The organism is Hungatella effluvii (assembly GCF_003201875.1).
Taxonomy (GTDB): Bacteria; Bacillota; Clostridia; order Lachnospirales; family Lachnospiraceae; genus Hungatella; species Hungatella effluvii.
In genome coordinates this window covers 1-115343 of record NZ_QJKD01000006.1, presented here as the reverse complement: position 1 = coordinate 115343, position 115343 = coordinate 1, and the positions used below count along the sequence as shown (strand labels likewise).

The window sequence follows — 115343 nt, the reverse complement described above, 5'->3', positions numbered from 1 at the left end:
GTTTTACATTCTCAATATCTCTCTGCTGATGGTAGGAGAGTGTACTCATGATTAATGCCTCCTGATTCGATCATGATTCCCTCATGATTTATTCATAATTTTTTATAACTTCCGTTGTGGATTTGCTGAGAATTTCCGGCCAGCCTTCAATATTTCCATCGACAATCGCATGGAAAAGACGATCTTTTACACCCGGATTTTCCCGTTCCAGCGTTTTCGTTAAATTTTTAACATATTCCCGTTTTGTATGGCCGTCCACAGGACACGGATTTTTACATACCGGTAAATCGTATTTGTTCTTAAAGCCAATTACATCGGCTTCCTTAACGTAAATCATCGGGCGAATCACAGTTAATCCGGTACGGTCCAAATACGTACTGGGAGAAAATGCGTAAAACCGGCCTTCATAAATTAATGACAATAACATGGTTTCGATCAGGTCCTCACGATGATGCGCATAAGCAATTTTATTGCAGCCCAGTTTTATGGCCGCTTCATTTAAAGCGCCTTTGCGAAGCTTTGCACAGAGCGCGCACGGATTGGATTCCTCGCGTGTGTCGAACAATATTTTTCCGATTTCCGTAGAAACTATCGTATAAGGAACTGAAAATCGCTCACAGAGTTCTTTGACAGGAGATAAGTCAAATTCTCCAAAGCCCAAATCTACTGTAATAGCGGATAATTCAAATTGCTTCGGATAAAATTGTTTTAATCCCTGTAAGGCATATAATAAAGTGAGGCTGTCTTTACCACCGGATATACCGACAGCGATATGGTCGCCGTCCTCAATCAGATGGTAGTAGTCGATAGCCTGGCGGGTGAGACTGTATAGCCGTTGAAGTTTCATGTAAAATGGCTCCTTTATGTAATTGATGTAAAATGGCGCTTTTTAGCGCTAACTATTCGTTAAAGAAGTGTTTCGCGCATAGTTGGAAATCGCTCTCTTTATCGTACCATGGTTTGGATTGGTTTTCAACTATGCGTGAAAATAATTTTTCACTATCTATAACTCTTTTTTAATCACTGCCGCCATCACCACTTCTGCTGGCTATTACTAAATACGCCCGAGGGGCCCCGGTATGTTTATCAGAAAAAATATTCTATGGGTATAATGAATATTAGGGAAATTATGATAAAAGCGGTTAATGCAAAATTAGAGAGGCAACAAGTTGTTTCTTACGATCCTGTATCTACTTAAACGGTGACGGCATGATACTGCTGATCACCTCCGCCATCTCCTTCGGGCTCTCTTCCATTCCATCGTTTATCCAGTGAATCGTGATATTCCAGAACCCGCCTGCCTGATAGATAAGCTCCTGCTTTGATTTGCCCCTATACACGGGATTACTGAGAAACAGATCATTGATCGCAGGCAAATACTCATCAAATTTCTGCAGCACCAGAAAAAGAAGATTGTTCCGCTTCAGCAGCATGAAAAAATGGGCGTACTGCCGGCATAGCGAAAAGTACGCTTCTGTCACGGAATAAGCTGAAAGCTGCGGCAAATCCTGAAGCATTTGAATATAGAGATCACACAGTTCCTGAAGCTGTAGGTATAACACCTCTTCTTTGGAACGGAAATTTCGGTAAAAGGTCTTCCGGTCCAGATCCGCACGGGCCGTCAGCTCTTTGATCGTAATCTCCTCATAATCTTTCTCTTCCATTAATTTCAGCAGTGCTTCTAATATCCACTGTTTCGACTGAACCGTAAGGGGATTCTCTTTTTTCATGTTCATAGGCGTCTCCTGCCACATTTTATGTCATATGGGGAACATGTCTCCTCCTCATTGACTATAGTCTTATTATAATATAAAATCATAAATGCCACAAGTGGGACATTTAAACAGTAAGGAGAAAAACAGAATGGACAGCTATCAAAATGACCGGACCTGGTTAAAGGTTCAGGAATATCTGCCGCCCCATAATCGATTGGAGAAAGCGGAACTGCCCGAAGAATATTATTTAACCATAGACACTATGGAGATCCATATTGATCACTATAAAGTAGCTTCCCCCAAAGGAAGAGTCATACTCTTTCATGGAGTCGGCGGAAACGGGCGCATGCTCTCTGCTCTTGCGCTGCCTTTCATGAGAAATGGATTCGAAGTGATCTGTCCGGATCTGCCATTATATGGGTATACCCATTGTTCAAAGAACGTAACCTGGCAGACATGGGTTTCCGTCGGAACCGAAATTGTAAATCACTATCAAAGTACGAAACAACTCCCCACATTTTTATTCGGACTCAGCGCCGGCGGCATGCTGGCCTATCAAACAGCCACGGAATGCCCTCAGCTTAATGGTCTGATGGCCTCCTGTATTCTCGATCAGAGAAACAAGGAAGTCACGAAACATTCTGCAAAAAATCCCTATGTGGGAATGGCCGCCAAGCCCGCTCTGGCGCTGTTGCAAACAGTTGCAGGCCATATCAGAATTCCAATGAAATGGATTGGCAATATGAAAGCGATTGTCAACAATAAAGAGCTTGCCGCGGTTCTGATAAAAGACAAAAAATCTTCCGGAGCCAGGGTTTCTCTGGCCTTCATCCACACCATGCTGAATCCGGTCATAAAAACAGAACCCGAAGATTTTAAATCCTGTCCCTTTCTTCTGGTTCATCCCGCCGAAGATCATTGGACTGATTTAAAGTATAGTCTTCTCTTCTATCAACGTCTGGCATGCGAAAAGCAAACGGTCATACTGGAAGGCGCCGGGCATTTTCCCATAGAAGAGCCGGGACTGATGCAACTGGAGCAGGCATGCGTTACGTTTTTAGAGAGCCATCTATAGCCATCGGTCCAGGGTCTGATAAAACTGCGGGGATTCCTGCTTTCAGAATTGCTTTGCCCGGTAATTTCTGCCCTGTCCGCTAAAAAGTTCAGCAGGTACTTAACATCGTTCTGAAAAAGGCAGTTCCCGCCCTCATCCCAACCCCAATATCTCCAGCAGCTCCCTGTGAGGCCGGTCAGCATCCGCCTGGAAGATATTAATATGGTTCTGGTCGCCGCTCCTGTCTGTAAATGCGGGGAACAGAAAACCGCATTCCGGTTTTCCCGGCTCATACTCCCCGGTCATCGGGCAGATGGCGCAGATCATATATTCAAACACTTCCTCCGACTCCCACTGCCGTTCTCCGTCCGACCCCTTTGCCGGAATATCGTACCGGTCATGAAAGACCAGAATCGCGTATGCCGCATTTTTATGGTATTTTTCCATAACCAGGTCGTAAAAGGTATCCATCAGGGCATCGTTCTTTAAGCCGCACTCATTCATGGCCATAAGCAGCTGCCACATACTTCCCGGCTTTCGCATGCTCTGGGGAAACTCGTACTTCTTCAGATTAACATTTGTCGCCGAAAAAGGGATTTCCTTTGCCAGCTTCAGTTTTTTCGTCCTCTCCGGCGCGGATATTTTCAGGAAATTCGTATTGAAACTCCCCTCAAAATCTCCGTCCCTGTCCACATAACAGCCCGCGATCCTCGTGAAGGATGTTCTTGCAAGGGTCATACGCCTTGTCAGTTCCAGCATATCTTCTCTGTTTATCATGATCTGTCTATTACCTTTCCAATGTCTTTCTGCCGTCTTTCTTCATCTGCATATTTATAAAAACTGTCCGCTTGAAAGCTTTCCTCAAAGCCCTGCATCGTCCTGCCTTATGCCTTTACCGTAAACAACGGCTCCATTCTTGCCACCAGGCCGGCCATCTCGTGGTTCTCATGGACCTTCACCACCTTATCAATATCCTTATAAGCGTAGGGAGCTTCAGATCGTATGGACTCCTCCCATTTCTTCAGGATATCGCTCCGCCCCTTCAAATCACTCCTGTTTGGATCGATGGGCGTTATAACGTGAAATTTCTTCATAAACTCCTGGAATTTCTCATCGCTGCCATGGATCGCTTCCCCTCTGGACAGCCTACGGCCCGCCCCATGGCTTGCACTCCACAGTGCGTCCGGATTCCCAATGCCTCTGAGGAGATAGCTGGAGCTTCCCATGGAACCTGGAATCATCACCGGTTCCCCGTAATAAGCGAATGGGGTTCCCTCCATCTCTTCCATGCCTCTGGCCGAACAGGCGCCCTTTCTGTGAATGTAATACTTCCGGCCTTCCGCCTCTCTCTCCCAGATAAAATTATGGGGCGAGTCGTACAGAAGCTTCATCCCAAAGGCGCGCACCGTATTTTCAACGGCGTTCTGAAGCATCAGCCCCAGAAACAGCCGGTTGGCAAAACCAAAATTTGCGGCATTGCGGGTGGTATCGCAGAAACGGCGCCATTCCCTGTCCATTCCGCCTCTTTCCGGCAGAAGGTAGATTCCATTATCCGGATGGGGGATGCCCCTCGGATACAGTCCTTTCGTTATCATCTGGTTGATCCTGCCGCTCTGATGGCCGATCGTCAGAGAACCGGTATGTATCATAATAAGGACCGCGCCCTTCCTGATTCCCCAGGCGTTGGCGGTCTGCCCGTCATAGATCTCGGCCACGCGCTGCATTTCCACGAAATGATTTCCGCCTCCTATGGAGCCGATCTGATCGTCGTAGGACAGGAAATGGGGATCTCCGGTAAAATCTCCCAGCCCTTCCGTATCGCCGGCCTTCAGGCTTCCGTGAAATGCGGTATACTCCAGTTCCTTTTCCTGTTCTTCCCGGTTGTAAAACCTCCAGATTCCTTTTCCTGCCGCCTTTCCGGAGGTCTCAAGCAGGCCAGTGAGGCCATCTTTCAGCATGGCTTCCCTCTGAATTCCATTCATGGCAATGCCGCGGCCGCCTTCAAAGAAGATCCGGCGAACCTCCGGCAGCAGGGAGGACAGCCTGCGCTCCAGTTCTTCCTCCTTCAAATCCGTGGTATACAGCCGCATCCCGCAGTTAATGTCATTGCCCATGGCCTGGGGAATCACAAATCCCTCCGTCATCAGTACCGTGCCGATGGGAATGCCTGCGCCCTTGTGAAAATCCGGCGTCACGGCGGCCTTTCTCACAGCACTGTCCGGATTCTCAAAAAAGCTTCCCACCGCCTTCATGCGCTCCACGGTACATTCCATCTGCATCATACTTCTCAGTTCATCCATGGCTTTTTTATCCGGTTTCGTTCCTTCCGGAAGGAAGAGAGACACGCCGCAGGACTGGCTGCCAAATTCTATTTTAAGCTCCATACAATTCGCTTTCTAAACCTGTATTGTTCATGTGGTAAAAGGCACCGGCCATTGCTGACCGATGCCCTGTTAAGTATTCCGTTTCTTTGTTTCTTCTAGCCCAGAAGAGTATCCTTCTTTTCAAGAATAGCCTCCACAGCCGCACAGGCCGGACAATCACAATACTTTGCTCCGGCTGCTTTGATCTCTCTTGCATGAGCCGCCACAGCCTTCGCCTTGTCCGCTCCGAAGACCTGAGCACCGTGCTCGGATTCTGCAAAACCGATCAGGCCGTCAATCGGCATAATATCCGCTTCCAGTTCCTCCACATACCTCCTGGTTTCTTTCGCTTCCCGGTCAGTTCCAACTGCATCGAGCCAGGCCTGGGCCGCTGCCTTTGCCTCGCCGCTGCATGACGGTGCACCCATTAAATCGTTTGTCTTCTCAACAACATAATCCAATACGTTTTTATCCATTATTGACGCCTCTCTTTCTTACAGAATTTTTCTATATTTTACCATAGTCATTCCATCTTTGCAATGTCACTGCTGCATTTCACTGATTTTTTGAATGGCCTGTTCCCTGGAAAGATACTGCTCCCACGCATACCCGTCCCTGGCTTTCGAGGTGTCATAGACTGCGTTTAATGCCCTGCTGTATTCTTCATGGGACATCAGCTTGCCGTTCCATTCATACTGGTAGATCGGATCCCCGTTTTCGTCGAATTCAAGCTTTGAATTGTCCTTCGCCCCATAGTAACCGCTGGCAACCAGCGATAACTGACCGTCTGTCATGGTGTATACCAGGTCATAGTAGTTATCCATATTTCCCTCAGAATTGCAGAGAAGGTTTCCCTTCTCAATATAGCTGAAATACAGCCGGTTCAACTGGTTATCAACGACAGAACCGCCGGCGCAGGCGGCGATCATACAGCCCACCGCCTCACTGTTTCCGATCTTTACAAGCTCTGGTATGTCGTCATCATTGAGATAGATCAGCTGATATCCAACCCACTCTTCTATGTCTTGGGCCTGAAGATAATCGATGTACGCCTGCTTCCATCCGGCAGGCGCTTCATTCTTCTTTCCTGCTCCCAGAAATCCCAGTACGGATTGAACCGTCTTCTCCGCAAGCGCAGAATCGGCTGTTTCCGACAGTCCCTTTTCCAGGGTAAATGCGCCGCTTTCACTTCCGCTGTAGATTCTCACCTCGGAACGGCCGGCCTCTGTCCCAGACATCGGTAAATAGCTGCATATGATTATAATATCGTTGAAACCATCGCTGTTATAGTCGGGGAAAGACACCGCCTCCACCTTTTGAAACCGTTCCTTTTCACGGTTATTATCCTTATATACGCCGTCTAAAACCGCGATAGTCCGATCACCGTCCTTCAGTTCGAACCGTGCATCTGCGGTGGAATTCTCCCCTGCCTCCGGTTCATAGGAGACAAATGTCACCTTTCCCAAAGGGTTCAAGTTCGCCTCAAACGTCTGGTCCCTGATGATCCTGTATCCATTCTCTCCGGCGCCGGAAGAATCCGCTCCCTGGGTTCCTGCTGCCTGCTGCTCTTTACTCCCGTTCTCGATCTTAATCTCAGGTTCTCCGCCGCTTCCGCCGCCGTTTTCGCCCTCTGACGCTTCCGCTGTGATTCCCGATTCTGTTAAGTCCTGTACCTTTTCCTTCTGTCCGCAGGCAGTCAGCACGCCGTAAAGAGCGATACAGGCCACTGCTGCCCTCCATCTGTCAGTCCTTTTTTTCATGTGTTTTCCTCTCCGGTATGTTCTTTTCAAACCATCTGTTCTTTCTCTTTAAATTCCCGCTCAAAACATTCCGCCGCATGCCTTAGAAGCTCTGCTGCATGGGAGCCGTCCGCCGGATAAGACACTGTGCAGTATTCCGGATTCACAAATTCCTTTTTACCACTCATGCTCCGCTTCCAGAACAGCTGCAGAACAAACTCCTCGATCATCTCCTCAGCGGCCCCGCTCTCCCTGTCTTCAAACAGAGCGATCGCAATAACCTCTTCGCTCAGCCTTGCGGCCAGCGTTCCGGCAGGGAAATTCTCCCCGATGCTTCCGCGGATCCGGCCAAGATAGGCAAGCACTTCCTCCCTGCTGGCCGCCCCGGACAGCCTCCGGAAATTGGACAGCCGGACATAGAGCACGCAGAGGCTGGTCTGCGGCTTTCTCCCAATTCGGCGGTCAACAAAATCGCAGAAGCCTTCGACAGTGAATAGACCGCTGTCCGGCTCCGTATGGCCAGCTTTGTAAAGCTCCCGTTTCTGCTCCGTGATCCGCCACGCAAGCATAGCCAGCGCTATGACGAGAAGTGCAGCCGCACCGCAGCAGACATTGAGGGCCGCACGCTGTTTTACAGAAAACCAGCCATTCTCCGGTATGATGCTGAGCGTCCATACGGCCGGAAGACTGAACGTAAATTTCACTGCATCGGAAAAATCAATCGACGAGTCAGATACGGCGATTACGTTCTTATTCTCCCCCATGGAATTGACTCTCCACAGCTCGTAATCATAGCCTGCCTCCTCCAGAAAGCCGAGTCCCATCTGTGAGATCACGTAGTCCCGGTCGAGAGCCACCGCGATTTCTCCCTTATACTCATTCTCCTCAATCATGGGATAAAGAAAAAGAAATACGTCCTTTTGATTAACTCCCAGCTGCTCCGGTCCCTCGATCACGCCGTCTTTTATCACTTTTGCCAGAGTATAGCTGTAGGAAAACTCCCGAAGCTCTTTTCCCACGACTTCCCCGTATTCCTCCTTCGGATATACCGCCGTCACCGTATCCCCTTCAAAGTAAACAATCGCCTCAATGGCGGAATATTCCGCCAGCAGCCTCAGCGATACCTGCTCAAAAAGCTTTAGATCCTTGTCAAGATAAGGATCGGTATAAGACAGCTGCTTTGCATAATTGAGCCTTTCAAAGTTTACCGACAGATTTTCATAGAAGAAGCTGAGCGCCGTCTGCGCCTCATTCTGCCGTTTCTGAACGGAGGCAGATTGAATCTCACTCCGTACCAGCACGGCAGTACCGATCACAAACACAATCAGGATACCGAATGGAATCCACTTTCTTTTGTCTTTGAAAAACATAGTATTATTCTCCATTCAGGAAAAGGGAGTACGTTCCTTTTCCATGGCGTTTCACATCGTACAGGGCCTTGTCCGCCTTTGAAATCAGGGTCTTTAACGTATCCTTCCGATTCCAGACACACGCCCCCATGCTGCAGTGGACAGGGATCTCCGTTCCGTTTACGGTAATGGTAAAATGCAGCCGTTCGACAAGCTCGCCCAAAACATCATTCAGCTCTTTCACGCTGTCGATATCCTTAAGGATCAGAATAAATTCATCACCTCCGTACCTGCCTACAACGCCCTCATATTTCTTTTCATATCCGCGCAGGATAAAGCCGATCTTCTTCAGTGCGGAATCTCCGGCCTGATGGCCGTACGTATCGTTCAGCAGCTTCAAATCGTCCAGATCTACAAAGCAGAGAGACAGCTTGCCGGAAGCGTTTCCATCCCGCAGCAGCTTTTCCAGCTGATTCAGGAAAAATGTCCTGGTTGCAAGGCCTGTGAGTTCATCCCGCAGCCCCTTGCTGGACATCTGGAGAATATCCTCATAATCAACACTCTCCGGAGCGATTGCATTGCTGTACAGCTTTTTCTCCATCTTATGTATCGAGGTCAGAAGATTTTCCATGATCGCCATCTGACCAAATATATGTTTTTTAACGAACAGATACAGAATCAGCGTAATGAGTATATGAAACAGCGCAGCCAGCAGAAGGAATGGCAGCTCTGCAGAAAACAGCGACAGGAAATCGACTGTCACCAGAATATCCCAGTTCGTATTCTCGATCGGCCCGAACACGGTATATCGGGAATTCCCCGCCTTCAGACTCCTGAAAGAGCCGGAATTCCTCGCCAGCAGAAGCGTCTCCAGCTTGTCCGTCGTGAGTCCCATCAGTTTATACTCATGAAGAATCTCCGTGTAGGACGCGCCAAACGCCAGGCCTCCGGTGGACGACATGATCTGGCCCTTGGAACCGATCAGGACGGCCTCCGTCCCGTTGGCCGCCGCGGACTGCTTTAACAGATTGACGGCATCATCAAAATAGATGGAACAGAACAGACTGCCGGTCATGACGTCATCCTGAATCAGAGGCACCGCGACCGTGTAATTCAAAGTCCGGCCGTCCGCTCCTGCCACGAAGCCATCCGTCACCTGAATCTCCCTGGTCGAATAAAGCGTCTGCATATATTCACGGCTGGCCAGACTCGCGGCTTCCTCTCCCAGAGTATAGACCTCAATGTCCTCATCCACATAGCAGATGAACATATACCCGAAATATTGATTGATCTCATCAAGCTTCGCTGTCTTCGACTCCCACGGAACGTCCGGATCATAAAATTCCGGCAGCGCCGCCAGTGAAATCAGCAGCTTTATGGACTCCCCTACCTTCTGCGATATCTGTGCAGAAGCGCTTTGATATGCGGCCTCCGCGGATTGCCTCATTTTTCGGACCGTAAGACATGCGCCGCTGAACATGACCGCCAGGACACATACGATGCAGAAAATGAGAAAGCGTCTGCGGATCGGCGCGAAGGGAAAGAGCTCAGCATCCTGACTGTTCTTTCGTATGACATCTCTCTTCATGCAGCTATCTCCTAATAATAATCGTAAGTAAATTGACACATGTCCAGTATAGCACAGAAACCATGGTATGACACTATTTTAATTTCATTGTGCATATTTCCTATATCTCATTGTGCATATTTAACTGCCTGCAGGCAGGCCCGCCTTTTTCAGCGCGTTAAAACTCTCGTTACTGACCGCGTGCTCCAGCCTGGCGGCATCCGCATGCGCCTGTTCCGGGGAAACGCCGGCGGCAATCAGCTTTTCCTCGAAGAAGCAATGTCTTTCAAACACCCGTTCGGCCTCCGATCTGCCTCTGTCCGTAAGCTCGATGATTCCGTTCCCAGCCTTTATGATGTAGCCCTGCGTCTGCAGCTGTTTCACAGCCGCGCAGACACTGGGCTTTGACAGCTCCATATAATTTGCAATATCAATCGACCGTACCTCCCCGTTCGCCTTCTTCAGGATATAAATAATCTTCAAATAATTTTCACGTGACATCGTCAGTGCCATAGGAACATCTGCCTCCTGTTCAATATTGGTATGGAAAGTAAAATGGTAACTACAAAATAAACTGTCAGCCGCGAAAGAACCGATCGCGCCTCTGTCTTCGGTCAAAGTCAGCCCCCTCTGCGTCTTCCTGGTACTCAGAGGAAAATTCCTGACTCCGGCGGCAGCGCCGTCTCCGTTCGCCGCCTTCACCGCAGCGTTCCTCCAGATCGTCAATCATGCGGTCTAAATACTCCCTGAATGTACTCTGTTCTTCCTCGGAAAGGCAGCCAAATATATCGTCGGGATCAGACTGGCTGTTCCCGCTCTCCTCTGCGCCGGCCCCCTTTTCCGTCAAGCGAACGATTATGACGCGTTTATCATTGAGTGACGGCGTCCGCGTGATATAGCCCTTCTTCTCCAGCTTGGACAGCAGTTCTCCGATGGACTGAGGCCTCATTCCCAGAATCTCTGACAGCTCCTTCTGGGGAATCTCCGGTTTCATCTTCAACACCTTAAGCACCCTTCCCTGCCCGCGGTAGGGAACGCCGCGATCTCTTAAATTCCGGTGAAAATACCGGTTGAGCAGCCACTGCATCCGCATTAACCGCTCCATCAGTTCGTGCGCATTCTGTTTCATCGTCTTTCTCCTCTCATCCCTGTCGTCGTTTGATCAAAGCTCCGCCGCTCCATATTCCGTTTCCCTGCAGACTGCATAGCCCGCGTCCCTGAGGGCAATCCGAAGCGCCGCCTCGTCCACCTCCTGTTTCATATAAACGCTGACCTTTTCATTGAGCAGATTCACCTTTGCCCATACTCCCTCCATGCTGTTTAACGCGTTCTCCACACAGACCGCGCTGTTGCCGGACGACATCCCGGATATCTTTAAACTCGTATGGTATGGATAATGGAACCGATTACGATCCTGAACCTTCACTTTAGGAATGTACGGCTGACCGGACCCGCCGCAGCAGCCCCCTGCCAGACGCAAGGCAGAAAGTCTCAGCGAACAGACCGCCATTGCAACTAAAAACAGACCGATTATTATTGTTGACATAATACTCTCTCCTTTCAACAGTCAAATACTAAGGTACCTTCTTTTCACATTATAAAGGTACCTTTGCAAAATGTCAAGAAGAAAATGAAGGTACCTTTGTAATTGCTGCAGCAATAGAAAACAGGAGGCCAGATGATATGCCCCCTGTTTTTATAATTTTACTGCATTTTGCTCTCGCAAGAACGGTTTCCTTATGTTACAATACGGACAGAACTCCTCACGGCCGATGATGCGCCGCGGAGTATATCACTAATTTTATTGGAGGTTCCATATGAAAAAATGGGAAGCAATCCGGGAATTCTTAATTATAACCTTTGCAACTGTTATCGTGGCTGCTGCCGTGTTTTTCTTTCTGATCCCCAGCCACGTGTCGGTAGGAAGCATCTCCGGTCTGGCCATCGTTCTGGGCAACTTTATTCCGCTGAAAATATCGGCCATCACCCTTGTCTTGAATATCTTCCTTCTGATCCTGGGATTTCTGTTTATCGGCAGGGAATTCGGCGCAAAGACCGTCTATACCTCGCTTCTGCTCCCTGTAATGCTGGGTGTGTTTGAACTGCTTTTCCCGAACAATCAATCGATTACAAACGATGCGTTTCTGGACATGCTCTGCTACATCTTCGTGGTCAGTATCGGACTCGCCATGCTGTTTAACCGAAATGCGTCATCCGGCGGCCTGGATATCGTTGCAAAATTTCTGAATAAATACTTTCACATGGACTTGGGAAAAGCCATGTCCCTTGCCGGCATGTGCGTCGCGCTGTCCTCCGCCCTGGTCTACGATAAGAAGATCGTGGTGCTGAGCGTGCTGGGAACGTATTTAAACGGGATCGCACTGGATCATTTCATCTTCGGCTTCAACTTAAAGAAACGGGTGTGCATCATCTCGAAGCGCGAGGAAGAAATCAGGGACTTCATCCTGCACCATCTCCACAGCGGTGCCACCATCTATGAGGCAATCGGAGCCTACGACAACCAGCCGAAAAAAGAGATCATTACCATCGTCGATAAAAACGAATACGCCATGCTGATGTCCTATATCATGAAAACGGATAAAAATGCATTTGTCACGGTTTACACCGTCAATGAGATCATCTATCGCCCGAAACGCTGAGGCCGGCACAGATATAGTTATTCAACCATACTCTATCCCACCGATGCTTCGCCTTCCCGCATTCTTCTGAAGATGCGTGTCAGCATCCACACGGCCGCAATTGCCAGCACAAATTCTGCCGTGAACTGGGCGTACGTCAGGCCATAAAGCGGGAATAAGTAATTGAGCGCGTAGAGTGCCGGAATCTCCAGGATAATCTTACGGAGCACGGCGAAGGTAAGCGCCGCTTTTCCCATACCAACCGCCTGAAACACACCGACTGCCAGGAAATCCATACAGAGAAACGGAAGCGCCAGGCAAAAGCCGCGCAGGAACCGCGTTCCATAGGCGATAATGGCCTCATTATTCATAAATGCCCTGGTCAGGCTGCCCGCCCCGATATAATAGAACAGGGAGACACAGAACAGGAATGGAAGCAGCGTCTTCACCGTAAAGAGGATCGCATCCTTCATCCGTTTCCTGTTTCCGCTGGCATAACTGTAGCTTACCAGAGGCATGATGCCCTGGGAAAAGCCGAGGGCGATCTGTACCGGCACCATGTTGATTTTCTGAGCGATTCCCATGGCCGCCACCGCATCGGCCCCAAAGGAAGAGGTAAAATTATTCAAAATCGTCATCCCCGTCACATTAAACAGGTTCTGGATAGCCGCCGGGATTCCCACACCGCACACGCCGAGAATAATCGCCTTTTTCAGGCGGAAATTCTTCGGAAGGATGCAGATAAAGGTATTCGATCTGCGCACGTAAAGCAGGACAAAAAAGTAGATACAGGCCACACAGTTGGATAAAAAGGTGGCAAGACCCGCTCCGGCCGCCCCCATGTTCAGTCCCCACGGGAGAATAAATATGGGATCGAGGATTATATTTAGCAAACATCCGCTCATGGTTCCGATGCTGGCATGGAGCGACGCGCCTTCCGATCTCACCAGATATGCCATAACCACGTTCAAGATCGCGGGCGCTGCGCCGAAAGACACGGTCCATTTTAAATATTCCGCCGTAGCCTGCGCCGTGTTCGCATCCGCGCCTAAAAGCGTCAGCAGCGGCTGGTGAAACACGGTACAGGCGAAGGACAGCAGGAAGCCGAAAAACAGTGCGCAGTAGAAGCCAAAGGCTGAACTCTGGCGGACCGTTTCGTAATCCTTCCGTCCCAAAGCCCGGCTCATCATGCTGGAACTGCCTACGCCAAACAGATTGTTGACCGCATTAAATGCCAGCAGCACCGGTGCCGCCAGCGTAACCGCAGCGTTCTGCACCGGATTGTTCATCATTCCGACGAAATACGTGTCCGCCAGGTTGTAAATGACCATAACCAGGGAACTTAAAATGGTCGGAACTGCCAGTTTCATAACCGCCTTCGGCACTGGCATCTGCTCAAATAAAACGGTTTTCTGATTATCTATCACTATCTTCTGCCTCCTAAACTGTCTTTTTCTTAAGCGCCCTCAAAAGTGTCTCCCGAAGCACCGCCATATCGACAGGCTTTGCCACGTGGGCGTTCATTCCCGCCGCCGCTGCCGCCTGTATGTCCTCGGCAAACGCGTTGGCCGTCATCGCAATAATCGGAATAGCTGCCGCGTCCTCCCGCTCCATGTTGCGGATCGCTCTGGTCGCGTCATATCCGTTCATCCCCGGCATCTGGACATCCATCAGAACCGCGCTGTATGTATGGGGTTCCGACTCCATAAACGCGCGTACCGCCTGTTTTCCGTCGGTCGTTACCACAGTCCTGGCGCCGCTCATGGTGAGAAGCTCACAGAGAATTTCCGCGTTAATCGCATTATCCTCAGCCACCAGGAAGAGACATCCGGCAAACATATCGCCGTCAGCAGGCGAAAATGCATTCCATCTGGCCGCCTCTGACTCCGTCTTCCTTTCAGCCTCAGCCTCCGCTGCCGCCTCTTCCTCCGCCTCCAGGCAGTCGAATTCCAGTTCTATTTTAAAACAGCTTCCTCTGCCCACCTGGCTTTCTGCCTGGATCCTGCCTCCCATCAGGTCAACCAGCCCTTTCGTAATGCTGAGCCCCAGTCCCGTTCCCTCGATGCGTTCCGTGCTCTCATTGCGCATAAACGGTTCAAACATACAGGCCAGAAACGTTTCCGACATGCCAACACCCGTATCGCTGATCGCAAAAAGATAGCGGACACGGCCGGCCTCATTTGCCGAAGGCTCGACTGGAGGAATCTCCGTCAGCCAGAACTCCACGCTTCCGCCCATCGGCGTATACTTCACCGCATTTCCCAGAATATTGATCAAAATCTGATTTAACCGCAGGGAATCGCCGTAAAAATGCCTGTGTCTGACATCTTCCATCCGGACAGTAAACTGAAGCCCCGCCGTCCTGGCCTGAGGCGCCATCATCGCAGACAGCTGCTCCAGAAGCTCGTTTAAGGATATCTTCATGCGGTTCAGCGTAATCTGGGAACGCTCGATCTTATTCATATCCAGAATATCATTGATCAGGCTTAACAGATGCCTGGATGAGATGGATATCTTCTGAAGGCAGTCCGCCACCCTTTCCCGGTCTCCTAAATGGGCGATTGCCAGAGCGGTCATGCCCATCACCGCATTCATAGGCGTGCGGATATCGTGACTCATAGTGGAAAGGAAATCGCTCTTCGCCCGGTTTGCCTCTTCCGCGAGGGCCAGGGCGTCTTCCAGCGCCTTCTTGGTCTTCCTCTCGGCGGTCAGCGTATCCGTCACATCCGCCCTCACCAGGCCTACCGTCGAGTGATTCGCATCGCTCCACATGACGGTAATCTGTTTGTACCGTTCCCCCTCCTCCGTATGATAGGAAAGGAGAAAATCGTATCCGTCCGGCTTTTCCCGAAGGCCTTCCAAAATCGTATGGATGCGGAATCTGGCGCGGACTTCCGCCTCATTTTCCTCGGTGATGCATTGATCGATAAATCCCAGAATCGCCTCCTCATAGCACTCGGAATAGACGGGAGGAAGATTTTCCAGAACCGTCGCCCTCGTGTACATGGTAAGACTCCTTCCAGACAGATTGATGAACCCGGCCAGTTCAAAGGTATAGGCGATCAGACGCAGCATTCCCTGCTGCTCCCTGACAGAATCCGTAATATCCGTTCTCGAAAGACAGATTCTTCCAAGACGGAGATCAACCGGAGACAGAGTTATGCTTTTTGTGCGGATATCTCCATCTTGATCCATAAGAGAGAAAGTGAAGGAATAAGGACCTGACTGCAGCTTTTTCATCACATACTCCGGATTCATGTTATGCTTATACCGTTCCCGGTCTCTCGGTGCCATAATACCGGAGTTCTGCACCCAGGAGGTCCACTCCGAATAGCTTCCCTGGGGTGGCGGAACACATAAAATACTGTCGCTTTGCGTAAGAACCCGGTAATGGTTTGCCGTCAGGTTAATATCTACGACAAAGTCATAGCTGGCGGTGGTAAGCCGATGCAGAATCTGGTCATTGATCGTCTGATCAGTGATGTCGCTAATCGCAAGGATACCGGTGACATCGCTGCTGTCCGGCGTATCCACCAGAGTCATCGTAATCTGCACGTACCGGCCCGTCGCCTCTCCTGGAATCTGGACGAAGCACTCCATGCACTGCTCAAAATCTTTTCTTTTAAACGCGGCAAGGGACGGCTCATTCAAATAAATCCCATAGAATTTACGCCTCTCTTCCTCATCCACGATCAGAGTCCCCATTCCGGTAAAGAACTCTTCCCGCACGCTTCCAAACAGTTTTAGCGGGTTCACTCCCGTGTAATCGATGATTTCCAGAATTTTGTTCTGTGTAATGTTACAGTGTCCCACGATCAGAGCGTTGGAATCCTGCATATGGTAATGCTGAAGAATCACATCCTTGTACTGCTTCCGGATCAGCTCCTTCTCCTCCAGTTCCCCCGTCATATCCCGAAGAACTGAATAAATCCGCTTCTCCTCGCTGTCACGGTTCATGGTCAGGCTGTTTTTTATCCAGACATAATTCCCGCTGCCCTTCTCCAGGCGGTACACGATCTCACCATTTCTGTCATTCCCCCGGACATACGCCTCCATCTGTTCATTCACACGGGCTCTGTCATCCGGATGGACACCGGCCAGGGCATCCGTCTCATACAGCTGCCATGCCTCCTTCAGTGTCATATCCGTCATGTCCGCAAAGCCCTCGGAGATAAATTCCGGCTTCAGCGTTCCATCCTTTTCATAATGAACCACCACGATACCGCCCGGCAGATGCTTTAAAACCGTCTGAAAATACTGCTCCAGACGTTCCCGTTCTCTCCTGTTGGTCACTTCCTCCGTGACATCCCGAACATATTTTACAATGGCCGGCCTTCCATTCCAGTCAATTTTACGGAAATGGGTGCTGTAAAAACGCCCCGTCTCTCCTGTCTCCATGACATGAGACGTCCCATCCGGCTCATGGCTGGTAAGCGTACAGAATTCGCAGGGAGACGTTCTTCCGTACAGGGCGGCATAACAAGCACGCCCGACTCCGCCCCGCTCTTCCCCGCGAAACCTTCCTGATTCGTTGGCATAGAGCAGCTCGTACGTCTCCCTGTCAATTACATAGATTCCGTCCGCCGTCTCATCTGCAATCTGCTGCAGCAGACGGTTCTCTGCGGACATAACTGTATACACAATACAAAATTTATCCTTGCCTGCTGCCCGCCGTCCATTCAGGCGAATCCACACAGGATCTCCGTTGTTCTGCCTGATCCTGCATGAAAGGTCCAGCAATTCACCGCTGTCATAAGCCGCACATACCGCCTCCATCACCCTGTTCCGGTCCTGGCCGCAGAGGAGACTCAGCACATCCGAGAAAAAGGAGGGAACAAACTGTTTTCCGGTGACATGGTAGACCGAAATACCGCCCTGAACCGCATCGAAAACATCCTGCATCATTTCCTCGACGCAGGATGTCCGTTCTGGCTCCGGAGGAGCCGGCTGATTCATGGAGAGAGAGTCTTCATGCATCTGTGTCACTCCTCCTTTCCAAAGATAAAATCATACAGTGTCTGATACAGCCGTTCCGGTTCGATGGGCTTGGCCAGGTGAGCGTTCATGCCAGCCGCCCTGCTCTTTTCGATATCGTCGTCAAAGGCATTGGCAGTCATGGCAATAATCGGAATATCCCTGGCATCCGGATTGCTTAAATGGCGGATATTGACCGTGGCGGACAATCCGTCCATGATTGGCATCCGGATATCCATGAGTATGGCATCGTAATAACCAGGCTCCGTTTTGCTGAATATCTCCAGTGCACGCAGTCCGTTTTCCGCAGTATCCACCTCGAAGCCCTGGTCTGTAAGCAGCAGAGCCGCCACCTCGGTGTTGATCGCATTGTCTTCCACCAGAAGCACACGTTTCCCGGAAAAATCAAAATCAAAGCCCGCGGATACCTGTTCCTGCTCCTCCTTCTCTCCCAACGCCCTCGAAAATGCGGACACCAGAGAAGACTTGAACATGGGCTTGCTCATCAGTAAATTAACTCCGGCCAGCTTTGCCTCGTGCTCAATGGAACTCCAGTCGTAGGCGGTCATGATAATGATCGTGACATCAGGCCCCACAATCTGCCTGATCTGTCTCGCCGTCTCGATTCCGTCCATCTCAGGCATCTTCCAGTCGATCAGTACCATATCGTAATAGGCGCCCCGGCCCCAGCATTCTCTGATTCTGTCCACGGCCTTGCGCCCGCTGTCCACCCATTCCGCCTTGATTCCCATCTCATGAAGCGTCACAACAGCGCTCTCACAGACGGCCACATCGTCATCCACAACCAACGTCTTCAAGTGTGAGAAATTAAAATTCTGCTTCTTCTGGTTATGGCGCAGCTTCTCCTCTTCCGTAATACCCAGTTTCACATCCACAGTAAACTCTGTGCCGATTCCTTTGATGGAACGTACCGTAATCTTGCCATCCATCATATCCACAATGCTCTTGGAGATCGCCATCCCCAGGCCCGTACCTCCATATAAGGCAGTAGTGCCGATAGATTCCTGGGTAAACGGCTCAAAGATGTGGGGCAGGAACTCCTCACTCATACCGATACCTGTATCGTTGATGATAAAGCGCAGGACGGCATCATTCTTCATCTTGCTCCGCTGAGACGCCGAAAGGGTGACTTTCCCGCTCACGCCGGTAAATTTGATCGCATTATTCAAGATGTTGATCAGAACCTGCTGCAGCTTCATGGCATCGCCGATGTAATAATCGTCCAGAACCGGGTCCACAATACATTCGTAGTCAACCTCTTTCGAGGCTGCCTGTGGATAACAGATGGAATTAATTCCGCATAGGAATTCTTCCATGGGAATTTTCTCATTCTTCAGCAGCATCTTTCCGCTTTCGATCCGGCTCATGTCCAGAATATCATTGATCAGCGACAGCAGAAAGCGGGAGGAAATCCCGATTTTGGAGATGCAGTCGGCTACCTGATCGTCGTCCCCGATGGATTTGGCCGCAATGGTGCTCATGCCGATAATGGCGTTCATGGGCGTCCTGATCTCATGGCTCATCCTGGAGAGGAAATCGCTCTTGGCCGCGTTAGCCTGCTCCGCTGCGGCCAGTGCAGCCGCCAGTTCTTCCTTCTGACGCTGCTCACCCCGCACGATATCGGTCACATCGGTGCGCACGATGCAGATCCGCCCCAATTCTCTGCTTATATAAAACACTTTAAACCGTTTGACCCGCACGTTGCCGTACTCATCCCGCATCTCCGCCACAAAGGAGTATGTGTTCTGATCCTTTAACATCTCCTTCATATATTCGCTGTCCAGCCGTCTTAAGTACTCTTCTTTGGCTGCCTTGTCCATAAACTGTTCCGCAATCTTGGTAGTCTCCTTCTGAAATTCCCCCTGCCACGGAATCAGATTCTTCTCTGAAGTGTTGAAGGAAACCTGCTGATACGTATCCCGCCGGATATCTACATCCGTAATGCTGTCATAATCCAGTTCTGCAATTCTTTTGAGCAGACGCTCCGTCAGTTTCTGCTCCGTAACGTCCAGGACATAGAAGAAGAGTATAATATCGCCTGTCTCCGGGTTTAGGCAGGACTTAAAATTCATGCTGCCCCAGAATGCGCCTCCGTTATATCTGCACAGAAACTCGTAACGATAATCCGTCCTTCCGGCTGCATAGTCTTCCAGCAGCTTCTCCCGACGCAGCGCCCAGCGGATCTCTTCCCCATATGCGGCGTCCACGGCACAGGAGGCCAGACTCTCGATCGTCTCATCATAGGAGTTGTCCGTATCCGTGAGATAAATATCCGAAGTGGACAGATAGCTCTCCACCCGGTTTTGAGTGACATTCATGCGCCCCTGGATACTGCCGTCAGCGGAAGACATCTCTGCAAAATAAGTCAGTTCTTTCTCATACAGCTCCCGCATACGATCCTGCAGAAGCTTTTCCTCCGTTATATCCACGAAAACGCAGTAAAAGAACTGTTCGCTGCCCGATTCCTTCAGCAGCTGTGCCTTGATAGATATCCATTTAACAGTTCCATCCTTGCAGATCAGACGGTTCTCATTGTGAATCGTATTGCCAAAGATCAGCTGTTTATTCAGGCGGTCCGCCATAACCTCCAGGTCAGCCGGATAAATGACGGAGGCCATGTTATTCCCCATAGCGGCAAATTCTTCCCTCGTATAACCCAGAAATTCGAACAGGCCATCGTTGGCGTCAATCACGGAAAATTCCGCATCAAACCGACAACGGAATACAGCGCCCGGAATATTGTTATAAAGATTCAGCACCTCTTCCCTGGCCTGCTTCTGAGCGGTGACATCAACACAGACCGACATGATTGCAGGCCTGCCGTCTTCCGCCGTCACCTCGCGCCCCTGGTCATGTACCCAGATATAGGAGCCGTCCTGCTTCTTCATCCGGTACTCGGTCACATATTCCCCCGATTCCTCCATCTGGCGGGCCACTTCAAGATCCACCATCTCCCGGTCCGCCGGATGCATGCAGTTTGTTATCATTCCGTCAATATCCCGGATAAAGGCATCTTCATTCTCATAGCCCAGGTAGTCCAGCATCCGCCGGTTGATAAAGTAAAAAGGAAAACCTTCCTCTATGTATCCGCCCATCATTCCGCCAGGAAGAGAGTCATCCAGCAGCTTCTGACGCTGTCTGGCAATATTCTCCATGACAAGAGTCTGCGGATAGTGCTCCTCATCCCCCTGCTTGTCACTCGGCTCCGCAAAATGAAGGCTTTTAACCAGCCATGTGCCGTGTTCCCGCATCAAAAGAAAGAAGCCGCGCAGCCGCCAGGAATATAAGGTGTTTTTTAACGTCAGTCCGATGGAGAAATTACAGATATCCGCTTCGATCTGTTGTTCATGAACGATCGTGACTCCAACCGCAAACGGTTCCGGTATCTCCCGGAGGTCCTGAGTAATATAATCGGCCATCGCCCTCTTTCCATGGGCGGCTTCTCCCTCTCCGGTACCGATAAACATAACGTCATCAGCTAAAAAAGCAAGGGTCTCCTCCATACTCCGTCGTTCAAACCAGGCGTAACAAAACGCTTTCACGCATTCCCTGGCTGTTATCTGTTCGTTCATCTTCCTTTACCCCTCCTGCAGGTGTCTTCCCTGTATGCCAAAGGTTAGCAATTTTGGCCATTTGTAACAATTCTAGCATAGAACCCCATAATATGCAATTCATTTGGCTTCCCATTAAATGCTCATATTAAAAGGGAGAAAACCAGCCTGACGGCCAGTATTTCTCCCATATCCACCCATTATTCTTCCTCCAATTTTCTGCGGAACAGTCTGGAGGGACGGTGGCCCTCATTCTCCGTGAAGGAATCGGTTTCCTCCACCAGATGGGCAATCTTACGCCTGAACGCCGCCTTTAACAGCGTTTTCCCCAGGATAACCTCATACACCTGCTGCAGCTGGGTCAGTGTAAACTCCTTCGGCATCATATGGAGGGCGAGATCCGTATACTCCACCTTTCCCTTCAGCCGTTCCAGCGCATAGGCAATGATCTTCGCATGGTCGAAGGCCAGCCCGTCATTTTCCAGAATTCTGTATTCCGTAACTGTTTCGTGTTCTGTTTTTACAATCTTTTTTTCTATCATGGAACGCAGCACCACGTCCTCATGGCTTAATTCCAGTTCATACCGTTTTGTGCGTATCGTCTTCATGCCGTCGTAGGTCATGTTCTTTCTGTACTCGATGTGTTCATCCATTAAGCGGAAGGAAGTACGGAACCAGACCGCCTGATCCGCATCGTCCCCGGCACTTACCCAGACCTTGGAAGAGTCGATGAGCGCCATGTAGGAACAGCTCATAACCCATGTACGCGGGTCTCTCTCCGGCTCGCTGAAGGTATAAAGCTGCTCCAGATAGACGTGGTCAACTCCTGTCTCCTCCTTCAGCTCCCGCTTGGCCGCCGCCTCCGTCGTCTCATCAGGCCGCACAAAGCCGCCGGGAAGCGCCCAGCAGCCCAGATAAGGGTGGACGCCTCTCTGAATCAGCAGCACTTCCAGCTCCTTTTCCGGAAGCTTCCTGTAATTCTCCTCCTCCGTCTCCATGACGGTAAAGATAACCATGTCGGCCGCAACAGACGGCCGCACGTAATCGCCCGGTTCGTAACTGCTCAGATACTCAGCCTCTGTCAGCCCGTTCCGGTCACGCAGCTCCTTCTTCATCCGTTTTCCCCCTCTTCCCTTTCCAGGAGAAGGTCGCGGACCTCCGTCAGGGCAAAGCCCAGGAAATTCGTGCCCCGCCACTTCACAGGACATTCCGCATCGGGATTACTTTTTCCCATACCGATGCCCCAGATCCGGTCTCTCGGACTCGCTTCCACCAGGATTCGCGATTTCGTGGTCTTCAAATAATCCCACAACTCCGGATTCTGGGAAAACTTCGCCAGATTCCCCCGCTTAACGATCTCATAGCAGGCGCCGTCCCACTTATCCTTATCGAAATTCCTGACGGCACGCCCGTACGCTTTCATCTCCTTCGGATGCTTTGCCTTAAGAATCATGGAGAGCATCTCCCCGTCACCAAACATCCTGGCCTTTTCCGCCATCATAAACTGCTCCGCACACGTATATTCCGTACCATCAACCGCAAACCGGCACATCCACCACTGGCTGAAGCACGACTCGTTGATGCGTCCGTCCGCAGGTGGCGTGTGTCCCCAGAAAAATAGATATTTAAAATGATCGCCTCTGTTATAGGCCTTTCTTAAAGTGTCCAGATCGTAGATTCCGTTTCTCATGGCGTCCCCTTTCTCCGTCTCTCTTATTTTCTTTTAGTTATTATCAATTAGATATTATTATTTTGTTACTATCAATCTTCAAACTAATCTTAACGCAGCCCCATCCATTTGTCAAGTACATTGTAAAGGGCAGAAATATGAATTTTTCGGTCCATATTCCTGCCATACAGTTATATTTTTGCTATATAATTAGCGGTTTTGGTTACATTTTTGTTAATTAATGCATTTTTAACATGACTTTTGTAACTTTTTGTGTTATACTACATTCAGCTCTTCTTTTACATGCCATTCATGGACACTCCCCAAATTCCAGAATGGCATATATTTTTGTCTAAAATCAGCCTGCTGCACAGTCTTCGTTTTCTATTTCCCACTTACATATACTATGAAAAGCTGTAAAAATAGTGGTTTCCTTTGCTGTCGGTAAAGTAAATTCCTTCTGCCGGATCGCTGCCGTCCTCTCCCAATGCTTGCGCTCTCCGAGCAGAGGCTGTTGATAAATCCACTCCGGACGTCTCCAGTTCCTTCTTAATCTGATCCCGTTCAGCCAGGAAATCATAGAGGTATGGAGTTTCAACCGCGCGAATTTTTGACAGGCCGTCGCCGCTATATGATATCACGATGTAACCATATTTGTCGTTGTCGGCGGAAAATGTACAGCAGTACAGTTCCCCCTGGTCCTCATCCGGAACCAGGTCACGGTCTAAAACCGTATATTTCGTAAAGGTATCGTAATTCCACCTGGCGTTTTCCATGCCGCTTATCTCATCGAGCCATCCGTTTAACAGCAATTTTTTGAAGATGGATTTTTGCAGCATCTGACAGGCCCGTGAAGACTGCCCCTCATAATAAGAATTGCTCAGCGCTGCCAGATTGGCTTCCAGGGTATCCTGTTCCGTGCTCTTTATGAAGCTTAAGCTGCCTTTCGCCTTCTTTCCGGTTACTTTGATCTTATATATCCCCTTCTTCTTGATCTCGATCTGGAATGCGCCTGTCGGTACGTCTTCGTTTTCATATACCGTTTCCCCGTCTTCACTTTGAATGATTACCGACAGCTTTCCTGAATCACTCACGATATCGGCGTCGATCACATCCCCCTGGTCCATCTCAAAGTACTGGGAATCCGTGGTATTAAATACGCTGTACTTCATAATAAGCTGGCTGCCATTCCCCATTCTGCTGCCGCTGAACGACAGGCCGTTGCAGGCCATCAGCAGCAATGCCGCGAACATTGCGCCCAAAATCCAGATGATTTTCTTCATAATACCCTCCAATCCATTTTCATTCTCTTCTTTTACTTAATCGTACACCCGGATTCTAAAGATCAAGGAAGAGAAAGACTTAAGTTTTCTTAAAGTTTTCGTTTTTCATGTCAATAAAAAGCAGCCGACAGGTCAACATAATATTTTTATGTCAACCTATCGGCTGTAATTATATTTCATACTGCTATTTTTCACTTATTCCTGTTACTGCATCAGACCCCAGGTCCCACTTCTCCCGGGCCCCCCGAAGAACCTCCTGCCGGACCTTTATCACCAGGCGCTGAGGGGGCTGGTGTCTCCGGAGCCTTCGTCGTCTCAGGCGCAGCCGGCTCAGAGGCCTTCGTCTCTGACTTAGTTTCTTCCTTGGTCTCTTTCGTTCCCTTCGTCTCCTCCGGTTCTTTCACCGCACTGTCAAGGCCGGCGCCCGGACCGATGAGGCTTCCGTCACCATTGGTCTCAGCCTCGGTGGTTTCCTCCTCCGTTGTCTCGGCTTCGGTCTCCTCCGTGGTTTCCATGGTCTCTTCCACGCTCGCCTCTGTCACACTTTCCGTCTCAGGCGGAGCCGTCTCTTTGGGCGCAGAAGCTGCCCCCGAATTCTTTTTCGTAGAGCCGCCGCCTGTGGGAGCGTTCTTTCCCGGTTCGCTGATTCCGCTCTCCTCCGATATTTTCGCACTGATGGATTTCACCGTGGAAGACGGAGAGTAATTTTCAACATTATACAGGAACTGATGAAGCTGAATGACGTTGCTCTCCAGTGTTGTCGCAATGACGCAGTCCATCTTCCCGATTCTCATGGTTGTCCTGGAAAATGGGAAACCGGCAGTCTCGCCAATATGGTACTTTGTGATCCCCTTGGCAATCGTAAATAAATCATCGATCCCAATGCTCGTTGAAATCTGAGGGAATACCGTGGATACCAGTGTCTTTAACGTACCAAAATCAGCCTGTTTTGCCTTTTCCAGCGCGAGGGTCACAACCTTTCTCTGACGTTCCGTTCTGTTAAAATCAGTATCCATCAGACGCAGTCTGGCGTACGCCACCGCCTGCACTCCGTCCAGATGATTCATACCCGCGCTCTTCAGCTGGTAGGAGCCGATCCCGGTGGAATTAACCGTCTCAGTGATAAAACCGTTTATATAAGAAAATTCCGCATCTGTAATCTCAATATCCACGCCGCCCAGGATATTGATGGCCTCCGCTACCGCCTTCCAGTTAAATGTGGCGTAATCATCGATCTTTAAATCCAGGTTTTCGTTCAGCGCCTCTACTGCCTGCTTATGGCCGCCCTTAAAATAGGCCTCATTGATCTTATGATACGTTCCTTCGCTGTTAATTTTTAAATATGTATCACGGAATACGGACACCAGCTTGATCTCCCCCGTGGCCTTATCAATGTTGCAGATCATCTCAACGTCGGACAGCGCGCCTTTTTCCAGTTTTCCATCGCGGGAATCCACACCGAATATTGCAATTGTCCAGTATCCCTTCTGATTCGTTCCCTTTCCAAAAATCAAAAATGCGCTCACCGCCAATATGGCCAAAACGGCCAGTTCGATCATCAGCAGCCGTTTCTTCTTTTTCTTCTTGCGGATCCGTTCCTCCCGCAGTCTCTGGTGCACATCCGGGCGTCCCGCATATTCCACTCCCCGTTTTCTTCCGTCACCGTTCTCATAATATGCACGGCCGCTTAAGTTGTCCACCTTTCTTTTTGCACCGCTGCTGCGCCTCTTCTGTGCACGCATACGGTCTAATTCATCCTCATAATCCATAACAGGTTATTCAGTCCTTTCCTGTGATTTACTTTGGCAAACCTTACTTATTCTACCAGAAACAATCTTACTGTTTCTTGCTTTTCTCTTACATTTCTCAGTCAATCAGCTTTCTATAATAGGGCCAGCTGGCCTGCATGGTACTGACTGTCACATTATTTACGCTTCCGCTGGACTCGTGCACCACCTTCATCCGATCCTCCGATTCCCAGGCCAGGAACATGACGACATGCCCCTCGTCGCCCAGCCGGACAATAATATCTCCCGGTTTTAAGTCCTCTCTCGCCACAGCGGTGCCGCAGCCGGCAAGTCCGTCGGTGCTCTCCGCCGGAAGCCTCTTTCCCAGCGCCGACCAGTATACCCAGCTGATCCATCCCGAGCAGTCCAGTCCCTTCATCGTGCGGCCCTTCTCATCAGCAGTAGCCAGGGAGCCAAAATGATTCCCATCGTAATCCGGCGCCGATGGCTTTCCGCCCCAGTAGTACGGGACTTTTCCCACAGAAGACAGGGCGTAGCGGATCAGGCGCCTTCGTTCCAGAGAGGTGTCCGCGGGAAGAAGGCTTAAGTAGTATTCCGTCTCAGACTGCGAAAGCGGATTCGAAATATAGGTGGACGAAACCGTCAGTCCATAGGCAGCCTTCCAGTCCTGGGCGGCCAGTTCCCGTACCGCGTTTTTATGTTCCTCGGTCCAGCCGGGAAAACCAGCTTCCGGTTCGGCAGCTGCCACTCCCTCCGCTATGGAGAACAGCGATTTTTCCGATGAAGAGGCGCCTGTAACAGCCGCAGTAATATAAAGGTCCACATGCCCCGGACACTTCGCCGGAGGCGTTCTTTCTTCCTTGTCCGTTTCCTCTTCCTTATTCGTTTCCTCTGCCGTTTCTGCCTCAGCGGCTTTAGACGCTTCCATCAGTGCAATTCCAGGGCCAATCTCCGCTTTGGTCTCTTGTTCCCCGGTTTCTGCTGCTTCCGCCATTTCACTCCCTATCCCGTTTTCCGCTCCATAAACCGTTGCCTCTGAAGCAGACGGCACTCCCGGCCCAATCTCCGCTGTTTCCGGCGTCGCCTGTGAATGATCTGAAGCGGAGGCAGCCGCAGTCCCGTCCGCTCCGCTCTGCGCCTCCTCAGAGCCCGTCAAACCGTCTCCAGAGGCATTCTCCGTGTTCTCTCCCGAACCGGCGGTTCCTGCTGCCTCAGAGGCTTCCGTATCACCGGACGCCTCCTCCAGACAGCCGTCACAGTAATACACCTCTCCGATGGAATAATGAATCGAGTGAGACTTGTCCCAGAGATTCAGCACGTAATTCAGAAAGGCATCGCTGTCCTCAGGGTCCGTGTAGTAAAAGTATGTATTTGCCATGGCCATGATTTCCTTGATATTGGAATCAGCCATAATTCTGTTTCCATTTTCATCAGTAAAGACCATGTCGATGCGCGACCACTCGGAGAGTAGCCAGCTGTCAGGATTGTCTTCTGTCTGCGATTCATCAAGCGGATTGTAGAGTCCCCGCACACGGTCCACGGGAAGTCCCAGCTTTGCAGCGGCTTCTGCCGGCTTCCGGTTAGATAAATCATAGATGGAGGCCAGCCATTCCGAGTCTTTTACAGATAATTCACGGAGGATCTGCCCCGCCAGACTGTTCTGCGCATCCGTGCGGTCTGCGCCCTCCGGATAGAGATAAGCCAGATTCAGCGCAGCAAGAGAAGGCGAAAATACTTCTTCCGCCTCCGTCTCCGGCACAGTTTCCACCGGCTTTGTTTCCTCCGGCACGACAGGCGGTATGGTGACCACAGGCCGCGCCGGTTTATTTTCTGGTATATCATAGGATGAAAGATAAGACTGGGCCCCCGCATGAATCACGGTTCCCACAAGAGCCATAAAAATGGCGGATATAGTCTGGTTTCTGACGGTTCTGTTTCGTTTCATCGGTTTTCATCTTCCTGTTATCGTTTCTAAAGTAAGAATATACCATATTGTCCCGTCAAAAAACAGAGAAAAAGAATTAAATGTTTATTAAGATTCAGTGTCGGCTCATCTCGCGCACCACACGCAGCGCCACATCCGGGTAGTTGGTAATCAGGGCGGCGATCTTCTGCTCCGCAAGGACCCTCATGGCCCCTTCCTCGTTCACAGTCCACACGTGGAGTGGCAGTTTCTTCTCCTTTGCCTCCTTGAGAAGCTTCCCGGAACGCAGGTGGTAGAGCGCCGGATGAAGCGCATCCACTCCCAGCTTCTTCCCATAGGAAGCCACATGGATCCAGCCATCCGAATACAAAAGACCTGTTTTGGCATCCGGATCCAGCCGTTTCACCTTTAAGAGGCTGGGATGGTGGAAGGACGAATAGATCACCCGGTCCTCCATTCCCATCTCCTTTACCAACTTTATGGCAGCCTCTTCGATCCCCTTATAACGGACGATCCCCGTCTTCAGTTCGATATTTACGGTCAGCTTCGAAGGTTTGATAAGGGAAAGCACCTCTCCCAGCTCCGGAATCCTCGCATTCGCAAACTCCGGGTGCAGCCTGCTGCATCGGAACTTCTTTAACTCCTTCATCGTAAAATCCGCCACACAGCCGCTGCCGCCGCAGACCCGGTCGATGGTCTCGTCATGTATCACGGCCAGAGAGCCGTCCTTCGTCATCTGGATATCCAGCTCCACTCCATCCGCGCCCTGGCTGACCGCCAGTTCAAATGCCTCCAGCGTATTTTCCGGCGCATAGGCCGACGCCCCTCTGTGTGCCCAAACCTTCGTTTTCATCGTCCCGTACTCCTTTTCTTTACTCGTTCAAGAGATTGTAATCCTCTATGGATTTATTGATGCTATCGGCCATCTTCGCCACCGTATCTTCCGGGGAAGTGCCGTTGTTTAACATATTTTCAATTTCTGTCTCCACGATCTGTCTCGCCTCCGGGAAAATGCTTAAGAGCGCCCCCGCCGACTGCGGTGTGGAATCATGGAGCTGGTCGATCGCCGTTTCAAACTGGGGATACTTCGCAATATTCTCCTGGAATACCGTCTCCTCATGTGCGGCCACGGTTACCGGGAAGTAACCGGTCTGGGAATTCCAGTAAGCCTGGCTGGCCGGAGAAACGAGAAACTTCACGAACTGCCAGACCGCGTTCTGTCTCGCCGGATCTTCGTTGTTCAGCGCCCAAAGGGAACCGCCGCCGATCGACACGCCGCCCTGGTCCTCGTCGCTCACCTTCGGGAAATAAGCGGTGCCCACTTCAAATTTGCCGTTTACGTCATTTAAGATCTGTTTTAACGAAGCGGTAGATCCAAGCGTCATAGCCGCCTTACCTGCGCTGAAATCAGCCAGTCCGGCATCTCCGCCGCGTCCCACATTAGGCGCATACCCCTGGTCTGCCAGAGCCTTCCATGCGGTAAGCGTCTTAACGCCCGCGCCGTTTTTGTCAAAATCGACTGCCGTTGCCGCCGCGGTTCTTCCGTTGCCGTTGTCCGCATAGTCCGCACCCTGTTTGGAAGTAAACTGTTCAAAGAACCAGCCGTAAATTCCCAGGGAAATCACCTCTCCGGCACCTCCCTTTTCGAGAAGCCCGTCTCCCACAGCCGCAATCTTCGGCAGGCTGTCCGGAATCTCCGTGATTCCTGCCTTCTCAAACATGTCCTTGTTATAATAGAGAATCGGGGTGGAGGAATTAAACGGCATGGAGTAGAGGACGTCATCCACCGTATAGTAAGCCGCAATATTTGGTTCTACCTGGCTTAAGTCCCATCCTTCCCCGTCAATCAAATCCTGCATGGGGACCACCCAGCCGGAATCGATCATGAACCGGGTGCCAATGTCATAGATCTGAACGAGGTCGGCCCCCATACTGCCGATCTGGGCGCTCTTAAGCTTGTTGATCGCATCGTCATAGCTGCCCTGGTACTGGGCTTCCACGGTGATTTTGTCTGTGTTCTCCTTATTAAACTGCTCCACCAGAGTATTGATCGCCTCACCGTTCACGCCGCCCATGGAATGCCAGAAGGTGATGGTTACACCATCGGCCTTATTCTCTGCCGCGCTGCTCTTCACCGCCTCTGTTCCCGCAGCCGTATCCTGTGCCGTCGTATCATTTTCTTTCGTTCCTGTCTGGCTGCTGCAGCCTGTCACGCTTCCTGCGGCCACCATAAGGGCCATACAGGCAGCAATTGCATTTCTCTTCATGCTTATTCCTCCAGAATTTTCTTTCTTATTTTATCTGCATCGGGATCGCCGTACGCCTCACTTGGCGCCGGTCTGCTAATACTGCCGGACCTAGCCTTTGACGGCGCCCGAAAACATTCCATGGATCAATTGTTTCTGTCCGATCAAAAATACCGAAATGGACGGTATAATGATCATCACCACACCGGCAATCATCATGGATATGGACTGGGAATCCACACTGTCCAGCATTCCGATTCCGATCTGCACGGTCCGCATGGAATCAGAGCCGGTAACCAGCAGCGGCCACATATACATGTTCCAGGCGTTGATAAAGGTATAGACCGCCATAGCTCCGATCGCCGCCTTCGTAAGCGGAATCAGAATCCGGAAGATGAATTTTATATTCGAACATCCGTCGATCTTTGCCGATTCGTACAGTGAAATGGGAAACGTCATATAAAACTGACGAAACAGGAAGATACCCATGGCCGATGTCAGGTACGGGATAATCAGCACCTGATAGCTGTCCAGCCATTTAAGACGGCTGACGGTTAAGTAATTGGATATGATGGTGGCCTCGCCCGGTATCATCATCGTCGCCATGACGATCATGAACAGGACATTTTTGCCTTTAAAATCTAAAAAGGAGAAGGAAAATGCCGCCAGAGAGCAGGATATAATCTGCCCGAAGGTAATGGCGCCCGCCACGATAAACGAGTTGAGAATAAACCGTCCCAGCGGAATTTTTCTCATGGCCTCTTTAAAATTATCCATGGTAGGACTTGACGGAAACAGATTGAGTTCCGTGGTAAAAAGCTCACTGGAGGGCATAAAAGCGATGCTCACGGCGTAGAAAAGCGGCAGCAGGATCACAAAAGCCGCCGCGATGTTGACAGCTACCAGCGCGGTCCGTTCCACTCTTCTTTTGATCAGGGCCTTCTGATTGGCCTCCTGGTAGAGTCTGGCAATCTCCGCCTCGCTCATTTTGTTTCTCTCTGCAGTTATGGTAGAATCCATCAGTAGTTTACCCCCTTCTTCTCCAGCCGGAACATGCACAGCGTGAGAATCATAATGATGCCGAACAAAAGAACCGACTGCGCCGCCGCGCCTCCGAACCGGTAGTTAAAGAACGCATCCCGGTAGATCGAATATACGATTAAGTTGGTGGATTCTCCCGGCCCGCCCTGTGTCAGGACCTTGACCTGGCCAAAGGACTGAAAGGCCTGAATGATATTGACCACCAGCGTATAAAACAGAATGGGGCTGAGTCCCGGCAGTGTCAGATGAAAGAATTTGGCCCACGCGCCTGCGCCATCCACGGACGCCCTTTCGTAGATCGATTCATCGATATTGCTGAGTCCCGCGCTGAAATACAGGAAATTGATCCCGCTGTTTAACCATGCGGTCACAAGAGCCACACAGAGAAGCGCATATTTCGGATCACTGATCCAGTTGATATTAAGTCCCGTCAGCTTGTTTACAATGCCGATCGACGGGTGAAGCATAATTTTGAAGATCATGGCTGCCGAACTGGAGGCGATCGCCATTGGAAGCGCATAGGCTGTGCTGAAGACCCGGATTCCCGGAAATGTCTTATTGCACAGCAGGGCCGTAAAGAGTCCCAGCAGCATGCTTACAGAGACCACAATCGCCACGAACACACCCGTTACCACGAGGCTGTTTAAAAATGAGGAGGACGTTAATAAGTCCTTATAGTTTCCGGCTCCCACAAAGAGCCTGGCCTGCCCCATTTTGTTCGTTTTATAGAGGCTTAAATAGATGGTCTTGAAAAAGGGATAGAACAGGAAAACCGCGAAAACTGCCAGGGCAGGGACAAGATAGGCGTATGGGCCGGCCTTTTTTACCATTGCTTTCACTTTCATTTGAACACTCACTCCTTACAGATAGAATAAAGAGTCCGGTTTGCCGGACTCGCGCGCCGGAGCGCGGTCGCTTTAGCGGCCATATTTCCTTAGCGCGTAGTGCGCATACCCCGGAGGAATTTCATTTCATAGGACAAACTCCCCTGTGAAATAAAATATTTTCTTCTGTCTCCATATCAAACAGCTTGATGCGGTCCATGTCGACAAAGACCGTCACCGTGCTTCCCGGTTCCGCTTTGAAATCCGGTTTCGTACGGACGCAGAGCTCATTTCGTCCGCTGTTTCCATAGAGAAGCTGTTCGGCACCCAGCATTTCCTTGATTTCCACTTCCAGCGGAAGCGCATTTTCCCCGGGTCCCGTTTCATGAAAGTCTTCCGGCCTGATTCCCAGATATACCCGTCTTCCCAAGTATCCGCCTTCGATCAGCCGGGAGGCGCACATACGGTTTACATACAGTCTGCTGCTGCCAAATTCCAGGCAGACTCTCTCATCGCGCCGTTCTACCCACGCTGGCAGAAAATTCATCGCCGGAGAACCGATAAAACCAGCCACGAATTTATTCACGGGATTCTGATATAAATCCCCGGGGGCGGCAGCCTGCAAAATCTTACCACTCTTCATAACAACAATCCTCGTCCCCAGCGTCATGGCCTCTACCTGATCGTGAGTCACATAGATCACGGTAGCGCCCAGCTCCCGGTGCAGCTTCGAGAGTTCCACCCTCATCTGCGACCGCAGCTTCGCGTCTAAGTTGGAGAGAGGTTCATCCATGAGGTATGCCTTCGGCTCCCTTACAATCACGCTGCCGATCGCCACTCTCTGCTTCTGGCCTCCCGACAGCGCGTGAGGCTTTCTGTCCAGCAGATGGGCGATATCCAGGATTTTTGCGGCCTGCCTCACCCGTCTGTCGATCTCCTCCTTCGGTGTCTTCCGCACCTTCAGCCCGAAGGCCATATTCTGATACACCGTCATATGAGGGTACAGCGCGTAATTCTGAAACACCATGGATAAATCTCTGTTTTTTGGTTCCAGCATGTTGACCAGCTGACCGTCAATCCAGAGCTGACCGGAGGAAATGTCCTCCAGCCCGGCGATCATGCGGAGTGTCGTCGACTTCCCGCACCCCGACGGTCCCACCAGAATCAGGAACTCCTTATCCCTGATTTCGAGGTTCACATCCTTCACCGCCTCAAAACCATTCTTATAGGTTTTGCACACATTTACTAACGATAAACTCGCCATAACAGTTCCTTCCTTTTCTTTCCGGTATGCTCTTATTTTATAAGGGCAATGTAAAATGAAAAAGAAAGTTTTGGTAAAAACGTTGTAAACCTTCTATTGACGCACAAAGTTGTTCGGGATATAATAGACTAAATTTATGAGGAGGCATAAATTTCAATAGCAAAGCTAAGCGCCATGCACCTGTAAGTACGAGCGTGAACGGTGAAGACCGGTACTGAAGGTTAACGAGGAGAAGAGTTTATCGAAGAATTCGGCGGATGCTCTTCCATGCCATCCGGGCGTGTTTCCTGAACGAAATATGCGGGTAACCGCAAAACAAACGCGCAGGAACCGGACTGATGAGACTAAACAGCATAACAGACTAAAATGACAGACTGACAGACAAAAATTAAAACCGAAGCTGAAAAAGCTGCCGTTCTCAAAGACGAGAAACAGACAGTCTCTTTTTTGTGCGGCCTTTTTTCAGAAAAACTGAGAGGAGATCAACAACTATGTGTGGAATTATTGGTTATACAGGACCCCTGGACTCTAAAAAGATACTTTTAAACGGACTTTCCCAGCTGGAATACCGCGGGTATGACAGCGCCGGAGCCGCGCTTTGCATGGAGAACTCCCACATCTGCCTAGTCCGCCGGACCGGCAAGGTGGCAAACTTAAAGGAGACGATGGAACGGATCACAGACGTCTCCCACTGCGGCTTAGGTCATACGAGATGGGCTACCCACGGCGGTGTGACAACACAGAACACCCATCCCCATCAGGCCGGAAAAGTCACTCTGGTCCACAACGGCATCATCGAGAATTACCATCAGCTGACCGAACAGTTTCACTTGGAAGCTAAGCTTCATTCCGAGACGGACAGCGAGGTGGCCGCCTGGGTGCTCGACAGCCTCTACCAGGGAGACCCGCTGGAGGCCATCACCAGGCTTGTGGCCCTGATAAAGGGCTCTTACAGCTTCTGTATCATGTTCGAAGACTACCCGGGAGAGATTTATGCCATCCGGAACGTAAGCCCTCTCGTAGCGGCTTACACGCGTTCAGGCTCCTTCGTGGCCTCGGACTTAACGGCGCTCATCCCTTATACGAGACAGTATTTTGTCGTCCCCGAAGACCATATCGTACGTCTGACCTCCTATAAGGTCCACCTCTACAACCTGCAGCGCCATGAAGAGATGCCGGAACTGATGGAAGTAAACTGGAACATGGATGCCGCCATGAAAAACGGCTTTCCCCATTTCATGCTGAAAGAAATCCACGAACAGCCGGAGGCGCTGAGAAACACCATACTCCCCCGTCTGAGCAAGGGGCTGCCCGATTTTACCGACGATCAGATCCCGGATGACGTGTTCACTTCCTGCTCCCAGATTCACATCGTGGCCTGCGGCACCGCCATGCACGCCGGAATGGCAGCCAGGAGCATGATGGAGCCCCTTCTTCGAATCCCGGTCACAGTGTCGGTAGCGTCGGAATTCCGTTACGAGGAGCCGCTGATCGGCGAAGACACTCTCGTCATCATCATCTCTCAGTCTGGAGAGACCATCGATACGCTGGCCGCCATGCGGCTGGCGAAGAATTACGGCGCGGCGGCCTTATCCGTCGTCAATGTAAAGGGATCCACCATCGCAAGGGAGAGTGATTACACGCTCTATACCCATGCAGGCCCTGAAATCGCCGTAGCCAGCACGAAAGCCTATTCCGTGCAGCTGGCCGCCCTCTATATGATTGGCTGCCGTATGGCCCTTGTACGGGGCAAATACAGCGTCCCCCAGGCCACCGAGTTCATGAAGAAGCTGCTTAATGCAATTCCCGCCATGGAGGCCATGATCGCTCAGAAAGACTCCATCAAGGCTTTGGTCACACATTTAATCAACAAATCCGATGCGTTTTTCATCGGCCGGGGACTTGATTATGCCTTTTCCCTGGAAGGCGCGCTGAAGCTGAAGGAAATCTCCTATATTCACGCGGAAGCCTATGCGGCCGGCGAGCTGAAGCACGGCACCATCGCCCTGATCACAGAGGAGGTACCCGTCATCGCCATCGCCACACAGGAAAAAGTCTTCGCCAAGACCATCTCTAACATCCGCGAGGTCAAAGCCCGCGGCGCCTTCGTGATTCTCATCACCAAGGAGGACGCCGTCTTAGATAGAGGAGTCGCCGATATTCATATCCGCATTCCGAAGATCGGGGATCGGTTTACCGTCTTCCCTATCGCGGTCGTGCTCCAGCTGATCGCCTACTACGCCTCCACCGGCAAGAATCTCGATGTGGACCAGCCGAGAAACCTGGCAAAATCCGTTACCGTGGAATAAGAACGAAGAACGGCCGCAGAATCAATGATTGATCCTGCGGCCGTTCCCCGTTCTTCCCGCGAGCGGCGGGTCTTTAATTCCCTGATGCTCCCGTTTCCGGGACCCACATCGGTTGGTTTAAGTATTCTTATTCAGCCACTCCTGCTTGGTTTCCGCGAATGCACGAATCATCTTCACCGCACCATCAACGCCTACCGCGCTCCGGTTGATGCAGAGATCGTAGCTTCTCGTATCGCCCCACTTCTTGCTGGAGTAGTAATTATAGTAGCTTGCACGCTTTTTATCGGTCTTCACCATGATGTCTTTTGCCTTTGCATCATCCACATTGTAAAGCTTCTTCAGGGAAGCGATGCGGTCCTCGTCGCTGGCCGTGATAAATACGGACACTACCTTCGGATAGTCTGCCAGTGCATAATCGGCGCATCGTCCAACGATTACACAGGATTCCTGATCTGCCAGCTGCTTGATGGTATCAAACTGTGCAAGAAATATCTTATGATTAATCGGCATATCCATATAGCCGGACGTCGTATATCCCATGGAATAGGTATCCATTACCAGGGAATACAGAAAGCTGTTGGTCGGCTTTTCGTCATGAGTCTCAAATAATTCCTCGCATAAACCGCTGTTCTTGGCTGCCAGTGCCAGCAATTCCTTGTCGTAGCACTTCACGCCCATCTCCTCGGCTAACTTCTGTCCGATGATCTTACCGGAACTACCGCATTGTCTTCCTATTGTAATTACTAAATTTCCGCTCATATAGACCGCTCCTTCCAGTTATCTTATATGCCTATTATACATCAAAGTTTCAGAAAAATCTATATATTTATTGATTCTTAACAGTTTCTTTAAAAATACCACCCAGAAAGTGCTCTAGGTGGTACGTAATTTTCTTAATAATTCTTCAAAATACTCCGGCAGCGGGGCCGTAAATTCCATATATTCCCCGGTTCTCGGATGCACGATCCCCAGCACGCCTGCATGCAGCGTCTGCCCCGTAAGCTTATAGGGACACTTGGCCGGACCGTATACTGCATCGCCCAGAAGCGGGTGGCCGACACTCGCCATGTGAACGCGAATCTGATGGGTGCGCCCCGTCTCCAGCTGGCACTCCACATACGTAAACTGTCGGAAGCGTTCCAGAACCCGGTAATGAGTCACGGCTTCTCGGCCGTTCTTCTCATTGATGCACATCTTTTTTCGGTCCACCGGGTGGCGGCCGATGGGCCCGCTGATGGTCCCCTCGTCGTCCCTCATCACGCCATGGGCGATGGCGTAGTATTTCCTCGTAATGGAGTGCACCTTCAGCTGCTCCGCAATAGAGTTGTGCGCCATATCGTTCTTGCAGACGATGAGAACACCGGTCGTGTCCATGTCAATGCGGTGAACGATTCCCGGTCTCATCACGCCGTTGATACCGGATAAATCCGCCCGGCAGTGGGCCATCAGCCCGTTTACCAGCGTACCGCTGTAATGCCCTGCGGCGGGATGCACCACCATCCCCTTCGGTTTATTAATTAAAATAATATCGGAATCCTCATACAGGATATCCAGTTCCATCTCCTCCGGAATGATTTCGGGCTCTACCGCCTCGGGAATCTCCAGCTCGATCAAGTCTCCGGCCGCCGTCTTATAGCTGCTCTTAACCGGCTTTCCTCCCACAAAAACTGCCTCTGCCTTCAGCAGCTTCTGAAGATAGGACCTGGAGATATCGGGGCATTGCTCCGATAGGTATTTATCGATCCGTATGGCTTTCTCTTCCTCACCTACCGTAAACTGCTGTTTCAATCCGCTTCCCTTTCCTTCCGGCCTGACAGGCAATTCAAATCCTCTTCTTTATACAGAAAAAGGAACATCAGGATGAAGATAAACATGGACACCGTCACATAGCAGTCCGCCACGTTGAAGATGGGGAAATCGATCAGCTTGAAATACAAAAAGTCCACCACGTAGCCCCTCGTAAACCGGTCGATCATATTGCCAACCGCGCCGGCAGAAAGAAACATGGCGATCAAATGCAGCGGCAGATACTTCTTCGTAGCAGGCATACGGCTTATGGAGTACACAGCCGCGGCCACCACAATCACAGCGATAATCAGGAAAAACCACTGTTTTCCCTGGAGCATCCCGAAGGCCGCGCCGCGGTTTTCCGAATACAGGAATTCGAACACCCCATCCCATATGACGTAGGCCGGCCGGTCCATCAGATGATTGACCGCCAGCAGCTTCGTCCACTGGTCCAGACCGATTGCCGCCAGAAATCCTATGATAAGTCCTGTAACAAGTTTTGCTTTCTGTTTCATGTATATCTCCTTATGCCAAAATGCGTGAAAGTCCCGCATTCATTTCATCATCCGTGACGGTCTTGTCTATATAAGCTTTTCCCACCTCTTCCAGCAGAATAAAGCGGATCGTCCCGGAATCCATCTTTTTATCACTCTTCGTCGTTTCAATGACCTCATCTGCGGAAAGTCCGCTGACCGTGAGAGGCATGCCAAAACGCTTCATCATCTCTTTTAACCGCAGCAGTTCTTCCTCCGCCATCGTCCCCCTGGCAGCAGAGATTCCCATGGCCGCGATACAGCCCAGCCCTACACAGTGGCCGTGCATCAGCTTAAAATCAGCCAGCTTCTCGATTGCATGGCCCAGCGTATGGCCGTAATTAAGCAGCGCCCGTTCTCCCTGCTCCGTCGGATCCATTTCCACGACATCACGTTTAATCCGGTTGCTGACCAGGACCATCTCCTCACAGACGGACAGATCCCTCCGGCCAATCTCCTCCCCATGCTCTCCCAGCCACTCATAGTATGCCACATCCTTAATCAGGCCATGCTTGATGATCTCTCCCATACCGGAAGAAAACTGCTCATCCGTAAGGGTCTTCAGAGTGGAAATATTCGTATAGACCAGCTTCGGCATATGAAAAGCGCCGACCATGTTCTTGTAGGCGTCAAAATCAACTCCGGTCTTCCCTCCGATGCTGGAATCAACCTGCGAAAGAAGGGTGGTGGGAACCTGAATAAAGGAGATCCCCCTCAAATACGTCGCGGCCGCAAAGCCGCACAGATCTCCTACCACGCCTCCTCCTAAGGCCAGCAGATAATCGTGGCGGTCAAACTTCTTTAAGATCAGGTTCTCATAAAGATCCTTTACTGTATTTAAGTTCTTATTCTCCTCCCCTGCCGGAAATATAAAATGCTCTGTCTTCCGGCAGCAGGCCGAGGCAATTCGTTCCACCTCCTCAAGGTAGAGCGGGGCCACGTTAGAATCCGTGACGACGCAGATCTTCCGGTCCTCCAGATTCATCCCGCGCAGCTCTTCCTCCAGCTGACCGAAGGATTGTTCCATTACAATATCGTATACTTTTCTTCCATCCATATGTACCGGAATTCTTTTCTCCATATTACGGTTCCTCCAAAGTAAAATAGAAAGCAAACAATCTTCCTTCCTGACGGTCCATGTCACGAAAAATCCCGCGGCGCCGGCAGCCCGGTGGTTGGAAGATTGTCTGCTTGTACTATACCTAAAATCTGATTGTCTTTTATCGTCATGGCTACAGACGAAGATTCATTCCGCCCATATCCAGCGTACCATTATTCAGCAAGTCCTGAAAATCACCGGAAAGCTCTACGGATTCCGGAGTTGCTATAAATATGTAATTCGAGATCTTCTGCAGATTGCCGTTCATAGAGTATGTCGCACCCGATGTAAAATCGATAATTCGCTGTGCCACTTCCGTATGGATTCCTTCCATATTCAGCACAACCGCTTTTCCGGCCAGCATATAATCACAAATCTCTTTGGCATCCTCGATGGACGTCGGCTTCACCATGGAAACTTCCATCATGGAGCGCTGTTTCATCGGTACTACCTTTGGAGAACGTGATAGAAAGCGCGGCTTCTGATCGTACTCTTCCTCGTCATCGTAATAGTCATCTTCATCTTTTTTGGCAAAGAGTCCTTTTCTGGCAGGTCTGTCATCCTCATCTTCGTAATCGTCATCTAAGTAGTAGTCATCCTCTTCATCGTCACCGTTTAAATGCACACTCTCCAGCAATTTGCTAATTATGCTCATCCTTCATTCTCTCCAATCTTATATCTTGTACCAAAAATGCCGGTACCGACTCTTACCAGAGTTGCTCCTTCCTCTATCGCTACTTCATAGTCTCCGGTCATACCCATTGAGAGCATACTCATAGTAACATTATCAATGTTTTTTCCGCGCATGTCAACATAAAATTGATATAATTTTTTAAAAATTGGCCGATTTTCTTCGGAATTATCTACAAAAGGCGCAATTGTCATCAATCCCCGAATATGCACATGGGAAAATGCCGCAATTTCTCTCAGCGCCTGCTCCGTTTCCTCCAGGCGGAAGCCGTATTTGCTCTCCTCCTCCGCCACATTCACCTCCAGCAGAATGTCTGCGGTAATGCCCTTTTTTGCTGCTTCCTCGTCGATCTGGGCCGCCAGCCTGACCGAATCCACACTGTGAATCAGGACGGTCTTGTCCACCACCTGGCGTACCTTGTTTCTCTGTAAATGGCCAATCATATGCCAGCGGATATCTGATTCCAGCACCTCGTGCTTTTCACACAGCTCCTGAACCTTGTTTTCTCCAAAATCGCGGATTCCTGTCCCGTACGCTTCTTCAATCATGGAAACCGGCTTTGTCTTGCTGACCGCTACCAGCGTCACTTCCCCACGGCTTCTTCCCGCCCGTCTGCAGGCCTCTGAAATCCGTCTTTCTACCTCTTCCAGATTTTCTTTTACCATATTGTAACACCTCTTTACTGATAGATTAATTCGCCTTCACTGACTGTCGACGCATCCAGCACGATGTGGTCGTATACAGCCAGACCGTACGTCATATTCTTCTTAATTGTATAGTATTCGTCGTTGGACGCCAGCACATCGATCTGCTTAAACACAGCATAGCCCTTATTGATGTTGTACACACCCTGTAAGGACGCGCTCGCCCCGATCTGATAGCGGTCTGTAGAATCCGGCTTCACAATATAATCACCGGCATTAAATCCGTTTTCCCCGCCCATCTCGATATAGTAGTTGTCCTCTTCGGAATAATAGATTGTCGCCGGAACAAATACCACGGAGGTTCCCGATTCCGAATAAACCTCCTTATTAAATCCGCTTTCAGAGCTGTCGCCGCCCTGAGTTAAATACTCCATGGGAACGAGATAAAAATCTTTCGTCGTCACGGCGCTGGCGGGAATCTTAAGCCCGTCCACCTTACCGGAAATAATCTCAAAGTCCACGTAACGGTCTGAGGCGAACTGGACCATGTATTTATCAAAATCCAGTTTTCCGTATGGCTTTCCGTCCGTTCCGGTAAGCATGGAAAAGCTGCCTGTGGCTTTTAAATCATGACCGGAAAATGTGACTGTCAGGCTTGTCTTATCCCCATAAGTCTTCACATCATCGTCACTCAGCGGAAATACCACGGACCACTGATCCGACGTGATCATCTTATAGACAGGAATCCCCTTTTCAATCAGATTTCCTGCTTTTGTAATCGTCTTCGTATACTTGCTGCGGTCGAATACTGCCTCCGAAATTCCTGAGGCATTCAGGTTCTCATAAGAGTCCACTCCGTAGGACACGACACCGGCCTCATCGGCCCGCACCTGCTGAAAATTAAATCCCGCTTCGTCAAGGAGGCTTCCAGCGTTATCGAGCGCATTAAAATTCATGTATTCCATCACGTCTGCTTCCAGCGTATACTTCGTATCGTAAACCGAGTTAAAACGGTTGTCGTCATACGTAAGGCTGAATACAGTCAGCTGTTTCTTTAAATCAGCCAGATTCTCCGCTGTCAGTGTGACATTTTCTTCTGTATTTTCTTCCAGGAATGATGCGATATTTCCTGTTTCATCAATGGAATAGATCCGCGTTCCCACCGACGCCCTCTTTCCCTCCCGGATATAATAGTTGATATATCCGGAGCGGTCGGCGGTCTTCACCTCTTCCTCCCTCAAAATAATACCGGTATAATCGGTATTATTCACGATGCTTCCTTCCTGTACTTCATAGAACTGGACCTTGTCCCTCCGTATGTAGGTATAGACGCTGAACACCATATAAACAAAAATCAATGCGAAGATGATCATTCCGACATTAATATGAAGCGGCTTCCGGTATTTAATGATCTTCTTATTCTTTTTTTTCGGGGCCGCCTCCTTCTTTCGGGGCCTTACCTTCTGTTGTGCCAAGAGAGCGCCTCCTTTCCCTTCTAGTTATTATAAGAGGTAAATGCAAAAAGTTCAAGTGAAAGATACGCGGAAGGTACGCGGACGTAGCTTAGGTTGTGAGGAAAGGAGCCATGGAGCGGGGAGGACGTGGAGCAGAGGGTGAGGGAGGGTGCTCAACACCCGAGCGAAAGGGGACATGGAGGCGAACTCATCAGGAGTTCGGCGGAATTTGCCCGATCCCCCTGCGGAACGTCCTTCCCGGGCCTGGAGACTGCCCCCGAGGTAACATGAGCCAGGACTTCGACCGTCCCCCGCCGCTCTTCCGGCAAGCCTCCGACACGTCCGCGTCCTTCCGCCAAAAAAACAAAAAAACGCACCTGACTCCCGCCAATACTTTCAGCGTTAGTCAGATACGTCCCTCTTTTGTTTATGTATGATTATAATGAAACAATCACATCGGCCTGCGCGTTCTCAGGCAGATTCTCTGCGTCCATGGATACGCTGAGAACGAAGGTCACGTGATACTTTTCACCGATTCTTTCCAAAGTCGTGATGGTGTCTGTAATATCTTCACCTTCTAAACAGGACAGTTTTAAAAAGCTGTCTAAAAACATCATTTCCAAATCGTGATCCTGTGAAATGATTCCACAGATAAAACCAATAAATCCTTCGCTCGATTCAATCGGGTACTCTTTGACATTAATGAGACGAATCTTGTTGCTTAACTCATACATGTGTTTGGAACTCTTGTCTAAATAGACGATGGATCCCTTGGAATCCCTGATGGCGGAATTGGCCCTATCCAACAGATGTTTTGTCTTCCCCTTACCCTTTTTTCCTGCTATTATCTGCACCATAGCGATCTCCTCCTTGAGTTATATGATTTGTATAAAAAGTCTATTAATATTAAAGTAATTATAGTACAAATCCCCATAAAACGCAACGACTAATCTACAATTTTATTCAATATATTTGACATATTATCGTAAAGGCCCGTTCTATCAGGGGCTTTTAAGACAACGGAAATATATTCCATCCCTGAAGAGCCGCTGCTGCCCATGATCAGACAGCTTCCCGCAGCCTTTGTCGTGCCTGTTTTGCCGCCCAGCGCAGTCAGTCCTTCCGGCATATCCCGTTCACCGGTCATATACCAGTTGCTCTGCTTCCAGGTCTTTGTCAGCGTATCTCCCGAGGCCGTCGCGTAGACAGCGTCATAGGATGACGTACCGATCACCTTCCTGAAATCAGGATATTTCATGGCCTCATTGAAAATCAGATACAGATCGTATGCGGTCGTATAGTGGTTTTCATCGTTTAAGCCATGGGGATTGACGAAATGTGTCCCTGTCGCTCCCAGCTTTCTTGCCTCCTCATTCATACGGTCGGCAAACTTCTCAATGCTGCCATCCATATGGACTGCGATCGCAGCGCCGGCGTCATTGCCGGAAGGCAGCATAAGACCGTAGAGCAGCTGCTCCATAGTCAGTTTATCGCCCGGTTTGATGCCGCATAAGGTCGCACCGCTCTCCGTAATCACCGCTTCTTCCGGTACCGTTACCTCGTCGGACAGATTCCCGTACTTGATCGCCAGCAGAGCCGTCATCGTCTTCGTGATGCTGGCCGGATACAGCTTTTCAAAGGGATTCTTTCCGAAAATCACCGTTTTATCCGACAGGTCAAAGACCGCCGCCGCTTCCGCGGTAACCGCCTGATCTGTGGATGGAGTGTCCGCCGTGACGACGCAGAGATTATGTGCAAAACTCTCTGCCCTGTCCGATAGCGCAGTTCCTTCATATAGAGCCGTCCTCTGCGCGAAGTCATAGGGATTATCCAGTTTTTTGAAGCTGGAGCATCCCGACAGCATGGTCACGCATAAAAACGCGCAGCCGGCTTTCATCGTAATTTTCTTCTTCACTTACAGACTCCTACTTATACATCTCACGCCACTCTAAGTCGCCGCGGTCCAGAGACTTGATTAAGAGCTCTGCGGTCGCCAGATTTGTTGCCAGCGGGATATTGTGCATGTCGCAGGTTTTCATGATATTAACGAGATCCGGCTCATGAGCCTTTGATGAGAGCGGGTCTCTCAAAAAGATCACCAGATCGATCTCGTTGTGCTCAATCTGGGCTCCCAGCTGCTGCTCACCGCCTAAATGACCAGCCAGATACTTGTGGATATTTAAATTCGTGACCTCTTCAATCAAACGGCCAGTGGTCCCTGTCGCGTACAGGTTGTGCTTGCTTAAAATCCCCCGGTAGGCGATGCAGAAGTTCTGCATCAGTTTTTTCTTTGAATCATGTGCAACTAATCCTATATTCATAACGATATACCTCCTTAATAATTACCAATTTTGCGTTGCAATCCAACATTCAGAACAAGGCCCATCCCGATAAAAATACTGATCAGGGAACTGACTCCCGAGCTTATAAACGGAAGCGGCAGGCCTGTATTGGGGAAAATCTGTGTCGCTACGGCGATGTTGGCAAATGCCTGAAATCCGATAAGCGCCGCCATGCCGGTGCAGATCAGCCGCCCCGCCATGTCTCTGGATTTGTACGCCAAGCGCAGACATTCAAATACGATGAGACCGAAGAGCACAATGACGGTAACCCCGCCGATAAAGCCCAGCTCCTCTCCGATAATTGCAAAGATGAAATCTGTCTCTCCGGTGGTGCCCAGCCAGTTTCCATCCTTTACGGATGCGATAGTCGTATTAAAAAGTCCCTTCCCCTGAAGCTGTCCGGAACTGATTGCCATGATAGAATTCTTCTGCTGATACATATTCTCCGCGTACTGTTCCGCATGCGGATAGATCCACGCCAGAATACGTCTTGCCTGGTAATCGTGGATAAAGGGGATCAACCCCTGCGTCAGCAGATAGATAAATAATGCGCCTGCAGGTATGGCAACCGCAAGCACGCCGCCGATCCAGCGGTAACTGATGCCAGCTGTATACACCATACAGAGTATGATGACAATGACAACCAGACTGGTGGATAAGTTTGGCTCTGCGAAAATAAGGCCGATGGGTATTACGGCCAGTATGGCCGCGATCCCCACCATAACAGGCATATTCATCTTTTCCTGATATTTATTCCAATACCAGGAAAAGAATACAATAAGCCCGATCTTCACGAATTCGGAAGGCTGTATCCGTCCGATACCCGGAACGTCGATCCACCTTGTGGCTCCGCCTGCCGTGTGACCCATCACCAGCACCGCACCTAAAAGAAGGATGCATACTGCGTAATCCAGCGCATATAAATTAATAATTCTATGATAATCGATGATGGAAAGCCCTATGGCCAGGGCAAATCCCACCAGGATACCGATTATCTGTTTTGTAACCGTCGAGGAATCCTGTCCGGATGCGCTTGCAACCACGAGAATCCCAATGACGGATAACGCCACCATGTAAAGAACCAAACGGTAATTATAGTATTTAAAATTGTAGTCAAAAAACATAGTCAGTATATCCCCTTGTCAGGTATATCGCGAATAGGGATGTTCGCATAAAGCACCGGCATATAGCTGTCACAGTCCGGCTGCTTCATCTTCGTCATCTGTATCTCTATTCTGTCGGAATCAACATCCATGTATCTCGATATCACATGGATCATGTCGTCTTTTATCATCTGCATCACTTCAGGAGAACAGTCCGCCTTGTCCGCAACCAGCAAAAGTTTCAGACGATTTCTTGCAATCTCTCCTGAATTCTTCTTACGGAATACAGGAAACAGGCTCATCTCATCCCTCCTACGCTCTCTTCAAGAGGTTGGAAAGCTTAAAGAAAAACCCTCCACGCGCCGCCACATTTAAAAGCGGCACCGTTTCGCCGGTTATACGTTTGCAAATGTCCATATAAGCCTGTCCGGCCGGTGTTCCTATGCCAACCAGAGGCTCTCCCTGATTGGTGGATATGACAATGTCCTCATCATCCGGGACTGCGCCGATGATATCAATGGCCAGAATGTCCATCACGTCATCGAGGGACATCATATCCCCGCGTCTCACCATATCCATACGGATCCGGTTCACCACCAGATCGATGGTTTTCATGCCGGAGGCTTCCAGGAGCCCGATAATGCGGTCCGCATCACGGATCGCCGATACTTCGGGTGTCGTTACCACAAGCGCCCTGTCGGCGCCAGCGATGGCGTTCTGAAAACCCTGTTCGATGCCAGCCGGGCAGTCCAGAAGTACATAGTCGAACTCTTCCCGCAGATCATCAACAAGTTTCACCATCTGGCCCGGATTCACCGAGGTCTTGTCCCTGGTCTGAGCCGATGGAAGCAAAAACAGATTTGGATATCTTTTGTCTTTTATCAGGGCCTGCTTCATACGGCAGTTGCCTTCTACCACATCTACAAGATTGTAGACAATGCGGTTTTCCAGTCCCATGACCACATCTAAGTTCCTGAGTCCTATATCTGTATCGATAAGAACTACCTTTTTCCCCAGAATGGCCAGGCCGGTACCAACATTGGCAGAGGTTGTTGTCTTGCCTACCCCGCCTTTTCCGGAAGTAATGACAATGATTTCACTCATCTCATATCCTCCTGATTCAATCCATATTCTATTCTACATTAATTTTCGGAATATTTCCACACTTTTTTTCATTGGTTTGATAGAGACTTTATTTCCATCCAGTGAAGCGGTCATCGGTCCGCGGCCCAGCTTCTTCCCGCGGCCATCCAGCCGTGAGGTGCAGTCTGCGATGCGAAGCTGCGTCGGAGCCATAGTCAGCGCCACAATCACTGCGGCCTCATTGCCCGCAACTCCGGCGCATACTGTGCCCTTAAGCGACCCGAGAACAATTACGTTCCCTTTCGCTATTACCCTGGCCCCCCGTTCCACATCTCCGATGATAATGATGCTGGCTTCCGATTCCAGCGTCTCTCCGTCCTGTAAATTGCCTTTAAAGAATTGTCCCGTCTGGCAGGACAGCTCCATCAGTTTCTCATTCAGTGCTTTTTCGCAGCGTTCGATGCGGTTAGCGTCCGTGTCAACGAGGCAGACGATCTCTAAATTGGAGTTCTCCATGATCTGGTTCACAACCGCAAATTCCTCTTCCGCTGTCAGTTTTCTTCCCTCCAGCGTCAGCGTCATCTGAGCCGATCCCCAGAACTTTGTATTGTCTCCAAATTTCCTGCCTATATCGGCAAGAAGCGTCTGAAACGGGACCTCCGGTTCCAGATAAACGGTCATACCCGCCTTGTTGCTTTTAATCACTACGGTATTATGCATCATATCCACCTGACCTTTTCTCTTACCCTTCTTAATCGCGAATCGTGACATTCGCCGCATCACGCGCACCGGCATTCAGAATTGACTCCAGATCAATTTCACCATAATAATACTGATACACGCTCTTTGCAATATTAGCGGCATTTGAAGCCGAATATCCGTATGGAATGTTCACGGTAACGCAGATCTCCGGATTGTTATATGGCGCATAGGAAATAAAGAACGCATGGTTCGGCTTGTTTTTTGCCTCCTGAGCCGTACCGGTCTTGCCGGCGATCGGAACCTCCAGGTCAGCAAACAGCTTCTTCGCCGTACCGCTGGCGATAACCTCCCTCATTCCCTGCTGTACAGTATCCCACGTTGAATCCGCCGCGTCAATATGAGAAGAAATCTCAGGGGTATAATCTTTAATCAGATTACCTTCAGAATCCGTTGTCTTATCCAGTAAGCTGAGTTCGAATACATTACCCCTGCTGGCGATAGCAGCCACATATCTCGATAACTGTACATTGGTATAGGCGTGGTTACCCTGTCCCATGGCGGAACGCTCCGGGTCGATGTCTGAAATCTGTGGTTCCAGCTCGTCAATTTCCACGCCGGATTTATGATCCAGTCCAAACATGGCAGCGTATTTATGCAGCTTCTCCAGACCGAGTGACGGAACGTAATTGCCGTCGGCATCCATGGACAGCCTGTGCCCAAGGTCCGCAAAGAAGAAGTTGCAGGAATTCTGAAGGCCGCCAACCATGTTTAACGGACCGTGATGTCCCGGATATATCCAGCATTTGATTGGCGTGTCAATCTCCTCATACCGCCCGGTACAGTCGATCGTATCCTCGATTCCAATTGCATGTTCCTCCAGCGCGGCAACAGCCGTAAGAGGCTTAAAGGTAGATCCCGGAGCTTTCTTCGCCTGTGTCGCATTGTTGTACAGCGGCAGTGATAAATCATTCTGAAGCTGGCTGAAATAGGCGCTGTCGCCGATCCTGTTATTGTCATACCCCGGATAGGATACGAGAGCCAGCACCTCACCAGTCTTGATATCCGTAACCACCACGCCAGCGTTGCACGGTGCCAGCGCCAGCTGGGCAGGTGTTATCTCAAGTGTTGATATCTTTTTCATCAAAAATGTGTATGCGTCACCAGTCGCCTTAAGCTGGTTAATATCTTCTTCATTATATTCCAGGATTCCCTGGTCAAACAGCGCCAGACAGAGCTCCTGTCCCGTGATGACGTCGTCATTGATCAGATAACGGTAAATTCTCTTGGTAAAGTTACGGTCTTCCTTCAGTTCAGCCAGTACATAGTCCACCAGCGAACGGAAGGTATCGTCGGCATTGGAATACTTGGAATCTGTTTCCAGCTTCGTAGTATCTACCCAGCCGTTCGCAATTCCATAATACAGGTAATCACGAAGACTGATCTCGTCTGCTTTCCACGCCAGGCACTCTGCACTCGTCTTATCAATGAAATCTTCTTTGATAATTCCCACAGTCGGGCTCGCCAGATACGTGTATATATAATACATATAGGCCGCCAGATCCTGATCCAGGTCCTTTAATGAAGCCGGATGGCTGCTCATCAGTTCATTCTGCAGTTCTGCAAAAATCTGATCTCTGGATGATAAGAATTTACTGTTGATATTCTTTTCAACATCAGAAGCCTCCTCTGATTCAAAGTGCTTCAGAGACAGAATATTGTTATTTATCAGCTGAAAATACGCATCCTTTACAGGAATCCTCATATTGGATCCGTCTGTAGAACTCGTAATCTCCACATCACCGTTTTCAATGGTCTTCAGCAGAACACCGGCCAAAGACTGTTCCACCAGATGGTAAATACCGGTCTGCAGGCCCGCAATCTGCGTGAGGTAGATGTCATTGCCGGCCTTAGATTCCGTTTCATTAAGGGTCTCCCTGACCCGTCCGCGGCTGTCCTTGTAAATTGTCTTGCTGCCCTTCGTTCCCTGAAGTTCCTGTTCCATTGTGGCTTCGATCCCCGTCGTTCCGACAATATCATTTACATCATAGTCCGGACGGCTCTTTTTCAGTTCCTCCAGCTGGTCCTCCTGTACCTTACCGGTATAGCCGATAATGGGGGCAAATGCGATACTGTCGTTATAAGCCCGGATGGTAGTTTCCTCCACGTTGACTCCCGCCAGGTCCGCTGTATGCTCCAGAACATCCGCAACAGTTTCGTCCGAAACCTGGGTGGCCACTGTCGTCGCCTCGTATTTACGGAACGACATGAGACGAAGCGCATACTTGATATTGATGATGTCAAGCGCCTCCTGATCCGTCATAGTGACAGGATTTCCATCGGAATCCTTCATCTCATTTAACTTGGCCGTGACACACGCTTTTTCAAACAGCTCTCTGGCCGAAATCGCGGAAGGATACTTGTTGTCCTCGTCATCTAACTCCTCCACGCTTTTTAAGCCGTAATAATCCCGCAGAAAACGCTTCCTGCCGGCCTCTGAGGAGGAAGTATAGATCATATCTCCGTTGCTGTCGATGGCTACCTCAAACTTTCCCTGTACCGTCTCCCCATGCTTCTCCAGGATTCTGACCAGCCTTAAATACATGGCGTTCTGATCCGCCGTTGTCTTATACTCTCCGGTGTCCTGAACGGTCACGGAATAAGCCAGCTTGTTGTAAGCCAGCACCTTGCCGTTCCTGTCATAGATGTTGCCGCGTGTTCCCGCTGTGGTAAGGGTCTGCTCCGTCAGCTGCATGTAATCGTTTAACGCCTGTTCTCCGTTTACGATCTGTAAATTAAACAGCTTATGGACGAGTCCTGCGTACATGGCTATACAGATGACTCCCAGTACAAGGAGTCTTGACGATGCGATTTTCTTCAAAAAGTCTTTTAAGATGTCTAATAAATCTCTAAACAATCGATGAATCTCCTCTTTTTTCTATCTCTTCCAGATGACGGTTGAACATCAGGAAAATACGGTAAATAAGCAGTGTTGTCACCACCGTGAAAATGATCTCCGGCAGCATTAAGTTCATGAAGTAGTATCCGATTCCGAGACGTTTCCGGATCAGGAACCGGAACACATAAATATAAAGATTGTACGCCAGGTCATTGAGCACGCTTAAAATAAGCGGCAGCGTAATGTAATCCTCATAGTAGTATTTGGTGCAGATACCGTTTACATATCCCACGTAGATGAAAATAAGCGTGTAAAAACCGAACGGGCCGCTGTAGAATAAATCCATCAGAAGACCGGAAAGAAGGCCGTAGTACATACCGGCCTCCTTTCCGTGGATAAATCCGAAGGAAAAGGTCAGAATCAGCAGCAGATTCGGAGATGCAGAGAGAAACGGAAGCAGCGGGAAGATACAGTTCTGAACCGTAAACGCCAGAATAATCATTAGAATATTAAAGATAATTCGTTTCATCGCCGCCGCTCCTTTCGTTATCGTTTTCTCGATTCTTCATAGCTTCTACTGTGCCGCAGCAGTCTCTTCTTCCGAAGAAGCCGCCGTCTCCCCGGCCTCGTTCGTCTCACTCTCTCCCGCCTGCGTCCCGGCAGAGGCGCCGTCTTCCGCGGTTGTCTCCTCTGTCATCTTCACTTTGAGATCGGTGATGACCAGAACCTCCTGCAGGCTGTCAAATTCTGCAGCAGGAATCAAGTAACCCGATTTGGTCACATTATTTGTGTCATTGGTGATCTCCGCTGCATAGCCCACCAGGACTCCCGGCACAAAGACGGAACTGGTGTTGGAGGTGACGATCTTATCGCCATCCTTTAAGTCGCTGTCCTTCAGCACGTTGGTGATGCGGAGCCGCCCCTCTTTAAACAGCGTCAAGTCACCGCCCACGATACAGCCGTCTCCAGACTGGAGGGCCATGGCGCTGACACGGCTGGAATCATCAATGATGGACCGGACTGTGGCGTAATTGGCGCCAACGTCCGTGACGATTCCCACCAGACCTCCGCCTGCAACCACGTTCATATCCACGGCGATTCCGTCCTTTGATCCCTTGTCGATCCGGAACACCTGGAACCAGTTGCTGGAGTCGTTGGCGATGACTCTGGCCCCGACCTTATTGTACTGGCCGTATTCCTGGTCCAGCTCATACAGCTGTCTCAGCCGCTTCAGTTCGAATTCCTCCGCCTGAAGCCTGGTATTTTCCTCCGTCAGCTGGGTGATGATGTCCTTCATCTCCTTGTTATCTTCCAGAGCGTCTTTCAGTTTTGTATAATCCACGATTTCATCGTAAATGGCGGAGCCCACCTTATTGACTCCGGACTGCACCGGGATCAGTAAGTACCCGACTCCGGTCCTCAAAGGCGTCAGCCACTCGTCATGGATTGATGTAAGGCCGATTAAAAGCACACAGATCACCGTTAAGGCAATCAGGACGTATTTACTGCGTTTCGATTCCATCTATATGATTCCCCGTTCTTTAAAACTGGTATAGGAATTGTCTCCTATGATAATATGATCCAACATACGGATTCCGATCAATTCTCCGGCTTCCATGATTCTTCTGGTTAATGTGATATCTTCCCGGCTGGGTGCCGGATCGCCGCTGGGATGGTTGTGAACCACAATGACATTCACGGCGTGGTACTTCAGCGCCTCAATAAAAATCTCCCTGGGTGAAACGACGGAAGCATTCACCGTCCCCTGGGAAATCAGCACATCTCTTATGAGCACGCCCTTTGTGTTCAGCAGCATGATGCGGATCTGCTCCTGCTCCATGTGCCGCATGTCTTCCACATAGTAGTTCACGATGTCTTCCGGGTTGGAAAAGGTGGCCACGTCTTCCAGCACAGCCTTCTTCCAGATCCGCTTCGACAGCTCTCCGATACAGAGGAGCTGCGCCCCCTTCACTCTTCCGATTCCTTTAATCTGAGTCAGTTCGGGGAGTGAAAGATGCAAAAGCCCTAAAATACCCTCGCTGGGGTAATTTAAGGCCAGTATCTTTTGTGCAAGTGCCAGGGAACTGTCTTCCCTGGATCCCGTCCGGATAATAATGGAGAGAAGTTCTCCGTCGCTTAACCCCTCAGGGCCTGTCCGAAGGCACTTCTCATAAGGCCGGTCATCCGCCGGTATGTCTTTCATCGTAATTCTGTTCATATGTCTCCTGTCCGTTACTCTCCAGGTACGTGTCAAAGACATATGTATTTAAATGAACCGATAGGTAATGAGAGCCAATGCCACTCCGATGATGCTTGCCATGGTGATCTTGATACTCAGGCCAAAGGTAATGACCAGAATACCGAAGTTAATAATGAGCGGTGAATCGAATCCGAAGGACTGTCCGAAATTCAGCCAGGACAGCCAGGATACATCCTGAGCCATCGTCCCAATAAATCCGCCCAGCACAATCCCCGTCAGCACCAGAAGAAGCAGTACCCAGCAGTTTTTACGTTTCATCTGTTACTACCCCTCATTCGTTTTTGGCAGGAAAATCCATGCCTGCTTTGTTATTCTATCATAGAAACGCAGTCGTGTATACACTTTTTTTGCCGTTTGGCTCTATAACGTGATCAGTCCCGCGTCCTTTAATTTCTGCATGGACATGAGAATTCCAAGCTTCGCATGGTACCAGGTAAGCCCTCCCTGGAAATAAACGGCGTACGGAGGTTTGATCGGTCCGTCGGCAGAAAGCTCGATGGATGCGCCCTGTACGAAGGCTCCTGCGGCCATGATAACCGGCGCGTCGTAGCCCGGCATCGCCCACGGCTCCGGAGTGACAAAACTGTCCACCGGCGCGGCCGCCTGAATTCCCTGGCAGAACGCGATGACTCCCTCCGGCTTTCCAAAGGTCACCGCCTGAATGATGTCGTGGCGCGACTCAGTGCTGTTCGGAACCACGGAAAATCCCAGTTTTTCATAGACATTGGCTGCGAATACAGCGCCCTTCAAGGCCCCTGCCACCACCGTTGGCGCGAGGAACAGTCCCTGATAGAAGGACTGGTTAAGCCCCAGGCTGGCTCCTACCTCACGTCCCAGACCAGGGGCGGTCAGGCGGTAGGATGCGCGGTCGATGCAGTCCTTTCTTCCGGCGATGTATCCGCCGATCGGAGCCAGTCCGCCGCCCGGATTCTTGATGAGAGACCCTACCATCATATCCGCTCCCACGTCGGCCGGTTCGATCCGCTCCACAAACTCTCCGTAGCAGTTATCCACCATACAGATAACATCCGGCTTCCGTTCCTTGATAAAGGCAATCAGCTGACCGATCCGCTCTACCGACAAGGTCGGCCGGGTGGCGTATCCCTTGGAACGCTGGATTGTCACCAGTTTCGTCTTCTCGCCTACTGCCGCTGCAATTCCATCAAAATCAAAGCTTCCATCCGGAAGCAGATCCACCTGGCGGTAGATGACCCCGTACTCTTTTAAAGAACCTGCGCTCTCCCGGATTCCGATTACCTCCTCCAGCGTGTCATACGGTTTCCCCACCGGTGAAAGAAGCTCGTCTCCCGGCCGCAGATTGCCGGACAGCGCCACGTGAAGCGCGTGGGTTCCGCTGATTAAGTTCGGCCTCACCAGGGCGCTTTCCGTGTGGAACACGCTGGCGTATACATCTTCCAGTGTGTCCCGGCCCAGGTCGTTGTAACCGTATCCGGTTGTTGCGGCAAAATGAATGTCGCTGACGCGGTTGTCCTGCATGGCTTTTATCACCTTCAGCTGATTATACTCCGCCGTCTCATCGATCGCCGCGAAGCGCTCAGAAAGAAGCCCTTCTATCTCCTTTCCGAACTCCAGAACCTTTTTTTCGATCCCCAGCTGCTCATACATCGCATCCATTTCCATGATTTTCTGTCTCCAATCCATACGTTTCTCTGATATCCTGAAGCATTTTCTCCAGGACTTTTTCTCTATCGCGGCCGAAGTCTTCCAGATTCAGCCACCGCACCTCCCGCTCCCGCTTAAACCAGGTGATCTGGCGCTTCGCGAAATGTCTCGTATCTCTCTTTAAAATGTTGACCGCCTCGTCAAGGGAGCTGTTCCCCTGAAGGTAATCCAGGATTTCCTTGTATCCCAGTCCCTGCATGGAGACCATGTCTTTCGTGCAGCCCATTTCTATTAATTTTTCCACTTCACCGACCAGCCCGGCCTCTACCATGGCGTCAACCCGCCGGTCGATCCGCTCATAGAGCGTCTTTCTGTCATCCGTTAGGACGTAATACAGGAAGTCATAGGGAGAGCGCTTCAGCCGCTCCCTTCTGTTGTGCTCGGAAATTCTTTCCCCCGTCTGCCGGTAAAACTCGATGGCGCGGATCACGCGTTTCCGATTGTTGGCATGGATTTCCATGGCAGCCTCCGGATCGATCTCCGCCAGCATATCATGCAGAAAAACGGGGCCGCGTTCCTCTCCCAGCCGTTCCAGTTCCTCCCTGATCTCCCGTTCCTCCCCCTGCTCTGTAAAATCGATATCATACAGAAGGGCCTGAATGTAAAAACCGGTTCCCCCGGCAACAATAGGGAGATGTCCGTGAGCATATATCTCCTGTACCGCCTCCGACGCCATTTTTTTAAACACGGCGACGTTAAACTCCCCGGTAGGCTCCAGAATATCAATGAGATAATGAGGAACCCCATCCATCTCCTCCCGGGTCACCTTGGCAGAACCGATATCCATGTGGCGGTAAACCTGCATGGAATCGGCGCTTATGATCTCTCCGCCCACGGCCTTCGCCAGCCGGACAGACAGAGCCGTCTTTCCCACAGCCGTGGGACCCGTCAAGATAATCAGTGGTTTCATCATACTATCCTCTTGAATTTTTTCTCCAGCTCGTACCTGCTCATGGAGATGATCGTCGGCCGTCCATGAGGACACGCATACGGATTCTCCAGATTCAGGAGCTGGTCTATCAGTTCGTTGGCCTCCGCCGTCGACAGCCGGTTGCCGCCTTTGACCGCAGCCTTGCAGGACATGGTCGCTACCCGCTCATAAATGATATCCGGATTATGAGTCGAAACATCGTCGGAAAGCCCGTCGATCATCTCGATCAGCAAATCCTTCTTGGCGATAGACAGTAAGTTGGCCGGTACGCCTCTCACCGCATACTCCCTGCCGCCAAACGGTTCGATCTCGAAGCCCATGTCTGAGAAATACTTCATGTGCGCTTTTAACAGCACCTCCTCATTCATGTTCAATGTCAGAATGATCGGCGGATTAAGCATCTGCGATGAGTACTCCCTGTTTTTAAGTGTTGCCATGGTTTTCTCATATAAAACCTTTTCATGGGCCGCATGCTGGTCAATAATGTAAAGCTGTTCGTTAAACTCCACCAGCCAATAGGTGTCGAACACCTGGCCGATCAGTTTATGCATCAGCCTTGATTTCGGTTCCAACAGCTTTCCGTCAAAGAGATCCAGCTGTTCCGGCTTCCCGGAAAATGCAGCAGCACCTGCCTGTGCTTCGCCCGCTGCTGCCTCTCCCTGTGCGGGCTGCACTCCACGGTCCGTCATTCCGTTTAATTGTCCATGTTCCCCTGCACCATCTGCCTGATTTTGCACCGTTTCTTCATTTTTCGCATCCGATTCCGGTAACCCGTGTAAAAAGTCCGCGCCTGCCGGCTTCTTCAGCCAGTTTTCAGCCAGAAAATCAGGATCTCTCATGAGAGACGGTTCTGCCGGCTTAAGCCGTTTGGAGCCAGGCGCGCAGGCGGCCTGCTGCCGGCTCATGGCCTCCAGCCTGCGAAGCTCAAAGGGCTCCGGTGACGGCTCGTGCTTCCTCGCCTCTTTTGTCTCCTGCTCCGCCTTTTCCTTATTCAGTTCCACCTCCGGAATCAGCTCCTTGTGAGCGAGCGCCCCCGATACGGCGTCGTAGACCATGCGGTACACCATCTCCCCGTCGCGGAAGCGAAGCTCCATCTTGGTTGGATGGACATTGACGTCCAGAAGCTCCGGCTCAATGGTGAAATGTAGCATGGTAAACGGATACTTGTGCTGCATCATAAACGGCTTGTAGGCCTCTTCTATGGCCTTCGATATGATGCTGCTTCTAATATACCGTCCATTGATGAAATAATTTTCGTAGTTTCTGTTGCCCCTGGCGATCACAGGCTTCCCGATAAAGCCGCTGATGGCGATATCCTGCTTCTTCGCCTCGACTGCCAGCAGATTTGCCGCGATCTCTCGGCCGAAGACCGTATAGACGATGTCCTTTAAGTTATGGTTGCCGGAGGTATGGAGCTTGTTCTGGTTATTCTGGATAAAACGGATCGAAATCTCCGGATGGGAGAGCGCGATCTTTTCCACCAGCTCGGCCACATGGGAGCCCTCTGTCATGGGAGTCTTTAAAAATTTCTTTCTGGCCGGCGTGTTAAAGAATAAGTTTCTGGCGATAAATGTGGTGCCCTCCGGGGCGCCGATCTCCTCCAGCGGCCGTTCCATGCCGCCTTCGATGCTGTAGCGGCTTCCTGTCAGGGCTTCGCTGGTCTTCGTGATCAGCTCCACCTGGCAGACGGAAGCGATACTTGCGAGGGCCTCACCGCGAAAGCCCAGGGATGAGATCGTAAAGAGGTCCTCCACGGACTTGATCTTGCTGGTGGAGTGGCGCAGAAACGCCAGTGGAACCTCTTCCCTCGGAATTCCGCAGCCATTGTCGGTCACGCGGATGAAGGTGGTGCCCCCCTCCTTTATTTCAACCGTCACAGCCGTAGCTCTGGCGTCGATGGCGTTCTCTAAAAGCTCCTTCACAACAGAGGCCGGCCTCTCGATCACCTCGCCCGCTGCAATCTTGTTTATGGTATTTTGATCCAGTAGCGTAATGTTTGGCATATGGCTTATCGCTCCTTTATCTCTTTACTGCCAGCGGTTCTTAAGTTTCGTCTGAAGACGGTACAGCGTATTCAAGGCATCGATCGGCGTCATATTTCCCAATTCCAGTTCTCCCAGCTCCCGGACGATGTCGTCGTCCTTCACCGTGTCAAACAGGGACATCTGCTGCAAATCCACCTCATCCGGCCTGGGGATGCTGGCATGCTTCGGCGCACCTGCGCCCGCTTCTGCGATCTCCTTCGCCCTCGCCGTGATATCCGCGTCGCTTAACTCCACCAGAAGCTCCTTCGCCCGTACAATCACGGAATCGGGAACACCGGCAAGCTTGGCGACCTGAACGCCGTAGCTCTTATCCGCTCCGCCCTTCACAATCTTTCGAAGAAATACGATATCATCGCCCTGTTCCTTTACGGCGATGCAGTAGTTGTTGACGCCGTTTATGGTTCCTTCCAGCTCTGTCAGCTCATGGTAATGGGTGGCAAACAGCGTCTTGGCTCCTAAAAGCTTCGGGTTGCTGATGTGCTCCACCACCGCCCAGGCGATGGATAAGCCGTCGAAGGTGCTGGTGCCCCGGCCGATCTCGTCGAGAACGATCAGGCTGTTTTTCGTGGCGTTTCTCAGGATGTTGGCGACCTCGGTCATCTCCACCATGAAGGTACTCTGGCCGGATGCCAGATCATCGGAAGCGCCCACACGGGTAAAGATTCTGTCGCAGATGCCAATATTGGCATCATCCGCGGGCACAAAGCTTCCCAGCTGAGCCATCAGTACGATTAAGGCCGTCTGGCGCATATACGTCGATTTACCGGCCATGTTGGGACCGGTGATGATGGAGAGCCTGTTTTTCGTATTGTCCAGATACGTATCATTGGCAACGAATAAATCGTCCCGCATCATCTTTTCCACCACTGGATGACGGCCGTTTTTGATGTCGATCACACCTTTTTCATTGATGCGCGGCTTCACGTAATTATTCTTTGTGGCCACGACGGAAAGGGAAGTCATCACGTCGATGCCTGCAATAGCCCGGGCCGTCTGCTGGATTCGCAGGACCTCGGCTGCAATGGCGTCTCTCACCTCGCAGAACAGACCGTATTCCAGGGTATAGAGCTTGTCCTCCGCCCCCAGGATCATGTCCTCCAGCTCCTTCAGTTCATCCGTTGTGTACCGCTCGGCGTTGGCCAGCGTCTGCTTGCGGACAAAGTAATCGGGAACCATCCCTTTAAAGGAATTCGTCACTTCAAAGTAATATCCAAATACCTTGTTGTACTTGACTTTTAAGTTCTTGATTCCGGTCTTGTCGCGCTCTCTCGATTCCAGTTCGGCAAGCCACGTCTTTCCTTCCGTCTTCGCATGGCGCAGCTTATCTGTCTCCTCGTGATAGCCGTCTTTTATGATACCGCCGTCACGCAGGGATATGGGCGGGTCCTCTACGATGGCGCGTGAAACAAGGTCGTGGACATCCTCTAAGGCATCCAGCTCTTCCCAGAGTTCTTTCAGCAGGGGAGTCGTGAATTCGCCCATGAGATCTTTTATGTAAGGAAGCATTTCCAGAGAATTCCTGAAGGAGATTAAATCCCTGGGATTCGCCGTCTTATAGCTGATGCGGCCGATCAGACGTTCCAGATCGTAGATGGGATTCAAGTATTCACAGATTTCCTCCCTGGAAATGTAATTCATGTTCAGCTCTTCGATGGCGTTCTGGCGGGCAATGATATCGTCCTTATGGATCAGCGGCTGTTCGATATAGGTTCTCAAAAGCCTGGCGCCCATGGCCGTCTTCGTCTTATCCAGCACCCACAGAAGGGTTCCCCTTTTCTGCTTCTCCCGCATGGTCTCCAGGAGCTCCAGATTCCTTCTTGTCGAGGTGTCAATGATCATGAACTGCCCTGTGGAATAGGGAACGATGGTCGTAATATGGGACAGTGTGCTCTTCTGGGTCTCGTACATGTACTCCATGACAGCCCCCGCCGCGATCACTCCCGTATCGTAATCCTGCAGGCCCAGACCGTCCAGAGAGCCCACTTTAAAGTGTTCCTTTAAGATCCTCCTGCAGCCCTCGTCGGAAAAGAAATGGTTGTCAAGTGCGGCGATCACGGTCTGGTAGCGGTTCTTGACCTCCTCCGTGTCCACACCGGACACAAAGAACGCATCGTTGCAGATAATCTCGGAGGGGCTGAACTTGTTGATCTCATCCGCCAGCTCCCGCTCCGTCTCCACCTCGGTCACCAAAAAATCGCCTGTGCTGATATCGGAAACGGCAATGCCGAACCGCTCGTCGATATAGACGATGCCCATCAGGTAGTTGTTCTTCGTCTCATCCAGTGCCTGGGCGCTGGTAATGGTTCCGGGGGTAACGACACGGATGACCTCTCTCTTAACCAGCCCCTTGGCCAGCTTCGGGTCCTCCATCTGCTCTGCGATCGCTACTTTATAGCCCTTCTGGACCAGCCTGTACAGATAATTTTCAAGCGCATGGTAAGGAATGCCGCACATTGGCGCCCGTTCCTCCAGCCCGCATTCTTTTCCCGTCAGGGTAATCTCCAGTTCCTTGGAGACGGTCAGCGCGTCTTCAAAAAACATCTCATAAAAATCTCCCAGCCTGTAAAACAGGATACAGTCCGGGTACTGTTTCTTGGTTTCCAAATAATGGACCATCATTGGTGACATTCCGGCCACGTTTTTTCCTCTTTTCTTCTGTCGTACTATTTTAATGTTCCCATATAATAAAAGCCTTTCGACTCATCCAGATACACATCCACGATCTGACCGATCAGGGACGCATCTCCCTTGAAATGAACGGTGGTGTTGTTATCGAGCCGACCCGTAACGAAGCCTTCCACATGGTCATCCAAGTCCTCCACCAGTACATCCTTAACGGTGTGGGCGTCACGTCCGCATACCTCGGCCGATATCTTCTGCACCTCTGAGAGCAGGCGGTCAAACCGGTCCTTCACCACAGCTTCCGGAATCTGCTCTTCCATGGCCGCCGCCGGAGTGCCCGTGCGCTTCGAGTAAATGAACGTAAATGCGCTGTCAAAACGGACCTTTCTCACTACGTCCATAGTCTCCAGGAAGTCCTCCTCCGTCTCTCCCGGGAAGCCGACGATGATATCCGTGGTCAGAGAGATATCGGGAACCGCGGCCCTGATCTTCTCCACCAGTTCCAGATACTGTTCCTTCGTGTATCTCCGGTTCATGGCCTTCAAGACCCTGCTGCTTCCGGACTGGAGCGGCAGATGGAGATGATGGCAGATCTTCCCGGAATTCTTCATGGCCTCGATTAAGTCATCCGATAAGTCCTTCGGATGGGAGGTCATAAAACGGATCCGCTGAAGACCGTCGATGGCCTCCACCTCTTTTAACAGCTGTGCAAAGGTCATCGGCTCCTCCAGATTTTTTCCATAGGAGTTGACGTTCTGTCCCAGGAGCATGACCTCCACAACACCGTCTGCGACGAGGCGTCTGATCTCTCCCACGATATCCTGTGGATTCCGGCTTCTCTCGCGGCCGCGCACGTAAGGAACGATACAGTAGCTGCAGAAATTATTGCAGCCAAACATAATATTAACGCCGGACTTGAACGGGTACTTCCGGTCAGTGGGAAGTTCTTCCACGATCCGGTCGGTCCCTTTCCAGATGTCAACTACCATCTTCTTCTCATCCATGCGTTCAGAAATCAGTTCTGCCAGTTTGAAAATATTATGGGTTCCGAATATAATGTCGACAAAGCGGTAGCTCTTCTTAATCTTGGCCACCACGGTTTCCTCCTGCATCATACACCCGCAGAGAGCGATCATCATATTGGGATTCTTCTGTTTGATGCGGTTTAAGTAGCCGAGTCTGCCGTAAACGCGCTGATTGGCGTTGTCCCTGACCGTACAGGTATTATAGAGGACGAAATCCGCCTCCTCCGTGTCCGTCTCCGTAAATCCGGAAGCCTCTAAAATTCCGGTCAGTTTCTCCGAATCCCTGGCGTTCATCTGGCAACCGAACGTCTCGATGTGAAAGGTTCCGCGGTACGTTTCGTCCCGCATCTTCTTCTCATCGATCAACTGGCGGCACCGTTCCATAAAGAACTGCTGTCTGCCCGGTTCCTCCGCCGGTGCGGCCTTTAAAGCTTCCTCATGTGTCATATGTAAATGATTCATCCAGCTGTTTCCTCCATTTATCTCACTCCGTCATAATCTGTAAACCCGGAATGACTTTGAATATTATAGCATAAATACATTCTATTGCAAACACCAAAAATGCGACGGCCGTCCACCTGAAAAAAAGAATCAAGTCCGCCCTGTGGCAAGGCGGACTCTAATATGGAAACAACTATTTTACAAAGCCGGCGGCCTGCACTGTCCATTTCCATAGATAATGTACTTTGTCGTTGTAAGCTCCTTTAACCCCATAGGGCCTCTCGCGTGAAGCTTCTGGGTGCTGATGCCAATCTCTGCACCAAAACCGAACTCGAATCCATCCGTGAATCTGGTGGACGCATTGACGTAGACGGCGGCCGCATCGATCTCATTTAAGAACTTCTGAGCGTTGGCGTAATCCGATGTGATGATGGCCTCGGAGTGCTTCGTATTATAGCGGTTAATATGGGCGATGGCCTCGTCTATGGAGTCCACCAGCTTCAGGGACAGAATATAGTCTAGATACTCCGTTCCCCAATCCTCCGCAGCAGCCGGGACAAACGCAGGCACGATACGGCAGGCTTCTTCATCCGCCCGCACCTCAACCTGCTTTTCGTCGAGCCTGGCCTTTAACAGCGGCAGGAACTCTTCCGCGATTTTTCTATGTATGACCAGCGATTCACAGGCGTTGCAGACGCCGATCCGCTGGGTCTTGGCATTGAATATGATGTCCAGAGCCATCTTGAAATCCGCAGTCTCATCCACGAAGATATGGCAGTTCCCGGTTCCTGTCTCGATGACAGGCACCGTACTGTTCTCCACCACGGAACGGATCAGTCCGGCTCCGCCGCGCGGAATCAGCACATCCACATAGTCGTGCAGGCGCATGAATTCCTTCGTCACCTCCCTGTCGGTATCGGTGATAAGCTGCACACTGTCCTCCGGGAGTCCCACGTTCTTAAGTCCTGCACGGAGGCATTTGACGATGGCCTTATTGGACTCCAGGGCATCGCTTCCACCCTTTAAGATCACGCAGTTGCCTGATTTGAAGCAGAGTCCGAAGGCGTCCGCGGTCACATTGGGTCTGGCCTCATAGATGATGCCGATCACACCCATGGGAACGCGTTTCTGTCCGATGGTGAGTCCGTTTGGCCGGGCCTTCATGGAGATCACCTCTCCCACCGGATCCTCTAACCCGGCCACGCTGATCAGTCCGTCGGCCATAGCCTCGATCCTGGAAGGCGTCAGCTCCAGGCGGTCGATCATCCCGGCGCTCATGCCGTTCATCGTCGCCTGGATCACATCGTCCTGATTGGCCGTCAGAATATCTTCCTCGCCCTCAAGCAAAGCGGCGGCCGCAGCCCTTAAGCCTTCGTTCTTCTTATCAGAGCCGAGAATACCCAGAACACCTGCCGTCTCCTTCGCTCTTTTTCCTGTCTCAGTTAGTGTCATATCGCGTTCCTCCCTGTTATCCTGCTATTTCACTCCACATTTTGAGTTTGAATTATGGAGTGATTACCATATCCATTCCCTTGTCATGGGCCTCTGCCGGCAGAGAATCAAAAAGCTGGAAGGGATAGGCGATTCCGAATCTGGGATGATCCGGCTCTTCGTCGAAGAAGCGGTCGTAATATCCGCCGCCGTAGCCGATCCGATGTCCTTCCCTGTCAAATGCAATTCCCGGCACGATGACTGGTGCGAATTCGTCGCGGATGCGCAGACAGCTGGATTTCGGTTCCATGATCCCCATGACGCCGCTCTCTAAATCCTTCTTTCCCTGAATTGCATAGAATACCAGTTTTTTTCCTTCCACCTTCGGTACTGCCACGTATTTTCCCATCTCCAGCAGACCCTGAATCAGCTTTTCAGTCCCTGCCTCATGGCGGAAGGATACGTAGCAGTAGACACAGAACGCCTGCCGGATGGACCGGAGGCTTAAAATCTTCCTGCAGATGGCATCATTCCACTCCATCTCCTGTTTCTGTGTGAGAGCCTGCCGGTTCTCCTTCACCCATTCCCTGATTTCATTCTTGCTTGACATTTCCATACTTTTTCCCCAGATCCGTAATGGTTCCGTCCTCTTCCTTAACCGAAATGCTGTTTAAGTTTCCTCTTAAGCTCATGCGGATCGCTTCAATGTATTCCTTTCTCAGGGCGGCCTGCTCGGCCTTCTCCTCATCAGAAAGTCCAACAGCCTGCGCCTTGTGGTAGAGCGTGTTGATTCTGTCTATTTTTTCCTGCTGCATCGATGTGCCTCCTAATATTCATTATTTATGTAGTGCATCAGATCGAAATCAAAGTTGGGATGGGCCAGGAAAAGCGTCCCCTTACTGTCACCCGTCATGATCTGTGAGACGACCTCCACGTCATCCCCGTTGGCAATAACCATATCGGAACCGCTGTCTGTGGCGATCCTGGCTGCCGCCAGCTTCGCCGCCATGCCTCCGGTGCCCACGTCGCTGCCCGAGGTGGCCTTTCCCATCTCCATCAGCTCCGGCGTGATCTCATCCACCTGGCTGATAAAACGCGCCTTTGGATTCTGTCTCGGATCGTCAGAGTACAGGCCGTCGATATCCGATAAAAGAATCAGTAAGTCCGCTCCGATGAGAGCCGCTACAATGGCGGACAGCCGGTCGTTGTCACCGAAATTATCGACGTAAGGGATCTCTGAGGTGGATACCGTATCGTTCTCATTCACAATCGGTATGGCGCCCAGCTTCAGCAGCTCGTTGAAGGTATTCTGGGCGTTATAGCGGGAGCTTTCATTGATCATGGTATCCTTCGTCAGCAGGACCTGCGCCGCCACCTGATTGTACTCTGCAAACAGTTTCTGATACACCATCATCAGACGCGCCTGACCTACCGCCGCAAACGCCTGTTTCTCTGAGATGGTAACCGGCCTCGTGTGGTGGCCAAGAGCCTGGCGTCCCACCGCGATGGCCCCGGACGAAACCAGAACCACGGATTTCCCTTCCCCCTTCAAATCGCTGATGACACGCACCAGCTTCTCGATCTTCATCAGGTTCAAGTCCCCCGTATACGTATGGGTCAGGGAAGACGAACCGATTTTTATGACAATCCTCTGTTTATCCTTCAGCTTTTCCCGCACTTCAGTTCTCATGGTGTCTCCAATCATGTTCTTTCAGTCTTTTTGTCTCATATCTTACAACATTTTTTTCCATTCGTCAAATGAGCAGCGGTTGGAAGCGAGGGTTAAACTGTTACGTTGGGACTGAGAAGCGTGCCGCGACTGCCTCCGCCGTCTTGATCCCATCCATGGCCGCGGACGTGATACCGCCCGCGTAGCCGGCGCCTTCCCCACAGGGATAGATACCTTTGATGCTGCTCTCAAACCGTTCATCTCTCGGTATGCGCACCGGGGACGAGGTTCTGCTCTCCACGCCTGCCAGGATGGCGTCGCCTCTGGAAAATCCTGCGATCCGCCCGTTAAACGCCTCTACGCCCTCGATCAGCGATTCCGACAGCGTATCCGGAAAGAAATCCCGCAGATTTGCCATGGCGTACCGCCCTTCAAAGGCCGGCGCCACATCTCCAAAGGCCGTTGTCGCCCTTTTCTTCTTAAAATCACGGTACAGCTGCACCGGAATTTTCCCTCCGCCGCACTGGTAGGCCGCTTCCTCCAGACGCCGCTGGTAGGCGATGCCCGCAAGAGGGCTGTCTTCCGGGAAATCCTGCGGCGTGACGGTGACGATCAGTGCGCTGTTCGCATTCACGCCGTCCCTCGCATGATAGCTCATGCCATTGACAGCCAGACGCCCCGGTTCAGAGGACGCATCGACGACGTAGCCGCCCGGGCACATGCAGAAGGAGTATACGCCCCTTCCATTGGCACACTGATGGGTCACCTTATAATCGGCCGCCCCCAGCGCTTCGATCTCTGCAGCGCCGTACTGTGCAGCATTGATGTCTCTCTGCGGATGCTGAATGCGCAGTCCGACGGCGAACGCTTTCTTCTCTATGGGCACGCTTCTCTCCAGCAGCCGCTCAAAGGTATCACGCGCGCTGTGTCCCACGGCCAGAACGGTGACATCCGTCTCAAATTCTTCCGACCCGTTTACCGTGATAGCCTTCAGCGCTCCGTCCTTAATCCGAAAATCGGTGACGCAGCTCTGGAAGTAAAAGGTTCCTCCCAGACGGATGATCTCTTCCCTCATATTTTTCACGATGACACTGAGCACATCGGTTCCGATATGGGGCTTATTCTTATAAAGAATGGATGGATCCGCTCCGAACTCCACGAACACCTCCAGCACTTTTCGGTTCCGCATCAGCGGGTCTTTCACCAGCGTGTTGAGTTTCCCATCGGAAAATGTTCCCGCACCGCCTTCTCCAAACTGTACGTTGGAGTTGCTCTTCAGCTCTCCGCCCTGCCAGAACTGAAGCACCGACCGTTTTCTCTCTTCCACCCGCTCTCCCCGCTCAAATACGATGGGGCCAAAGCCGGCTCTTGCCAGCATCAGTGCACAGAAAAGGCCGGCCGGTCCGCTTCCTATGATGACGGGGCGGTGCTCTAAACGCTCCGTTCCTGGTTCCGGAAATTGATATTCCTTCTTCTCGGCCTTCGCAATGTTTGGACTGTTCACTCTATGTAATACCTTGTCCTCCTTCGCCACCTCGACGTCGACCGTATAGATAAACAGCACTTCACTGCTCTTTTTTCTCGCATCCACGGACTGCTTCACAACCGTTACGCGGCGAATGTCCGCCGGCTGAAGCTTCAGCGTCTTTGCCGCCTTCTTCTTTAAATCTTCCTCGCTGTGGTTTACAGACAGCTTTAACTGGCTGATTCTTATCATATAGGACCTCTTCCTGCGTTTCTGCCCGCCAGAATTCCCGATGACCATGCCCACTGCAGGTTATAACCTCCGCAGATGCCGTCCACATCCAGAATTTCTCCCGCCAGAAACAGCTGACTGACTAATTTTGATTCCATAGTACACGGATTTACCTCTCTCGTATCGACACCGCCGCAGCAGATCTGCGCCTGCTCAAAGGGATTCACCGCTGCCACGGTGGTTTCGAGCCCTTTGATCCGGTCTGTCAGAACCCCCAACTGCTTTTCCGTGATCTCCCGGGTCCGGCAGCCAGCCGGTATCCCGGATTCCTTAAGAAGCACCTGATGCAGCTTCTTATTCAGGACGCCGTTTAAAAATTCTTCCCCCGGCCGGTATCCCAGCCGTTTTACCCGTTTCGTTAAGAATTGAAAGAGCTCCTGCTTTTCCATAACCGGCAGAAGATCCAGCCGGGCAGTCACCTTCTTACCATCCCTTAAGGCGCGCGCCGCAAACCGACTGATCTGAAAAACAGGAATCCCGGAGATTCCATAATCCGTAAACTGCAGTTCTCCCCGGTCGGAAGCGACCGCTTTTCCATTGGAATACAGTGTTACAGAAGCCTCTGTCCTTACGCCTGCAAACTGTTTATACCACGTCTCCCTGCATTTTAACTGCACCAGGGCTGGAAGCGGTTCTATCACGCTGTGTCCCAGACTCTCCGCCAGCTTATAGCCGCTGCCATCCGATCCCGTTCCGGGCGCCGCTTTGGACCCTGCCGCGAGTATGACCGCATCCGCCTTCATGGCTCCCTGGGATGTGGCGAGTTCCAGCTTCTTTGACACGCTTAAGACCTCACATTCACAGAGAACCGGAATCTTTAAGCGTTCCAGCTCGAAGCGGAGCGCATCCAGCACAGAAGACGCCTGCCCCGTGGCAGGGTAAACGTATCCGTTCCGGTCTGTCAGCACCAGACCCAGATCCTCAAAAAAGGAAAGTGTCTCTTTTACCGGCACCTCCCCGACCACCTTCCATGCGAATCCGGGATTCTCCCCGCGGAAGGCTTCCTTTCTCATATCCAGGTTTGTTAAATTGCATTTCCCATTCCCGGTAGACAGAATCTTCTTCCCGGGTCTCTTTGTATGTTCCAGAATCACGGCATCGGCTCCCTCCCTGGCAGCCGCAATCGCAGCCGTCATACCGGAGGCGCCTCCGCCTATGATCATCACTCTTCTCTTCATGGATTCCTCCTTGCTATGAGCACTTGGCAACCGTACTGTCACCAGCCCTATTGTATCCGGTTCCTCCATTCAATTCAAGCATTATTTTTCCTGACGAGTCCTGTGTTTTGGTCCATTCGGTCAGACACACTCTAGCTCGTATACGACTCCAGATAGTTAAACACCTCAATCATAGAGGAGAACCAGATGCCATCCATAAGACGGCCCCGCTCCTCCTCCGGGAAATCGGTGACCGGCATATGGGTATACAGGCAGATCGTCGTCTTATCCTGATACAGGACAAGCAGATAACCATCTTCCGATACGAGATAAAATTTCTCCTTTTCCTTCTCCGGCGCAGGCGACACCTTCTCCTGATTGATGACGATCTGGTCCTCCGTCACGGTCTCCGTCTCCAGAGTCGCTCCGGGTATGGCCTCCTCCGGCTGCACGCTGTCCTTGGTAATGACAAAACCGATTCCGAGGCAGAGAAGCGAAGTGGCTGCAAATAAAAGAAAGCAGAACATATACTTCTTCATAGGATAATACCTCCTTCGAAGTATAGTATCTGCTTTCTTCTCTCATTTTAATCACATCAAATGGCATTTCTGTGCGATTCTTACCAGTTTCGTACCGCCGGGCATACCGGCAAGCTCTGTCTCGTCCACACAGCGCAGCTTCAAAAGCAGGACGCCGTAGACCATAACCGCCACCACAATCGCCAGAAGCACGCCGATCGTATTGCTCTTGACCGTCATATGAACCAGCTTGTAGACGCCGTAAGCCGCCCCGCCCATGATGCCGGAGGCGATGGTCGGAAGAATAAACGTCTTCTTCATCTCCTGCTTGTAATTCAAGAACCGTCTGATAGAGATTCCATTCAGGATACACATGAAGAGTGCAAACAGAATGTTGGAATATACCACACTGTAGATCCCCATCTTAAATCCGAACAGCATGACGCAGAGCACAAGGATATGGAGCACAAGCGAGATCACTGCGTTCTTAAGCGGTGTCTGCATATGGTTGATTCCCTGCAGAACGGCGTTGGTAACCGTAGACAGGGAGAAGAATACGACAGCCAGCGAACCGTACATCATCATGCGGATTAAGTTGGTGTTATCGTAACGGCTGAACAGCAGATTGCACACGGGGCCTGCAAGCACGGTAAGCCCTACCGTGGCCGGGATCGCAATCACCATGGAAAAGCGAATGACCATGGAAACCTTGCTCACGATCTGTCCGCGGTTTTTGCCTGCCACTGCCCGCGACAGGGACGGAATCAGGGAGGAAGCCAGCGAATTGGCTATGGCCACCGGAATATTAAACAGCAGGTGGTATTTTCCGGCATAAACGCCCCAGGTTGAGACTACCTCCGACGCTCCCATTCCGAGAAACGCCATTCCTTTTCCATAGATGCTGTTATCGATGACCGTGCTGATGTTGTAAGCCACACTGCTCATCACAATGGGAAGAACAGTCATCAGCAGAACGGAAGAGATCTCGCCGTAACTGTCTCTTCGTCTGGTCCGGTCACGCTTTGCCTGCCTCATCATGACAGGCCGGTAACTCGCCATTAGAAAAAGCAGGAACAGAAGCCCTGCCACCGCGCCCGCTCCTGTACCGATGGTGCCGCCGGCGGCTCCGAAGGCAAAGGAAAACTCTGTGGTTTCATGAACCAGGTTTGCCTTTAATCCTGCGTTGAACAGCCGTTCCGCCGCCACAATACTGATAACGGCATTGATAATCTGCTCAAAAATCTGCGAAAGGGCCGTGGGAATCATCGTTCCCAAGCCCTGAAAATATCCGCGGAACACACCGAGATACGCTATGACCCATATGGTAGGAGCCAGCGTCTTGAGCGCGTATCTGGTATACGGCATGTTTAAGAAACGGGTGGCGAAGAAATCAGCACCAAACCACAAAACTGCGGCTCCGATCCCTCCGACTACCGTGCCATAAAACAGAGCTGCCTTTAAAATACGGACCGAATTCTTATACTCTTTCCTGGCATTCTTCGTCGCGATCATCTTCGAAACAGCCGTTGGGAGGCTGTAGGAGGAGACAATCAGCAAGATAGAATAGATGGTAAAAGCCGAACTGTAGTATCCGTTTCCCTCATCCCCCAGAATGTTGGCAAGGGGAATCCGGTACAGCATCCCGATCAGACGCACAATGATTCCCGCCGCCGCAAGAATCGTTCCCTGTATGATAAAATTTGACGCGCCCTTTTTCTCAGGCTTTTTTCTGCTTCTGCTTATCCTGTTATTTTCCATAAACCTCTACATTTGAGGAATCCTGTGCAGAAATAACGCATATCCACGTCTTTCCCTGATTCAGAATCACCTCGTTATTCTCCATGTCGTAATAATGTGTCAGGCCGAACTCCCCGTCCTTCGTCCACTTCACCGGAATCGCCTTCCCCTCCGTGGCATAGAGCCCGTAGGAGTCGTCGTGGACATTGATATCCAGATAATCCGTGGTGGCGTAGTGCCCTGACGGGCAGTACTGGAAAAGAACATTCTTCACGGCGATCGGGCCTTCATTGCCTTTATGGGCCGCCCCGTACTGATACCGGTAGTATAAGCCGTCGCTCTCGTTATATTCAAACCACGGCTTATTCATCACGTAGCCCGGATAGACCCTGGCTGCTTCCATCACACTGGGCGCTCCGTCCAGCGTCACCTCATGGCCCGTTTTCGCAAAGCGGTAATGGCCCCTGTAATCCGCGCTGTAGCTCTCTGAGTATCCCAGCTGGGCGATCGCCTTGTTCAGCCGTTCTCCGCTGGAATACGCATTGTGAGGTGATTTACGGTCCTTCGTCCTATAATACGCCACGGTGCCGATTCCATCCAGCCCGTTGATGTTGTCCACATTGGCCAGATACGGCTTGGCAAAGGTGCTCTGCCCGTAGTGAGCGTAAATGGCGTCAAACTCGCGGGCAAAGTATGTATAATACGTCCGGCAGCTTCTCACGGAACCGATTCTGTCCAGATCGTCGTAATTCTCGATAATGGCCATGTAACGGTTCATGCCGCCCTCCACAGGGGCCTCATACACGATATCCGCCCGGTTGATGCCGTACTGCGGCAGCGACTCCTTATCATTGCTCATCATAATCGCAATGGGCCGGCGGTTTCCGATCGCCGTATCCACCATCTTACCAGTCAGATAGCTTCTGATCTTTCCGTCCTGCTCGATGCGCTCCTCGAAGGTATACCAGTCGCCGGTTTCCACAGCTTCCTCCGCAGGAGCCTCCGTGGTAGTCTCAATCTTAATCTCTTTCGTAGGGGCGGGCGTGGTGTCCGTCTCTGCCGAGGCGTCCGTCACAGCCACCTCCTGATATTTTCCCTGGCATCCGGTCACCGTTCCCATCAAAAGGATCAGTCCGGCCGCACAGAACCATGCCCGTTTCTTCATCGCTCGTATCCCCCTCGTTTCAGAATCTCTTCCTGCTTTTTCTCCATGACAAGACGTTCCTCATCCACCATGTGATCGTAGCCGCACAGATGCAGCATACTGTGCGCCACTAAGAATGCCAGCTCCCGAGTCTCGGAATGGCCGTATTTTTCCGCCTGCTCTTTCACCTTGTCCACGGAAATGACGATGTCTCCCAGCAGCAGCTCCCCTGTCTCCGGATTGAAGTAATCGCTTGCCATGTCTTCCAGACGGTCAAAATCCGACGGGCTGTCGTAATCGGCCATTGGAAACGACAACACATCGGTCGCACGATCGATCTCCCGGTATTCTTTATTGATCTGCCGGATGTCCTCGTCATCCGTAAGGAGCACATTCACCTCCGCCTCATAAGGGCAGTTCTCATAATCCAGTGCCTCGTTCACCACAGCGGTGATGATCTCCTCATACGGAAGCTTTAACTCCTCTTCCGTCTCATACTCAATATGAATCGTCATAACGTGCCTTTCTGCCTCCGGGGGCTTTTGTTGTCTTTCGTTCTTTCTCTGCAGGTTTTTTCTTTGTCTCGTATTCGTCGTAAGCCTGTACTATTTTCTGGACCAGCGGATGGCGCACTACGTCGCTGCTGTTTAAGTAACAGAAGCCGATGTCATCGATGCGTTTCAGCACGCGGACCGCGGTATCCAGACCGGATACGGCTCCGGCCGGCAGATCCTTCTGCGTCTGGTCACCGGTGACGATGACCTTGGAACCGAATCCGATTCTCGTCAGGAACATCTTCATCTGCGCCGGCGTGGTGTTCTGCGCCTCATCCAGGATTATATAGGCGTTGTCGAGTGTACGGCCCCGCATATAAGCGAGGGGCGCCACCTCGATCAGCCCTTTCTCCGCATTGTGTAAGTAGCTCTCCGCGCCCATAATCTGATACAGCGCATCGTAGAGCGGCCGTAAATACGGATCAATCTTGCTCTGTAAATCGCCGGGCAGAAAGCCCAGCTTCTCTCCCGCCTCAATGGCCGGACGTGTCAGGATAATCCGGCTCACCTCACCGTTTTTAAAGGCCTGGATCGCCATGGCCATGGCAAGGTACGTCTTGCCGGTACCGGCCGGGCCGATTCCGAATACGATCATCTTTTTCCTGATCTGATCCACATACTGCTTCTGCCCCATGGTCTTCGGCTTCACCGGCTTACCTGTAATGGTCCTGCAGATGATGTCCTTGTCAATCTCCAGAATCTGTCCGTCACTCTCCGAGAAGGACAGGGACAGGGCATAATCCACATTCTGCTCCGTGATCGCATTTCCACGCTTCGACAGCTCGATCAGATTATTAAATACGCTCTTCGCCTTCTGCACCATCTGTTCCGGGCCGATAATCTTCAGCGCGCCGTCGCGTTCGATCATGGTAACATGAAGAGTCCTCTCTATTTTCTTCAAATAGCTGTCAAACTGTCCGCAGACATTCTTCTCGTGTTCAGCCGGTATATCTATGATTGTCTCAATTACGCTCATTGGACTCTTTCGTCTCCTCTTGTTCCTGATTAATTGGTATCTCTACGCTCGTCCGTTCCCCCACAGGTTCCTCTGCCACAATATCGATGGCAATTTGGCATAAAGATTCATTATCTAGTATTTTAACATGATTTTCCAGAATTTGTACCCCTTTTTCCAATAAATTTTTTTTCAAATTCTCGTTGATGGTTTCAGCCGCCTGATTTTTCTCCTCCTCCGTGTAGGGGCGCTCGTAGGAAATGTACTCTTTAGCCGTGATATCGCCGAGATATATGGGCAGATAAAAATTCTGAAACAGGTGAAGCTGATCCTCTTCCATGGTCACCTTCCAGGTGGTTCCCTCCTGCTTCGGGCGTATCAGCATCAGGGAATACTGAAATACCTTTGCATACTTCCCGCGGCGTATTCTCCCGGTTTCCACGTCCACGCGCTTAAACAGCGGCATCTGCCTCGTGATATGGTATTCCGTCCGCGCCGTAATATCCGCGTCGGAATGGACATAGTGCGTGTTCATGATTTCCTCGCCGTCGCCGATGACGTGGAGCGTGCCGCTCACCAGCACATCGCCCTTCTTTACCTCATCCCCCACGGAAACCGCCGGAACGCCCTGGCGCACGATCATGGAGGTGATCACGCCGTCCTTTGACGCTACGATGTCGCAGGGTGACTCATCCTTTGCGGGTATTTCTGAGAGGACCTCGTTCTCCTTTATCTTAACCAGAAGACGTGTTCCCGATACCCTGGCCGACACCCAGGTAATTTCCGGAAATGCGCTCCGCAGCGATTCTTCCAGGGCGTCGCAGTCGATCTTTGATTTTATCATGCCATAGCGGATATCCTCTGTTTCACAGTATTTCAAAAGGGTGTCATACGTATACATGTGATTTCCGTCAAACTCGATATCCCAGATAAAGATGGAGAGTATGTAAAGCAGGGCAAAAAAGGACACCATCCCGGCCGCGTAAAGCTTTCGCTTCCTGTTTCTGTATAAAAAAAAAGGAAGTCCAAACTTTCCCAGTACCTTAAGTCTGACCTTCGATTTCCGGACAATGGGTTTTATCTTCCTAAACCCTTTCACGGTCATATAAAAGCGATAGGAATGGCCTGTATCGGACACTCCCCAGATTTCTATCTCATGAACGCTGCACATATTAAAGAAACGTTCCGGAGAAAATCCCGTCATCTCCACGAACAGATAACCGGACATCCGGTGGTTAAGCCATGTTACAATCACGGTGGTACCTCCTTGTTTTTCTATCCTTATTCAAACTCCATGGATTTAATGAGTCCGTTAATCTTCATCTCCTCATTCGTATAATATTCAATCACAAGGCGGCTTCCCGATACCGCCACGCGGCACGTCTTTGCCTGGAGCTTGATCAGGGTATCTGTATAGAGAATGATACCGCGGTAATTTTCAATCACAACACTGTGGCGCCCCAGAAAAGATACCAGCACTTCGCCCAGGACCACATCCTTCGGAAGCTTTAAGTTCTCAGCTGCACTAAACTTCATCTCTTCGAACATATCGTTTCTGCCTTTCAGCCAATGATATTATACTATATGCAAAAACGGCGTCCGATTATGCAGGCTAAAGTGAAAGTAAACAAATGTAACAGTTCAGCCCCCACTTCCGGCTGTCGCGGGCCGGACCGCGACAGCCGGAAGCGGGGGCTGAACTGTTACAAACAAAGAAATCCCTGATCATAAAATGACCAGGGACTAACCTTGTTTGACTAATTAATTATTAGTTATATTTACGTTTTCTTGCAGCTTCAGACTTTTTCTTACGTCTTACGCTTGGCTTTTCGTAATGCTCTCTCTTACGAATTTCCTGCTGGATACCTGCTTTCGCACAGTTTCTTTTGAATCTGCGTAAAGCGCTATCTAAGCTCTCGTTGTCTTTAACGATTACATTTGACATAGCTCACACCTAACCTCCCTCCAGTTGTGTACTTGTGCATAATACAACTGTTTGGGTATTTTATAGCACTGATATGATTATAGCATAATTTTCCCATTCGTCAAGGAAAATTTCATTTTTTTCTGGGAAAATTCTTACTTATTTCATCTGGCCTTCCATCACTTTATAAACCTCTTCCAGACACGCGTCAACTCCGGCCGGATTCTTACCGCCGGCCTGGGCCATATTCGGCCTTCCACCGCCGCCGCCGCCAACGAGTCCTGCGACAGCCTTGATTAAGTTGCCTGCATGTGCACCCTTCTTCTGCGCTTCCTCCGTAGCGGTTGCCATTAAGTTCACTTTTCCATCCATGACGGAAGCCAGTACGATCACGCCTTCACCCAGCTTATCCTTTAACTGGTCTCCCAGGTTTCTTAAACCGTTCATGTCTACATCGGTAACCTTCGTAGCCAGAACCTTGACACCGCCGATCTCCTTCACCTGGTCCATAACATCTCCCAGGGAGTCCTTGGCCAGTCTGCTCTTTAACTTTTCATTTTCAGAATGGAGCGCTTTGATCTCCTCAAGCATGGCTTCAATCTTTGCTGTCAGTGTCTGAGGCGTGGCCTTCGCCGCCTTCGCCGCCTCGTGAAGCTCGGTCTCCGCATCCTGATAATACTTCATCAGGCCGTCGCCCGTCAGGGCTTCGATTCTGCGCACGCCGGCTGCGATTCCCGTCTCAGATAAGATCTTAAAGGAGCCGATCACACCTGTATTGGAAATATGGGTACCGCCGCATAGCTCCGTGGAGAAATCCCCCATCTTCACCACGCGGACATTATCCCCGTACTTCTCGCCAAACAGAGCCATGGCGCCAGACTTCTTCGCCTCATCAAGGCTCATAACCTCTGTCTTTACATGCAGCGCTTCTTTGATCTTCTCATTGACAAGGCATTCCACCTTTTTAATCTCATCCGGTGTCATGGCGGAGAAATGAGTGAAGTCGAAACGAAGACGGTCTTCATCCACATAGGAACCTGCCTGCTCCACGTGCTCGCCCAAAACGGTGCGGAGCGCCTTCTGAAGCAGATGGGTCGCGCTGTGGTTCCTGCCGGTGCTCATACGGCTCTCTTCACAGACCTTTAAGGTGACTGCGTCGCCGATCTGGAACATGCCCTTCTTCATCCTGCCCACATGGCCGACTTTGCCGCCCTGTAAATGAATGGTGTCTTCCACCGCAAACTCGCCGTTTGCGCTGACAATCACACCCTTATCGCCCTGCTGGCCGCCCATGGTGCCATAAAAGCAAGTCTCTTCCGTCACAATCGTGCCGGTCTCGCCATCCGTCAGCGCTTCCACCAGATCCGTCTCTGTCGTCAGAGCGGTAATCTTAGAATCGCAGGCAAGCTTGTCGTATCCGACAAATTCCGTGGTGAGCGCAGGATCGATGGACTGGTACACCGTCACATCAGCGCCCATGTAGTTCGTGGTCTTTCTGGCCGCTCTGGCCTTCTCACGCTGTTCCTGCATGGCCTTCTTAAAGCCATCCTCATCGATCTCAAAATGCTTCTCTTCCAGAATTTCTCTCGTTAAATCCAGCGGGAATCCGTAAGTATCATAGAGCTTAAATGCATCCTCACCGTCCAGCACCGTCTTGCCTGAGGCGGACATCTTCTCTTCCATCTCGCCGAGAATGGCAAGTCCCTGGTCGATAGTCCGGTTAAACTTATCCTCTTCCTCAGTCAGAACCTTTAAGATCATGGCTCTCTTCTCTTCCAGCTCCGGATATCCGTCTCTGGAAAGTTCGATTACGGTCTTGGAAAGCTCCGCGAGGAATCTTCCCTCGATGCCGAGCAGCCTTCCGTGGCGGGCCGCTCTCCGAAGCAGACGGCGCAGCACGTATCCGCGTCCTTCGTTGGATGGCATGATGCCGTCGGAAATCATAAAGGTGCAGGAACGGACGTGGTCTGTGATCAGACGCAGGGAAACGTCAACCGATGCATCCTTCTGATACTCCGTGCGGGCAAGCTCTGCAACCTTGTTTAACAGAGCCTTGATGGTGTCCACATCAAAGATGGAATCCACATCCTGAACCACCACGGCCAGACGCTCGAGACCCATGCCGGTATCGATATTCTTCTGGTCCAGTTCCTCGTAATTGCCGTGTCCGTCATTCTCGAACTGGGTAAATACGTTGTTCCATACTTCCATGTAACGGTCACATTCACAGCCCACGGTGCAGCCCGGCTTTCCGCAGCCGTACTTCTCCCCGCGGTCATAATAGATTTCAGAACACGGTCCGCAGGGGCCTGCTCCATGCTCCCAGAAGTTGTCTTCCTTGCCGAAGCGGAAGATACGTTCCGGGGCAATGCCGATTTCCTTATTCCAGATATCGAAAGCCTCGTCGTCGTCCAAGTAGACGGATGGATATAACCTGTCCGGATCCAGTCCTACAACCTCTGTCAAAAACTCCCAGGACCAGCGGATCGCTTCCGTCTTAAAATAATCTCCAAAGGAGAAATTGCCCAGCATCTCAAAGAAGGTGCCGTGACGGGCGGTCTTTCCCACATTCTCGATATCTCCGGTTCTGATACACTTCTGGCAGGTGGTCACACGCTTTCTCGGCGGTATCTCCTGTCCTGTAAAATATGGCTTTAAAGGCGCCATACCTGAGTTGATTAACAATAAGCTGTTATCATTATGCGGAACCAGGGAGAAGCTTTTCATCGCCAGATGTCCCTTACTCTCAAAAAATTCAAGGAACATTCTCCTCAGTTCATTCACACCTGTCTTGTTCACGTTACTGTCCTCCGTTAGTTATTTACTTTCTTCTGTCGCACTGCCTGCATTCTTCGCATCCTTGTAGTCTCTGTACTTCTTGCCGCACACGATTCCCCCTCCTGCCACTGCAAGGAAAAACAGAAACTTGATTGCTGTCTGCAGAAAACTTGCTAAAATTGCTGTCATAGATTCAACCTCCGTTCTTAATACATTAGCCAAACTCATTGTACTATCCTATCATATCGAATTTTATTTATCAAGATGTTGCCGCCGATTTTCTGTGATATTTCCTAAATCCACACGGCAAAGCCGTCATACTGGTGCATGCCTCCGCCATGGTGCAGTTTTCCTTCCGCATGAAGCGTCAAAAATGCATTTTTTACCTCTTCCAGAAACTCCGGCCGCAAATCGGGACCGTGGTGGCCCGGAAACACCCGTGTTACAGGAAGCGCCGATACGCGTTCCAGGGAGGTTCGATACGCCTGCGGATCGGTTGATGGATAGTATGCGAACAACGTGCCCTTATATACGAGGTCGCCCGCAAAAAGCCAGCCTCTCTCCTTCTCAAAAAAACACATATGGCCCGGCGAATGGCCCGGCGTGTGCAGCACATTCACCGATCTTCCTCCGATGTCAATGATTTCATCATCCTTAAGTACTCTCGCTGGCCTTCCCTGAAAGACTTCATACGCATCGACCGAGAATCCCTCCGGCAAATCACAGTGCTCTGCAACGGATTTTCTTACCTGTTCAACCGGCAGAGGAAATCCTCCGGAAAGCCAGCTCACTTCCTCCTCCTGCACGTAAAAATCCGGAAAATACCGGTGGCCGCCGATATGATCCCAGTGAATGTGGGTGGCCACGGCCGTGACAGGCTTATCCGTCAGCCTGATCACTTCCTCATAAATATTTTCAATTCCAAGACCGGTGTCGATGAGCAGACTCCGTTCACTGCCGTTCAGCAGGTATGCGTGTGTCTCCTCCCAGTGCCTGTACTCACTGATCATAAAGGTATCTTCACCAATCGAATCGATCGTAAACCAGTTTCCCACGTCATCCTTCCTCCCTTTTCCTTTGTTTTCCGGCGGTTATTTTTCCACAAAATCGAAGTCCCCATACAGAACCGGTACACCTGTTCTGTATGGGGATTCTTTTTCTTCTAACCTTCATTCTCCGCAGGCAGCGAGTTAATATACGTTTCCACGAGATCGTACGTCCTTGTTCTCGTGGTCTCGGCCTGGGAGGCCGTGTATTCGACGCCTTCCAGAGAACCTCCGCTGTACTTTCTCGCCGCTTCCTCCGCCTTTGTATCCCGGCTCTTCATCCAGGTCTGCTGCTCACTTTCCAGCTTTCCCTTCGCATCCTCGTCCAGTCCGTTCATGATTTCCGCGTAAATGGTGTTCATCTCAATGTTCCAGAGCTTAAACTCCTTCTCGGCCAGCGTCTTCATGGAATACGTAGTGGAATCAGAGGATTCGCTGCGCATCTTCTGCACCTGGGCGTCCAGCTCTGCCAGACGTTTTTCGTAGTAGGCCAGCTTTTCCTCCTCGTCGCTCTGAAGCACTGCGCTTCCGCCCGGACCTAACGGGGATATGGATGGGGCTGCCGCATCCGCCTTGTTTCCCGCTCCTGCTGCCGCTGCTTCCGGGACCGCTTCATCCGCGGCCTCCTTATTCTCATCCATCAGGATGGATTCCGGAGCAGGCACCGCCGCTCCCTCTGCCGCCATCATCCGGGAGGAAGCAGGTTCCGGTACCGCCGCCCTGGCGGCCGCTTCATCCGTGTTCCCGGATACTGCTCCTTCTTCCTCAGCAGGGACTGTTTCTTCCATACGCTTCCTGGCCGCGGCGGGAAGCTCCGTGCCCGCTCCCTCCGTATATGCCTGCGGCATGCCGCCGCCCGCTGTCGTCCCGGGCATCTGCGTCACCGCAACGGTATCTAAAGAGCCGCCGTTCTGCCGGATAAATCTGCTGGTCGCAAACGTCACCGCGATTCCGATGATCAGGATGGCAGCGATTACAAGCCAGATTCCTCTATTTTTATTCATGATAATCATCCTAACATACTTTGATAAAATTACCATATCATAAATAAAAAAGAAAGGAAATAGGGTACGTTAATTAGTAAGAGATTGTAAGAGATACGTAAGTTTTACAGGCCTTCATCCACCATTAAGTTGTCCCCATCCGCGGCAGTGGTCGCCAGTGTATCACACCGCTCATTTTCCGGATGGCCGGCATGTCCCTTTACCCAGCAGAAGGTGACGCGGTGGGGTTCGATGGCCTTTAAAAGCCTCTCCCACAGGTCGATATTCTTGACCGGGCCGCTCTTGCCGCGCTTCCAGTTGTTCTTCACCCAGTTATCGATCCAGTGCTGGTTAAATGCATCCGTCAGATACTTGGAATCCGAATACAGCTCCACCTCGCAGGGCCGGTTTAACGCCTCCAGTCCCGCGATCGCAGCCATCAGCTCCATACGGTTGTTAGTCGTCCTCACATATCCGGCCGACAGCGTCTTCTCATGGAGCTGCCCTTTAGAATCCGTGAACTGAAGCACAGCTCCGTAACCACCGGGTCCGTCCGGATTTCCTCTTGCAGCTCCATCTGTAAACAATAGTACTTTTCCCATCTTATGTCACTCTCCTAGCTATCTGTCCCATTTATCGCACAATGAATTGATCTGGTCTGCGAATTTTGCCAGATCCTTGTTGGCTCCGCCCTCGTTGTGGCGGATCACCGACAGCAGGCGCTCCCCGGCAGCCAGCAGACGCGCATAGACACCTACCGCCCGCTTCGCCGTCTCCACCGTCTTCGTCACGACGACTCCGGCCCTCTGCTCCAGCCATCTGCCGGAGGCCAGGTCGTAAACGGAACCGGAAAACGGCGCCTCCGCCTGATATCCATACTCTTCCTTTAAAACCTGCCTGAACGAATCGCACACTTCATCATTCCCGTGTACCAGAAATACTTCCCCTGGCTTCTCCTCAAATGCATTCAGCCACTGAATCAGCCCTTCCATATCTGCGTGGGCGCTCATTCCATCCATCTTTTCAATGTGGGCCTCCACATGAATGGTTTCACCGAACAGTCTCACCTCCCGGCCGCCTTCCAGCAGGCTTCTGCCCAACGTCCCGATAGACTGATATCCCGTAAAGACGATGGTACACTCAGGCCGCCATAAATTATGCTTTAGATGGTGCCTGATCCGGCCCGCGTCGCACATGCCCGCCGCGGAGATGATGACCTTCGGTTTTGTGTCAAAATTGATATCTCTCGATTCTGCACTGGTAATGGAGAGCTTCAGTCCCGCAAATGAGATCGGGTTGATCCCCTGCGTGACGAGCGCCTTCGTCTCCTCGTCGTAACAGTCCGTCAGATTATCCTTAAACACATTGGTCGCCTCGACGGCAAGCGGACTGTCGACATAGACCTCGAATCCGTCGTGGCCCTTCACCATGTGCTCCGCCTTGATGATGCGGAACATGTAGAGAAGCTCCTGTGTCCTGCCCACGGCAAATGCGGGAATCACCACATTGCCGCCCCGGTCCAGCGTCCTCTGGACAATATCCGCGAGAATGGAAACGTGGTCCGGTATCTGGCCGTGAAGCCGATCGCCATAGGTACATTCCATTACCACGTAATCCGCGTTTTGGATATACTGCGGATCCCGGATCAGCGGCTTGTTCTTGTTGCCGATATCACCGGAAAATACGATCTTCTTTGAGATATCATTCTCTGTGATCCACACCTCAATGGAGGCAGACCCCAGTAAATGTCCGACATCGGTAAACCGAATGGTAAGGCCCTCCTCCAGTTTTATTATTTCATCATAATTACAGGGGTTAAACTGCTTTAACACCCCTACCGCATCATTCATTTCATACAGCGGCACTTCTTCCTGCCGCCCGGCTCGTCTGGCCTTCCTGTTCTTCCACTCTGCCTCTGATTCCTGGATATGCGCGCTGTCCTTCAGCATGATGTTGCACAAATCCGCTGTGGCTTCGGTGGTGATGATTTCTCCGCGGAACCCTCTCGCATAGATAAACGGAAGCATCCCGGCATGGTCGATATGGGCATGAGTCAGGAGCACGTAATCGATCTCCGAATAGCTCACCGGAAGCTCTGCATTCTCAAAATAGTCCACACCCTGCTTCATACCGCAGTCCACCAGAATCTTAAGTCCTGCGGCTTCTAAATAGTGGCAGCTGCCGGTAACCTCATGGTCCGCACCGATGAACATTAATTTCATTGAAAGCCCTCCTTATTTTTCTTCTGTCGGTCATTTTTCTATTATAGCATAAATTGAAACCTCGTGAAAGACCTCATCCTCCTCTTCTGCCGTTCATGCTCATTTTATATGATAATGCAGATCATTCCTCCGTTGCTGTCGTTGATAATCTTCTGTAGCGTATCCTGAAGCTTTAACTGACAGTCCTCCGTAAGCTGGGAGACTTTTGCAGAGATTCCATCCTCCACAATCTGTTCGATGGACTTTCCAAAAATATTGGTGTTCCAGATGCCTTCCTCGCTCTCTCTGGCATTTTCCTTGATGTAGGCGATCAGATCCTCCGCCTGCTGTTCGCTGCCGACAATCGGGGCGATCTCCGTCTGGATATGAGCCTTGATCAAATTGATGGAAGGAGCCTCCGCCCGCATCTTAACGCCGTATTTGTTGCCGTGCTTGATCACTTCCGGCTCATCCAGGATAATTTCCGACCGTTCCGGCGTCACGACGCCATACCCTTTTAAGCGCACCTGGCTCATGGCCTGGTTCACCTTTTCGTACTCCGCCCGCATCTTTGCAAGATCGCTTAAGGTCTGCATCAGCTGGTATTCGCCTTCAATGGGGATTCCCACGTAGTCGCTTAAGATCTGATAATAATAGCTGTCATCCACGTCCATGCCCATGGAAACGCTTCCGTCCGCCATATTCATATTCTGTACCTTTACGGCCCGGATACTCTCGGTTGCACCATCAAACAGATCCGACGTGATATCCTTCATGTGGGTAACCTTTTTCACCATATCCTTGGCGGCCTGGATAATCTGGGATTTCAGCCAGTGGCTTGCAGGCAGGATCTCCAGCCATTTGGGGATATAGAAATCCATCTCCGTAACCGGGAATTCCTTCAGCACGCGTTCCAGGATATGATAGACGTCATCCTTTTTCAGCTGTTCACAGTTCACCGGCATAACGGTCACGCCGTATTTCTCCCTCATATCCTTTGCCAGGGCCGTGGTCTCATCGGAATACGGCCTTACGGAGTTTAAAAGGACGATAAACGGTTTTCCAAGCTCCTTTAATTCGGTAATGGTCCGCTCTTCTGCGGCTATGTAGTTGGGGCGTTTCAGTTCCCCGATGGTGCCATCCGTCGTGATCACGACACCGATGGTGGAATGGTCATTGATGACCTTTCTCGTTCCGATCTCCGCAGCCTTCGTAAAGGGAATCTCATATTCAAACCACGGGGTCTTTACCAGGCGCTCCTCATCGTTTTCGATGTGTCCGGCAGCTCCTTCGACCATAAATCCAACGCAGTCGATGAGCCGCACCTTTGCCTCAATCTCATCGCCCAGCCGGATCTCAGCCGCTTCCTTCGGTATGAATTTGGGTTCCGTCGTCATGATCGTCTTCCCGGCCGCACTCTGCGGAAGTTCATCTCTCGTTTGTGTTTTCTGATGCTCATCCACCATTTCCGGCAGCACCATCAGTTCCATAAACCGTTTAATAAAGGTGGATTTTCCCGTCCGCACCGGTCCTACAACGCCTATATAAATCTCTCCATTGGTCCGGGCTTTAATATCACTGTATACATCAAAATTGTCCATAAAGATACCCCCTTCTGTGCTGTTATAATATATGCGAGGGATCACTTAATATTCCAGCAAGTCTTTTAATCATAAGGAAAGCCCCGGGTTCTGCCGACCCTGGGGCTTTCCTTTCATGAATCATTAAGGCGTATCCGGCTTCTCTGAATCACTCACGAAATCATACTTTGAATTTCTGTAATCATACCTGGAACATCAAGACCTGCCTACAGGCCTCCCATAGACCGATTGATCCTTCAGCCTATTCACTTAAATAAGCCTTCTTCACGGAATCATCATTCATCAGTTCCTTCGCATCACCGCTTAGAACAATGTCTCCCGTCTCCAGCACGTAGGCCCTGTTAGCGATGGAGAGCGCCTTCTTCGCGTTCTGCTCCACCAAAAGCACCGTGGTTCCGGACTTGTTGATCTCCTGAATAATGTCGAAGATCTCGTTTACGTAGATCGGAGACAGACCCATGGACGGTTCATCCATGACGATCAGCTTCGGGTGAGACATCAGCGCGCGCCCCATGGCCAGCATCTGCTGTTCACCGCCGCTTAAGGTACCGGACGGCTGGTTCTTACGCTCCAGCAGTCTCGGAAAGCGCTTGTAGATCATCTGCAGCGTCTCTTCGATCTCCGTCTTGTCTTTTCTCGTATAGGCGCCCAGCTTCAGATTCTCGAACACGGTCAGATCCGCGAATACGCGTCTGCCCTCGGGAACGTGAGCCATTCCCATGCCGACGATTTTGTCCCCGCGGACCTTCGTGATATCGCGTCCGTCAAAGCCGATGGAGCCGCCTGCCGCTTTCAGCAGACCGGTGATCGTGTGCAGCGTCGTCGTCTTTCCCGCGCCGTTGGCTCCGATCAGGGCCACGATCTCCCCTTCATTTACTTCAAAGGATATGCCTTTTAACGCCTTAATGACGCCGTAATATACTTCCAGATTTTTAACTTCCAGTATTGCCATGCCTGTCTCCTCCTATTCTCCCAGATATGCCTTGATGACCTCCGGGTCATTTAACACATCTGCCGTATTGCCCTGGGCGAGCACCTGACCGAAGTTTAACACTGTCAGCTTCTCGCAGATACCGGAGACAAGTTTCATATCGTGTTCGATCAGAAGGATGGTCATGTCGAAATTATCGCGGACAAACCGGATGGTATCCATCAGTTCCTTCGTCTCGTTAGGGTTCATGCCGGCCGCCGGCTCGTCGAGAAGCAGAAGCTTCGGGTTCGTCGCCAGCGCACGGGCTATCTCCAGCTTCCGCTGTTTGCCGTAAGGCAGATTGGAGGCCAGGTAATCCTTTTCCTTATCCAGATCAAATACCTTTAAAAGCTCCACCGCTTTCTCATCCATGGTCTTCTCCACCTTAAAATACTTGGGAAGGCGCAGAATTCCGGCTGCGGTTGAGTAGGAATACTGGTTGTGAAGGCCTGCTTTTACGTTGTCGAGAACGGTCAGTTCCTTAAACAGACGGATATTCTGGAAGGTTCTGGCCACACCCGCGCGGTTGATCTCCATGGTCTTCTTTCCCGTGATGTTCATGCCGTCCAGCTGGATCGTTCCCATATTGGGCTTGTACACACCGGTCAGCAAGTTAAATATCGTCGTCTTACCGGCGCCGTTGGGGCCGATCAGGCCGTAGAGCTGGCCCTTCTCGATGGTAATGCTGAAATCATCCACGGCGCGCAGTCCGCCGAAAGAGATGCCGAGGTTTTTAATTTCAAGTAATGCCATGCCTATGAAACCTCCTTATCTGCCGTGTTTTTATGAAAATACCGTCTCAGGGAATGACGTTTTCTGAAATCGATGAATTTCGGACTCCAGTTGAAAATCATCATGACGATCAGGACGATGGCGTAGATCAGCATACGGTACGTATTGAGTCCGCGGAGCAGCTCCGGAAGCAGCGTCAGGATCACCGCCGCAATCATGGAACCGCGGATATTGCCGATTCCACCCAGCACAACGAATACAAGAATCATGATGGACTGGTTGTATCCGAAGTTCTTCTGTGTCGCCGTCAGTGCCGATAAGTTGTGGGAATAAAGGACTCCCGCAACACCGGCCAGTGAAGCCGATATCGTAAACGCCATCAGCTTGTACTTCGTAATGTTGATTCCGATGGATTCCGCCGCAATCCGGTTGTCGCGCACCGACATGATGGCGCGGCCCGATCTGGAATGAATCAGATTCAGGACGATAAACAGCGTGATCAGGATCAGGATAATTCCCACCGTAAACGTGGCGTTCTTCGGCGTTCCGTTGATTCCCTGGGCTCCGTTCATGATAATCTGACCGTCTTCCGCCATGTTAAGCGCCATGGCGTTCTTGATGGAGACATGGATGCCGTTCGCATCCTTTCCCAGATAGATGACATTGACCACATTCTTGATAATCTCACCGAATGCCAGCGTAACAATGGCCAGATAGTCGCCTCTCAGCCTTAATACCGGGATTCCCACGATGATGCCGGCTACAGCCGCGGCCGCAGCGCCCACCAGAATCGCCAGTGTAAAACGGACTCCCACACTGGGTATGGCCTCCAGCATACAGATGGAGAACAGAGAGCTGGAAAATGCGCCCACGCACATGAAACCTGCGTGTCCCAGGCTCAGCTCTCCCAGTATGCCTACCGTCAGGTTTAAAGAAATCGCCATTATCGTATAGATACAGAGCGGTACCAGAAGGCCCTTCATCAGGCTGCTTAAGTGCCCCCCATTTATCAGGATCTCTACAATAATATAGGCTGCTATCACAATCCCATAGGTCACTAAATTATTTCTTGTTGTTTTACTTATCTGCAGACTCTTCGTCTTTCCACTTTTTCCCATGGCCCCCACCTACACTTTCTCGTTAATCTTCTTGCCCAGAATACCGGTAGGCTTTACAAGAAGTACAATGATCAGGACTGCGAAAACGATGGCGTCGGAAAGCTGGGACGAGATATATGCCTTGCTCAGGTTCTCGATCACGCCCAGAAGCAGGCCGCCGATAAAAGCGCCCGGAATGGAGCCGATTCCGCCGAATACGGCGGCGACGAAGGCCTTGATTCCCGGCATGGAACCGGTGTACGGCGTCAGGGTCGGATATGCGGAACAGAGTAAAGTACCCGCGATGGCGGCTAATGCGGAACCGATGGCAAATGTCAGCGCGATCGTTCCGTCCACGTTGATTCCCATCAGCTGGGCGGCCCCTTTATCTTCGGAGACAGCCAGCATGGCCTGTCCCGCCCTCGTCTTCTTGATAAACGTGGTCAGTACAATCATAATCACGATACAGGAGACGATGGTTACCAGCGTTTCTCCTGAGATCGTCAGTCTTCCGCCGGCAAGCTTCAAAGCCGGAATCGTTACAACGGATGTAAAGGATTTCGGATTGGAGCCAAAAACGAGCAGCGCGATGTTCTGAAGTAAGTAGCTGACACCGATTGCCGTAATTAAGACAGCCAGAGGTGAAGCCATGCGGAGAGGTCTGTATGCGACCTTTTCAATGGTTACACCGAGAACCGTACATATAATGACAGCAAGAAGAATGCCAACAGCCGGTGGAAGCCCCATCGTGCTGACAACGGTGAATACCACGTATCCTCCGATCATGATGACATCGCCGTGAGCGAAATTCAGCATCTTGGCGATACCATATACCATGGTGTATCCCAGAGCAATTATTGCATATACACTGCCCAGGCTTAAACCATTAATAAAATAGGATATGAAACTCATCATATCATCGCACCTCATTCGTTGTTTATTCCCGCGAGGGTATTGGATTTGAAAAGAAGAGGGTCGTCCTCTGGACGACCCTCCATTGGGTCATATACCAAGCAGTGTTTACCTGATAAACTTACATTGCATTGTATACGCCGTCTACGATCTTTACAGCCTTCGGAGCCTTCTCCGGCTCGCCGTCAGCGGTCCACTTCATGCCTAAGCCGGTTAATCCGTCAACAGAAACCTCTGTCATGGCTGTCTTTAACTTGTCACAGATTGTGGAAGCGTCCATATCCGGAGTAATGCCCGCTTTTTCTCCGGCAGCCTTGATCGCATATACTGCATCGTAGGCATCGGCAGCAAACTGGTTCGGTATGTCTCCGTATTTCTCTTTATATGTAGTAACAAAATTCTTTGTCAAATCATCCTGTGCATCGGCAGCGAATGGTGTCAGCAGCATAATGCCCTCTGCCAGGGATGTATCGAAGTTTTCCACGGTTAAAAGACCATCCAGGCCGTCACAGCCGAAGAAGTCCGGTTCGTATCCCATCTGCTTTGCCTGCACCAGAATTAAGGATGCCTGCTGATAGTAGATCGGAAGGAATACCAGTTCTGCGCTGGCGTCCTGTGCCTTCTGAATCTGTACGGAGAAGTTCGTATTGTTGTCAGCGGTAAACGCTTCATCAGCTACCACTTCAAAGCCCTGGTTAGCGGCTTCCGCGATGAACTTGTCATGAATACCGGATGAATAAACGTCGGAGCTGTCATAGATTATTGCCACTTTGGTAGCCAGCTTGTTCTCGCCGATATACTGGGCCGAAGCAGCACCCTGGTTCGGATCGGAGAAGCAGATACGGAACTGGTTGTCAAACTTCGCACAGTCCACAGCAGAACCTGACGGTGTCAGCTGGAACAGGTTGTCATTGCTGGACTCTGCGCCTACAGCGATACACGGTGCGGAAGTAACCGTACCGACTAACATCTGCATACCCCAGTCTTTTAATGTGTTGTAAGCGTTGACCGCTTTTTCTGTGTCGCTCTCGTCATCCTGGAAATTGTACTCGATCTGTGCTCCGCCGATACCGCCGGCCGCATTGATCTCATTGATTGCCAGTTCAGCGCCGTTCATAACGGCCTGTCCGTAAATAGCAGTTCCTCCGGTAATCGGTCCGATTCCGCCGATCTTAAAGGAACCTCCTGCAGTCTGGTCAGCTGCTGTCGACTCAGCTGCTCCGGCATCCGCTGCAGCTGTCGTTTCCGCTGCGCCTGCCGTTGTCGCGCCATTGTCACTCTTGCCGCCGCATGCAGTTAAGGATGCAGCCATAACGGCAGCCAGGCCAAGGCTTACCAGCTTCTTTGTTGTTTTTTTCATAATTCATTCCTCCTCTTGAATTTGAAATTCATATATACAGTTCCTATGACTATATATACATAGTCTCTATAATAAGATGGCTTTTTTAAAATGTCAACTAATTTCCATATATTCTTTCAAAATTCAATCTTCCATCCATATTTTACCATGGAAGGTCGGAGCTCTCGATGGTTTTGTCCCGCAGCATCAGGCCTTTTACGGCCTCAGAGGCTGGTTTATCATCGAATAATATTGCATTAACCTGTTCCACGATGGGCATGTCGATCTCATATTTTTCCGAGAGCTTCAGCGCCGCCTTCGCGGAGTAGACGCCTTCCACCACCATCTTTACTTCCTTCATGGCCTCTTCCATGGTATACCCTTTTCCAATCAGGATTCCGGCGCGGCGGTTCCGGCTGTGCATACTGGCGCAGGTAACGATCAGATCACCGATTCCCGACAGTCCGCAGAAGGTCTGGAACTTACCGCCCATAGCGGTTCCCAGCCTGGCAATCTCGGCAATTCCCCTCGTGATCAGCGCGGCCTTCGTGTTGTCGCCGTATCCCAGTCCATCCGCAATACCGGCGGCCAGAGCGATGACATTCTTAAGCGATCCGCCCAGTTCAATTCCCTGCATATCCGGGCTGGTGTAGACGCGGAACACCTCACTCATGAAGACAGACTGGACATACTCCGCAGTCTTTTTGCTGTGGGCGCCTGCGACGCAGGTGGTGGGAAGTCCCTTGCTCACCTCTTCCGCGTGGCTGGGTCCCGACAGAACCGCGACGTCCGCCATGGGAAGCTCCTCTTCCAGAATCTCGGAAAGCGTTTTAAGCGTCGATTCCTCAATTCCCTTTGCCACATTTACAATAATCTGTCTTTCTCTGCAGTAAGGCTTCATCTTCTGCGCCGTGGAGCGGACATAGACGGAAGGAACGGCTGTAACCAGCACGTCCTTATCCTTCATGACCTCCTCCAGGCTTTCCGTAAACATCATCCCATCCGGAAGAACCAGATCCGGCAGAGTGTGATGGCGCCCAGTCGTCTTCATCTCCGTAATTTCCTCCGGCAGCGCCGACCATACGGATACGTGATGACCGTTGTTATACAGGAGAACAGCCAAAGCGATTCCCCAGCTTCCTGAACCGACAATCCCAATCTTTGCCATGATACTTCACCTCGTTTTTATTTTTTACCAAAACTTATTTTGTTTTCATTTCCATGAACCAGTCTTACAATATTGGCCCTGTGGCGCCAGAATGCCTGGGCGCTGATCACAGCCGCAACTATGTAAAACTCTGGGAGATATCCCGATTGTACAGAAAAGCTGCCGTTGTTTCCCATAACAATCATCCACACGAGAAAAATCGTGGCTACCACCAGCGATCCCAGTGAGACGAACCTCGTCACAGCCACAATCAGGACAAAGGCCAGGAGAGTCACTACCATCAGCCGTAAGTCCAGGGCTACGATGAGACCGGCGGTAGCTGCGATTCCCTTTCCGCCCTTAAAATTCAGATAGAACGGATAGTTGTGTCCCAGAATGACGCCAAGACCGGTATAGAGTACCAGCAGACAGGCAATCTCCGGCCGGTCCCTAAAAAGGATCCGGACAAGAATACAGGGGATAAACGCCTTTAAAAAGTCTCCGAAGAAGACAACCGCTCCCGCTTTCTTTCCCAGCACGCGAAGCGCATTGGTTGTCCCTGAGTTGCCGCTTCCGTAATTACGGATATCAATCTTATTCAGCCTGCCGTAAATATAGCCGGTCTGAAGCAGGCCAAATAAATAGCCCGCTGCCAGACAAATGATTCTTTCCATACCCTACTGTTCCTTTCCGCTGCGCTCTCTGGCAATAAACTTGAGAGAGGTTCCCTTGAACCCGAAGGCTTCCCTGATCTTATTCTCGATATACCGCGTGTAGGAGAAATGCATCAGATTCTTGTCATTGACGAAGATGACGAACGTCGGCGGCTTCACCGCTACCTGTGTAATATAGTAGAGTCTCAGGCGTTTTCCCTTATCCGACGGCGGCTGCTGTAAGGCTACCGCTTCTGTCATGATCTCGTTTAACACACCCGTGGCGACGCGAAGCGTCTGGTTCTGTCTCACCATGTCAATCAGCTCAAACAGACGGTTCGTCCTCTGTCCCGTCTTCGCCGAGATGAACACGTACTCCGCATACGGCATGAAGGCCAGCGTATCCTTAATCTTATTGGTGTATTCGTAAATAGTCTTATCATTCTTTTCGATGGCATCCCATTTATTCACGGCAACGATGATTCCCTTACCGCGCTCATGGGCGATGCCGGCGATCTTGGCATCCTGTTCTGTCACGCCCTCTGTGGCGTCAATCACCACCACCACCACATCTGCGCGTTCTACCGCGGTTACCGTACGGATGATGCTGTAGCGTTCCAGTTCTTCCTTAATCCGGCTCTTCCGGCGAAGTCCGGCCGTGTCGATAAAGACGTACTCCGTCCCGTTATACACGATCTCCGTATCCACCGCATCCCTCGTGGTTCCCGCGATATCGGATACGATCACGCGGTTTTCTCCCACCAGCTGGTTGATTATGGAGGATTTGCCGACGTTGGGCTTACCGACGATGGCAATTCTCGGTCTGTCATCCTCCTCTTCCTCTTCGGTGCTATCGCCGAAGTATTTGACCACCTCGTCGAGCAGCTCGCCCAGACCGAGTCTGGAAGCGGCCGAAACCGGAACCGGATCGCCGATGCCGAGATTATAAAACTCGTATACATCGTTGCCGAACTTTTCGAAGCTGTCCACCTTATTGACAGCCAGAACGACCGGCTTCTTGGACTTGCGCAGCATGTCGGCAACCTTGGAATCCGCGTCCACCAGGCCCTGGCGCACATCCACGATGAAGACGATGACGTCCGCAGTCGCGATGGCGATCTCCGCCTGTTCTCTCATCTGGGACAGGATGATATCGCTGCTGTCCGGCTCGATTCCACCCGTATCAATCAGGGTAAAATTCTTATCCAGCCACGTACAGTCGGCATAGATTCTGTCTCTTGTGACACCGGGAGTATCCTTAACAATGGATATCGTATCTCCGGCCAATACATTAAACAACGTAGACTTCCCGACATTTGGACGGCCTACGATGGCAACAACTGGTTTACTCATATGAAATCTCCTTTAACTCATATCCTTCATAGGAAGGGCTTCCCTCTTCCACAGGATGAAGTACGGCCTGTACAAAATCCTGACCGCTTGATTTTACAATATCTACCTTTACTTGTAAAGCTTTTTGTAATTCGCCGCGGGTAATATCGTCCAGAAACACCTCTTCGCCGCTGCGGAACATGCACTCCGGAAGCAGCAGTCTCGACCCCAGACGTTTATCCTTAAGCTGGCCGATCAGGTCCTGCCCGGTGACCAGTCCGGCCACTGTGATCTGCTCCCCGAAGAAGTAATTCCTGATCGGGTACACGTGAATTGTAAAGTTTGGGTATTTCCGGCGGATGGAATTCACGTGGCGCTCAATAAACGGGGCCGCCAGCTGTCCTGTGGCAATGGAAATCTCCGCTTCCGTCTCATCTCCCTGCAATTCCTGAAGCGCTGACTCAACCTCCTCTTCCAGAAGCCTCAGCATTCCTACGCCGTTCTCCAGCTGAATGTATCCGTCATACCGTTCCTCCTCCGGCAGCGGACGTCCCGCCAGAATGTAAAATTCGTCGCTGGCGTGAATGAAATGGGTCCCGTGTTCCTCAAAGAGCTTCTTCTGCCACCGCTCGATCAAGTCGATGGTTTTAGCAGCATCTTCCTTTTCGATAGGTCTTAGCGGGTAGAGTCCGTCGCGGAACTTGGAGAGCCCGACTGGAACCACGGAAACGCTCTCCATATAAGGCAGATACTTCGATAAGTCTCTTATGGTCCGTTCCAGCTCCTCCCCGTCATTTAAGCCCTTGCATAAAACGATCTGGCCGTTCATGGGGACTCCGGCTTCGTAAAGCTCATCGATCCGCTTTAATGCCTGTCCGGCAAAGCGGTTGTGAAGCATCTCACAGCGAAGCTCGGAATTGGTCGTCTGCACCGAGATGTTGATGGGAGCCAGCTTGAACTTAATGATGCGCTCCACATCGTAATCGCTTAAGTTGGTCAGCGTCACGTAATTGCCCTGCAGGAAGGACAGCCTGGTATCGTCGTCCTTAAAATACAGCGTCTCGCGCATACCCGGCGGCATCTGGTCGATGAAGCAGAACACGCATTGATTCCGGCAGGAGCGGTACTCGCTCATCAGACCGTTCTCAAAGGTGATCCCCAGGTCCTCATATCCGTTTTCTATCTCCAGCTCCCACTCCTCGCCATCGGCCTTTCTGACCTCCATGACGATGGATTCGCTGTTAATATAATATTCATAATCGAAAATGTCTTCCAGCTCATGGCCGTCTATCGACAACACGCAGTCGCCAGGCTCCAGTTCCAGCGCCTCCGCGATGGACCCGGGATCCACAGCCCCTATTTTATGTCCTTTTCTGCTCATATTTTCTGTTGTTTCCCTTCTGTTTTATCTTCTCTATCATAACAATATTATCAATCTTTGTAAAGAAAGCCTTTTTTGTTTTTTTCCATGAAATGTAAGAATTGCTATTGACGCATTGTGTCGAAGAATGGTATAAATGGATGTAAGATTAGAACTGGGCAGTCTTATGGGACTGCCTGTTATTAATTTATGGAGGATTTCATTATCATGGCAAATGATTATGTATTTAATGACCAGCTGCCGGTTGCACCGCTAAAGATCGCGGCACTGGAGAGCTGCCGGGAACTGGCAGAAAAAGTCAACGACCATATCGTAGATTTCCGTCGAAACGATATCGAGGAATTAAAGCGGCGCGAGGCCGATCTCCACTACCGTGGATACGATGTCGATTCTTATCTTCTTAGCTGCGACTGTCCCCGTTTCGGAAGCGGTGAAGCCAAAGGCATCATCAAAGAGTCCGTCAGAGGTACCGATATTTTTGCAATGGTGGACATCACTAATTACAGCATATCCTATACCGTCAATGGTTATACCAATCATATGTCTCCGGACGACCATTTCCAGGATTTAAAGCGAATTATAGGCGCCTGCTCGGCTACGGCACACCGCGTCAATGTCATCATGCCGTTTCTCTATGAGAGCCGCCAGCACAAGAGAAGCAAGCGCGAATCCCTTGACTGCGCCATGGCGCTGGAAGAACTGACATCCATGGGTGTCAGCAACATCATCACCTTTGACGCTCATGATCCCCGTGTGCAGAATGCGATACCGCTTCACGGATTCGATAATTTTATGCCGACCTACCAGTTTGTAAAGGCATTTTTACGCCATTATCCGAATCTGCCCATCGACAAGGATCATCTCATGGTCATCAGCCCGGACGAGGGCGCCATGGACCGCGCCGTCTATCTGGCCAACAACTTAAGCGTGGACATGGGTATGTTCTATAAGAGAAGGGACTACTCCAGAGTCGTAGGCGGACGCAATCCCATCGTAGCCCATGAGTTCCTGGGCGCTTCCGTGGAAGGCAAGACCGTTCTCATCGTGGATGACATGATCTCCTCCGGCGAAAGCATGCTGGATACTGCCAAGGAGTTAAAGGAACGGGGAGTGGAAAAGGTCATCGTCTGCTGTACCTTCGGACTCTTCACAAACGGCCTGGACAAGTTCGACGAATACTATGCAAAGGAATACATCGATCTGGTCGTGACGACCAACTTAAGCTACCGCCCCAAGGAGCTGCTGAGCCGCGAATGGTATGTGGAGGCCGATATCAGCAAGTATATCGCCGCCATCATCAATTCCTTGAACCACGACGTATCGATCAGCACTGCGCTTTCCCCTACGGAAAAGATTCAGAATCTGCTCAAAAAACGCCACAGCGACGGATACGATTACTATCAGACGATCCTGTAGCTGCATTCTCCCGAAAAGCGGCTCGGGCGGCATATGCAAGAACCCCTCAGACGGTATCACGACCGTTTCGGAGGGGTTCTTTTATTTCAAAAAAAGTCCAGACTCTTACTTCTGTTTCGGCAAATGCTCCTTACGATTCTTTTATAGAAAGAAATGCCGCTAAATTTCCTCTCTCATTCCCCATCGTCCTGTGGGAAAATAAGTAGTCCGGATTGCAGTGGGTACAGATATCGGTAAGCTGGATATTATCCGCCTTTACTCCCGCTTCCAGAAGGACAATCTCATTGGCACGCCAGAGATTCAGCAGAAACTTTCCGTCTGGCTTCTCCCGAAGCAGTTCCGGCCAGTATTCTTTCGAAAACGCCCCGCGAAATTCTGCAGCCACTTCCTCTCCCACTTCGTAGCAGTCCTGACAGATGCTGGGGCCGATACAGGCGATGATATCCTCCGGCTTCGAGCCGTACTCCCGGCCCATGGCTTCCATCGTCACCTGGCCCATACGGGCCACCGTTCCTCTCCAGCCGGAGTGGCTTAGGCCTATAGCCCTATGGACCGGATCGAGGAAGTAGAGCGGCACACAGTCCGCGTAAAACGTCACCAGCGTCATACCCGGCACATCCGTGATCAGGCCGTCGATGTCCTGATAGTCCCGCTCCCTGGTAATCCCCTTGCCCGCATCGTCTTCCGTCACCCTGCGGATGTTGGTCGTGTGAGTCTGCCAGGACAGTACCATTCTCTCTTCATCCACTCCGATCGCCTTCGCCATCCTGCGGTAATTCTCCCGCACATGGTCCGGATCGTCCCCCTTTAAAAATGCAAAATTCATGGTAGAATACACGCCGGTGCTCACGCCTCCCATGCGGGTGGAAAACCCATGGCGCACGATGCCGGTCTTCTCCAGCATCGGAAAAGACAGATAGGGAACGCCATCCGCCATACGGCATTCAAGCACCGGCAGTTCCTGTTTTCGCTTCCATATATCGTTCATAAAATAAAACCTCCTGTGTCGTCAAAGCTGCTATTCACAGCTAGCTCAGCATTGCGTAACTAATTGAGCAGTAGTATTTCGCGAAGCGTCAAAATGCGTCACGGATCAGCGTGATCCGGTCTCCGAGGATGGCGACCACATCGAAGCGGCACGGCATAGCCTCGCTGACCCGGTTTTTGTATAAATAGTATTCCGCTGCGCGGCGGATGTGCTGCTGTTTTCTGTAGTCCACCGCCTCCGCGGGGCTGCCCTGTCTCTCATCCCGCCGGTATTTCACCTCGACGAAGACCAGGTACTCCCCGTCCCGCGCGATGATGTCGATCTCCCCGCGCCGGCCCAAAAAATTCCGGGCAACGATTTTATAGCCCTGTTCTATCAAATAGGCAGCCGCCATCTCTTCATAGCCGCTGCCAATCTCACGCTTATTCATTCAGTTCCTCATCAGTCCACAAAATTCCTGATAAAACTCCTCCGGTGAATGGCACACGGACCGATCTCCTTAAGCGCCGCGATATGCGCCGCCGTTCCGTAGCCTTTATGCTTTGCAAAGCCGTACTCCGGGAACAGCTTGTCGTACTCTGCCATCATATGGTCCCTCGTAACCTTTGCCATGATGCTGCCCGCCGCGATGGAAACGCTCTTCGCATCGCCCTTGATGATCGGGACCTGCGGAATATCCAGTCCCGGAATCGTCACCGCGTCGTTTAAAAGCACCTGCGGGACAGAGGTAAGCTGGCTGACTGCCAGCCGCATGGCCTCATACGTGGCCTGAAGAATATTGATCTCATCGATCCGCTCCGGTCCAACTACTCCGACGGCAAAGCTCACTGCCTTCTCCTGGATCTCCAGAAACAGTTCCTCGCGCCGCTTCTCCGACAGCTTCTTCGAATCATTTAAAAACAGGATCTCACAGTCCCGCGGAAGGATCACCGCGCCGGCCACAACCGGCCCTGCAAGAGGTCCTCTGCCGGCCTCATCGATTCCACAGACGAGGATACTATCCTCATACTGCCTTTCGTAGCTTTTCATCAGCTCTAAGCGTTCCCGCTCGGCAGCCAGTTTTTCTTCGCTTAACTTTCTCATCGTAGGTTTACTCCGCTTTCGTATTCTCAGAAGGTAATTCCAGAGTGATCTTCCCCAGCTTTCCACTTCGGAAATCATCGATCAGAAGACGGGAAGCCTTGGCAAGATCCAGTTCTCCGCCTTTTGAGAGGCACGCTCTGGCCTTTGCGATCTGGTTTAGAAGTCCCACTGCATCGGAAGCGTCCGTCTGGTATTTATCTTCCAGCACGTTCGGATACTTCTTCTGAAGGAAGCGGATCAGCTCCAGTGCCAGTTCATCTTTATTTAAAATCTCGTCGTTAATCGAACCGATCAGCGCAAGGCGGATTCCCACCACCTGATCCTCAAACTTAGGCCATAAGATTCCCGGGGTATCGAGAAGCTCCAGGCTCTTATTAAGCCGGATCCACTGATTGCCCTTCGTCACGCCCGGCTTGTTTCCGGTCTTCGCGCATGCCTTGCCGGCAAAGGAATTGATAAACGTGGACTTGCCCACGTTGGGGATTCCCACCACCATGGCACGGACCGGACGGTTTAAGATTCCCCGCCTCCGGTCGCGCTCGATCTTTTCCTTACACGCTTCCTGCACGACTCCGTTAATCGCCTTTAGACCGGCTCCGCTCTTGGAGTTCACCTTTACCACGTAGTATCCCTTATCCTGGAAGTAAGCGGCCCACTTAAGGTTGCAGCGTTCATCGGCAAGGTCGGACTTGTTAAGCAGGATCAGCCGCGCCTTTCCCGCTCCGAGATCATCGATATCCGGGTTCCGGCTGGAAAGCGGAACTCTGGCATCTACCAGTTCTATAATTAAATCGATTAATTTGATATCTTCCTTCATGGCCCTTTTGGCCTTGGTCATATGACCCGGATACCACTGTATATTCATCATCTACCTCTATTTCGAACGAATCAGCTCCAGATTTGCCAATGGTGCGATCCGGATCCAGACTCTACCCTGAATCTGCTTTCCGCTCACGTTGCCCACATTGGAAAAACGGCTGTCTTCGCTGCTGTCTCTGTTATCGCCCAAAAGGAAATACTCGTCTTCCCCCAGCTTTACCGGATTCTCCGCCATGCCTGCCAGCGAAATGCTGCCAGCTCCTTCCGGCTGTTCAATTAACTCATCATCGATATAAATCTGACCGCCCTTAATCTGCACGGTCTCACCGGGCAGACCGATTACGCGCTTTACGTTCATCTTCTGGTCTTCCCGTTCAAACACCACCACGTCAAAACGGTCCGGCTTCCCGAAATCGTAAGACAGGCGGTCCATCAGTACTACATCCTCCGACTGCAGAAGCGGAGTCATGGAATGTCCTGCAATCGGAATCTGGGTCCCATATGCGTAAACAATAAACCATGCGAACGCGATCACAACGGTAATGTCTACAATCCAGTTAACCACATGGCGGATCCGGTTGTTCTCTTCACTGTTATAAAACTCCACTCTTTATGCACATCCCATCTATTAAGAAAGGGACAATTTTCATTGTCCCCCTGGCTGTTTCAGAATTATTTCACTAACTCTTTAACCTTAGCAGCTTTACCTACTCTGTCTCTTAAGTAATTCAGTTTCGCTCTTCTTACTTTACCTCTTCTGATCACTTCGATGTTGTCTACAGAAGGAGAATGTAATGGCCATGTTTTCTCAACGCCGATGCCGTTGGAGTTCTTTCTTACTGTGAAAGTCTCTCTTGCGCCGCCGTTCTGTCTCTTAATAACAGTTCCTTCGAAAATCTGGATTCTTTCGCGGGTTCCCTCTTTGATCTTGTTGTATACCTTAACGGTATCGCCAACGTGGAACTCCGGTACTGTCTGCTTTAACTGTGCTGCTTCAATATTCTTGATAATGTCGTTCATCGTGTGAACCTCCTAAATTTTATTTGATGTTCTTAATACTTCATACTGATGTAATCCGTAACAGAGGACCATCTCCTTGCGTCACAACGTCTAATATTTTATCATAAAGAATTGTCGATTGCAAGTCCCTTTTTGCAATTTTCTTCCTGAATATCCTGATTTTCCGGCTTCTTCGCCAGACTCTCCAGATATTCCTGTTCCTTTTTCGACAGTGCCGCATCCTTTAACAGATCAGGCCGTCTCTCATACGTCCGTTTGATGGACTGTTCTCTCCGCCAGGTGTCGATATTCTTATGGTGGCCGGAAAGTAGAACCTCCGGTACCCGCAGGCCTTTATACTCTTCCGGCCTGGTGTACTGCGGATATTCCAGAAGATTATCGTGAAAGGACTCGAACTCCGCCGAGACATCGTTATTCAGCACGCCGGGAACGAGGCGGGAAATGCAGTCGATCATAACCATGGCCGGCAGCTCTCCGCCGGTCAGAACGTAGTCGCCGATGGACAGGTAATCCGTGGCCACCAGCTCCAGGGCACGCTCATCCACGCCCTCGTAATGGCCGCACAGAAATACCAGTTCCTCCTCGGCTGCCAGCTCTTCTGCGATTTTCTGGCTGAAGACTGTGCCCTGCGGGGTCAGATAAATCACCCTGGGCTTCTTTCCGATTCTATCGCACAGGTCGTCATAGGCATCACAGATGGGCATCGGCTGCATCACCATGCCCGCGCCGCCGCCGTACGGATAATCGTCCACATGACGGTGCTTGTCCGTCGAGTATTCCCTGATGTCTATGGCTTCGATCGAAATCAGGCCATTCTCTACGGCTCTGCCGATGATGCTGGTGTGAAGGCCGTCTAACACCATGTCGGGAAATAAAGTCAGTATATGGAAGTTCATGTTTTCCTCCTTATAAGTCCAGAAGTCCGTCCATAATATGGACCGTAATCACTCCCGCCTCTAAATCCACGTTCCGGATGCACTCTCGGATGGCGGGCAAAAGGACTTCCTTCCCTTCCGCTGTCTTCACCTCGTACACATCGTTAGCGCCGGTCTTGATAACATCCGTCAGGGTGCCGAACGGTTCCCCGTCCTCAGTCACCACCTTTAAACCGATCAGGTCAACAATAAAATTCTCATCCGGACCCAGCTTCACCGCCTGGTCTCTCGTGACAAGAATGTCTTTTCCCTTGTACTTCTCTATATCTTCAATTGTGTCATATCCCTTAAACTTCAGTATAACCATATTTTTAAAGAATTTAACACCCTCAATTTCCAGTTTCAGCTGTTCTTTTCCCGTATCCAGAATCACTTGCTTCAGCGTTTTAAAACGTGCCGCGTCATCTGTCGTCGGGAAAACCTTAACCTCTCCTTTGACACCGTGTGTAGAGGAAATAACGCCGACTCTCAGTAACTGTTCCATCATTTTTCTCCCTTGCAAAACAGAAATAGAAAAGACCGTCTTCCTGACAGGCCGGCGGTCTTCGTTTACGTATTGGCTACTGAATTTCTACAATAACCTTCTTGTCTTCTTTGGAAGCTGCTGCTTTTACTACAGAACGGATAGCCTTAGCGATCCTGCCCTGCTTGCCGATGACTTTACCCATATCGGAAGGCGCTACCGTAAGTTCAAGGACGATTTCGTCGTCTTTCACAGACTCGGTAACAGCAACCTCGTCTGGATTATCAACCAGTGCTTTCGCAATTACTTCTACTAATTCTTTCATATGCTTCACCACTTTCCCCCAAACGGTTGTAAGGGGGACTTTCCTATTAAACTACTGGATGCCGGCGATTTTCAAAAGCTTGCTTACCTTCTCAGTTGGCTGAGCACCTGTTGCTAACCACTTCTTAGCGGACTCTTCGTTGAACTTGATTACGCTCGGATCTGTGTTCGGATCGTAATAACCAACCTCTTCAATGAACTTGCCATCTCTTGGGGATCTGGAATCTGCAACTACAATTCTATAGAAAGGAGCCTTCTTCTGTCCCATTCTCTTTAATCTCATCTTTACTGCCATGTGATTCACCTCCTTGAATATTTGTGTTTTCGCATACTGCGTATCTATAGTCAATGCAGTAAAACTGCCTTGCTAACTTCTCTGCTCCAATTAAAACGGCATCTTGAACTTGCCGAATAATCCGCCTTTCTTCTTGCCTCCGCCCATCATGCCGGGAAGCTGCTTCATCATCTTCTTCATCTGGTCGAACTGCTTGACGATCCGGTTGACTTCACTGATATCAACACCGGCGCCTCTGGCGACCCTCTGTTTTCTGGAAGCATTCTTCATGAGGTCCGGATTCGTCCGTTCCTTATCCGTCATAGACAGGATGATGGCTTCCACGCGGTCCATGGCCTTTTCGTCCACTTCCACGTCCTTCATCTGTCCCATACCAGGCATCATACCCATAATGCTGGACATTCCACCCATTTTTTTAATCTGGTTCATCTGGTCTAAGAAATCGTTGTAATCAAATTCGGCCTTCCGCAGCTTCTGAGACAGCTCTTTCGCCTTCTCCTCATCCACCTGGCTCTCCGCCTTCTCGATCAGAGAAAGGATATCACCCATTCCGAGGATTCTCGAAGCCATACGGTCCGGATAAAACTGCTCCAGATCGGACAGCTTTTCTCCCATACCGATGTACAGAATCGGCTTTCCGGTTACAGACCGGATCGATAGTGCCGCGCCGCCTCTGGTATCGCCATCCAGCTTGGTTAAGATAACTCCGTCAATACCGATCTTGTCATTGAACATACCGGCCACATTGACCGCGTCCTGACCTGTCATGGCATCGACTACAAGGATCGTCTGATGAACCTCAACGGCTTCCTTAATCTCCACCAGTTCGTTCATCATGTCTTCGTCGATATGAAGACGTCCGGCCGTATCCAGGATTACCACATTCTGGTCGTTCTTTGACGCGTGTTCCACCGCCGCCTTCGCGATGTCCGCAGGCTTGTGGTTTTCTCCCATGGAAAACACCGGAACGCCCTGCTTCTCACCGTTGATCTGCAGCTGCTTGATGGCAGCCGGCCGGTAGACGTCACACGCCGCCAGAAGAGGTTTTCTTCCCTTGGCCTTTAATTTGCCGGCAATCTTTGCTGTGGTCGTGGTTTTACCCGCGCCCTGGAGACCTGCCATCATAATGATCGTGATCTCATTCGCCGGTTTTAAGTGAATCTCAGTGGTCTCGGAACCCATCAGCTTGACAAGTTCCTCGTTCACTATCTTTATTACCATCTGTCCCGGAGTTAAGCTGTTCATGACATCCTGTCCAACTGCCCGCTCCTGTACAGCGCTGATAAACTGTTTTACTACCCGGAAGCTTACATCGGCCTCTAACAGAGCCATCTTCACTTCCTTTAAGGCTGCCTTTACGTCCGCTTCTGTCAAGCGTCCCTTGCCCCTTAAATTCTTAAATACATTCTGTAATTTATCGGATAAGCTCTCAAAAGCCATCTAATGTCCTCCTGATCTACCCTTTCTAATGAGCCTCCAGGTCGATGATTTCGCCCGATATCTCTTCGATGCGCCGGAGCAGATTCCTGTCGCCCGTTCTGGAAAATTCTCCTGCCAGACTCTGGATCTCTCTGGCCAGACGTTTCGTATTCCCGAATTTTTCCATCAAATGAAGTTTCTCTTCATAATCTTCCAGAATCCTGTCACACCGCTTCACCAGGTCATGGACTCCCTGACGGCTGATGCCCTGTTCCTCCGCGATCTCGCTTAAGGATAAGTCATACAGCACCACGTCCTCGTAAACCTGTCTCTGGTGTTCTGTCAGAAGCGCGCCGTAAAAATCATACAGCAGGCCCTGTCTTGCAATCTTTTCCATATCATCACCTGTGCTATCATACACTACTTTTTTATGGGTGTCAAGTATTTTTTCTTTACACCCTGTTTTTTTTCTTTGCGCCCCGCGCAACAGCCCTTATGGCTGATTTCTGATCACGCGTCCCACGTAACAATCACTGGAAACGGAGTGGATATACCATTTAGGAGTGTCTCCGAACAACCGTCTGATTTCCGGTATCACGGTTTCCTCCCATAAGCAGAGAATCCGTTTTAAATCCTCTGCGTACAATTCCAGATCCCTTAAGGAGCGGCAGATCCTGTCTCGAAAAAGCATCTGGCTGATCGAAAAATTATAACCTGCGCAGTCCAGGGCCACCTGGAGATGATTCTTCTGAAACCAGGGCCGCACGTTAAGTGCAAAATTCCCATGCTCTGTAATCTTTCCAAAATCACAGAGGCTGCCAATATCCGGATGTCTCCAGATGTATCCCATGTTTTCCAGAACTTTTTTGAAAAACCGGCTGCAGGGCGGAACCTTGAAACCTGCTTCCTCTACCTCGGAGGCACAGAGGTATGCGCCCATCCCATAAGGAATACGGCTGGGCATGGAAAGCCGGCCAAACTCCCTGCTCCGCTCCTCCAGAAACCGGTTCATTTCCATAGACGCCTGACAGATGCGCTCCATCCTCTCAGGAGAAAAACAGCAGACCATCTGCCGCAGCCCTGCCTGTCCGCCGTACCGTTTCACAAATCGGCAGACTATCTCATCCGCTCTGGACAGGCCATTGGGGGAAATGCCCTCCATACCGGACGGTGGAGTTACCTCAAACCGCAGATGTACCGGATTGCAGGAGGTTCCCCAGTCGAAACGCCGGTCAAGAACGATGCAGTCGGACTGGTAATACGTACAGTCCGCACTGTAATTATTTCCAACGGAATCCAACGCACAGTCTGCATCTGCCAGCAGGTCCGAAAGCGCCGGGACAGGATTCGTATTTCCGAACCACGGAATGGAATCCAGAATGACAGCCGCGCTGTAAAACGAATACGGCCTCGGAATCTTCTTCGTCACCGCAGTAAACAGCTCCGGAGTCAGTTCTTCATCCGTTTCCGGAATCCGGTATGCCAGTCCCTTTACAGCCGGGAAATTAGACGTAGTCGTGATATGCGGTTTTGCTAAACCACACGGCCTTAAATACTTACCTATCTGCGGAAATGCTTTCCCCATCTTTCCTGTGGCCGTCCGTGCAAAGACAGGGGCCGCCGTGTCCGGCACATCCTGAAACGCAAACATCATCCGCCCGGGAGCCAGCCCCTGTTCCTCCAGGAATTCCAGAAGGCACTTCACCGTCTCCTGATAGGGGACCTGTTTTTTTAAATCCACTGTCACAGACAGAAACGTCCGTATCTGGTCCTGCTTCGTCATCACAGAGCCTCCCGTCTTATTCTGCCAGGGCCGCATCATAGGCCCTCTTCGTCTTTTCGTCAAACAACACCCATAAAATCAGATCGAAGGCGTCCGGATACTCTTCAATCCGGCGTCTCACTTCCTTCACCGCCGTCACCGCCGCCAGATCCACAGGGAAACGGTAAATTCCGGTGGAGATGGACGGAAATGCAATCCTTCTGATTCCGTTCTGTTTCGCCACTTCCAGGGAGGTTCTGTAGCAGGACGCCAGAAGCTCTGCTTCCCCCTTCGATCCCCCGTTCCAGACCGGTCCCACCGTATGAATAATATGGCCGCAGGAAAGGCGGTATCCACGCGTAAGCTTCGCCTGTCCCGTCTTACAGCCGCCCAGAAGCCTGCACTCGAACAAAAGATCCTTTCCGGCCGCCCGATGGATCGCTCCATCCACGCCTCCGCCTCCCAGAAGAGACGAATTGGCTGCATTAACAATCGCATCCAGGCCTTCCACCTTCGTAATATCCCCCAGCATGGTCGTGACTTCCGTATTCAACGCCATATATGCCTCCTTCTATTCCTTCACCGGCAGCGTCACAAGCCGCCAGGAATACACGGTATTTCCATGGGCGCTTAAGGGTCTGGCCTCCTTTTCGCTGTAGAGCGGATCCATGCATAAGTAGCCATCATCACCGCTTCCCAGCAGCAGCACCCAGTGCCAGTATCCGTCTCCCAGATTCTTAACCCTGACAAGCGGATACTGCTGTTGATCCAGAGCCGCCTCAATCGCCTGTTCATCTACCGTTTTGTAAACCGTTACCGTAGCTTCCGGATATACAGAAGAGATATTTCCCCAGATTACGTCCCCGGATGCGTTGTAAACGCCCCGTTCCGTAAAGAGCCGGTTCAGCTCTCCCGGTGTCACGGACTCTCCATACAGATCAAAAAGTGTGGCCAGACAGGTAACTAGACAGCCGGAGCTGCCCATGGTAAAGCGGGATTCTCCCAGCGGGTCAGCCGCCCACTCCTCATCCTTTTGCAGATAATAGACCGCCTTCGGCAGCGGATGTGCCTTTGTGCTCTGAATCGTGGTGCCTTCCCCGCCTCTGTGTCTCCATATCAGAAGGGCTACCGCAGCCAGGACGAGGATTGCCGCGCCGGTCAGTATCCATATTATTTTCTTTCGTCTGTCCATTCTATTCTCCTGAGCATGAAATACTCATCGCTCTCCCACCAGTATCCGGGATAAACCGCATAAATTCTCCACCACAAAGGTATTCCGGTCTGCGCAGTACTGATCCTTTGGCGTGACTTCCACCGTCAAATCAATCAGCAAGTGCGGTTCCTCCTGGTCCATTTTTTTCCATCAGATCTGCCGGAAGCTTCTCTGCAAGAAACTTCTTTATAAGATGGTACAGTTTTCTGCTGTGCACCACATAGCTGCCGTGGTTTTCCCCCGGAAGAATGATAAGTCGGCTGTCCGGTATCTTCGAAGCCAGATAGCGGGTATGCTCTTCCTTGATCATATCGTTCTCTCCGGCCAGAATAAGCACCGGCTCTCCAATTCGTTTTAACTCTTCCTCTGTGATCTGCGGCTCCACCAACATCATCCGGATCTTCGGATCCCTGTCGAAATGGCTGATCAGGCGGAACAGCTGAAACCATTTCTCCTTTATTCCCTGTGGATAGGCATTGCCGCCGCAGAGAATCAGCTTCGACAGCAGGCCGGGATTCTGCTCAGCCACCAGCATTCCGATGATCGCACCGTCGCTGAAGCCGCAGAACACCGGTTTTCGGATGTCCAGCTTCCGAATGAACGAAGCCACATCGTCCGCCATGTTCTGATAGCCCAGCGTCTCCACCGCCGAGCTCTTTCCGTGCCCTCTCGAATCCAAGGCGTAAACGGTGTAATCGCAGCTTAACAGCGCGGCTGTCTCATCAAAAATGGAGTGTTCTTCCCCATTCCCATGAACGAGGATCACGGCCGGACCATGGCCCGAAACGCGGTAATATAATTTGACGCCATTGACATGTAGTTCCATCTGATCCCCTCCTCTTTCTATATGATAGCGTGTCTGAAAAAATGTACTGCTTATCCCCTGGCCGGAACGATCTCAATCCAGTATCCATCCGGATCGCTGATAAAATAGATTCCCATACCCGGATTTTCAAAGCAGATAACGCCCATAGCTTTGTGTTTCTCGTAGAGCGCGTCGAACTCGTCTGTGGCAAACGCCAGGTGGAATTCACATTCTCCTAAATCGTACGGTTCCTTCCTGTCCGTCAAATACGTCAGTTCCAGTGTGAAATCACTTTTGCCGTCTCCTAAGTAAACCAGTTTAAAGGAACCGTCGGAGGCCTCCTTCTCACGAACCGGCATGAGGCCCAATGCCTCTTTATAGAATGCAAGACTCTTTTCCAGATCGAGAACGTTGAAGTTAAAATGGTTAAATGCTGTCATATTCTTTTCTCCTTATCCTATTGATTCTGTCTTTCCTGTGCATAATCTTCCAATCCCGCAGTTCTTCCGGCGAAAAAGCCTCTGCGGGATAAAATCAGTATATCACACGAAGCTATTATTCTCTATATATTTGCACCCATTATTTCAGATTTCGGATAGGACTGCACAACAAAAGCCGTCCCCGGAAGGCTTTTACCCCTGTCCGTCTGACGGCTATAGAAACAAATGCTCCAATTTCAGTTCATGTATCAGGTTCACGATTTCCTTTGTTCTTGTGCAGTTGAATTTTCTCAGCAGGCGCACCAGTTCCCGTTCAACAGGAGTCAGCTGCCCTACATAGGTAATGAAGAAAGAACCTTTATAACGTCCTTAATATCTCCTTCGCCTCCCCTTCCGTATCCCCATACCGAAGCATCTCATTCTTCAACCGCATTTTCATTTCACCGAGAACTGCGCGATATCCCTCATCTTCAATCCGGTTCTCCATCTCGAAGGGATCCTTTTCGAGGTCGTACAGCTCATCCATATCTCTGCAATGCGCGATATACTTATACTGTTTCCAGCGAAGCATTCTCTGTACAAACTCATACCTGTAGCAGCCATAAGTCTCGCACATCAGATGCTCTCTCCGTTTTTCACCGAGAACACTTACTCCATCGGTCGCAAGCAGTCCTTCTGCACCTCCCAGCTCCAGTACAGTCTCCACCAAGTCCATATTGGTCACAGGGGCGTAATCCTTTTCTCCTGCTTTCACCCTTTCAGGCCATCGAATGACCAGAGGAACTTTCATCACTTCCTCCACCATCAGAGTATCCTTATTAAACAGTCCTCCGTGGGATGCCAGCTGGTCTCCGTGATCGGCAGTCAGAATCACAACCGTGTTCTCTAAAAATCCCGCTGTATCCAGCTGGTTGAGAATCCTTTCCAGGCCGCTGTCCACCACCATGGCATGTTCATAACAGACGGCGAGCACGCGGCTCATCTCCTCCCAGCTCATGCCGTCCAGGCATTTCCAGTGTTCCTTTGTAGAACGGTAATTCTGTGGCTTATTTTTATAAGTATCGGAAAAACTGGGCGGCTTTAACAGGGCGGCAGGATCGACGCTCCCGGCAAATGGAGCCGCGGTGTCGTAAGGGTGATGCGGCCCCCATACATCCACCTTCAGAACAAACGGCTGACTGCTGCCGCTCCTTTCATATTCCTCCAGCCATTGACACGCCATATCAGCCGTAAAATACGATTCATGCCCTTCGATCGGCGTCGTCATCCTTCTTGCCGCGCTGAACGGCCCGAAGGCATACTGATAGTGCTGAGTGAGATCATACTTCATTCCCACGATCTCCGGTTCTGTCGCATGCCATAATACTTCCACCTCCGGATTGGGCAGTCCGCTGCGCTTCAAATACGCCGCATACGCTTCCGTCTCCAAAGGTCTTCCATAGTATGGCAGCGTCCAGCCCTCAAAGCCCAGCTCCTCTGCCGTCTTTGCCCCGCCATACCATTTTCCGAACTGGGCGACCCGGTATCCCGACTGTTTCATGGCTTCTCCAAACAGTTCAAAAGGGCTGTCAAAATCCAGGCGGTACGCATACGGCTTATTCTCAGGAGGATTGAGAATCATTCCGTGCCTGTGCGGGTAGACACCGCTCACCATGGAGGCCCTGGCCGGCGTGCAGAGCGGGCAGACCGAATACGCCTCCTCATACGTTCTTCCTTCTGAGGCCAGCCTCTCATACGCCGCCAGCTTCCCTTCAAACTGAGGCTGATAATGGTAATGGTTGGCAAATGCCTGGTGGTCTGTCGTCAGCCACACGATATTAGGCTTTCTCATCACACCGGCTCCTCTCTCTAAACCGTTCAATCTGTTTCACCATCCAGTTCCCCAGTTCCCCGCTGTACCGGATGGATGGAAGCAGCAGTTCCTCCGGAACCCGCCGTAAATACCACTGTATTTCAAAGTTGAATTCCCCATCGTATCCAAAATCCGCCAGAGCCTGCAGAACTTCGTCCCAGTCCGTCACGCCCTGATAGGGCAGTATATGGATGTTATTGATTCCCGTCTGGTCAGAGATATGCACCGCCTTCAGGCGCTTGCCGAGCCGTTCTACCACATGCCTCTGATTCATCCCCATGATGCTTCCATGCTCAAAATCCCAGCAGACCGCCACGTTAGGCAGATCCACGCCATCCACAAGATCGATCAGTTCATCCACTGAAATCGCATATTTTGCCTCCACGTCCAGGGTGCTGTCCCACATGCCTTCCACCGCCAGCCCCACTCCATGGTCCAGGGCAAATTTTCCCCACTTCTGAAAAAAGGCGAGGTTGGCCTTCTTCGACTCTGGTTTATCGGGCGAAAAACGCTCCGTCTCCATCGTCGAGGGATGCAAAACCAGCCAGGCGATCCCCAGGATTTCCGCGCCAAGAATACATCGTTCCATCAGGCTGTCATAATACTCCCTGTCAATCGTTCCGGAACAAAAGTCATATACCACCGCGTGCCCCAATGCAAATTCCACGCCGCACGCTTCACCGGTCCTTTTCATCTCTTCCATATAAGACTGCCACCGATCTGTCAGAAAGCCGCTTTTTAAAGTCACCGCATCGTGGAAACAGAAATCCAGCACCTGATAACCGGCTTCTGCACACAGGCGGATTGCTGTCCTCTGATCGATGTTCTCACCATTTATTCGTTCATATAAAATATTGGTTGATGTTGATACTCTCATCCCTTATCCTTTCCAGCTGACGGACGCAGCAATTACTGCCAATTGCCGCTTACCGATTACCGTCAAACACAAAACCGCGTAATTGCCTCCACAACCCCTGCCGCGCCGGCCGCCTCTGTCACATAATCTGCCCATTGCTTCGTATCCGGCTCCGCGTTGGCGACAGCCACACCGATTCCGGCGATTTGCAGTAACTCATTATCATTTTCATTGTCGCCCACCGCCATGATTTCACCCAGTTCAAGTCCCAGATATTCTGCAATCTCCCGAAGCCCCGTCGCCTTGCTGTAACCGGCCTTTACGATCTCAAGGCCCTGCTGCCCGTAATGGGTGGTGGATACCTCTTCCCGCAGGGCGAGTACCTCATCCTCCAGTTCACCAACCCGTTCCCTCTCATCCATAATATTCACCTTATCGACCAGCAGCTTCTCCCATTCCTCCTCGCGTATTTCCCGGATCTCGTGGTACGTCCCCCGTTCCTTCCATTTTCGCTTCACGGCTTCCGTCTCCTTCACGCAGTACTCGGTCCCCTTCACCGCATAGAGCACGGTCATGTCCAGATCAAGCGCCTTCCTCACCATCGGACGCAGCAGGCCAATCCGGAATCTATGGCTTTTAATGATCTGCTCTCCGTCATACAAAAGCGTACCATTACAGGCTATTACCGGCGCCTTCAAATTCATTGCCGCCATGTAAGGATTGATTCTGCAGGGAAGTCTGCCGCTTGCAAAGGTAAATCCGATGCCGCGCATAGCAAGGTCTTTCACTGCTTCTGCCAGTATCTCAGGAAACGGTTCCCTTCCCGTCATAATTGTTCCGTCAATATCGCTGACCACCAGTTTTATCGTTTTTCCCATCACCATCTCCCTTTCCTTACGGCAAATGCGGGACAGCCATTTAAAAGCCCTCCCGCACAGCAGACATCCATCTGTCAGTTATTTGCCTCATAATACTCGTCCAGCAGGTCATTGCAGGAGTTCACGATCTGGTCAACCGCCGCGTCCACATCAAGCTCTCCCTGGCAGAACTGCAGCATCGTATCGGCGATCACCGTATCCATATCATTTCTTACAGGATCCAGCGGTTCCTGGGCATTTGGAGAGGAGTTCTTCATCTGCTCCAGCGCCACCTGGAAACGCGGATTTTCCTCATAGAATTTTTTCATCTCCGGCAGGTTCTCCGTCTCCACATTGACTGGAATATAGCCAGTCCCTGTGGAAAAGATGTACTGTGCTTCAGGGGAAGAAAAGTACTCAATCACATCCCAGGCCGCGTCGAGTCTGTCCTGATCGCCCCTGTCTATCATCATGAGACAGCTTCCACCGATGCTGGCCCCGCTGGTGTCAGACTCTGATACCTTCGGGATTGGTGCCACCTTCCACTCGAAAGAACCGTCTACCAGTGATTCCACCGTACTTAGCTTGGAGGAAGAGATAAAGTTCATGGCGCACACCCCCTGGGCAAATTCTTCCGCCTCTTTATTCTTATCCAGAATATATTTCAGTCCGCCGGTTTCATTAATCTTCTGCCATTTCTCGAGGAAATTCTTTAAAGTCCCATCCTCTTTGATGGTCACCTTTGTCATATTTCCCTCCCTTCCGCCTTCATGATCGCCAAAGAAGCAGTCAGGGTTCTGGCTGACACAGAAATTCACCAGCTGATACCGTTTCACCTGAGTCTCCAGCCCGTAAACCGATACATTGCCGGATTCATCTTTTTTGGTCAGAGCCGCCGTGTAGTCAGCCAGTTCGTCAAAGGTGGCCGGCGCCATGTCGTAGCCCGCTTCTTTTAAGGCATCCTCGTTGTAGTAGAGCAGCATGGTGGAGTTCGCCACCGGGATTCCAACCATTTCCCCGTTATAGGTACACGCCCGCTGCATACTCGGATAAAAGGTGTCCTTCGTAATTTCCGAATCCGGTTTTTCCAGATATTTTTCCACGCTGACCGTCCAGTCCATATCCATCATAGTCGGAATGACCGATGTCAGAGGCCACGTAATATCCGGCGCATTAGCTGTATCCTTTGTCTGGTAAGCGAGTTCCAGCTTATCCGTTATCTCATATCCCTGGTAGACCGGATTGACGCGGATTCCGGCTTCCTTTCCACGTGTTTCATTGTACGTATCGATGACTTTCTGAAATGCCTCTCCCTGCGCGCCGCTGAGCACATGCCAGAATGTAACCTCCTGGACGCCATCCTTTGCCGTCTCTGGTGTGCTCTGGGCGGTCTTATTTCCCCCTCCGCCGCAGGCCGTAAGATTCATTGTCAATAAAGCCGCCATGACTGTTGCTGCCGTCATTCTTAACTGTTTTCTCATGGTATTTCCCTCCTGAAGTAAACTCTCTCTTAACCTTTCACCGCCCCCGCCATAATACCGCCTACCACTCGCCGCTGGAACAGCACAAATATGAGAACGGACGGGATCAGGATGATCACAGACGCCGCCATAACGGTTCCGTAGGGGCTTGAATCCACAGTATTAAGCATCGTTATTGCCACCTGCGCCGTTCTCATCTCATCCACATTGGTAACCATGAGCGGCCACAGATACGTATTCCACGTTCCCACAAAGCTGGAGATGAAAACCGTCGTGATGATCGGTTTCGACGAAGGAAGCAGAATATTGGAATAAAACCGAAAATTTCCGCAGCCGTCTATCATGGCTGCCTCTTTTAAATCCCTGGAGTAAGACATAAAATTCTGCCGCATGATGTAGATATTCATAGGAAGAACGAAGAACACCACCATCATACCGAGATACGTGTTCAGCAGATGCATTCCTGCTACCGTAAAATAGTTCTGGATCAGCAGCACATCCGTCGGGATAATCAGCGCTGTCAGCACCAGGAAAAACAAAACGTTTTTCCCTTTGAAATCAAAAAATGCAAAACTGAATGCGGCAAGGCTTGAGGTGATAATTCTTACCGCGCTGGAAATAAAGGCAACCAGAAAGGAGTTCAGCATAAAACGAAAGATATTGGTCTGCTTTACCGTCGTCACGTAGTTTCCGGTATACAGCCGTTCGGGAAGCAGATGCAGTTCCCTGCTCATAACCTCAGATGGTCTCATGAAAGAGATGCTGACTGCATACAGAATCGGCGCCGCAATCATGATGCCAAGCAGCAGGCAAATAACCTGATATGCGGTATCTTTTACCGCCTTCTTTCTCCTCACGGAGCTGGCAATCGTTCCATTCATCAGTCGTAGGACACCTTCTTTCTCTCGATAATCTGGCTTAAAGCCAGCATACACGCCGACATAAAGAAGCCCACCGTCGTAGCTGCAAACGCGGAATTGTAATTACGTCCCCGGATCGCCTTGGCGTAAATGTAGGAGACAATCGTTTCCGTGGCTCCGTTCGGTCCCCCCTCCGTCAGGATCAGGGTAAAGCTGGCCGTCGTCATCGCATGGGCAATATCGGACACCAGAAGAAACATGATGGTCGGCGCAATCAGCGGCACGATAATTTTCGAAAACAGCCTCCAGCCCTTTGCCCCATCCATCGTAGCCCCTTCCAGAATTTCTTCCGAAAGACCGCGCAGGGCGGATAAGAAAAAGATAAAATTATAACCGATATTGGCCCATATCTGTATGATGATCAGGCTCAGCAGCGCCGTCTTCGAATCGGTCAGCCAGTTGATATTAAGCCCCGTCATCTGGTTGATAATGCCAAGAGACGGATTATAGGCCAGCTGGAATATCATGGCCACGACAGAGGCCGATACCGCCATGGGCAGTGCAAACAGTGCCTCATAAACGATCGAAAACCGTTTCTTTTTCCTGGCCAGCAGCGCCAGCCCGAATCCGATTGCCATGGAAATCGGTACTGTAGCTGCGACGTAAATCAGGGTATTTATAATCGCCTTGATAAATTTCTCATCATTGAAAACCTTGAGATAGTTTTCCAGTCCGCAGAACTCTTTTATCACCCGGTATTTATCCACCACAAAGAGACTCAAATAGACATTTTTGAAAAATGGATAGTATGTGAACATCAAGAGCAGGGCCAACGCCGGGATCAGATAGAGATATGGCTCTGTTTTTTTAAACGTTTTATGAATCATGCGCTTCCCCCATAGCCAGCCGTTATAATTTTGCCAGCTTCGTAAATAGATCGTACATCAGCCTGTCTCTGTTAATACTGTATACGTAGCGGATAAAATGCCTTCTTTTGTCCTCGGCGTAATAATGGTCATACTCCATAATCGGACTCGGTTCCAGCCGGTCCAGCATGAATTCCGGGTTCAGGAGCCATCCTACTGCCGTCACATCGGAAATCGGTCTGGACCAGCAGCGCTCTCCGCTTACAATCTCCGCTTCGTGTCTGGTGCGCTCCACAATGTAATCGCAGAACTTATTTTTGCCTTTCAGCCAGTGCTCCAGTTCCGGTCCGGTCGTGGTAAAATGATCGACCACGCCGCGCCCCGGCAGCAATACCAGCGGGACTCCGCTTCCCAGCAGCACTCTGGCAGCCGCCACATCCTGTTTCGCATTGAAGGAGTGATTGTCGTGCCAGTCAAATCCCAGACCTCCCAGCCAGACCACAAACACGCGCTCTTTCAAAGTTGGGTCCAGAAGCAGGGCTGAGGCGATGTTGGTGCAGGCCGCAATGCCGACAATATACAGCGGATTTTCTCTTGTGTAACCCCTGGAGAGCCCGATCAAGTGCTCCGCCGCCTCCGACCGCACCGGTTCGTCTTCCTTCTCCAGGAACCGGTCCGCTCCCCGGCGGACGCATGAACCGTATTCCTCCCTGCGTCCCAGCAGCTCCAGGACATGAAAAATCTCATCATAGCTTCTTGCCATTCCGTCTCCCGGTCCCTTGGAGTGGTGATTGTCGAAGGGCGCTGCGTAAATCGCCTTTAAGTTCAGCTGATCCGCAGAACCAATCAGATAGGCAAGTGCATACTGATCATCGACTTCATTATATGTATCCGTATCTAAAACCACATCAGCCGGTCCTTCGGGCCGCTTCAACCGCTGAATGCTCTCTGCCATACCCGGAAGATCAATATCATCTCCGTATGTAAAATTAAATGGATTTGGTACCATACTCAAACTCTCCTATTTTTTGTTATTAAAAATTTATATGCGCATTTATTTTTAAATAACCAATTTTTATATTTTCAGTGTATCATCATAGGATTATTTTGTCAATATTTTTGTTTTCAAAAATATATTTTTAGTGTATTTTACCAAAACAAACTTTTCTTCATAAACAAAGATTCCATACGGAAGCGCATCTCGCTGATCCAGCCGCTCTTCCATATGAAATCTTTCTCATCTCTCTATTCTGGCCTCCCGTCAGACCTCAACGATCTTCAGTCTGCTGCCGTTCAATACATTTTTCTTTTTATCATCAAACCGTATTCCCGTAACCAGATAGTCAAAATCCGTCAGATGCGCCACTTCCATCACCGCGCTTTCCGGATACTTGCTGCTGTCCAGAAGGAGAATCGTCTGATCGGCACACTCCATCGCCGTCTTCTGGAATATCCTGTCATTTTCATAATACGCCGAAACTGAAAGCTTCTCCCCAAGTGCCGCTCCGCTCAGAACGGCCTTATTTACACAGAACTTCTTCATAAAGTCAACCGTCAGAGGCCCTCTGGCCAACTGTTCCGAACTGCTCATCCGGCCTCCCAGGAAAAAGAATTTGGAACATAGTTCCCCCATCTCCAAAATACTCGCAATATGAAAGGAATTTGTCACGATTGTGAGTGTCTTCAACAGGTTCTTTTCCTCTGCCAGCGCACTGCACAGAGCGGATACCGTGGTACTTCCTTCCAGGATCAGGGAATCTCCCATATCGATCAGCTCCGCCGCGGCTCTGCCGATATCCACCTTCTCCTGATTTCTGATCTTTTCCCGGGCCATATACGGAACACTTCCATCTGTATCTCCCGCCAGCGCTGCGCCGCCGTGTATCCGGACGATCTCTCCGGCCGCGGCCAGCTCTGTTAAATCCTTACGGATCGTCTCCGGAGTGACGTCCAGCTGATCTGCCAGCTCCAGCACCGTTGCGATGGGGACCATCGTCAATATATTCAGTATTTTCTGTCTTCTCTCTTCCTGCTTCATCGTAACACCTTCCCGCCATCTGATTTATCTTAAATTATAACCGAACCCGGAATGTTTGTATATCAAAATTTGCAGGCGGTACCAAAAACGGATACCATAATTGATCCCAAAACGAAACGTCTTCTGAAAAAAGAAACGCAGCCGGTGTGCGGTTCCGAAAACCGGTCACATCTGCTGCGTTTTATCATGATCTCTTTACTTTTTATCCTTCGGAACAATCGCTTCCATTCCGCCCATATACGGTCTTAAAAGCTCCGGAATTCTTACGCTTCCGTCCGCCTGTAAGTTGTTCTCTAAAAATGCGATCAGCATTCTCGGCGGTGCCACTACCGTGTTGTTTAAGGTGTGGGCGAAATACTTTCTTCCGTCCTCCCCATTGACACGGATCTTAAGCCTTCTGGCCTGGGCGTCGCCTAAGTTGGAACAGCTTCCCACCTCGAAGTACTTCTTCTGGCGCGGGGACCATGCCTCCACGTCCACGGACTTCACCTTTAAATCAGCGAGGTCGCCGGAGCAGCACTCTAAAGTTCTGACCGGAATATCCAGGGAGCGGAATAAGTCCACTGTGTTCTGCCATAACTTATCGTACCATTCCATACTCTCTTCCGGCTTGCAGACAACGATCATCTCCTGCTTCTCGAACTGATGGATTCGGTAGACGCCGCGCTCCTCCAGGCCGTGAGCACCCTTCTCCTTGCGGAAGCACGGAGAATAGCTGGTAAGTGTCTTCGGAAGGGATTCCTCCGGAATAATGGTATCGATAAACTTTCCGATCATGGAATGCTCGCTGGTACCGATGAGGTATAAATCCTCACCCTCGATCTTGTACATCATGGCGTCCATCTCGGCAAAGCTCATAACGCCGGTCACTACCTCGCTGCGGATCATGAACGGCGGCACACAGTACGTAAAGCCGCGGTCAATCATGAAATCACGCGCATAAGAGATAACGGAGGAGTGAAGTCTTGCAATATCGCCCATCAGATAGTAGAAACCGTTGCCCGCTACCTTTCTGGCACTGTCCAAATCGATTCCGTCGAAGCGCTCCATGATGTCGGTGTGATACGGTATCTCGAAATCCGGTACCACCGGTTCGCCATATCTCTGCACTTCCACGTTCTCGCTGTCGTCTTTTCCAATCGGTACGCTGGGATCAATGATGTTCGGGATGGTCATCATGATCTTTTTGATCTTCTCGTCCAGTTCCCGTTCCTTCTCCTCCAGCTCTGCTAAATGGTCGGAAGCCGCTGTCACCTGCTTCTTGAGCTCTTCGGCCTCTTCTCTCTTTCCCTGGCCCATCAGCCCGCCAATCTGCTTGGAAAGTTTATTACGTTCCGCTCTGAGCGCATCGCCTTCCTGCTTTGCGGCGCGGTTTAACTCGTCCAGTTCAATAACCTCATCCACCAGCGGCAGCTTGTTATCCTGAAATTTATTCCTGATATTCTGTTTTACAGCCTCAGGATTTTCTCTTACAAACTTTAAATCTAACATGGTATTCCTCCTGGTTTCTCCTCAATATGATAATCTGCCGTTGATTATACTACAAATTACAGTGAAAGAAAAGCCCCTTATTTCCATTTTATCAATTCCGACAGCACTTCCTCAAAGCATACCCCGTTCTGAACCGGAACATTTAACTCCTCGGGAGTTTGACACCCCCAATCTAAAAAAAACACCGCTAAGCCGCTACTGGCTTATATTTTTTGTCATTTTTTTGTTTTTATATATAGGCTTTTTAGCTTTTTTGTGGTATAATAGGGGGAGGGAGGTAATAACTTATGAAGGTAAATACATCAAAATCAAAGAATGCTGAATCTTTTTACATCAAGCAGTCCTTTATAGATGGCAACGGAAAATCTACGTCCAGAACCATCCGCAAGCTTGGAACATTGAATGAATTATTAGTGGAACA

109 protein-coding genes (1 of these 109 running past the window's edge) are annotated in these 115343 nt (G+C 50.8%); 4 read left to right on the top strand and 105 right to left on the bottom strand.

Annotated features, from left to right (window positions below):
* The 3 genes from DFR60_RS12915 to DFR60_RS12905 form a co-directional block, all read right to left on the bottom strand.
* Positions 1-49, bottom strand: partial view of a tyrosine-type recombinase/integrase gene (locus tag DFR60_RS12915; protein WP_110323259.1) — the 5' end (the start) only. It extends 1004 nt beyond the left edge of the window; only the first 49 of its 1053 coding nucleotides appear in the window; the start codon lies at positions 47-49; the stop codon falls past the left edge of the window.
* Positions 50-88: 39 nt separating this feature from the next.
* Positions 89-847, bottom strand: coding sequence for a tRNA lysidine(34) synthetase (locus tag DFR60_RS12910; RefSeq protein WP_110323258.1), 759 nt, complete (start codon positions 845-847; stop codon positions 89-91).
* 343 nt (positions 848-1190) lie between these two features.
* A complete protein-coding gene (locus DFR60_RS12905; RefSeq protein WP_110323257.1) occupies positions 1191-1736 on the bottom strand; it encodes a TetR/AcrR family transcriptional regulator in 546 nt (181 codons plus the stop codon).
* A gap of 127 nt (positions 1737-1863) precedes the next feature.
* Here DFR60_RS12905 and DFR60_RS12900 point away from each other — a divergent pair, with 127 nt between their 5' ends.
* Positions 1864-2790, top strand: a complete 927-nt coding sequence (locus tag DFR60_RS12900) for an alpha/beta hydrolase (RefSeq protein WP_110323256.1) — start codon at positions 1864-1866, stop codon at positions 2788-2790.
* 132 nt (positions 2791-2922) lie between these two features.
* On the opposite strand, the gene DFR60_RS12895 is transcribed toward DFR60_RS12900, so the two are convergent.
* The 9 genes from DFR60_RS12895 to DFR60_RS12855 all read right to left on the bottom strand — a co-directional run bounded on the left by DFR60_RS12895 (position 2923) and on the right by DFR60_RS12855 (position 11333).
* Positions 2923-3546, bottom strand: coding sequence for a DUF4317 family protein (locus DFR60_RS12895; protein WP_110323255.1), 624 nt, complete (start codon positions 3544-3546; stop codon positions 2923-2925).
* 107 nt (positions 3547-3653) lie between these two features.
* Complete coding sequence (locus DFR60_RS12890; RefSeq protein WP_110323254.1) at positions 3654-5153, bottom strand: RtcB family protein; 1500 nt, start codon at positions 5151-5153, stop codon at positions 3654-3656.
* 95 nt (positions 5154-5248) lie between these two features.
* Complete coding sequence (locus tag DFR60_RS12885) at positions 5249-5608, bottom strand: molecular chaperone Hsp90 (RefSeq protein WP_110323253.1); 360 nt, start codon at positions 5606-5608, stop codon at positions 5249-5251.
* A gap of 66 nt (positions 5609-5674) precedes the next feature.
* The gene (locus DFR60_RS12880) at positions 5675-6892 is read right to left on the bottom strand and encodes a hypothetical protein (RefSeq protein ID WP_110323252.1); all 1218 of its coding nucleotides are present in this window, start codon (positions 6890-6892) and stop codon (positions 5675-5677) included.
* 26 nt (positions 6893-6918) lie between these two features.
* The gene (locus DFR60_RS12875; RefSeq protein ID WP_110323251.1) at positions 6919-8241 is read right to left on the bottom strand and encodes a nucleotidyl cyclase domain-containing protein; all 1323 of its coding nucleotides are present in this window, start codon (positions 8239-8241) and stop codon (positions 6919-6921) included.
* A 4-nt stretch (positions 8242-8245) separates the two neighbouring features.
* Complete coding sequence (locus tag DFR60_RS12870) at positions 8246-9808, bottom strand: sensor domain-containing diguanylate cyclase (protein WP_110323250.1); 1563 nt, start codon at positions 9806-9808, stop codon at positions 8246-8248.
* 120 nt (positions 9809-9928) lie between these two features.
* Positions 9929-10300 (bottom strand): metal-dependent transcriptional regulator, encoded by a 372-nt coding sequence (locus DFR60_RS12865; RefSeq protein ID WP_110323249.1) that lies wholly within the window; start codon positions 10298-10300, stop codon positions 9929-9931.
* A gap of 64 nt (positions 10301-10364) precedes the next feature.
* The gene (locus DFR60_RS12860) at positions 10365-10916 is read right to left on the bottom strand and encodes a MarR family winged helix-turn-helix transcriptional regulator (RefSeq protein WP_110323248.1); all 552 of its coding nucleotides are present in this window, start codon (positions 10914-10916) and stop codon (positions 10365-10367) included.
* A 33-nt stretch (positions 10917-10949) separates the two neighbouring features.
* Entirely contained in the window at positions 10950-11333 is a 384-nt protein-coding gene (locus DFR60_RS12855; RefSeq protein ID WP_110323247.1) for a heavy-metal-associated domain-containing protein, read from the bottom strand.
* A 271-nt stretch (positions 11334-11604) separates the two neighbouring features.
* Between DFR60_RS12855 and DFR60_RS12850 the strand changes: the two genes are divergently transcribed.
* A complete protein-coding gene (locus DFR60_RS12850) occupies positions 11605-12447 on the top strand; it encodes a YitT family protein (protein ID WP_025530854.1) in 843 nt (280 codons plus the stop codon).
* Between the two features lie 32 nt (positions 12448-12479).
* Here the strand turns inward: DFR60_RS12850 and DFR60_RS12845 are convergent, their stop codons facing one another.
* The 13 genes from DFR60_RS12845 to DFR60_RS12785 form a co-directional block, all read right to left on the bottom strand.
* Entirely contained in the window at positions 12480-13817 is a 1338-nt protein-coding gene (locus tag DFR60_RS12845) for an MATE family efflux transporter (RefSeq protein WP_432764113.1), read from the bottom strand.
* A gap of 49 nt (positions 13818-13866) precedes the next feature.
* Positions 13867-17403 carry a hybrid sensor histidine kinase/response regulator gene (locus tag DFR60_RS12840; protein ID WP_110323246.1) on the bottom strand — a complete coding sequence of 1179 codons (3537 nt, stop codon included), beginning with the start codon at positions 17401-17403 and terminating at the stop codon, positions 13867-13869.
* Positions 17404-17408: 5 nt separating this feature from the next.
* A complete protein-coding gene (locus tag DFR60_RS12835; protein WP_110323245.1) occupies positions 17409-20993 on the bottom strand; it encodes a response regulator in 3585 nt (1194 codons plus the stop codon).
* 179 nt (positions 20994-21172) lie between these two features.
* The gene (locus DFR60_RS12830) at positions 21173-22087 is read right to left on the bottom strand and encodes an NUDIX hydrolase (protein ID WP_110323244.1); all 915 of its coding nucleotides are present in this window, start codon (positions 22085-22087) and stop codon (positions 21173-21175) included.
* On the bottom strand, positions 22084-22662 hold the full coding sequence (gene ybiA / locus DFR60_RS12825) for a riboflavin biosynthesis intermediates N-glycosidase (protein ID WP_110323243.1): 579 nt from the start codon (positions 22660-22662) through the stop codon (positions 22084-22086). The genes DFR60_RS12830 and ybiA overlap by 4 nt, the downstream gene beginning before the upstream one ends.
* A gap of 383 nt (positions 22663-23045) precedes the next feature.
* Complete coding sequence (locus DFR60_RS12820) at positions 23046-23924, bottom strand: hypothetical protein (RefSeq protein ID WP_110323242.1); 879 nt, start codon at positions 23922-23924, stop codon at positions 23046-23048.
* A gap of 212 nt (positions 23925-24136) precedes the next feature.
* Positions 24137-25666 carry an LCP family protein gene (locus DFR60_RS12815; protein WP_341457948.1) on the bottom strand — a complete coding sequence of 510 codons (1530 nt, stop codon included), beginning with the start codon at positions 25664-25666 and terminating at the stop codon, positions 24137-24139.
* Positions 25667-25790: 124 nt separating this feature from the next.
* Positions 25791-27617 carry an NlpC/P60 family protein gene (locus tag DFR60_RS12810; protein ID WP_110323240.1) on the bottom strand — a complete coding sequence of 609 codons (1827 nt, stop codon included), beginning with the start codon at positions 27615-27617 and terminating at the stop codon, positions 25791-25793.
* A 94-nt stretch (positions 27618-27711) separates the two neighbouring features.
* Positions 27712-28449 (bottom strand): glycerophosphodiester phosphodiesterase, encoded by a 738-nt coding sequence (locus DFR60_RS12805; RefSeq protein ID WP_110323239.1) that lies wholly within the window; start codon positions 28447-28449, stop codon positions 27712-27714.
* Positions 28450-28468: 19 nt separating this feature from the next.
* The gene (locus tag DFR60_RS12800; protein ID WP_110323238.1) at positions 28469-29863 is read right to left on the bottom strand and encodes an ABC transporter substrate-binding protein; all 1395 of its coding nucleotides are present in this window, start codon (positions 29861-29863) and stop codon (positions 28469-28471) included.
* Positions 29864-29953: 90 nt separating this feature from the next.
* Complete coding sequence (locus DFR60_RS12795) at positions 29954-30829, bottom strand: carbohydrate ABC transporter permease (RefSeq protein ID WP_432764112.1); 876 nt, start codon at positions 30827-30829, stop codon at positions 29954-29956.
* Positions 30830-30861: 32 nt separating this feature from the next.
* Complete coding sequence (locus DFR60_RS12790) at positions 30862-31728, bottom strand: carbohydrate ABC transporter permease (protein WP_002604030.1); 867 nt, start codon at positions 31726-31728, stop codon at positions 30862-30864.
* 121 nt (positions 31729-31849) lie between these two features.
* On the bottom strand, positions 31850-32971 hold the full coding sequence (locus DFR60_RS12785; protein ID WP_110323236.1) for an ABC transporter ATP-binding protein: 1122 nt from the start codon (positions 32969-32971) through the stop codon (positions 31850-31852).
* 491 nt (positions 32972-33462) lie between these two features.
* On the opposite strand from DFR60_RS12785, the gene glmS reads away from it, so the two are divergent.
* Positions 33463-35280, top strand: coding sequence for a glutamine--fructose-6-phosphate transaminase (isomerizing) (gene glmS, locus DFR60_RS12780; RefSeq protein ID WP_110323235.1), 1818 nt, complete (start codon positions 33463-33465; stop codon positions 35278-35280).
* Between the two features lie 117 nt (positions 35281-35397).
* Here glmS and DFR60_RS12775 read toward each other — a convergent pair whose 3' ends face one another.
* The 54 genes from DFR60_RS12775 to DFR60_RS12510 all read right to left on the bottom strand — a co-directional run bounded on the left by DFR60_RS12775 (position 35398) and on the right by DFR60_RS12510 (position 91639).
* Entirely contained in the window at positions 35398-36039 is a 642-nt protein-coding gene (locus DFR60_RS12775) for a cytidylate kinase-like family protein (RefSeq protein WP_110323234.1), read from the bottom strand.
* A gap of 114 nt (positions 36040-36153) precedes the next feature.
* A complete protein-coding gene (locus DFR60_RS12770) occupies positions 36154-37068 on the bottom strand; it encodes an RluA family pseudouridine synthase (protein WP_110323450.1) in 915 nt (304 codons plus the stop codon).
* Positions 37065-37583: a signal peptidase II gene (gene lspA / locus DFR60_RS12765; protein ID WP_110323233.1), complete on the bottom strand. Its 519-nt coding sequence runs from the start codon at positions 37581-37583 to the stop codon at positions 37065-37067. Before lspA ends, DFR60_RS12770 begins: the two co-directional genes overlap by 4 nt.
* 10 nt (positions 37584-37593) lie before the next feature.
* Positions 37594-38682 carry a 3-dehydroquinate synthase gene (gene aroB, locus DFR60_RS12760; RefSeq protein ID WP_110323232.1) on the bottom strand — a complete coding sequence of 363 codons (1089 nt, stop codon included), beginning with the start codon at positions 38680-38682 and terminating at the stop codon, positions 37594-37596.
* Between the two features lie 151 nt (positions 38683-38833).
* The gene (locus DFR60_RS12755) at positions 38834-39355 is read right to left on the bottom strand and encodes a cell division protein SepF (RefSeq protein WP_110323231.1); all 522 of its coding nucleotides are present in this window, start codon (positions 39353-39355) and stop codon (positions 38834-38836) included.
* Positions 39352-40056, bottom strand: a complete 705-nt coding sequence (locus DFR60_RS12750; protein WP_110323230.1) for a YggS family pyridoxal phosphate-dependent enzyme — start codon at positions 40054-40056, stop codon at positions 39352-39354. Before DFR60_RS12750 ends, DFR60_RS12755 begins: the two co-directional genes overlap by 4 nt.
* 14 nt (positions 40057-40070) lie before the next feature.
* Positions 40071-41510: a biotin/lipoyl attachment domain-containing protein gene (locus tag DFR60_RS12745; RefSeq protein ID WP_110323229.1), complete on the bottom strand. Its 1440-nt coding sequence runs from the start codon at positions 41508-41510 to the stop codon at positions 40071-40073.
* A gap of 416 nt (positions 41511-41926) precedes the next feature.
* Positions 41927-42346: a hypothetical protein gene (locus tag DFR60_RS12735; protein WP_002604020.1), complete on the bottom strand. Its 420-nt coding sequence runs from the start codon at positions 42344-42346 to the stop codon at positions 41927-41929.
* An 89-nt stretch (positions 42347-42435) separates the two neighbouring features.
* Positions 42436-43386, bottom strand: coding sequence for a D-alanyl-D-alanine carboxypeptidase family protein (locus DFR60_RS12730; protein WP_025530494.1), 951 nt, complete (start codon positions 43384-43386; stop codon positions 42436-42438).
* A gap of 28 nt (positions 43387-43414) precedes the next feature.
* A complete protein-coding gene (gene mgsA / locus DFR60_RS12725) occupies positions 43415-43810 on the bottom strand; it encodes a methylglyoxal synthase (protein ID WP_110323227.1) in 396 nt (131 codons plus the stop codon).
* Between the two features lie 14 nt (positions 43811-43824).
* Complete coding sequence (locus DFR60_RS12720) at positions 43825-44955, bottom strand: FtsW/RodA/SpoVE family cell cycle protein (RefSeq protein WP_002604017.1); 1131 nt, start codon at positions 44953-44955, stop codon at positions 43825-43827.
* Between the two features lie 2 nt (positions 44956-44957).
* Complete coding sequence (minE, locus tag DFR60_RS12715; protein WP_002604016.1) at positions 44958-45236, bottom strand: cell division topological specificity factor MinE; 279 nt, start codon at positions 45234-45236, stop codon at positions 44958-44960.
* A gap of 10 nt (positions 45237-45246) precedes the next feature.
* A complete protein-coding gene (minD, locus tag DFR60_RS12710) occupies positions 45247-46038 on the bottom strand; it encodes a septum site-determining protein MinD (RefSeq protein ID WP_002604015.1) in 792 nt (263 codons plus the stop codon).
* A 33-nt stretch (positions 46039-46071) separates the two neighbouring features.
* On the bottom strand, positions 46072-46737 hold the full coding sequence (locus DFR60_RS12705; RefSeq protein WP_110323449.1) for a septum site-determining protein MinC: 666 nt from the start codon (positions 46735-46737) through the stop codon (positions 46072-46074).
* A 31-nt stretch (positions 46738-46768) separates the two neighbouring features.
* On the bottom strand, positions 46769-49633 hold the full coding sequence (locus DFR60_RS12700; protein ID WP_110323226.1) for a penicillin-binding transpeptidase domain-containing protein: 2865 nt from the start codon (positions 49631-49633) through the stop codon (positions 46769-46771).
* Entirely contained in the window at positions 49626-50144 is a 519-nt protein-coding gene (gene mreD, locus DFR60_RS12695; protein WP_002604012.1) for a rod shape-determining protein MreD, read from the bottom strand. The genes DFR60_RS12700 and mreD overlap by 8 nt, the downstream gene beginning before the upstream one ends.
* A 45-nt stretch (positions 50145-50189) precedes the next feature.
* Entirely contained in the window at positions 50190-51137 is a 948-nt protein-coding gene (gene mreC / locus DFR60_RS12690) for a rod shape-determining protein MreC (protein ID WP_110323225.1), read from the bottom strand.
* Positions 51138-51833 (bottom strand): RadC family protein, encoded by a 696-nt coding sequence (radC, locus tag DFR60_RS12685; RefSeq protein ID WP_002604010.1) that lies wholly within the window; start codon positions 51831-51833, stop codon positions 51138-51140. It lies immediately after the preceding gene.
* Between the two features lie 48 nt (positions 51834-51881).
* Positions 51882-52133 carry a DUF4321 domain-containing protein gene (locus tag DFR60_RS12680; protein WP_002604009.1) on the bottom strand — a complete coding sequence of 84 codons (252 nt, stop codon included), beginning with the start codon at positions 52131-52133 and terminating at the stop codon, positions 51882-51884.
* Positions 52134-52235: 102 nt separating this feature from the next.
* Positions 52236-53516, bottom strand: a complete 1281-nt coding sequence (locus DFR60_RS12675; RefSeq protein ID WP_110323224.1) for a methionine gamma-lyase family protein — start codon at positions 53514-53516, stop codon at positions 52236-52238.
* On the bottom strand, positions 53494-54471 hold the full coding sequence (gene miaA, locus DFR60_RS12670; RefSeq protein ID WP_207659529.1) for a tRNA (adenosine(37)-N6)-dimethylallyltransferase MiaA: 978 nt from the start codon (positions 54469-54471) through the stop codon (positions 53494-53496). Before miaA ends, DFR60_RS12675 begins: the two co-directional genes overlap by 23 nt.
* On the bottom strand, positions 54468-56492 hold the full coding sequence (gene mutL / locus DFR60_RS12665; protein WP_110323222.1) for a DNA mismatch repair endonuclease MutL: 2025 nt from the start codon (positions 56490-56492) through the stop codon (positions 54468-54470). Before mutL ends, miaA begins: the two co-directional genes overlap by 4 nt.
* Before the next feature lie 24 nt (positions 56493-56516).
* On the bottom strand, positions 56517-59162 hold the full coding sequence (mutS, locus tag DFR60_RS12660; protein WP_432764111.1) for a DNA mismatch repair protein MutS: 2646 nt from the start codon (positions 59160-59162) through the stop codon (positions 56517-56519).
* A gap of 35 nt (positions 59163-59197) precedes the next feature.
* Positions 59198-60643, bottom strand: coding sequence for a tRNA (N6-isopentenyl adenosine(37)-C2)-methylthiotransferase MiaB (gene miaB / locus DFR60_RS12655; RefSeq protein ID WP_110323220.1), 1446 nt, complete (start codon positions 60641-60643; stop codon positions 59198-59200).
* Positions 60644-60820: 177 nt separating this feature from the next.
* The gene (locus tag DFR60_RS12650; protein ID WP_110323219.1) at positions 60821-62074 is read right to left on the bottom strand and encodes a glutamate-5-semialdehyde dehydrogenase; all 1254 of its coding nucleotides are present in this window, start codon (positions 62072-62074) and stop codon (positions 60821-60823) included.
* A 52-nt stretch (positions 62075-62126) separates the two neighbouring features.
* Positions 62127-62669 (bottom strand): 5-formyltetrahydrofolate cyclo-ligase, encoded by a 543-nt coding sequence (locus DFR60_RS12645; RefSeq protein ID WP_110323218.1) that lies wholly within the window; start codon positions 62667-62669, stop codon positions 62127-62129.
* Positions 62647-62868 (bottom strand): DUF896 domain-containing protein, encoded by a 222-nt coding sequence (locus DFR60_RS12640; protein WP_002604001.1) that lies wholly within the window; start codon positions 62866-62868, stop codon positions 62647-62649. Before DFR60_RS12640 ends, DFR60_RS12645 begins: the two co-directional genes overlap by 23 nt.
* A gap of 11 nt (positions 62869-62879) precedes the next feature.
* On the bottom strand, positions 62880-63743 hold the full coding sequence (gene proB / locus DFR60_RS12635) for a glutamate 5-kinase (protein ID WP_110323217.1): 864 nt from the start codon (positions 63741-63743) through the stop codon (positions 62880-62882).
* A gap of 100 nt (positions 63744-63843) precedes the next feature.
* Positions 63844-65439: an NAD(P)/FAD-dependent oxidoreductase gene (locus DFR60_RS12630; RefSeq protein WP_025530506.1), complete on the bottom strand. Its 1596-nt coding sequence runs from the start codon at positions 65437-65439 to the stop codon at positions 63844-63846.
* On the bottom strand, positions 65436-66656 hold the full coding sequence (locus DFR60_RS12625; protein ID WP_110323216.1) for a BaiN/RdsA family NAD(P)/FAD-dependent oxidoreductase: 1221 nt from the start codon (positions 66654-66656) through the stop codon (positions 65436-65438). Before DFR60_RS12625 ends, DFR60_RS12630 begins: the two co-directional genes overlap by 4 nt.
* 131 nt (positions 66657-66787) lie before the next feature.
* The gene (locus tag DFR60_RS12620) at positions 66788-67174 is read right to left on the bottom strand and encodes a hypothetical protein (RefSeq protein ID WP_002603997.1); all 387 of its coding nucleotides are present in this window, start codon (positions 67172-67174) and stop codon (positions 66788-66790) included.
* Positions 67175-67225: 51 nt separating this feature from the next.
* Positions 67226-68911, bottom strand: a complete 1686-nt coding sequence (locus tag DFR60_RS12615) for a putative polysaccharide biosynthesis protein (RefSeq protein ID WP_110323215.1) — start codon at positions 68909-68911, stop codon at positions 67226-67228.
* A complete protein-coding gene (locus DFR60_RS12610) occupies positions 68901-70055 on the bottom strand; it encodes a DUF3048 domain-containing protein (protein ID WP_110323214.1) in 1155 nt (384 codons plus the stop codon). The genes DFR60_RS12615 and DFR60_RS12610 overlap by 11 nt, the downstream gene beginning before the upstream one ends.
* Positions 70052-70549 carry an rRNA maturation RNase YbeY gene (gene ybeY / locus DFR60_RS12605; RefSeq protein ID WP_002603994.1) on the bottom strand — a complete coding sequence of 166 codons (498 nt, stop codon included), beginning with the start codon at positions 70547-70549 and terminating at the stop codon, positions 70052-70054. The genes DFR60_RS12610 and ybeY overlap by 4 nt, the downstream gene beginning before the upstream one ends.
* Entirely contained in the window at positions 70533-71564 is a 1032-nt protein-coding gene (locus DFR60_RS12600) for a PhoH family protein (RefSeq protein WP_002603993.1), read from the bottom strand. The genes ybeY and DFR60_RS12600 overlap by 17 nt, the downstream gene beginning before the upstream one ends.
* Positions 71551-72798: a sporulation protein YqfD gene (gene yqfD, locus DFR60_RS12595; RefSeq protein WP_110323213.1), complete on the bottom strand. Its 1248-nt coding sequence runs from the start codon at positions 72796-72798 to the stop codon at positions 71551-71553. Before yqfD ends, DFR60_RS12600 begins: the two co-directional genes overlap by 14 nt.
* Before the next feature lie 26 nt (positions 72799-72824).
* Positions 72825-73091: a YabP/YqfC family sporulation protein gene (locus DFR60_RS12590; RefSeq protein WP_002603991.1), complete on the bottom strand. Its 267-nt coding sequence runs from the start codon at positions 73089-73091 to the stop codon at positions 72825-72827.
* A 220-nt stretch (positions 73092-73311) separates the two neighbouring features.
* Positions 73312-73488, bottom strand: a complete 177-nt coding sequence (gene rpsU / locus DFR60_RS12585) for a 30S ribosomal protein S21 (protein WP_003504099.1) — start codon at positions 73486-73488, stop codon at positions 73312-73314.
* Between the two features lie 138 nt (positions 73489-73626).
* Positions 73627-76233, bottom strand: a complete 2607-nt coding sequence (gene alaS / locus DFR60_RS12580; protein WP_243005072.1) for an alanine--tRNA ligase — start codon at positions 76231-76233, stop codon at positions 73627-73629.
* Positions 76234-76284: 51 nt separating this feature from the next.
* Complete coding sequence (locus DFR60_RS30400) at positions 76285-76434, bottom strand: hypothetical protein (RefSeq protein ID WP_167437590.1); 150 nt, start codon at positions 76432-76434, stop codon at positions 76285-76287.
* A 104-nt stretch (positions 76435-76538) separates the two neighbouring features.
* A complete protein-coding gene (locus tag DFR60_RS12575; protein ID WP_110323211.1) occupies positions 76539-77300 on the bottom strand; it encodes an MBL fold metallo-hydrolase in 762 nt (253 codons plus the stop codon).
* 107 nt (positions 77301-77407) lie between these two features.
* Complete coding sequence (locus DFR60_RS12570; protein WP_110323210.1) at positions 77408-78295, bottom strand: lysozyme inhibitor LprI family protein; 888 nt, start codon at positions 78293-78295, stop codon at positions 77408-77410.
* 104 nt (positions 78296-78399) lie between these two features.
* On the bottom strand, positions 78400-78876 hold the full coding sequence (gene rnhA / locus DFR60_RS12565) for a ribonuclease HI (protein WP_002603986.1): 477 nt from the start codon (positions 78874-78876) through the stop codon (positions 78400-78402).
* A gap of 18 nt (positions 78877-78894) precedes the next feature.
* Positions 78895-80496 (bottom strand): MBL fold metallo-hydrolase RNA specificity domain-containing protein, encoded by a 1602-nt coding sequence (locus DFR60_RS12560; RefSeq protein WP_110323209.1) that lies wholly within the window; start codon positions 80494-80496, stop codon positions 78895-78897.
* 104 nt (positions 80497-80600) lie between these two features.
* Positions 80601-82076, bottom strand: coding sequence for a stage IV sporulation protein A (gene spoIVA / locus DFR60_RS12555; protein ID WP_110323208.1), 1476 nt, complete (start codon positions 82074-82076; stop codon positions 80601-80603).
* Between the two features lie 241 nt (positions 82077-82317).
* Positions 82318-83028 carry an ABC transporter ATP-binding protein gene (locus DFR60_RS12550; RefSeq protein ID WP_002603982.1) on the bottom strand — a complete coding sequence of 237 codons (711 nt, stop codon included), beginning with the start codon at positions 83026-83028 and terminating at the stop codon, positions 82318-82320.
* Positions 83029-83040: 12 nt separating this feature from the next.
* Entirely contained in the window at positions 83041-83799 is a 759-nt protein-coding gene (locus DFR60_RS12545) for an ABC transporter ATP-binding protein (RefSeq protein ID WP_110323207.1), read from the bottom strand.
* A 2-nt stretch (positions 83800-83801) separates the two neighbouring features.
* Positions 83802-84896 (bottom strand): branched-chain amino acid ABC transporter permease, encoded by a 1095-nt coding sequence (locus tag DFR60_RS12540; RefSeq protein ID WP_110323206.1) that lies wholly within the window; start codon positions 84894-84896, stop codon positions 83802-83804.
* Positions 84897-84905: 9 nt separating this feature from the next.
* Positions 84906-85787, bottom strand: a complete 882-nt coding sequence (locus DFR60_RS12535; protein WP_025529313.1) for a branched-chain amino acid ABC transporter permease — start codon at positions 85785-85787, stop codon at positions 84906-84908.
* A gap of 121 nt (positions 85788-85908) precedes the next feature.
* Positions 85909-87147, bottom strand: coding sequence for an ABC transporter substrate-binding protein (locus DFR60_RS12530; RefSeq protein ID WP_110323205.1), 1239 nt, complete (start codon positions 87145-87147; stop codon positions 85909-85911).
* A 142-nt stretch (positions 87148-87289) separates the two neighbouring features.
* Positions 87290-88294 (bottom strand): NAD(P)H-dependent glycerol-3-phosphate dehydrogenase, encoded by a 1005-nt coding sequence (locus DFR60_RS12525; protein WP_110323204.1) that lies wholly within the window; start codon positions 88292-88294, stop codon positions 87290-87292.
* Positions 88295-88311: 17 nt separating this feature from the next.
* On the bottom strand, positions 88312-88947 hold the full coding sequence (plsY, locus tag DFR60_RS12520; RefSeq protein WP_110323203.1) for a glycerol-3-phosphate 1-O-acyltransferase PlsY: 636 nt from the start codon (positions 88945-88947) through the stop codon (positions 88312-88314).
* Positions 88948-88950: 3 nt separating this feature from the next.
* On the bottom strand, positions 88951-90279 hold the full coding sequence (gene der / locus DFR60_RS12515) for a ribosome biogenesis GTPase Der (RefSeq protein ID WP_110323202.1): 1329 nt from the start codon (positions 90277-90279) through the stop codon (positions 88951-88953).
* Positions 90272-91639, bottom strand: a complete 1368-nt coding sequence (locus DFR60_RS12510) for a DUF512 domain-containing protein (RefSeq protein ID WP_110323201.1) — start codon at positions 91637-91639, stop codon at positions 90272-90274. The genes der and DFR60_RS12510 overlap by 8 nt, the downstream gene beginning before the upstream one ends.
* 207 nt (positions 91640-91846) lie before the next feature.
* Between DFR60_RS12510 and DFR60_RS12505 the strand changes: the two genes are divergently transcribed.
* Positions 91847-93055, top strand: a complete 1209-nt coding sequence (locus DFR60_RS12505; RefSeq protein WP_110323200.1) for a ribose-phosphate pyrophosphokinase — start codon at positions 91847-91849, stop codon at positions 93053-93055.
* 130 nt (positions 93056-93185) lie between these two features.
* Here the strand turns inward: DFR60_RS12505 and pgeF are convergent, their stop codons facing one another.
* The 26 genes from pgeF to serS form a co-directional block, all read right to left on the bottom strand.
* Complete coding sequence (pgeF, locus tag DFR60_RS12500) at positions 93186-94043, bottom strand: peptidoglycan editing factor PgeF (RefSeq protein WP_110323199.1); 858 nt, start codon at positions 94041-94043, stop codon at positions 93186-93188.
* 88 nt (positions 94044-94131) lie between these two features.
* Positions 94132-94473 (bottom strand): YraN family protein, encoded by a 342-nt coding sequence (locus tag DFR60_RS12495; RefSeq protein ID WP_110323198.1) that lies wholly within the window; start codon positions 94471-94473, stop codon positions 94132-94134.
* Positions 94474-94484: 11 nt separating this feature from the next.
* Positions 94485-95126 (bottom strand): ribonuclease HII, encoded by a 642-nt coding sequence (gene rnhB / locus DFR60_RS12490; RefSeq protein WP_110323197.1) that lies wholly within the window; start codon positions 95124-95126, stop codon positions 94485-94487.
* 7 nt (positions 95127-95133) lie between these two features.
* Positions 95134-95991: a ribosome biogenesis GTPase YlqF gene (gene ylqF / locus DFR60_RS12485; protein ID WP_110323196.1), complete on the bottom strand. Its 858-nt coding sequence runs from the start codon at positions 95989-95991 to the stop codon at positions 95134-95136.
* Between the two features lie 9 nt (positions 95992-96000).
* Positions 96001-96552, bottom strand: a complete 552-nt coding sequence (gene lepB / locus DFR60_RS12480; RefSeq protein ID WP_110323195.1) for a signal peptidase I — start codon at positions 96550-96552, stop codon at positions 96001-96003.
* A 65-nt stretch (positions 96553-96617) separates the two neighbouring features.
* The gene (rplS, locus tag DFR60_RS12475) at positions 96618-96965 is read right to left on the bottom strand and encodes a 50S ribosomal protein L19 (protein WP_002603967.1); all 348 of its coding nucleotides are present in this window, start codon (positions 96963-96965) and stop codon (positions 96618-96620) included.
* Between the two features lie 101 nt (positions 96966-97066).
* Positions 97067-97861, bottom strand: coding sequence for a tRNA (guanosine(37)-N1)-methyltransferase TrmD (gene trmD / locus DFR60_RS12470; RefSeq protein WP_110323194.1), 795 nt, complete (start codon positions 97859-97861; stop codon positions 97067-97069).
* Between the two features lie 10 nt (positions 97862-97871).
* Complete coding sequence (gene rimM / locus DFR60_RS12465) at positions 97872-98384, bottom strand: ribosome maturation factor RimM (protein ID WP_110323193.1); 513 nt, start codon at positions 98382-98384, stop codon at positions 97872-97874.
* 76 nt (positions 98385-98460) lie between these two features.
* The gene (locus DFR60_RS12460; RefSeq protein ID WP_002603964.1) at positions 98461-98688 is read right to left on the bottom strand and encodes a KH domain-containing protein; all 228 of its coding nucleotides are present in this window, start codon (positions 98686-98688) and stop codon (positions 98461-98463) included.
* A gap of 51 nt (positions 98689-98739) precedes the next feature.
* Positions 98740-98982 (bottom strand): 30S ribosomal protein S16, encoded by a 243-nt coding sequence (rpsP, locus tag DFR60_RS12455; protein ID WP_002603963.1) that lies wholly within the window; start codon positions 98980-98982, stop codon positions 98740-98742.
* Between the two features lie 90 nt (positions 98983-99072).
* Positions 99073-100422 (bottom strand): signal recognition particle protein, encoded by a 1350-nt coding sequence (gene ffh, locus DFR60_RS12450; RefSeq protein WP_110323192.1) that lies wholly within the window; start codon positions 100420-100422, stop codon positions 99073-99075.
* Positions 100423-100447: 25 nt separating this feature from the next.
* A complete protein-coding gene (gene ylxM / locus DFR60_RS12445; RefSeq protein ID WP_002603961.1) occupies positions 100448-100798 on the bottom strand; it encodes a YlxM family DNA-binding protein in 351 nt (116 codons plus the stop codon).
* A gap of 96 nt (positions 100799-100894) precedes the next feature.
* Positions 100895-102184 carry a hypothetical protein gene (locus tag DFR60_RS12440; RefSeq protein WP_146218598.1) on the bottom strand — a complete coding sequence of 430 codons (1290 nt, stop codon included), beginning with the start codon at positions 102182-102184 and terminating at the stop codon, positions 100895-100897.
* 16 nt (positions 102185-102200) lie between these two features.
* The gene (locus DFR60_RS12435) at positions 102201-102722 is read right to left on the bottom strand and encodes an O-acetyl-ADP-ribose deacetylase (RefSeq protein ID WP_110323190.1); all 522 of its coding nucleotides are present in this window, start codon (positions 102720-102722) and stop codon (positions 102201-102203) included.
* Between the two features lie 12 nt (positions 102723-102734).
* Positions 102735-103355, bottom strand: coding sequence for a cysteine peptidase family C39 domain-containing protein (locus DFR60_RS12430; protein ID WP_110323189.1), 621 nt, complete (start codon positions 103353-103355; stop codon positions 102735-102737).
* Between the two features lie 130 nt (positions 103356-103485).
* Complete coding sequence (locus DFR60_RS12420; protein ID WP_110323188.1) at positions 103486-104202, bottom strand: alpha/beta fold hydrolase; 717 nt, start codon at positions 104200-104202, stop codon at positions 103486-103488.
* A 50-nt stretch (positions 104203-104252) separates the two neighbouring features.
* Positions 104253-104621: a VOC family protein gene (locus DFR60_RS12415; RefSeq protein ID WP_110323187.1), complete on the bottom strand. Its 369-nt coding sequence runs from the start codon at positions 104619-104621 to the stop codon at positions 104253-104255.
* Positions 104622-104979: 358 nt separating this feature from the next.
* Positions 104980-106452 carry a sulfatase-like hydrolase/transferase gene (locus DFR60_RS12405; protein ID WP_110323186.1) on the bottom strand — a complete coding sequence of 491 codons (1473 nt, stop codon included), beginning with the start codon at positions 106450-106452 and terminating at the stop codon, positions 104980-104982.
* A complete protein-coding gene (locus tag DFR60_RS12400; protein WP_110323185.1) occupies positions 106439-107350 on the bottom strand; it encodes a sugar phosphate isomerase/epimerase family protein in 912 nt (303 codons plus the stop codon). The genes DFR60_RS12405 and DFR60_RS12400 overlap by 14 nt, the downstream gene beginning before the upstream one ends.
* Positions 107351-107412: 62 nt before the next feature.
* The gene (locus tag DFR60_RS12395; protein WP_167437589.1) at positions 107413-108207 is read right to left on the bottom strand and encodes a Cof-type HAD-IIB family hydrolase; all 795 of its coding nucleotides are present in this window, start codon (positions 108205-108207) and stop codon (positions 107413-107415) included.
* A 74-nt stretch (positions 108208-108281) separates the two neighbouring features.
* The gene (locus DFR60_RS12390) at positions 108282-109667 is read right to left on the bottom strand and encodes an extracellular solute-binding protein (protein ID WP_110323183.1); all 1386 of its coding nucleotides are present in this window, start codon (positions 109665-109667) and stop codon (positions 108282-108284) included.
* A gap of 29 nt (positions 109668-109696) precedes the next feature.
* Positions 109697-110548, bottom strand: a complete 852-nt coding sequence (locus DFR60_RS12385) for a carbohydrate ABC transporter permease (protein WP_110323182.1) — start codon at positions 110546-110548, stop codon at positions 109697-109699.
* Positions 110548-111414: a carbohydrate ABC transporter permease gene (locus DFR60_RS12380; RefSeq protein ID WP_110323181.1), complete on the bottom strand. Its 867-nt coding sequence runs from the start codon at positions 111412-111414 to the stop codon at positions 110548-110550. The genes DFR60_RS12385 and DFR60_RS12380 overlap by 1 nt, the downstream gene beginning before the upstream one ends.
* 22 nt (positions 111415-111436) lie before the next feature.
* On the bottom strand, positions 111437-112402 hold the full coding sequence (locus tag DFR60_RS12375) for a nucleoside hydrolase (RefSeq protein WP_110323180.1): 966 nt from the start codon (positions 112400-112402) through the stop codon (positions 111437-111439).
* Positions 112403-112654: 252 nt separating this feature from the next.
* On the bottom strand, positions 112655-113431 hold the full coding sequence (locus DFR60_RS12370; protein WP_110323179.1) for a DeoR/GlpR family DNA-binding transcription regulator: 777 nt from the start codon (positions 113429-113431) through the stop codon (positions 112655-112657).
* 195 nt (positions 113432-113626) lie between these two features.
* Complete coding sequence (gene serS / locus DFR60_RS12365; RefSeq protein ID WP_002603948.1) at positions 113627-114922, bottom strand: serine--tRNA ligase; 1296 nt, start codon at positions 114920-114922, stop codon at positions 113627-113629.
* Positions 114923-115343 lie beyond the last annotated feature (421 nt).

Bases quoted from the DNA above. Each gene is read 5' to 3' on its own strand.
- DFR60_RS12910 (WP_110323258.1), bottom strand. From the start codon at position 847: ATGAAACTTCAACGGCTATACAGTCTCACCCGCCAGGCTATCGACTAC.
- DFR60_RS12905 (WP_110323257.1), bottom strand. From the start codon at position 1,736: ATGAACATGAAAAAAGAGAATCCCCTTACGGTTCAGTCGAAACAGTGG.
- DFR60_RS12900 (WP_110323256.1), top strand. From the start codon at position 1,864: ATGGACAGCTATCAAAATGACCGGACCTGGTTAAAGGTTCAGGAATAT.
- DFR60_RS12895 (WP_110323255.1), bottom strand. From the start codon at position 3,546: ATGATAAACAGAGAAGATATGCTGGAACTGACAAGGCGTATGACCCTT.
- DFR60_RS12890 (WP_110323254.1), bottom strand. From the start codon at position 5,153: ATGGAGCTTAAAATAGAATTTGGCAGCCAGTCCTGCGGCGTGTCTCTC.
- DFR60_RS12885 (WP_110323253.1), bottom strand. From the start codon at position 5,608: ATGGATAAAAACGTATTGGATTATGTTGTTGAGAAGACAAACGATTTA.
- DFR60_RS12880 (WP_110323252.1), bottom strand. From the start codon at position 6,892: ATGAAAAAAAGGACTGACAGATGGAGGGCAGCAGTGGCCTGTATCGCT.
- DFR60_RS12875 (WP_110323251.1), bottom strand. From the start codon at position 8,241: ATGTTTTTCAAAGACAAAAGAAAGTGGATTCCATTCGGTATCCTGATT.
- DFR60_RS12870 (WP_110323250.1), bottom strand. From the start codon at position 9,808: ATGAAGAGAGATGTCATACGAAAGAACAGTCAGGATGCTGAGCTCTTT.
- DFR60_RS12865 (WP_110323249.1), bottom strand. From the start codon at position 10,300: ATGGCACTGACGATGTCACGTGAAAATTATTTGAAGATTATTTATATC.
- DFR60_RS12860 (WP_110323248.1), bottom strand. From the start codon at position 10,916: ATGAAACAGAATGCGCACGAACTGATGGAGCGGTTAATGCGGATGCAG.
- DFR60_RS12855 (WP_110323247.1), bottom strand. From the start codon at position 11,333: ATGTCAACAATAATAATCGGTCTGTTTTTAGTTGCAATGGCGGTCTGT.
- DFR60_RS12850 (WP_025530854.1), top strand. From the start codon at position 11,605: ATGAAAAAATGGGAAGCAATCCGGGAATTCTTAATTATAACCTTTGCA.
- DFR60_RS12845 (WP_432764113.1), bottom strand. From the start codon at position 13,817: ATGCCAGTGCCGAAGGCGGTTATGAAACTGGCAGTTCCGACCATTTTA.
- DFR60_RS12840 (WP_110323246.1), bottom strand. From the start codon at position 17,403: ATGCATGAAGACTCTCTCTCCATGAATCAGCCGGCTCCTCCGGAGCCA.
- DFR60_RS12835 (WP_110323245.1), bottom strand. From the start codon at position 20,993: ATGAACGAACAGATAACAGCCAGGGAATGCGTGAAAGCGTTTTGTTAC.
- DFR60_RS12830 (WP_110323244.1), bottom strand. From the start codon at position 22,087: ATGAAGAAGGAGCTGCGTGACCGGAACGGGCTGACAGAGGCTGAGTAT.
- ybiA (WP_110323243.1), bottom strand. From the start codon at position 22,662: ATGAGAAACGGAATCTACGATCTGGACACTTTAAGAAAGGCCTATAAC.
- DFR60_RS12820 (WP_110323242.1), bottom strand. From the start codon at position 23,924: ATGAAGAAAATCATCTGGATTTTGGGCGCAATGTTCGCGGCATTGCTG.
- DFR60_RS12815 (WP_341457948.1), bottom strand. From the start codon at position 25,666: ATGCGTGCACAGAAGAGGCGCAGCAGCGGTGCAAAAAGAAAGGTGGAC.
- DFR60_RS12810 (WP_110323240.1), bottom strand. From the start codon at position 27,617: ATGAAACGAAACAGAACCGTCAGAAACCAGACTATATCCGCCATTTTT.
- DFR60_RS12805 (WP_110323239.1), bottom strand. From the start codon at position 28,449: ATGAAAACGAAGGTTTGGGCACACAGAGGGGCGTCGGCCTATGCGCCG.
- DFR60_RS12800 (WP_110323238.1), bottom strand. From the start codon at position 29,863: ATGAAGAGAAATGCAATTGCTGCCTGTATGGCCCTTATGGTGGCCGCA.
- DFR60_RS12795 (WP_432764112.1), bottom strand. From the start codon at position 30,829: ATGAGCGAGGCGGAGATTGCCAGACTCTACCAGGAGGCCAATCAGAAG.
- DFR60_RS12790 (WP_002604030.1), bottom strand. From the start codon at position 31,728: ATGAAAGTGAAAGCAATGGTAAAAAAGGCCGGCCCATACGCCTATCTT.
- DFR60_RS12785 (WP_110323236.1), bottom strand. From the start codon at position 32,971: ATGGCGAGTTTATCGTTAGTAAATGTGTGCAAAACCTATAAGAATGGT.
- glmS (WP_110323235.1), top strand. From the start codon at position 33,463: ATGTGTGGAATTATTGGTTATACAGGACCCCTGGACTCTAAAAAGATA.
- DFR60_RS12775 (WP_110323234.1), bottom strand. From the start codon at position 36,039: ATGAGCGGAAATTTAGTAATTACAATAGGAAGACAATGCGGTAGTTCC.
- lspA (WP_110323233.1), bottom strand. From the start codon at position 37,583: ATGAAACAGAAAGCAAAACTTGTTACAGGACTTATCATAGGATTTCTG.
- aroB (WP_110323232.1), bottom strand. From the start codon at position 38,682: ATGGAGAAAAGAATTCCGGTACATATGGATGGAAGAAAAGTATACGAT.
- DFR60_RS12755 (WP_110323231.1), bottom strand. From the start codon at position 39,355: ATGAGCATAATTAGCAAATTGCTGGAGAGTGTGCATTTAAACGGTGAC.
- DFR60_RS12750 (WP_110323230.1), bottom strand. From the start codon at position 40,056: ATGGTAAAAGAAAATCTGGAAGAGGTAGAAAGACGGATTTCAGAGGCC.
- DFR60_RS12735 (WP_002604020.1), bottom strand. From the start codon at position 42,346: ATGGTGCAGATAATAGCAGGAAAAAAGGGTAAGGGGAAGACAAAACAT.
- DFR60_RS12730 (WP_025530494.1), bottom strand. From the start codon at position 43,386: ATGAAAGCCGGCTGCGCGTTTTTATGCGTGACCATGCTGTCGGGATGC.
- mgsA (WP_110323227.1), bottom strand. From the start codon at position 43,810: ATGAATATAGGATTAGTTGCACATGATTCAAAGAAAAAACTGATGCAG.
- DFR60_RS12720 (WP_002604017.1), bottom strand. From the start codon at position 44,955: ATGTTTTTTGACTACAATTTTAAATACTATAATTACCGTTTGGTTCTT.
- minE (WP_002604016.1), bottom strand. From the start codon at position 45,236: ATGAGCCTGTTTCCTGTATTCCGTAAGAAGAATTCAGGAGAGATTGCA.
- minD (WP_002604015.1), bottom strand. From the start codon at position 46,038: ATGAGTGAAATCATTGTCATTACTTCCGGAAAAGGCGGGGTAGGCAAG.
- DFR60_RS12705 (WP_110323449.1), bottom strand. From the start codon at position 46,737: ATGCATAATACCGTAGTGATTAAAAGCAACAAGGCGGGTATGACCGTT.
- mreD (WP_002604012.1), bottom strand. From the start codon at position 50,144: ATGAAACGAATTATCTTTAATATTCTAATGATTATTCTGGCGTTTACG.
- mreC (WP_110323225.1), bottom strand. From the start codon at position 51,137: ATGGAATCGAAACGCAGTAAATACGTCCTGATTGCCTTAACGGTGATC.
- radC (WP_002604010.1), bottom strand. From the start codon at position 51,833: ATGAACAGAATTACGATGAAAGACATACCGGCGGATGACCGGCCTTAT.
- DFR60_RS12680 (WP_002604009.1), bottom strand. From the start codon at position 52,133: ATGAAACGTAAAAACTGCTGGGTACTGCTTCTTCTGGTGCTGACGGGG.
- DFR60_RS12675 (WP_110323224.1), bottom strand. From the start codon at position 53,516: ATGGAAATGGATGCGATGTATGAGCAGCTGGGGATCGAAAAAAAGGTT.
- miaA (WP_207659529.1), bottom strand. From the start codon at position 54,471: ATGATGAAACCACTGATTATCTTGACGGGTCCCACGGCTGTGGGAAAG.
- mutL (WP_110323222.1), bottom strand. From the start codon at position 56,492: ATGCCAAACATTACGCTACTGGATCAAAATACCATAAACAAGATTGCA.
- mutS (WP_432764111.1), bottom strand. From the start codon at position 59,162: ATGTCACCAATGATGGTCCATTATTTGGAAACCAAGAAACAGTACCCG.
- miaB (WP_110323220.1), bottom strand. From the start codon at position 60,643: ATGAATCATTTACATATGACACATGAGGAAGCTTTAAAGGCCGCACCG.
- DFR60_RS12650 (WP_110323219.1), bottom strand. From the start codon at position 62,074: ATGACACTAACTGAGACAGGAAAAAGAGCGAAGGAGACGGCAGGTGTT.
- DFR60_RS12645 (WP_110323218.1), bottom strand. From the start codon at position 62,669: ATGGAAATGTCAAGCAAGAATGAAATCAGGGAATGGGTGAAGGAGAAC.
- DFR60_RS12640 (WP_002604001.1), bottom strand. From the start codon at position 62,868: ATGCAGCAGGAAAAAATAGACAGAATCAACACGCTCTACCACAAGGCG.
- proB (WP_110323217.1), bottom strand. From the start codon at position 63,743: ATGAGAACTGAAGTGCGGGAAAAGCTGAAGGATAAACAGAGGATTGTC.
- DFR60_RS12630 (WP_025530506.1), bottom strand. From the start codon at position 65,439: ATGATAAGAATCAGCCAGTTAAAGCTGTCTGTAAACCACAGCGAGGAA.
- DFR60_RS12625 (WP_110323216.1), bottom strand. From the start codon at position 66,656: ATGAAGAGAAGAGTGATGATCATAGGCGGAGGCGCCTCCGGTATGACG.
- DFR60_RS12620 (WP_002603997.1), bottom strand. From the start codon at position 67,174: ATGAAGAAGTATATGTTCTGCTTTCTTTTATTTGCAGCCACTTCGCTT.
- DFR60_RS12615 (WP_110323215.1), bottom strand. From the start codon at position 68,911: ATGGAAAATAACAGGATAAGCAGAAGCAGAAAAAAGCCTGAGAAAAAG.
- DFR60_RS12610 (WP_110323214.1), bottom strand. From the start codon at position 70,055: ATGAAGAAACGGGCATGGTTCTGTGCGGCCGGACTGATCCTTTTGATG.
- ybeY (WP_002603994.1), bottom strand. From the start codon at position 70,549: ATGACGATTCATATTGAGTATGAGACGGAAGAGGAGTTAAAGCTTCCG.
- DFR60_RS12600 (WP_002603993.1), bottom strand. From the start codon at position 71,564: ATGAGCGTAATTGAGACAATCATAGATATACCGGCTGAACACGAGAAG.
- DFR60_RS12590 (WP_002603991.1), bottom strand. From the start codon at position 73,091: ATGTTCGAAGAGATGAAGTTTAGTGCAGCTGAGAACTTAAAGCTTCCG.
- rpsU (WP_003504099.1), bottom strand. From the start codon at position 73,488: ATGTCAAATGTAATCGTTAAAGACAACGAGAGCTTAGATAGCGCTTTA.
- alaS (WP_243005072.1), bottom strand. From the start codon at position 76,233: ATGTTCCTTGAATTTTTTGAGAGTAAGGGACATCTGGCGATGAAAAGC.
- DFR60_RS30400 (WP_167437590.1), bottom strand. From the start codon at position 76,434: ATGACAGCAATTTTAGCAAGTTTTCTGCAGACAGCAATCAAGTTTCTG.
- DFR60_RS12570 (WP_110323210.1), bottom strand. From the start codon at position 78,295: ATGAATAAAAATAGAGGAATCTGGCTTGTAATCGCTGCCATCCTGATC.
- rnhA (WP_002603986.1), bottom strand. From the start codon at position 78,876: ATGGGAAAAGTACTATTGTTTACAGATGGAGCTGCAAGAGGAAATCCG.
- DFR60_RS12560 (WP_110323209.1), bottom strand. From the start codon at position 80,496: ATGAAATTAATGTTCATCGGTGCGGACCATGAGGTTACCGGCAGCTGC.
- spoIVA (WP_110323208.1), bottom strand. From the start codon at position 82,076: ATGGACAATTTTGATGTATACAGTGATATTAAAGCCCGGACCAATGGA.
- DFR60_RS12550 (WP_002603982.1), bottom strand. From the start codon at position 83,028: ATGGCAATACTGGAAGTTAAAAATCTGGAAGTATATTACGGCGTCATT.
- DFR60_RS12545 (WP_110323207.1), bottom strand. From the start codon at position 83,799: ATGGCATTACTTGAAATTAAAAACCTCGGCATCTCTTTCGGCGGACTG.
- DFR60_RS12540 (WP_110323206.1), bottom strand. From the start codon at position 84,896: ATGGGAAAAAGTGGAAAGACGAAGAGTCTGCAGATAAGTAAAACAACA.
- DFR60_RS12535 (WP_025529313.1), bottom strand. From the start codon at position 85,787: ATGAGTTTCATATCCTATTTTATTAATGGTTTAAGCCTGGGCAGTGTA.
- DFR60_RS12530 (WP_110323205.1), bottom strand. From the start codon at position 87,147: ATGAAAAAAACAACAAAGAAGCTGGTAAGCCTTGGCCTGGCTGCCGTT.
- DFR60_RS12525 (WP_110323204.1), bottom strand. From the start codon at position 88,294: ATGGCAAAGATTGGGATTGTCGGTTCAGGAAGCTGGGGAATCGCTTTG.
- plsY (WP_110323203.1), bottom strand. From the start codon at position 88,947: ATGGAAAGAATCATTTGTCTGGCAGCGGGCTATTTATTTGGCCTGCTT.
- der (WP_110323202.1), bottom strand. From the start codon at position 90,279: ATGAGTAAACCAGTTGTTGCCATCGTAGGCCGTCCAAATGTCGGGAAG.
- DFR60_RS12510 (WP_110323201.1), bottom strand. From the start codon at position 91,639: ATGAGCAGAAAAGGACATAAAATAGGGGCTGTGGATCCCGGGTCCATC.
- DFR60_RS12505 (WP_110323200.1), top strand. From the start codon at position 91,847: ATGGCAAATGATTATGTATTTAATGACCAGCTGCCGGTTGCACCGCTA.
- pgeF (WP_110323199.1), bottom strand. From the start codon at position 94,043: ATGAACGATATATGGAAGCGAAAACAGGAACTGCCGGTGCTTGAATGC.
- DFR60_RS12495 (WP_110323198.1), bottom strand. From the start codon at position 94,473: ATGAATAAGCGTGAGATTGGCAGCGGCTATGAAGAGATGGCGGCTGCC.
- rnhB (WP_110323197.1), bottom strand. From the start codon at position 95,126: ATGAGAAAGTTAAGCGAAGAAAAACTGGCTGCCGAGCGGGAACGCTTA.
- ylqF (WP_110323196.1), bottom strand. From the start codon at position 95,991: ATGAATATACAGTGGTATCCGGGTCATATGACCAAGGCCAAAAGGGCC.
- rplS (WP_002603967.1), bottom strand. From the start codon at position 96,965: ATGAACGACATTATCAAGAATATTGAAGCAGCACAGTTAAAGCAGACA.
- trmD (WP_110323194.1), bottom strand. From the start codon at position 97,861: ATGAACTTCCATATACTGACTTTATTTCCCGACATGGTGTTAGACGGC.
- rimM (WP_110323193.1), bottom strand. From the start codon at position 98,384: ATGGAACAGTTACTGAGAGTCGGCGTTATTTCCTCTACACACGGTGTC.
- DFR60_RS12460 (WP_002603964.1), bottom strand. From the start codon at position 98,688: ATGAAAGAATTAGTAGAAGTAATTGCGAAAGCACTGGTTGATAATCCA.
- rpsP (WP_002603963.1), bottom strand. From the start codon at position 98,982: ATGGCAGTAAAGATGAGATTAAAGAGAATGGGACAGAAGAAGGCTCCT.
- ffh (WP_110323192.1), bottom strand. From the start codon at position 100,422: ATGGCTTTTGAGAGCTTATCCGATAAATTACAGAATGTATTTAAGAAT.
- ylxM (WP_002603961.1), bottom strand. From the start codon at position 100,798: ATGGAAAAGATTGCAAGACAGGGCCTGCTGTATGATTTTTACGGCGCG.
- DFR60_RS12440 (WP_146218598.1), bottom strand. From the start codon at position 102,184: ATGACGAAGCAGGACCAGATACGGACGTTTCTGTCTGTGACAGTGGAT.
- DFR60_RS12435 (WP_110323190.1), bottom strand. From the start codon at position 102,722: ATGGCGTTGAATACGGAAGTCACGACCATGCTGGGGGATATTACGAAG.
- DFR60_RS12430 (WP_110323189.1), bottom strand. From the start codon at position 103,355: ATGGACAGACGAAAGAAAATAATATGGATACTGACCGGCGCGGCAATC.
- DFR60_RS12420 (WP_110323188.1), bottom strand. From the start codon at position 104,202: ATGGAACTACATGTCAATGGCGTCAAATTATATTACCGCGTTTCGGGC.
- DFR60_RS12415 (WP_110323187.1), bottom strand. From the start codon at position 104,621: ATGACAGCATTTAACCATTTTAACTTCAACGTTCTCGATCTGGAAAAG.
- DFR60_RS12405 (WP_110323186.1), bottom strand. From the start codon at position 106,452: ATGAGAAAGCCTAATATCGTGTGGCTGACGACAGACCACCAGGCATTT.
- DFR60_RS12400 (WP_110323185.1), bottom strand. From the start codon at position 107,350: ATGAGAGTATCAACATCAACCAATATTTTATATGAACGAATAAATGGT.
- DFR60_RS12395 (WP_167437589.1), bottom strand. From the start codon at position 108,207: ATGGGAAAAACGATAAAACTGGTGGTCAGCGATATTGACGGAACAATT.
- DFR60_RS12390 (WP_110323183.1), bottom strand. From the start codon at position 109,667: ATGAGAAAACAGTTAAGAATGACGGCAGCAACAGTCATGGCGGCTTTA.
- DFR60_RS12385 (WP_110323182.1), bottom strand. From the start codon at position 110,548: ATGAATGGAACGATTGCCAGCTCCGTGAGGAGAAAGAAGGCGGTAAAA.
- DFR60_RS12380 (WP_110323181.1), bottom strand. From the start codon at position 111,414: ATGATTCATAAAACGTTTAAAAAAACAGAGCCATATCTCTATCTGATC.
- DFR60_RS12375 (WP_110323180.1), bottom strand. From the start codon at position 112,402: ATGGTACCAAATCCATTTAATTTTACATACGGAGATGATATTGATCTT.
- DFR60_RS12370 (WP_110323179.1), bottom strand. From the start codon at position 113,431: ATGAAGCAGGAAGAGAGAAGACAGAAAATACTGAATATATTGACGATG.
- serS (WP_002603948.1), bottom strand. From the start codon at position 114,922: ATGTTAGATTTAAAGTTTGTAAGAGAAAATCCTGAGGCTGTAAAACAG.